Here is a 113,409-nt window from a genome sequence, read left to right as displayed (position 1 = left end):
CTGCATGCCAGTCCGCCAGGTCCGGCCAGGGGTTGTCAGGCAGGTTGACCAGCACCGTCCTGGCCCCCGCCGCCCGCCCGCAATCCAGGTCGAAGCGGTAGTCGCCCACCATCACCAGCTCCGACGGCGCCACACCCCAGGCCCGGGCGATCTGCAACAGGCCATCCGGGTCGGGTTTGGGCGCCGCCTCGTCGCGTCCCAGAATGTGTTCGACCGGGAAGCAGTCCACCAGGCCAATGGCCTCCAGCGTGACATGTGCCAGCTCCCGCGCGTTGCGCGTGAGAATCGCCAGTCGGCAGCCACGCGCCGACAGCTCGCGTACCAGCTCGACCGCGCCGGTCGCGGCCTTCGAGGCGATCGCCAGGTCGCGCTCGTGCTCCAGCAGCCAGGCGTGCTTGGCCGTGGCCTCTTCGTGGGGTAGCGCGGCAAGGTGGGTAAGGATGTCGTCCTCGGGCGGAATCTCCAGCGCCTCGCGGATCGCGGCAAAGTCGTGCACCGCCACGGTGAGGGTGCCGTCCATGTCGAACACCCAGTTGCGTACTTCGTGCAGGCTCATGCCCAGTCCTTGCGATGGCGGATCAGGCCTTCCTGGGTGGACGAGGCCACCAGTTGTCCGGCGCGGTTGAAGATGCTGCCGCGGGTGAAACCACGGGCGTTGCCGGCCCACGGGCTGTCGGTGGCGTACAGCAGCCAGTCGTCGGCACGCAGGTCACGGTGGAACCACAGCGCATGGTCAAGGCTGGCGATCTGCATATCCTTCTGCCACACCGATTTGCCGTGCGGCAGCAGCGAGGTGGTCAGCAGGCCGAAATCCGAGGCGTAGGCCAACAGGTACTTGTGCAGCGCCGGGACGTCCGGGAGGCTGCCGTCGGCGCGGAACCAGGCGTACTTCACCGGATCGCCCGGCTTGGGGTCGAACGGATCGCGCTCGGTCACCGGGCGGATCTCGATGGGTTTGGCGCACAGCACCTTGTCGCGGATTCGCTCGGGCAGCTTGTCGGCCATGGCGCGGGCCAGTTCGACTTCGCTGGGCAGGTTCTCGGGGCCGACTACATCGGGCATCTGCACCTGGTGTTCGAAACCGCCCTCGTCGTACTGGAACGACGCGCTGCAGGTGAAGATCGGGTTGCCCTTCTGGATCGCCGTGACCCGGCGTGTGCTGAAACTGCCGCCATCGCGTACCCGATCGACCGAATAGACGACCGGCATGGTGGCATCGCCAGGACGCAGGAAATAGCCGTGCAGGGAATGGACATGACGCGCGTCCTCGACCGTCTGGCTGGCCGCCGACAACGACTGGCCCAGCACCTGGCCGCCGTACAACTGACGAAAGCCCAGGTCCTGGCTACGACCACGGAACAGATTCTCTTCGATGGATTCGAGGCTCAACAGGTCGACCAGGTCGTCCAACACATGGCTCATCGGGGGCTTCTCCTAACAGGTGTCACGGCAATTCGGGCATTGGCGCAAATCATACAGAATTTGTCATTGCCTCCGTGCATGGCGGCCCATTCAGGCATGCAGGGTTCGCTCCCAGCGCGGACGGTCGATGCGATACAGCACGTGCGGGCGCAGCGGGTGGCCCTCGGGCAGCCGCGGGTGTTCGAAGCTGCCTGCCTCGTCCTGAACCATGCCGATCGCCTGCATCACCTTCTGCGAGGGTACGTTGTCCTGAGTGGTGAACGACACCACCTCATCCAGGCGCAACTGGGCGAATGCGCAGCGCAGGCAGGTCCAGGCCGCCTCGCTGGCAAAACCCTGGCCCCAGTGACGACGGGCCAGACGCCAACTGATCTCGACCGCCGGAGCGAAGGGTGCGTCGAAGTTGACGTTGAGCAATCCGGTCAGGCCAATGAAGGCACCACTGTCCATGCGCTCCAATGCCCATAGACCGTAGCCGTATTCGTTGAAATGACCACGGATGCGTCCGATCAGCGCGGCGGCCTCCAGACGCGTCAATGGCGCAGGAAAATAGCGCATCACCTGCGGATCGGCGCACATCTCGGCGAACGCCTGCAAATCGTCGTCATGCCATTGGCGCAACACCAGGCGGGCGCTTTCGAGCTTGAGGATCGGGGTCATCGGGGCGGGCTCCAGGTTTTCAGTCCTGCAGTCTACAGATTAGGCGCGGGGGGCGCTTTTCACCTGCCCCCCAGGCCCAATGCAATTTTCACAACGGCTTCACTCGGCGCAGACAGGCCGCTTCACAGAATGCCATCACCTGCCGCCGCCTTGTGCGCGGCCCTCTCTGCCGGAGCCCGAGCATGCTGTCGAGCGACATCCTGGAAAACCTGGCCATCCCCACCCGCCGCAAGCGACACCGACGTTCGCGCAAGGCTTGGGCCGCAGGCCTCGCCCTGGTGCTGGTCGCGGCCGGATTGATGCTGTGGTCGTCAACGAGGACGCACATCGTGAACCTTGGCAATGAACGACAATTGAACGCCAGCGGCCTGTTGCAGAAGTGGGCCGAAGGCAGCGTGATCGTGATGATTCGCCACGCCGAGCGCTGCGACAGCGCGCCCGGCCCTTGCCTGGACGACCCCACCGGAATCACCGTCTCCGGCAGCCAGGCCGCGCAGCGTGTCGGAGAAGGATTGCAACGCCTTGGGCTGGACGGCGCCGACCTGCTCAGCAGCCCGAAGCTGCGCACCCGACAGACCGCACACTTCATCGTCGGCGACACGGTGACCAGCGAGGACTGGCTCGAAGGCTGCGAAAGCGGCTTCGCAGGCCAGGCCATGGCGCACAAGCGTGCAGGGCATAATCTTGTGCTGGTGACCCACAACGGCTGCGTCGATCACTTCCAGCGCACGCTCAAGGTTGCGCCGGGCGAACGCGAAAGTGGCTACGCCAGCGCGCTGTTCGTGTCGGTCGATGGCAGCGGCAAGGCGCGCATCCTCGGGCGCATGAACGAGCCGGACTGGCGACGGGTGCTGGCCTCGGCACAACGCTGATGAGTGTTTGAGTTGCGTGGCATTCCGGCCCACTGGCAAGATCAACGCTGCCTCCAGCCGCGATCCTGCCCATGCCCCTGCCGCTGATCTACCACGAAGACTACAGCCCCGAGTTCCCGCCGGAACACCGTTTCCCCATGGACAAGTTCCGCCTGCTGCACGATCACCTGATCGACAGCGGGCTGACCACCGACCAGGCCTTGCTGCGCCCCGAACTCTGCCCCAACGACATCCTTGCCCTGGCCCATGACCGCGCCTATATCGAGCGCTACATGAACGGCGAGCTCTCACGCGAAGACCAGCGCCGTCTGGGGCTGCCCTGGAGCGAGGCACTGGCACGGCGGACCGTGCGCGCCGTCGGCGGTTCGCTGCTGACCGCCGAGATGGCCCTGCGTCACGGTATCGCCTGCCACCTGGCCGGCGGCACCCACCACGCCCATTACGACCACCCGGCCGGGTTCTGCATCTTCAACGACCTGGCGGTGATCAGCCACTACCTGCTCGCAGCCGGACGCGTACACCGCGTGCTGATCTTCGATTGCGACGTGCACCAGGGCGACGGCACCGCACGCATCCTTCACGACACACCAGAGGCAATCACCGTGTCGTTGCACTGCGAGCAGAATTTCCCGGCACGCAAGGCCCAGAGCGATTGGGACATCCCTTTGCCGCGCGGCATGGACGACGCGGCGTACCTGAAGGTGGTAAACGATGCGCTGAACTACCTGCTGCCGCTCTACCAGCCCGACCTTGTGCTGTACGACGCCGGTGTCGACGTGCACAAGGACGACGCCCTGGGTTATCTGCAACTGACCGATGCGGGCGTCGCCGCCCGCGACGAAGCGGTACTGCGCCACTGCCTTGGCCGTGATATCCCGGTGGTCGGGGTGATCGGCGGTGGTTACAGCAAGGACCGGGAGGCGCTGGCTCGGCGTCACGGCATCCTTCATCACACCGCGGCGCGGGTGCTGGGTTACACACAATGACTGTGGAACCGCTTGTGGATAACCTGCGAGAAAGCCCCTGGAGCCCTTTAACTGCCTGACCTGCAAAGATTTGTTCATTTTTTGAACAGTATCTGCGCAGGCACCGCTGGGGTAGAATGCCGACTCTTTTCCACAGCCTGCCGCCACCATGACCGATTCCCACACCACCTCCCCTCCCCTCGTCGCCGTGATCGGCGGCGGCCCCGCCGGTCTGATGGCTGCCGAGGCCCTGGCTCAGGCAGGTGTGGCGGTCGAGGTGTTCGATGCGATGCCATCGGTGGGGCGCAAGTTCCTGCTGGCGGGCGTCGGCGGCATGAACATCACCCACTCCGAACCCTACCCAGCCTTCATCGGTCGCTATGGCGAACGCCGCGAAGCCATCGACGCGCTGCTGCGTGATTTCGATGCCGACGCCCTGCGCCAGTGGATCCACGGCCTGGGCATCGACACCTTCGTCGGCACCTCGGGGCGGGTCTTCCCCACCGACATGAAAGCGGCGCCGCTGCTGCGCGCCTGGCTCAAGCGCCTGCGCGATTCCGGCGTGGTTATCCACACCCGGCACCGCTGGCTTGGCTGGGACACGGAAGGCGCACTGCGAATCGGTTATCCACAGGGCGAACGCCTGGTACAGGCCACTGCCGTGGTCTTGGCACTGGGCGGCGGCAGTTGGGCGCGCCTGGGCTCGGACGGCAGCTGGGTGCCACTGCTGGCCGAGCGCGCTGTGGATATCTCGCCATTGCGCCCGAGCAACTGTGGTTTCGAAGTCCAGGCCTGGAGCGATCTGCTCAAGAACAAGTTCGCCGGCGCGCCGCTGAAGAACATCGCCCTGAGCGTACCTGGCAGTGCCCCGCGCAAGGGCGAGTTCATCCTCACCGCCCAAGGCGTGGAAGGCAGCCTGGTGTACGCCTGGTCGGCGGCGGTCCGCGCCGGTATCGAGCGCAACGGACGCGCCACCTTGCTGCTTGACCTGCTGCCGGATCGCCCTGTGGATAAAATCGCTCAGGCCCTGGCCAAGCCCCGTGGCTCCCGCTCGATGGCCAAGCACCTGCATGGGCAGCTCGGCATCGACGGTGTGAAAGCCGCGCTGCTGCGCGAGCTGACCGACCAGGCCACCTTTGCCGACCCCGTGCGCCTGGCCCAGGCAATCAAGGCGCTGCCGATCGAACTGGTGCGCACGCGGCCGCTGGATGAGGCGATCAGCAGTGCCGGTGGCGTGCGTTTCGAGGCGATGGACAATGGCTTGATGCTCAAGCAACTACCCGGAGTATTCTGCGCCGGCGAGATGCTGGACTGGGAAGCACCAACCGGGGGCTACCTGCTGACGGCGTGCTTTGCCAGCGGACTGCGGGCCGGACGGGCAGCGCTGGAATGGTTGTCCGAGCGTCAGCCCGCCTCTCTGTAGGAGCCACTCTCTTGTTCGAAATCTAAAGGCCAGCCCAATCCCTGGGGGAGCGACGGTTTGCCGCTGCGACTTGTCCCGCGAACACCGGCGTAGCCGGTGCCATGCATCGCGGTGTTCCTTTCGCGGGCAAGCCCGCTCCCACAGGGATTGGACTGGCTCTTAGATTTTGAACAAAGACCGCGCTTTAGGGTTTGCGCTTGCGTGGCCCGCTGTTGAAGCTCGGCACCTTGCGCACCGGCTTGACCGTCGGTGCCGAATCTTCCGAGCTGTCCATCCACTTGCCGAGCCCGCGCTTGGCACTGGTCTCTTTGGGTTTCTTGGGCTTTTTCGGCTTTTTCAGCACCTGGCCGCTGGCATCGGTCATCGGCACCCGGTGATCGGGGATGAACTCCGGCTCTTCATGACGCGGCAACGTCTGGCGGATCAGGACCTCGATCGCTGACAGCAGTTGCACCTCGTCGGCACACACCAGGGAAATCGCCTCGCCCTTGTTACCCGCTCGTCCGGTACGACCGATGCGGTGCACGTAATCCTCGGCAACGATCGGCAGGTCGAGGTTGACCACCAGCGGCAGGTCGTCGATATCGATGCCGCGAGCAGCGACGTCAGTCGCCACCAGCACCTGGATTTCACGCGCCTTGAAGGTATCCAGCGCCCGCTGACGGGTCGCCTGTGGACGATCGCCATGGATGCCATCGGCATTGACCCCCTCTGCCAGCAGCCGCTCGACCAGTTGATCGACGCCGTTGCGGGTCTTGGCGAACACCAGCACCTGCTTCCAGCGCTGCTTGCGCATCAGGTGGCAGAACAGGTCGGCCTTGCGCTTCTTGTCTACCGGCACCAGCCATTGCTTGACGGTGGTGGCGGCGGCGTTGCGCGGGCTGACTTCGATACTCAGCGGATCGTTCAGGGCCAGGCCGGCGAGCATGCGGATCTGGTCGGAGAACGTCGCCGAGAACAGCAAGGTCTGGCGCTTGCGTGGCAAGGCGGCGTACACGGCCTGCAGCTCTTCGGCAAAGCCCAGGTCGAGCATGCGGTCGGCTTCGTCGAGCACCAAGGTTTGCACCTGGCCGAACTTCACCGCGTTCTGGCGGAACAGATCGAGCAGGCGGCCCGGCGTGGCCACCAGCAGGTCGACGCCACGGCGCAGGCGCATCATCTGCGGATTTAGGCTGACGCCGCCGTACACCGCGTAGGTGCTCAACGGCAGGTGCTCGGCGTATTCACGGATATTGGCGTGCACCTGCTCGGCCAGCTCACGGGTTGGCACCAGCACCAACGCGCGGATCGAATTGCTGGCTACCTTCTCACCCTCGAGCGCCAGGCGTTGCAACACCGGCAAGGCGAAACCGGCGGTCTTGCCGGTACCGGTCTGGGCTGCGGCCATCAGGTCGCGCCCTGCCAGCACGGCAGGGATGGCCTGGGCCTGGATCGGGGTCGGGGTGGAATAGTCCCGCTGCTGCAGGGTGCGCAGCAGGGGTTCGATCAGGCCGAGTTTGGCGAAATTCATGGTGATACCGTCAGGGGGTTCAGCGAAGGCGGCAGTTTACCGCAAGCCCCCTGGAGTTGCGCTGGCTTTGACGCCCGCAGCCGCCCACCGGATGCACCTGCTCCTCAGGCCACCTGCCGTGGCGCGCGCCGCCACTGTGGCAGCCCGATCAACACCACCGCCCCGACGATCACGCCCATGGCCAGGCATTCCTCGGCGCCGATGCGTTCACCAGCAAAGGCAATCCCGAGCAATACCGCCACCACCGGGTTGACGTACGCGTAGCTGGTCGCGGCCGCCGGCCGCACATGCTTGAGCAGGTACATGTACGAGCTGAAGGCCACGATCGAGCCGAAGAAGATCAGATAGGCCAGTGCCCCCCAACCCGCCGCCGTTGGCATCTGGGTCAGGCGCTCACCGCTCAGGGCGCTGCCGATCAACAACGCAGCACCGCCCACCAGCATCTCGGCAGCACTGGCCATGGCGCCCTGGGGCAAGGGCAAGTTCTTGCTCCACACCGAGCCGAAAGCCCAGGCCGCCGCTGCGAACAGGATCAACGCTGCCCCCATGGGGCTGGCCTGCAGGTTCGAACCGAGGTTGAGCAAGCCGATACCGGCAAGCCCGAGGAAAATCCCCGCCCATTCCAGACGCGAATTGCGATGACCGAACAACAGCCCGAACAGCAAGGTGAACAACGGCACCGTGGCCACCGCCAGCGCTGCAACGCCCGATGCCACGCCGGCATGCTCGGCCAGGGTCACGCCACCGTTGCCGCAACTGAGCAACAGAAACCCGATCGCCCCCGCCGCCCGCCATTGCGCCCAGGTGGGAGCCGGCACCCCGCGCCAGCGCAGGAAGCCATACAACAGGCTGCCGGCAATGACAAAACGTACCCCAGCCATCAGCAACGGCGGCCAGGATTCGACACCGATGCGAATGGCCAGGTAGGTAGACCCCCAGACCAGGTAGAGGGCAATGAAGGCGCCGATCAGCAGCCAGGGGAAACGACGGGAGGCAGGCATGACAAAAGACTCGAAATCCGTTTACGGGTGACTTAGTTTAGGAAGGCGCTCCCGTAAACATAAGTTACAAAACACGTTTAATCGGCCCATACACTTTGCAATAAACGGTAATTCGCCTGTTTTCCCGTTGATTGCACATTCGCAACGAGAGACTCATGGACAAGTACGATCGCATGCTGCTCGCCGCCCTGCTCGAAGACGGTCGCGCCACCTATGCCCAGCTCGCCCGTCAGGTCAACCTGTCGGCGCCTGCGGTGGCCGAGCGAGTCGCCAAACTCGAGGCCAGCGGAGTGATCACCGGCTACGCCGCCAAGGTCGACCTGGAAAAGATCGGCCTGCCGATCCAGTGCATCATCGAACTGCGCCTGGCAAGCCACGGCAACCAGCAGGCCTATGACGCCCTGGCGCGCATCCCCCAGCTCACCGAATGCCACCGGGTCACGGGCGACCCGTGTGTGATCATGCAGGCGGCAGTGGGTTCGATGCATGAGCTGGAGGCGCTGATCAACCAGGTGTCGCAACTGGGGTTCAGCAAGACGTCGATCATCCTGTCCAGCGCGGTGGAGCGCCGGGTGCCGCTGGATCACTTGCAGGGCAATGGCAGGAAGGGGTGAACGTGCCCGTTCAGTGACGCAGTAGCAAATCACCCTCGATCGGTACATAGCGCGTGGCTGCGCGAATCAACGACAGCGCCGTGAGCCCTGGCGCGCCGTAGACCACCGTCTCGACGCCATGGCGCAGCATCACCCGCTCGAGCAACTGGTCGAAGTCACCATCGCCGGAGGCCAGTACGACCTGATCGACCCGGCTGGCGGCCTCATACACGTCCAGGGTGATGCCCACATCCCAATCTCCCTTGGCCGAGCCGTCGCTGCGCTGGATGTAGGGTTTGAGGCGCACCTCGAAACCGAGGTTGCGCAGGATCTGCTGAAATTGCTGCTGCTTGCTGTCACCCCGGTCGATGGCATAGGCCACGGCCTCGACGATGGCGCCATCACGGCTGACCTGGGACCAGAGGGCACTGTAATTGAAGTGACAACCATGGGCCTGGCGCACGGTGTAGTAGAGGTTCTGCACATCCGCGAACAGCGCGATCTTTTTCACCTGGTGGCCCCGGGATAAAGGCGAAAGGGGCGCAGTGCGCCCCCGGGAATCCCGCGATTATGCCAGACGCGTCAGACGAAGGTGTCGTCATCGTCCGAGAAGAAACCACCTCCGCCGCTGTCGTAGTCGCTGTCCACGAAGCCGCCCTGATCATTGCCCCAACCGTCGTTGTCAGCAACCTGGCGCTGGTTGTCCTGATCATTCCAGCCGCCATTGTCGCTGGCCGGCGCCGGCTCTTCACGGATCACCTCGACCACCTCGTTGGGTTGCGAGTTATGGCTGAACAAGCTGCTGATACCTTGCGCCAGCAGTACACCACCCGCCACGCCCGCTGCGGTCTGCATGGCACCCCCGAGGAAGCTGCTCGCACCACTGCGCGCCGGGGCCGCAGCGAAACCTTGCGGTTGCGCCTGGGGCTGTGGGGCATAGGCCTGGGGCGCGGGCTCGCGCCAGCCACCAGAACCGGAGGCAGGGGGCGGCGCGACCGGACGCTGAGGCTCCGGGCTACGCGCGCTGCTGCCAAAGATGCTCGACAGGAAGCCACCACTGGCCTTTGGCGCCTCTTGCTGGGCCTGGGCGCGGGCTTGTCTGAGCTCGGCCTCGAGTTGCTTGTTCTGCTCGTCGAGCTTCTTGATCGCCGCCTCCTGGACCAGAATCGCCTGGGCCATGTAGTACGGCGCCGCAGGTTGCTGGCGCAGGTGCTCCTCGATCCGCGCCTGGGCCTGGGCATCGCGCGGCTGCTGCGGATCCTCGGCCTGCTTGATGCGGCCGAACAGACCGTCGATAAGGGTTTGTTCTTCAGTGTTCATGGGCTACCTCTTGGGCCATGCGGAACATCGGACAAGGTCAAAGATGGGGCGTGGCTGGTCAGGATTCAATTACAGGGCCGATGAAACTTTTTTCAGCATCGCCCGCTCCTGGGCTAAAGTGACGCACTGCTTTTTCCTGCGATATAGACCGATGAACCCGCTGACGATCCTGCGCGACTCCCTCTACTTCTTCCGCCGCCACTTCACCAGCATCCTGCAGTTGTGCCTGCCGCTGGTGGTGCTGGAAGCCCTGTTCAGCCAATTGCTGTACCGCCAGTTGGGTGACGACGCCTCGCCGGCCTACGGCATGCTTGTCAGCCTGCTGTTCTACCCGCTGTACAGCGCCGCGCTGATCCTCTACCTGGATACCCGCAGCAACGGCCAACAGATCAGCAAGCGCAACCTGTTCGCTCGCGCCGTGCAGTTGTGGCCGGCGCTGGCACTGCTGATCCTGATCAGCTCGCTGCTGATCATGGCGGGCCTGGCGCTGTTCATCTTCCCGGGCGTATGGATCATGATCAAGCTGGTGTTCGCCGAGTACCTGCTGGTCCTGCGCGGCCTTCCCGTCATGCAGTCGATGCGCGAGAGCGCACGCATGACCACCGGGCACTTCATGCGCATCCTGATCTGCGTGCTGTCAGTGCTCGCACCGCTATGGCTGCTCGATGGCCTGCTGCTGATGGCCTTCCCAGAGCCGCAGCCAGGCGCGCAACTGGTGCTGGACAGCCTGAGTGGCTTCCTGCAGTTGTTCAGCAGTGTGGTGCTGTACCGCTTGTTCATGCTGTTGGAGAGCGAGTCCGGCGCCGCTGCGGGAAACTGAACGCTGCACAGGATGACGGCAACGCTCTGGAAAGCGTTCGCGGTGCCCTGCCCAACGTATTGCATCAACACTCCTGCACGACGCCCGACAGTCGCGGGCCACCCTCAGGAGATGCATGCAATGGGTATGACAACAGATTCCGCAACTGAGCTACAGCGTGACTTCAAAGCCACGATCTACTGGATGAAGGGGGACGTGCTCGTCCCGATCAGGCGGAGCAAAACGACGGATAAATTCACCTGGGGCGTAGTTCCGGGGGACGACTGGCTGCAGGCGGGAGGTGACCAACCTTCTCTGATTCTGGACTTCGAGTTTCACTCCAAGACCGAAGACCGCCTGCACTACATGATCAGCAGGTCGAGCGGATTCAGCAGGCTTGGGCGAAGCGTCAACGGCTATCTCGGGCTCTATCAGGTCAGCGAGGTGACCGACTACTGGAAACTCGAACCGTTGCGGCACGCGCCCAATGGCTGGGTCTGCCGCTTGCGTGATCACGAGGGGCATGGCGTGAAACCTGGCAGGACGACCCTCATTTCGATAACTTCACCTACCACTTCCTGAACACCTACGAAGGGAACGACGCCGAGTTCCTCGTGGTTCCCACAACCTGAACCCCAGCGCTCACAGCAACCCGAGGGTCAGTGCCTTGAGCGTTGCTGCAGCGCGCGTGGTGCATTCGAGCTTGCGGAAGGTGCTCTCGACATGGGTGCGCACGGTACTGGGACTGATGCCCAGCAACCGCGCGACTTCCTTGTTGCTGTGACCCAGGCTGATCTGGCGCAGCACCTCGCTTTCGCGTTCACTCAACAGTCCACCGCCCCCTTTGGCTGCCGGCAGCTTGCGCTCCCCGCGCGCGGCAGCGAACACGGCTTCACAACACTGCAGGTCGAAGCGCCCCTGTTGCGCCTCCAGCCTGAGCAACTGCTCGGCCTCCTGCTGGCCAAGCGCCGCTCGCCATGGGCGCTCGGCCCGCAGCGCCTGCCAGGCGAGCGCCACGGCCAGCAAGCGCTGCTCCGGCGCCAGGGCATCACCCTCCACGCCACGAAAATAACCACTGCCATCGAGACGCTCGTAGGCGTGTGCTGCAAGCTTGCCCGCACGCTGCAATGCCGGTATCTGCGCGCAAGCGCGCTGAGTCCAGTAGGGCACCAGGCGAATCTGCTCGCGGTCACCTTCAAGCAATACACCCGGCAGGTTCCATACCCGGTTCGGCACCGCGGCGCGGCCGATGCCATGCACCAGCGCCGCCTGCCTCAGCACGTCCTGCAGCGCCTCCGGCATGCCCATCAGCCCGGCGGCGTCATGCACCAGCGCAGCCACACCACGCGAATAGCCCGCAAGCCAGGTCAACTTGAGGTCGATGACATCGGCGACCAGGGTCAAAGGCACATCGGAGCAAGCTGTATTCGAGGCCGTCGCTTGTTCAGCCTCCTGCAAGTCATGCAACCAGTCCGCCGCCTGACACTGCAGTTCCCGCACCAGGCTGCGCGGGTAGCGCTGGTCGGCCTGCCCCTCGATCCAGGCCAGCGCAGCCTCGAGACCCCGCGCTCGCGAAAGGATCTCCAGGTCACCTGCCAGCACCACCTGATACACCACCTCAGGCACCTGTGGATGACGCAGGCCGGATGGGCGACCGCTACCGTCGAAATGCTCGAACACGTGCCGCAGCCCCTGCTCCACTGGCGCGCCCAGTCCAAGAGCAACTGCAACCTCGCCAGCCACCTCGCAGTGCACGCGCGCCAGCGGCCCGGTCTGCAGCATCGCCCGCTGCCCGGCGGCGTCGAGGGTCTGCGCGAGCATGGCTTGACGCCCTCCCACGTCGTCCCCGAGCAGGCGGGTGAAATCTTCGGCATTGGCAGTGCACCCGGACCAGCGTAACAGTGCGACATCAGCGGCCACCTGCAGGTGGTCGCCCTCGCCCATGCAGGCGTGCGCGAGCCTGCGCGCCAGCTGCGCCGTGCGGCGCGACTGATCGATAGGCTGGCCCATGCTCAGGTCACCCACCATCGACAAGGCGAGGATGGCGTCTTCCAGGGGGATGCAGTCGGCAACAGGCATGAGCGGTCCACAATTCGGGTGAGTTGGAGGCTCGGTCATTCGACCGATACCCGTGCAGGCAGATCCTACCGAGAATACAGCCATCACTCACAGGAGACCGCGCCATGTTCCGATTCAAAACGCTTGCCACCGCAATAGCAATGACTGCCTCGATCTTCACCCTCGGCAGCAGCTTCGCCGACACCGCCAAGCCGTCGGTGGTCATCGTCCACGGTGCCTTCGCCGACGGCTCGGACTGGGCCAAGGTCGTGCCGCTGCTGCAGGCCCAGGGCATCAAGGTCACGGTGGTGCAGAACCCGCTGACCTCGCTGGCCGAGGACGTCGCCGCGACCCGGCGCGTGCTGAACAACCAGCAAGGGGACGTGGTCCTGGTCGGCCACTCCTGGGGCGGCACGGTGATCAGCCAGGCAGGTACCGACGCCCACGTCCGCGGGCTGGTCTATGTGGCGGCATTCGCACCCGATGCCGGCCAGGCCAGCAAGGACCTGGGCCAGGGCTACCCGACCCCACCCGGCATCAGCCAGATCGCGGCCGACGGCAACGGCTACCTGTACCTGACGCCCCAAGGCATGGCCACCGATTTCGCCCAGGACCTGCCCAAGGCCCAGACCGACATCATGACCGCCACCCAGGGCCCGATCCGCGCCTCGGCCTTCGAGGACCGCACCAGCGCTGCTGCCTGGAGCAGCAAACCGTCCTGGTACGTGGTTGCAGGTCAGGACCGCATGATCGACCCAGGCCTGCAACGCGCCTTCGCCAAGAAGCTGGGCGCACAGACCACCGAGCTGGGCACCAGCCACGTACCCCAGCAATCGCAGCCTGCAGAGGTGGCAAAGGTGATCATCAAGGCCGTCGACAAGGTCGCCAGCACCCGCTGAAGGATGGGCGGGCCGGACACCTCGGCCCGCCGTCGGTGACACCCACTGGGCTGGAGCCGTGCAAGGTCGGGAAAGCCTTCGCTCTCCCGCCCTTGGCTCCAGCTATCCAGACTGATGCCCGCAACGAATCTGACTCGAACGCGCCATGACCCGACCACGCGCAGGCTGGCGCCATCTTATTGCGGAGCACGTCAATGACAGACACCCCCGAAACCTCCAACTGGGCCCTGAACGCACAGGTATTTCTCGGCAGGATTCATGCGATTGACCCTTCCGGGCGCCGTAGAGCCCTCTATCCCAGCCTGTTTACCGACGCCGAGGGAGCAAGCATCGGCGGACAAAGCGATTGGCTGGTTGCGGGGAACGAGCATCCTGCCTGCGTAATGCGTTTCCTGCTTCATTCCACAACGCCCAACCGCCTGAACTTCATGATCATGGGCAACGCCGAGCATCAGGACAAGAAGCTCGGCGTCAGCCGCAATGGCTACCTGGGGTTCTACCGCTATGCATCGGTCGTGGACTATTTCAAGCTTGAGCCCCTGCAGTGGGGCCAGGACAGTCTGTTGTGCCGCTGGCGAGATCATCTTGGCCATCAGGTCAAAGCCCGCAGCGAAGCCCCGGAAGCTTCGGCGCGGTTCAGTTACATGAATGTCCAGATGGGCAATCCCCTGACCTTCCTGGTTGAGCGCATCGCGCAGTGATGCCTGAGGGGGTCGAACGGCTGACGGCCCAGGGCGATGCACGGGGTAGCTGCCCGGGCAGCAAATTGCGCAGGATCGACGGCAGGTCGAGCTGGGCGAGTCAGTGACCTGCGCGACATGCTTCACCGTTATAGGAACGCTTTCACGCTGCTGCTGTCGGTGAAGCAACTGCAGAGTCGAAGGTGTGTATCCGTTCCGGACACGCCCCCAACTCCGCAGGAGATTAAAGACCCATGATCAATGACGAAATCAAGGCAGTTCTTGCCGCCCCCACCATCGAAGACTTCAACGCCAGAATCTACCTGTTGCAAAACGAAGAAAAGGTGCCGTTACGCTTCAGCCGCCCCAACGAACACCTTGCTTGGGGTGTATTCAACGAAGCGAACTGGCTTCAAGCGGGCGGCATGGGTCAATCACCCTTGTTTTCGATGAAGTTCCTTTCCAAAACGCCCGACCGCCTCTGGTTCAAGCTGATGGCCACAGGTTACGGCGACAACCTTGGACACCTGGGCTTCAGCAAAAATGGTTATCTGGGACTTTATGACTACAACAGCACAACCTATCCCTGGAAGATCGAGCTACTGGATTGGGCAGACGGCTACACGCGCTGCCATCTTAGAGACCATCGTGGCATTCGCGTAGGAGTCTGTAGCGAACATACGGAAATCGAGGGGCACAAGATGCACTATCTGAGCATTCAAGACACCCAACCTGCCGAGTTCGTGATCCATAAGGTGGATGTGCCGGGTTCAGTTGAAGGCACGTCCTGGCTACACGTGTATTGAAACACCTCAACGCACCGTCGCGTAACTCAAGTACCCCTTGGTTTGGCGCGGGCAGTGGCTTGCGCGACCAAAGGGTCATCTGGCCAGAAATGCTTGGGGTACCTGCCCTTCAAATCCTTCTTCACCTCGAGGTAGGTCGAGCGCCAGAAGTTCGCCAGGTCCTGGGTCACCTGGACCGGGCGCCGGGCTGGGGACAGCAGGTGCAGCTTGAGCACTTGCCTGCCGTTGGCGATGCGTGGCGTGTCGGCCTGCCCGAACAACTCCTGGAGACGAACGGCAAGCACGGGAGGACGCTCGCTGTAGTCGATACGAATACTGGATCCCGAGGGTACCGCCACCGTCTGGGGTGCCAGGGCATCCATTTGCTGCGGCAGCGGCCAGGGCAGGAGATTGCGCAGGATCGAAGACAGATCGAGCTGGGCGAAATGGCTGAGCCGGGCGACCTTGCCGACATAAGGGCCCAACCATTCGTCCAATGATTGCAGCAACGTCTCATCCCGCAGGTCGGGCCATTGGCCGACGACACCCGCTTCCTCATCCAGTACCCGCAGCAGCTCCACGCGGGCCTGCCACTGACGAAGGTCAGGCGTCCAGGGCAGAAGCTCCAGGCCTTTGCGTCGAACATAGTCGAGCAGCGCCTGCACGCGCGCCTCATCGCTCAGAGAGGCCAGTGGCGTGCGCGACAGCACGAGCTCGCCAACCTTGGTTTGTCGTTCGGCGCGCAGGGCGCCCTCTCGCTCATCCCAGTCGAGCTGGTCCACCGTGCGGACCTGCTCCTTCAGCACGGTGTCGAACAGCGCCGCGTCGAGGTCGGCGGCCAGATAGATCCGCTCCTCCCGCTGGCCCTGTCGGCTGCCCAGGTCCGCGATAACCAGCCAGGCGTGCTTCATCAAGGCGTCCGGCTCGGTGAACATCGCTGCCCGGCCATTGGCCAGGCGATATTCGGCCCCGCCATCACGTCGTTGCTGGGCGACACGGTCGGGATAAGCCAGCGCGAGCAGGCAGCCCACCCAACGTGGATGATGAGGATCGGCGACGGCTTGCGACACAGGGCCGCGCAGGTAGGATCGATACTGCCTGGAAAGTTGCCTGGCGCGCTGGGCGCCCCCCTGCTCACCGCGCTGGGCACGTTGCTCACCGCTGAGAATGGCCAGTCGACTGTGCAGGTCAGCGCCCGCGCCACGCTGTATATCCCGCTCTCCCAGCAAGGCCGCGATAGTGCACGCGGTTTCGGCCAGCCCCAGCTCGTGACCTCGCAGCAGAAGATGGGCGATTCGAGGATGGCTCGGCAGCTCCGCCATCGCCTGCCCGTGCCGGGTCAGTTGCCCATCCGCCTGGAGCGCGCCAAGGCGGCGCAGCAAGTCGTTGGCCTGTGCGTAAGCAGCCGCAGGGGGTGCATCGAGCCACGCCAGCTCATTCGGCTGGACGCCCCACTTGGCCAACTGCAGCGCCAGCCCGGTCAGGTCCGCCTGCTGGATTTCGGCGGTGGCGAAGCCTGCCATCTGATCGTGCTGCGCTTCGGACCACAAGCGATAGCAAACGCCAGGCTCCAGCCGCCCGGCACGCCCTGCCCGCTGGGTAGCGCTGGCCCTGGAGATCCGCTGGGTATCCAGACGAGTCATGCCGCTGCGTGGGTCGAAGCGCGGAACACGCTCAAGCCCGGCATCGATGACCACCCGCACGCCATCGATGGTGACGCTGGTCTCGGCAATGTTGGTGGCCAGCACCACTTTGCGCATCCCCGGGGGCGCAGGGTCGATCGCGGCCCGTTGCTGGTTCAGATCGAGCTCTCCATGCAACGGGCAAAGCAACGTATTGCGCTTCAGGGATGGGGAGGCATCGAGGCTGTCCTGAAGCCCTGTCAGGACGCGACGGATTTCAGCCTGGCCCGGCAGGAACACCAGCAGGCTTCCCGATTGCTCGGCCAACGCATCGAGACAGGTGCTGATCACTCGCGGCTCGATGTACTCGCCGGCTTGCTGCGGCTTGCCCCAGATCGTCGTGACCGGGAACATCCGCCCCTCGCTGGTGATAATCGGAGCGTCATCCAGAAGGCGCGATAGCCTTTCTCCTTCGAGGGTCGCCGACATGAGCAGCACTTTGAGCGCCGTATCGTCCCGGAACAGTTCACGACCATTGAGCGTGAGCGCCAAGGCAAGGTCAGCATCGAGGTTTCTCAGGTGGAATTCATCGAAGATCACCAGCCCCACGCCCTCCAACGCCGGATCGGCCTGCAGGCGGCGGGTGAGGATACCTTCGGTGACCACTTCGATGCGGGTGCCCGGCCCGACCTTGCTATCCAGCCGGATGCGATAGCCGACCGTCTCGCCGACCTTTTCCCCCAACTCGCTGGCCATGCGCTCGGCGGCAGCGCGGGCCGCGAGACGACGCGGCTCGAGCATGACGATACGCTGTCCGGCCAGCCATGGCTCGTCGAGCAGCGCCAGTGGCACACGGGTCGTCTTGCCCGCGCCAGGCGGCGCCTCGAGCACGGCTTCGTGGCGTTCGGCCAGGGCCTGACGCAGGGCGGGCAAGACAGCATCGATCGGTAAAGAATTCATGGTGGTCCTCAAGCTGGCGAGCGAGTATAACGGCGAACCGAGACCGCTTCGTCATGGTCTGAGCATCAGGTGCGGACGTTTTTGCCCGACCTCCTGCAGTCACCTTTCCGGAGATTCACATGCGCATCCATTCCCGCGTCATCGGTGGCGCCCTCATCGCAGCCCTGCTGACCCAGCTGACGGCCTGCGGCACCATCCTCTATCCCGACCGTCGCGGCCAGATCGAAGGCAAGATCGATCCGGTAGTCGCCGTCATGGACGCGATCGGCATCCTCTTCTATGTCATCCCTGGCCTGATCGCCTTCGGTGTCGACTTCGCCACTGGCGCCATCTACTACCCTGGCGGCAAGACCGCCCAGGTCGACCCGGCCAAGCTCAAGCCTGCGGTCGATGCCGATGGCAAGATCGACAACCTCAAGCTGCAGGCTATTCTCGAAAGCGAACTGGGCCAGCGCCTGCCCCTGAACGATCCGCGGCTTATCCAGCACCGTGGCAGCGTTGAACAGCTGGCCGCCTTCGGCTTGGTCCCGGCCGCCTGAGCGACACCGGAATGACACGCCACGCATGACTGCCACCGCCGAACATCAACGCCTGCTGCGCCTGGCCACCCGTGCTTCGCTGACGGTAGCCAGCATTCTCGTCCTGGCCAAGGCCATTGCCTGGTGGCTGAGCGGCTCGGTGAGCCTGCTCGCGGGCCTGACCGATTCGGCGCTCGATGCCGTCGCCTCCTTCCTCAACCTGCTGGCGGTGCATTACGCCCTGCGCCCGGCCGACGACGATCACCGCTTCGGCCACGGCAAGGCCGAGGCCCTGGCCGGTATGGCCCAGGCACTGTTCATTGCGGTCAGTGCGGTATTGATCGGATTCCAGGCGGTGGAGCGCCTGCAGACCCCACAGCCGCTGGGCGACACGGGCGCGGGCATTGCGGTGATGCTGCTGTCGCTGGCGTTGACCGTGGCGCTGCTGGCATTCCAGCGCAAGGTCATCCGCATCACCGGCTCCACTGCGGTACGTGCCGACTCACTGCATTACCGCTCCGACCTGCTGCTCAACGGCAGCATCCTGCTCGCCCTGCTGCTGGCCGGCTTTGGTTGGCCACAACTGGATGCGCTGTTCGGCCTGGGGATCGCGCTGTACATCCTCTGGAGCGCCCTGCAGATTGCCCGTGAGAGTACCTCGATCCTGATGGACCAGGAGCTGCCCGCCGACATTGGCGAACGCATGCAGGAACTGGCCCTAGCCATTCCCGGCGTCAAGGGGGTGCACGACCTGCGTACCCGGGTGTCAGGCAGCCATTGGTTCGTCCAGTTGCACCTGGAACTGCCCGGCGTACTGCCGCTGCATGAAGCCCATGCCCTGTGCGTAAAGGCATCGGAGGCGATCCGCGAGCGTTATCCGCGCGCAGATGTCATGGTGCACGCCGACCCTGTCTAGCGGCGAGAGCACATTTGCTCTGCCTCCCCTGAGCCTCGCCCCTCAGTTGACGCTGTACCCCCGACCGCTCAGGCACGCTGCCAGCGAGCGGCGATAGCCGTTGGCTACATTGGCCGGTGGCGCATAGGTGGCCGTGGCCGGATCGAACCCGGACTGGCTGACGGCCCAGCGATGGCATTGGTAACGATCCTGCTCCTGCTGCTCGGGGCCCTGTCCGTTCGCCGGATAGGCGACGACGTCATAGCCATTGTCCACCTGAGGCTGGGGTTGCGGTGCATAGGCCGGGGCGGACGGATTGACCACCACGTACTCCTGGCTGTCAGGCTGATACTGGTAGTAGGTATCGGCTACCAGGAAGTAGAGCAATCCGCTCAACCACACTTCCTGGGCGTAGGGAGGCAGGTAGTTCACCCGCACGCCATAAGGCGGGCGCACCACGATGTAGCCGCCGCTATGTGGGCGGTACCAGTAGCCGCCTGAATAGAAGTAGTCCTGACCGCGGTAAGGCACTTTCCAGTAACGGTCCGGGAAACGGTCCGTGGTGTAGCCAGGGCGGTATTGCGGCCCCGGCCCCCAGCCATTGCCATGGCCGTCGGGTCGGCCCTGCCAATCACCGCCCGGGCGCTGGCCAGGGCCGCCCGCCTCCCAGTGGCGGATATCGCCGTTGCGGCGCGGAATATCCTGATAGTAGCCCTGGCGCGGTGGCTGGGTCTGGCGCACTTCGTCACGGGAGTTGAGTGGCGAGCTACCTTGGGCTGGACCGTTGGGCTCCTGCTGGCCACCCCAGCCACGCCCGTCGCCCGGCCCCTGGGCCAGCGCCCCGAGGCTGATGCCCATGCCCAGCAAACCAACACCCGCCCACTGCCAGATGCGTGACCTCATGCTCGTCCTCTCGATAACCACAGCGCTTGATGGCAGCAGTCTAACCTGAGGCGGGGGCAGGCAGATGAAATCCCCCCAGGCACACGAGCAATAAAAAAGGGAGGCCATTGGCCTCCCTTCAGGAATTGTCGTCCGTGCTCGACGCTTGTGGCGTCGGCTCACCTCACAGTGTCTTCTGGACGCTGTGCAGCCCGGGGGCCAGGGCGATCCGGTTGGATGGCTGGCCGCGACCGCCCGCTTAGGGCGCGTCGCCGTGGACTTGAGTCCGGGCAGTGATTCTGTTGATAAAGATAGAGGAATGGGTGCGGCAGAGGATTGCGAAGATTGCTCTGATAAATAGCACTTGCGCAATTTTTCACTCAGGATTGATAATTCGCCGCAATCCGAACAGAAAAGGCATTCTTGATGAGCAAGCTCGACCGCTACGACCTGAGCATTCTTGCCGAATTGCAGCGCGATGCACGCATTTCCAACCAGGAACTGGCCGAGCGTATCGGCCTGTCCCCCTCGCCCTGCTCCCGGCGGGTCAAGCAGCTCGAAGACGACGGCTATATCTCGCGCCAGGTGGCCCTGCTGGACCGCAAGAAGCTCGGCCTGAGCCTCACCGCCTACGTGCTGATCGGCATGGACCGCCACACCCCCGAGCGTTTCGAAACCTTCGAAGCCGCCATTCGCAACCTGCCCCAGGTGCTCGAGTGCAGCCTGGTGACTGGGATGGACGCCGACTACCAGCTCAAGGTGGTGGTACCGGACATGGACCACTATCAGAAATTATTGCTCGGCAGCCTGACGCGTATCGAAGGCGTCACCAGCGTGCGTTCGAGCTTCGTGCTCAACCAGGTACTGGCCAGTACCGAGATGCCATTGACCCACCTCCGTTAAAACCTGTAATACCCGGCGTATGATCGGGTCTTCAGACTGCCTGGAGCTTTAAAGATGGATCCCGCCGTTTTCGAAGAATGGATGATGATCATCCTGGTCACCGTGCTGATCGGGTTCATGGGCTTCATCGTCTGGGACCTGGCGAAAAAGTCCAAGGCCGGGCGCTTCGGCACGCTGATCCTGTTCTTCGTGCTGGGGTTGGGGGTGCTGGCCTTCATCATCAAGAGCGTGGTGGTGGGGTTTCTCGAAGGGGTGTAGCGCAGGCCAGCCCAATCGCGGGACAAGCCCGCGATTGCGCCAGAGCAGTCCTATAGCCGTGCCGGCACCTCGCGCCAGCACCCCTGCTCCAGCCCATCGAGGCTCCAGTCACCGATCCGGACCCGCACCAGACGCAAGGTCGGTAGCCCCACCGCCGCCGTCATCCGTCGCACCTGGCGGTTGCGCCCTTCGCGGATCACCAGTTCCAGCCAATGGGTGGGAATGCTCTTGCGAAAGCGTACCGGCGGGTTGCGCGGCCAAAGCGCTGGCTCCTCCAGAAGACGTGCCTCGGCTGGCAGCGTCTTGCCGTCGTTGAGTTCGACTCCATCGCGCAAACGCTGCAACTGCTCTTCGCTCGGCTCACCTTCGACCTGCACCCAGTAGGTCTTGGGCAATTTGTGCTTAGGGTCGGCAATGCGCGCCTGCAAACCGCCGTCATTGGTCAGCAGCAGCAGACCCTCGCTGTCACGGTCCAGACGCCCGGCGGGGTAGATACCCGGGATATCGATGAAGTCCTTGAGCGTGGCGCGCCCCTGGTCGTCGCTGAACTGGGTCAGCACATCGAAGGGCTTGTTGAACAGGATCAGGCGAGGCTCGGCCGGCGGCGCCTTGGGCGGGCGACGCGGGCCGGAAGGACGCGCCGCCGGGCGGCGCGGTTTGGAGCGGGGTGGCAGGGGCATGGATCCTCAGCGGAACGGCGGCTCATCGAAGCTGCGCAGTTTACGCGAGTGCAGCGAGTTGAGCTCGGTGCGCAGCAGGTCCAGAGCAGCGATGCCGATCTTCAGATGCTGGCTGACCGCACGGTTGTAGAAGGCGTTCGCCGAGCCCGGCAATTTGATCTCGCTGTGCAGTGGCTTGTCGGAAACGCACAGCAAGGTGCCGTAGGGCACACGCAGGCGATAACCCTGTGCGGCGATGGTGCCGCTCTCCATGTCAACCGCCACGGCGCGCGACAGGTTGATCAGCGGGCGCTCCTGGGCCCAGCGCAGCTCCCAGTTGCGGTCGTCGTAGGTAAGCACGGTGCCAGTACGCAGACGCTTTTTCAGTTGCTCGCCACGCTCGCCGGTCACCTGCGCCGCCGCTTCCTGCAGCGCCAGCTGCACCTCGGCCAGGGCCGGGATCGGGATGTTCGGCGGCACCACGCGATCGAGGATGCCGTCACGACGCATGTAGGCGTGGGCCAGCACGTAGTCGCCGATGGTCTGCGACTGACGCAGGCCGCCACAGTGGCCGATCATCAGCCAGCAGTGCGGACGCAGAACGGCCAGGTGGTCGGTGATGTTCTTGGCGTTGGACGGGCCGACACCGATGTTGACCAAGGTGATGCCATCACCGTCGGCGGCGATCAGGTGGTAGGCGGGCATCTGGTAGCGATGCCAGACCACACCAGCTACCAGAGCCTGGGCCTCGCCGTTGTCCATGCCCTTCTCGATCACGACATTGCCCGGCAGCACCATGCGCACGAAACGCGGATCCTGGCGCAACTGCTCGAGGCCATGGGCAATGAACTGGTCGACATAACGGTGGTAGTTGGTCAGCAGGATCCACGGCTGCATGTGGCGCCAGTCACTGCCGGTGTAGTGCACCAGGCGACGCAGCGAAAAGTCCACACGGGCGGCGTCGAACAGCGCCAGTGGCAGCGTCTCGGCGCTTTCCCAGTCGTACAGGCCATCGGCGATGTTGTCAGTGGCGGCAGACAGGTCGGTGCTGGGGAACACCCGCGCCAGCTGCGCGGCAGTGATGCCGCTGCCGGCCAGTTCGTCGCCCTGGTCGACCACATAGGGATACGGGATGTTCTGCTCGCTGACACCCACTTCCACCGTCACGGTGTAGTCGTTCATCAACGGGCGTAGCTGCTCCAGCAGATAACCGCGGAAGGCGGCCGGCTGGGTGACGGTGACGCTGTAGGTCCCGGCGACCTGCACCTTGGCATAGGCGCGCGTGGTGGCGGCAACTTCGCCCTGGCTGTAGTAGGTGAGGCGCAGGGCCGGATAGCGGAACTGGGCGCGCTGGTCTTCGTCCGGCTCGGTGCGGTCCTTGAGGTAACGCTTGAGGGCCTGACTGAGGGCCCCGGTGGCCTGTTCATGCAGGGCCGCCAGACGATCGACGGCCTGTTCGGGGGTATCAACGACTACAAACGCTTGGCTCACGCTGGGCTTCCTGTCTTGGAGTGCATGCAGGGTTTCCATCTTGCCTGCCTTCGGCGCTAAAAACACCCCCGGTGGTAAATGGCGCCCCCTTCGCGGGTAAACCCGCCTCCACAGGTGCTGCGCTGTATTTGAAACCAGCGGTGAACGTATGGGAGCGGGTTTACCCGCGAAGGGGCCAACGCGATCAAAGCGGAGTGGCCCTCTCCATCAGGGCCTGGGCATCGATGCCACGCGGCAACGCGCCATACACCCGGCCGCCAGTGCCAAGCCGACTGCCGATAAATGCATCGCTCACCGTGGCATTGCCCGCCTCGAGCAGCAGCTTGGCCTGAATCGCCACGGCGATGTCCTCGGTCAACTGGCGTGCCCGGTACTGGATGTCGCTGGTGTCGGCGAATGCCCCCTTGAGGTTGCCGATGTGCGCGGCCAGCCGCGGATCGCCATGGCCATCCCCCAGCTCGACGAACAGGGCCTCGAGCACGCCCGGCTCCTTGGACAGCGCACGCAGCACATCCAGGCATTGCACATTGCCCGAGCCCTCCCAGGTGGAGTTGACCGGCGCCTCGCGGTACAGCCGTGGCAGGATGCTGTCCTCGACATAACCGGCGCCGCCCAGGCATTCGGCCGCTTCGTTGATCATCGCCGGGGCACGCTTGCAGATCCAGTACTTGCCCACCGCCGTGACCAGACGGGCGAAATGCGCCTGCTGCGGATCGTCGAGCTGATCCAGCGCCTGGCCCATGCGCAGGCTCAGGGCCAACGCTGCTTCGCTTTCCAGCGCCAGATCAGCGAGCACGTTCTGCATCAGGGGCTGCTCGCTGAGCAGCTTGCCACCGACCTTGCGGTGCGCGCAGTGATGAGTGGCCTGGGTCAGGGCCTGGCGCATCAAGGCACTGGAGCCGACCATGCAGTCGAAGCGGGTCATGGCCACCATCTCGATGATGGTCGGCACGCCGCGCCCCTCCTCACCGATCATCCAGGCCACGGCACCCCGAAACTCGACCTCGCTGGAGGCGTTCGATACGTTGCCCAGCTTGTTCTTCAAGCGCTGGATGTAGAACTGGTTGCGCTGATCGTCCGGTCGATGGCGCGGCAGCAGGAAGCAACTCAGGCCTTTTTCGGTCTGCGCCAAGGTCAGGAAGGCATCGCACATCGGCGCCGAACAGAACCATTTATGCCCCACCAGCTCGTAGGCCTGCCCCGGTCCGGGCGTGCCGACCGGATAGGCGCGGGTGGTGTTGGCACGCACGTCGGTGCCGCCCTGCTTCTCGGTCATGGCCATGCCAATGGTCACCCCGGCCTTGTGCCGGTCACCGATGTTGCGCGGATCGTACTCACGCGCCAGTACCTTGGGTAGCCAGTATTCGGCCAGCTCCGGCTGCAGGCGCAGCGCGGGCACGGCGGCAAAGGTCATGGTCAAGGGGCAGCCGGTGCCGGCTTCGGCCTGGCTATGCAGGTAGGTCATCGAGGCCCGGGCCACATGGGCGCCGGCGCGCGGCTCGGCCCAAGGCAGCGAGGGCAGGCCGTGCTCGACCGCAGTGCGCATCAGCTCGTGGTAGGCCGGATGGAAGGTCACCAGGTCGATGCGGTGCCCATAACGGTCGTGGCTGCTGAATTCGGGTTTATGGGCATTGGCCAGGAACCCTGCAGCCATCAGCGGCCCGCCCGCCAAGGCACCATAGGCATCGATCCGCGCCTCGGCCCATCCCGCCCCGAAACGCCTCGACCATTCCTGCAGCGGGACATCGAGGCGGTACAGATTGGCGCCGTCGAGCGTCGGCGGCTGGTTGGTGACTTCGTGGGTTTCGGCGTACTGGTGCAGGTTCATGGGCGGCTCCTGGATCCGAACTGGCCTGGAAGGTCCAGTGAAGCACTCATTACCCATGAGTCAAAGTGGCAAAAGCGCCGATCCTGGCGACCCGACCTACTACGCCCCAGGTCCGGAAGCCATTCGCCCGGCAGGTGCCTGCACCTGGGCCACGGCCACCGTCATCGCCAGTTCGAAGCGGCTGCCCAGGCCACGCGTCGACTCATGGGACAGGCGCGCACCGATGAGCTCGCCCAACTGGCGACAGATCGACAAGCCGATCCCCAGGCCGCCATAGCGCCGGGTCATGGAACCATCGACCTGGAAGAAGCGCTGGTACAGGATGGCCTGGTCCAGATCGTCGAAACCGATGCCGCTGTCGCTGACCGTCACACTCAGCGCCAGGCTGTCGGGGCCGATCCGGCGACCGCGGGCCTGGATCATCACACCGCCCTGATGGGTGAATTTCAACCCGTTGTCCACCAGGCAGGCGAGGCAGCGGGCAAGCTTTTGCGCATCGCACACCAGGCTGTCGGGCAGGTCCGCAGGCACGTCCAGGCTCAGGTACAACCCCTTGCCCAGTGCCTGCCCGGCATACCCTGCCCGCAGCTCCTGCAACAGTCGCCGAAGGCTGAACGGTGCGCCGTGAGCGCGCAGACGGCCCGCCTGGAGTTCGGTGAGGATCAGGATGTCGTCGACCATCGCCATCATGTCCTGTGCCGAACCCACGGCCGTGCGGTGATATTGCGCCTGCTCGGCGCCCATGGGCAGGGTCTGCATCAGTTCCAGCGAACCGATCACGCCGTTCATCGGTGTGCGCAGCTCATGGGTGACGGTGGCGAGGAATTCATCCTTGAGTCGATTGCTGCGCGCCAGTTGCTGATTGAGCTGCTCGAGTTTTCGGCCGCTGTCACGCAACGCCCGCGACTGTTCCTCGCGCAGGCGGTTGATGCGATCGGCCAGGGCCAGCGACAGCAGCGCTACTTCCAGTGCCGCGCCGATCTGGCTGGCGTACATGGTCAGGAACACGTTGGGCAGGTAACCCAGCACCATCAACGTATTGACCAGCCCGCCGAGCAGAAACGCGGTCCAGGCGATGACGAACCAGCGCGCAACGCGCACGCCACGCCGCCAGGCCATCACACCGACAGCAAACACACTCACCGTGAAGGTCAGCGCCAACGCCGTGGCCATGCGCAGCGCCACGCCATAGGACAGGCTGACGGCCAGCAGCATCACCAGCACACCCCAGGCCATCAACAGCAACAACAGCCGGTCGAACCCCGGGCTGAGGCGACGCACCTGCAGGAAGTGACGGGTGAACTGGCAGCCGAACAGACCGGCCGCACCGATGAACAATGGCGTGGCGGCGTTGGTCCACCAGGGGCTGTCAGGCCAGAAGTAAGCGACCCCGGCACCGTTCACCGAGATCTGATACAGGCCGAACGCACCTATATAAAGGATGTAGTAGAGATAGCTGACATCGCGCACGCTCAGATAGATGAACAGGTTGTAGACCAGCATCACCAGCAGTACGCCGTAGATCATGCCCAGTACGTAGAAGCGCCCCGGCTGCGACTCGATGTAGGCCTCGGCCGACCAGAGGGTCAGCGGCGCCTGCACCGATCCCTGGCTGTGCAGTCGCAGGTAGACCGTGGTGGTCTGCTCACGGGGCAAAGGCAGCTCGAACAGGTAGTTGTTCTGCCGGATCTGCCGACTGGCATAGGGCAAGGCATCGCCGGTGCGTTGCGCCAGGCGCCATTTGCCCTCCCCATCAGGCAGGTAGAGCTCCAGGTGATCCAACGGTGGGTAGGCCAGTTCCAGTAACCATTGGCGGGGCGCGGCTGCTGGCAGACCGACAGGACGCAGGTCGAGTTTCAGCCAGAACACCGACGTCGAGTAGCCGGCATTGAGTACGTCCTGGGTGTGCGTGCGAAAGCGCGAGGCGAACGCTGGCGCGCTGACCTGGTCGATGCTGGCGCTGCCATCCACGTCTTCGTAGACCTGCATCAGCTTGCCCAAGGGGAGTTGCCGGGTAGCATCGTCGAAATCGACCGCTCCGGCGAGCAGGGGCAGGCAGCCCAAGAGCACAATCAGCAAATAGCGCATACAGCCCCAGCATGGTCTGCGCGGTTGCGTCGTGATTGCCTCCCATCCCTTTGAGACGACGAAACCCGGCAGCGCCGTTAATAGAGTTATCCGAGCACTCTAGCATAGCCTTGGGAGCCGTCCAGCAGCCACTGTCAATTTGCCATAAAGCGCTCTAGAACGGTAATTTCAGGCATTACCACAGATTCAAGTTGACCAAATGGTCAACTAAATTGCCGCACTCGCCGATTCGCGCAAAGGGGTTTGATGGTAAGCTCGCCGACCATGAATACCTACAGCTCCCGCCCCGTTGTCCTCTGTCTCTCCGGCCACGACCCCAGTGGCGGTGCAGGCCTGCAGGCAGATATCGAAGCCCTGATCGCCCAAGGCTGTCACGCCGCCCCTGCCGTGACCGCACTGACCGTCCAGGATACCGTCAACGTTTTCGACTTCCGCGTGCTCGACCGCGAGTGGGTGCTGGCCCAGGCCAACGCCGTGCTGGCCGACTCCAGCGTGGCAGCGGTCAAGCTGGGCATGCTCGGCTCGACCGAGATGGTCGATACCGTCGCCGAACTCCTCGCCGCGCATCCGCACCTGCCGCTGGTCTGCGATCCGGTGCTGCGTGCCGGTGGTGGCGGCCGCCTAGGCAAGGACGAGGTCGGCTACGCCCTGCGCGAGCGTCTGCTGCCGCGGGCCACCATCGCGACGCCCAACCTGCCCGAGGCACGCATCCTTGCCGAACTGCCGAACGGCAGCGCAGACGAATGCGCAGAGAAACTTCTGCCGTTCTGCGAGCATCTTCTGATTACCGGCGGCCATGGCGACGAGGTGGAAATCCACAACCGTCTGTACAGCCGCAGCGGCCAGCAACACACCTGGACCTGCCAGCGCCTGCCCGGCAGCTACCATGGTTCAGGCTGCACGCTGGCCAGCGCCCTGGCCGGTCGCCTGGCGTTGGGCGAGCAGCTCGAAAGCGCGGTGCGCAGCGCCCTGGACTACACCTGGCGCACGCTGCGCGACGCCGAGCAACTGGGCAAGGGCCAGTACGTGCCCCGCCGCCTGCCCCTGGACTTCTGCTCCTGATACGAGGCCATCACATGAAGCTACGCGGCCTGTACGCGATCACCGACAGCCAGCTGCTCGCCGGCCGTTTCCTTTCGCATGTCGAGGCAGCGCTCGAAGGCGGTGTCTGCCTGCTGCAGTACCGCGACAAGGGGGACGATGCGGCGCGACGCCTGCGCGAGGCCGAAGCGCTGATGCAACTCTGCGAACGCTACGGCACCCAACTGATCATCAACGATGACGCCGAGCTGGCCGCGCGCCTGGGCGTCGGCGTGCATCTGGGGCAGACCGACGGCCCGCTCACACCCGCCCGTGCCTTGCTCGGGCGCAACGCCATCATTGGCTCAACCTGCCATGCCAGCCTCGACCTGGCCGCACAGGCCGCCAGCGAAGGGGCAAGCTACGTGGCCTTCGGCCGCTTCTTCAATTCCCTGACCAAGCCCGGCGCCCCGGCTGCTAGCCTCGAGCTGATCGAGCAGGCCCGCGCCCAGGTCAAGCTGCCGATCGCAGTGATCGGTGGCATCACCCTCGACAACGCCGCCCCGCTGGTCGCCCATGGCGCCGACCTGCTGGCGGTGATCCACGGCCTGTTTGGTGCCGACAGCGCGCAGGAAGTCACCCGCCGCGCCCGCGCCTTCAACGCCCTGTTCGCTTCCTGATTTCGAGAGAAGACCCCATGTCCCGTTCCGAAACCCTGTTCGCCCAAGCCCAGAAGCACATTCCCGGCGGCGTCAACTCGCCGGTGCGCGCCTTCAAGAGCGTCGGCGGCACCCCGCTGTTCTTCAAACATGCCGAAGGCGCCTATGTGGTCGATGAAGACGACAAGCGCTACGTCGACTACGTCGGTTCCTGGGGGCCGATGATTCTCGGCCACGGTCACCCGGACGTACTGGACGCGGTACGCCGTCAGCTGGAGCACGGCCTGTCGTACGGTGCGCCGACCGCCATGGAAACCGAGATGGCCGACCTGGTCTGCTCGATCGTGCCGTCCATGGAGATGGTGCGCATGGTCAGCTCGGGCACCGAAGCCACCATGAGCGCCATTCGCCTGGCCCGTGGCTACACCGGTCGCGATGCGATCATCAAGTTCGAAGGCTGCTACCACGGCCACTCCGACAGCCTGCTGGTCAAAGCCGGTTCCGGCCTGCTCACCCAAGGCGTGCCGAGCTCGGCGGGCGTGCCGGCCGACTTCGCCAAGCACACACTGACCCTGCCGTTCAACGACATCGCAGCCGTCGAGAAGACCCTCGCCGACGTTGGCCAGACAGTGGCCTGCATCATCGTCGAGCCGGTAGCCGGCAACATGAACTGTGTACCGCCGGCGCCAGGCTTCCTCGAAGGCCTGCGCGCGCTGTGCGACAAGCACGGTGTGGTGCTGATCTTCGATGAAGTGATGACTGGTTTCCGCGTATCGCTGGGTGGCGCACAGGGCCACTACGGCATTACCCCGGACCTGTCGACCTTCGGCAAGATCGTCGGTGGCGGCATGCCGGTAGGCTGCTTCGGCGGCAAGCGCGAGATCATGGGTTGCATCGCCCCGCTCGGCCCGGTCTACCAGGCAGGCACCCTGTCGGGCAATCCGCTGGCGATGGCCGCCGGCCTGACCACCCTCAAGCTGATCAGCCGCCCGGGCTTCCACGACGAGCTGAGCGCCTTCACCAGCCGCATGCTCGATGGCCTGCAACAACGCGCCGATGCTGCCGGCGTGCCGTTCGTCACCACCCAGGCAGGTGCGATGTTCGGCCTGTACTTCACCGGTGCCGACGACATCGTCACCTTCGACGATGTGATGGCCAGCGACGCAGAGCGCTTCAAGCGCTTCTTCCACCTGATGCTCGAGGGCGGTGTGTACCTGGCACCGAGTGCGTTCGAAGCGGGCTTCACCTCCATCGCCCATGGCGAGAAAGAGCTGCAGATCACCCTGGATGCGGCCGAGCGGGCATTTGCCAAGCTGAAGTGACCCACCTGACGGCCTCATCGCAGGGCAAGCCCACCCCACAGCTATCGTCTGTGGGGGCAGGGTTGTACCCCGATGAGGCTGCTTCAGAGCAAAACGTGAGCCCCATCACAAGTCGCACAAATACACCTCGATGCAGAATTTCGAGTAAAACTTTGTAAGGTTGGCGCTGCTTATCCCATAATGTGCCACCAGAGACATTGGCCGCAGCTTTGCAGAGGTAAGTCGATCCCCATGAACCGCACCGGCCGCGCCCTCACCCTGGGCTGCCTGTTGCTTCTTCAGCCCCTGCTGGCCCTGGCAGAGGGCGGTAACTCGTTGCTGATTCCAGCGACGGGCCGCTGCACCCTCAATGCCCAGCCGCAAGACCTGGAGAATGCGCTGAAAGCCTGCGCGCAAAGTGCGGAGTCCGGCGATGCCCAGGCGCAGTATGAACTGGGCGAGTTCTACTACACCGGCAACCAGGCCCCCAAGGACCTGAACAAGGCACTGAACTGGTTCGAGAAAGCCTCGCTGCAGGGCCACGCCCAGGCCCAGTATCGTCTCGGCGGCATGTTCTTCCATGGCGAGGGGGTCAAGGCCAACAACGTCCAGGCCTATATCCTGCTGAAGATCGCTGCAGTCAACGGCGCCGAGGACGCGCTGGACATGGCCGACGAAGTCACCGAGCAGATGCCCCGCGACGAACTCGAGCATGCCACGCAAGTGCTCGGGCAGATCTTCCGCAAGTACCTTCTGGAGCTGCAAAGCGCCGAAGGGCGCACGCCGTTCTCGCCGCTGCCCTGATCCGATCATCCAATCGTCAAATGGTGCTGGCAGACTGTCAGCCTTGCCCTTGATCGTTTCAGATCTTTCGCCACTATCGCTCAAGGGTTATTCTTGAGTTCATATCCTTCGTCGAGCGCCTTGAACCGACCTTGAACGCACCCATACAACCCCATCGCTTCACCCTCGAACCCTTCGAGGCCCACCGTTTCGCCAACTTGTGTGGCCAGTTCGACGAGCACCTGCGCCTGATCGAACAACGCCTGGCCATCGAGATCCGCAACCGCGGCAATCAGTTCGAACTGATCGGCGAGCCCCAGACCACCTCCGCCGCCGAACAGCTGCTGCGCCGTCTCTATCGCGAGACCAAGGCCACCGACCTGTCGCCGGAAACGGTCCACCTCTATCTCCAGGAGTCGGCGGTCGAGAACATCGACAACCCCGCCGTCAACGAAGTCAGCGTCTCGCTGCGCACGCGCAAGGGCAACATCCGCCCGCGCGGGGCCAACCAGCAGCGCTACGTCAAGGAAATCCTGGCCAACGACATCAACTTCGGCATCGGCCCGGCCGGCACCGGCAAGACCTACCTGGCCGTGGCCTGCGCCGTCGATGCGCTGGAGCGCGAGCAGGTGCGCCGCATCCTGCTGGTACGCCCGGCGGTCGAAGCCGGCGAAAAGCTCGGCTTCCTGCCCGGCGACCTGGCCCAGAAGATCGACCCTTACCTGCGCCCGTTGTACGACGCCCTCTACGAGATGCTCGGCTTCGAGCACGTGGCCAAGCTGATCGAGCGCCAGGTGATCGAGATCGCCCCGCTGGCCTACATGCGCGGCCGCACGCTGAACAACAGTTTCATCATCCTCGACGAAAGCCAGAACACCACCCTCGAGCAGATGAAGATGTTCCTCACCCGCATCGGCTTCGGCTCGACTGCTGTGATCACCGGCGACATCACCCAGGTCGACCTGCCGCGCGGCACCAAATCGGGGCTGGCCCACGTGATCGAAGTGCTCAGGGACGTCCCGGGCATCAGTTTCACCCATTTCCAGCCCAAGGACGTGGTACGCCATCCGCTGGTGCAGCGCATCGTCGAAGCCTACGATCGCTTCGAAGCCCGTCAGGCCAAGCCCGAGGCGCCCGCCAAAGATGCTTGAACTCGATCTGCAACGGGCTACCGATTCCCCCGCACCGAACGACGCGGCATTCCGCCGCTGGTGCGAGCTGGCATTGCGCCAGCGCAGCGCCGACTCGGAAATGACCATCCGTCTTGTCGACGAGGCCGAAGGCCGCGAACTGAACAACACCTACCGGCACAAGGACTACGCGACCAACGTATTGTCCTTCCCTGCTGACGTGCCCGACGAACTGCTGGATATTCCGCTGCTGGGCGACCTGGTCATCTGCGTGCCGGTGGTCGAGCGCGAAGCCAGCGAGCAAGGCAAGGCGCTGGAGGCACACTGGGCGCACCTGGTCATTCACGGTTGCCTGCACCTGCTCGGCTACGACCACATCGACGACGATGAGGCCGAGGAAATGGAAGCCCTGGAACGCGAATTGCTGGCCGAACTGGGTCATCCTGACCCGTACGCCGATGACGACATCGATTCAATCAACCCTTGATCACTGCAAAGGAACACGAGTAAACCGCCATGAGCGAAGATCGATCGAGCAACGGGCAGAAGTCCTGGCTGGGTAAACTGACCCAGGCTTTTGCCCATGAGCCGAAAAACCGCCAGGAGCTCCTCGAGCTGCTGCGCGAAGCCCATCAGAACAAGCTGCTCGACAGCGAAGCGTTGACCATCGTCGAAGGTGCCATCCAGGTCGCTGACCTGCAGGTACGCGACATCATGGTCCCGCGCTCGCAGATGATCAGCATCAAGGCCAGCCAGTCCCCACGCGAATTCCTGCCGGCGGTGATCGACGCCGCGCACTCGCGCTACCCGGTGATCGGTGAAAGCCATGACGATGTGCTCGGGATCCTGCTGGCCAAGGACCTGCTGCCGCTGATCCTCAAGGAGAACGGCGACAGCTTCAACATCAAGGACCTGCTGCGCCCGGCCACCTTCGTGCCGGAGTCCAAGCGCCTGAACGTGCTGCTGCGCGAGTTCCGCGCCAACCACAATCACATGGCCATCGTCATCGACGAATACGGCGGCGTCGCGGGCCTGGTAACCATCGAGGACGTGCTGGAGCAGATCGTCGGCGACATCGAGGACGAGCACGACGTCGAGGAAGACAGCTACATCAAGCCACTGCCCAGTGGCGACTTCCTGGTAAAAGCGCTCACGCCGATCGAGAACTTCAACGAGTTCTTCGACAGCGAGTTCTCCGACGATGAGTTCGACACTGTCGGCGGCCTGGTCATGAGCGCCTTTGGTCACCTGCCAAAGCGCAACGAGACCACCGAAATCGGCGCCTATCGCTTCCGCATCCTCAATGCCGACAGCCGCCGGATACACTTGCTGCGCCTGACCCCGATCACTCGCTAAGGACGAACATGCGCTGGATCACCCGCCCCGGCTGGCCCGGTAACCTGCTGGCCATGGTGGCCGGCGCTTCCACCTCCCTGGCCCTGGCGCCCTTCGACATCTGGCCGATCGCCTTGCTGGCGATCATGCTGTTCTACCTCGGCCTGCGCGAGCTCAGCCCGCGCCAGGCTTTGGGTCGCGGCTGGTGCTATGGGTTCGGCCTGTATGGTGCTGGCACCAGCTGGATCTACGTCAGCATCAATACCTACGGCGGGGCGTCGCCCTTGCTGGCGATCCTGCTGCTGGTGGCATTCTTCGCCGCCATCGCCTGGTTCTTCGCCCTGCCCGCCTGGCTCTGGGCGCGCTGGCTGCGGCGCAACGAGGCACCACTGGCTGACGCCCTGTGCTTCGCCGCCCTGTGGCTGTTGCAGGAAGCGTTCCGCGGCTGGTTCCTGACCGGCTTCCCCTGGCTCTACGCCGGCTACAGCCAGCTTGACGGTCCGCTGGCGGGGCTTGCGCCACTGGGGGGCGTCTGGCTGATTTCCTTCGCCCTGGCGCTGTCTGCCGCGCTGCTGTGCAACCTGCACCGTTTGCGGGCACGCCCGGCCTTCCTCGCCGTGGGCACACTGCTGCTGGTCGCCCCGTGGGGCATCGGCCTTGCGCTCAAGGACCACGCCTGGACCCGACCGGCCGGCGAGCCACTGAAAGTGGCTGCGGTGCAGGGTAACGTCGAGCAGGACCTGAAATGGGACCCGGCCCACGTCAACGCCCAACTGGCGCTGTACCGCGACATGAGCCTGAGCTCCAAGCCGGTCGACCTGTTGATCTGGCCCGAGACCGCGGTACCGGTGCTCAAGGACCAGGCCCAGGGCTACATCGACATGATGGGCAGCTTCGCCTCTGACCGTCATTCGGCGCTGATCACCGGGGTGCCGATCCGCGAAGTGGTGCACCATCAGCGCCGCTACTACAACGGCATCACCGTGACCGGCGAAGGCGACGGCACCTACCTCAAGCAGAAGCTGGTGCCATTTGGCGAGTACGTTCCGCTGCAGGACGTGCTGCGCGGGCTGATCGAGTTCTTCAATCTGCCGATGTCCGACTTCGCCCGCGGGCCGGAAGACCAGCCTCTGCTGCAGGCCAAGGGCTATCAGATAGCGCCGTACATCTGCTACGAAGTGGTCTACCCGGAATTCGCCGCAGAGCTGGCAGCGCAGAGCGATCTGCTGCTGACCATCAGCAACGACACCTGGTTCGGCACCTCGATCGGCCCGTTACAGCACCTGCAGATGGCACAGATGCGCGCACTCGAGGCGGGCCGCTGGATGATCCGCGCCACCAACAATGGTGTAACGGCCCTGATCGACCCGTTCGGCAGGATCACCACCCAGATTCCGCAGTTCCAGAAGGCGATTCTGTATGGTGATGTGGTGCCGATGCAGCAGCTCACACCTTATCTGCAGTGGCGTTCGTGGCCATTGGCGATCGTCTGCGTGCTGCTGATGGGCTGGGCGCTACTGGCAGTCAGGATTGCCAGAGCCCTCTAGGGGGCTTTTTCGCGGGCAAGCCCGCTCCCACAGGTACTGCAAAGGTCTTCAGGACCCAGTGTCTGCGGGCGCGGGCTTGCCTTTGAAGAGGCCAGCACAGCGTTCGCCACATCAATAGAACAATCGATATCCCACCAGCCCCACCGCCTCGTTGAGCAACTGACCGCTCTGCCAGATCGCCCGGCTTTCCGGCAGCAACCCGGCAAACGGTCGTGCATGATCGCCCCCCAGGAACCCCACTGGCGCGGGCACCACCTCGAACCCCACCTGCTCGAAGCTCCAGCGTGAGCGTTGCATGTGCCAGGCCTGGGTCACCACCACCACACGGCGCAGGCCCAACGGCTGCAGAACATCGGCGCTGAAGCGGGCGTTTTCCCAGGTCGTGCGGCTGGCCTCTTCCTTCCAGGTCACATCCACCCCGAAGTCAGCCTTGAGCCGATCGGCCATCAGTTGCGCCTCGCTCGGCGGCGTGCCGTAGTGCAGGCCGCCGGTGGTCAGCACCGGCAAGCCCGAGGCCTTGGCCAACTGCGCCGCATAGCGCATGCGCTCCAGCGCCGTGCCAGTGGGCTGTTCCTGGCCACCCCAGGCCGGATCGCCACGCTCCCGACCTGCGCCCAGGATCACGATGGCATCGGCACGCGCAGCCAACCCGGCCCACTCATCCAGTGCCAGGGGCGCCTCGGTTTCCAACGCCCGTGCCGACTCCTGTACCACCAGCGGCAGGCTCATCAGCCACAAGCCCCCCAGCCCGATGACAAAACACAACCCGGCCAGGCGCGGGCGGCGCTTGCGCATCCACCAGGCCGCCAACAACAACAGGAACAGCAAGCCCGGCGGCATAAGCCACTGCTTGACGAAAAAACGAATCGGCATACGCGCACCTCCATGGAAGAGGTGCAGCCTAAGAGGATCGACGCCGGGCAACAAGTGCGCGACCGGCGTCGATCAGAGTGGTGTATCGAAGAAGCGTCACGAAACGACGCGGGCCTGGTGTCCTGAACGGCTATCGGGAAGGTTGCGTTCTGGATCTGTCCATTGCAGCGGGGCGCTGCCGGTCCTTGAGCCAGACGATCTTGCCCTTGCCCGACTCCGGCTGAGGGTAGGCGCCGGCACTGGCGAAACGGCTCTCCGGAAGCGTGTCCAGATAAGCCTTGATCACCTGGAACTCCGCAGGGCTCAGGCCGCGCAGCTCCAATTCTGCTGGCATTTCGTCGCGCAGTCGCACCGAGGTTCTGGCCACTTCAAGTGCCAGGCCCAGTCGGTCGATCAGGCGTTCGTATAGCTCCGGTTTGATTGCGGTTAGCTGCGACTCTCCCATCCGTTCACCTCATTGAAGGTAAGAATATCTCCCCCCATAGATGAGCTTAGCGGCACTGAAAAAAGCAGCAGCCCGCTGCGACAAACGGCCCGCGCGGCGTCAATCGCATTCTGGGTTTCCCACGACGCGCGACGCTCATGTATGCTAGGCCGTTCACTCTCATCGACACCGGAGTGCCGGACGCAGCGAGGTTGCGCTGCCTGGAAACAAGGTCTCTTCACTCTCAGCAAAAGTAGCCATGCACGAACAATACCAGCCCCGTGATTTAGAAGCCGCCGCCCAGAACTTCTGGGACGAGCAACAATCGTTCGCTGTCACCGAACAGCAAGGCAAGGATACTTACTATTGCCTATCGATGTTCCCGTACCCGAGCGGCAAGCTACACATGGGCCACGTGCGCAACTACACCATCGGCGACGTCATTGCCCGCTACCAGCGCATGCTGGGCAAGAATGTCCTGCAGCCGATGGGTTGGGATGCCTTCGGCATGCCGGCGGAAAACGCGGCGATGAAGAACAACGTCGCCCCGGCCAAGTGGACCTACGAAAACATCGAATACATGAAGACCCAGCTCAAGAGCCTGGGTCTGGCCTTCGACTGGTCGCGTGAAGTCACCACCTGCAAGCCGGACTACTACCGCTGGGAGCAGTGGCTGTTCACCCGCCTGTTCGAAAAAGGCGTGATCTATCGCAAGAACGGGACCGTGAACTGGGACCCGGCCGACCAGACCGTGCTGGCCAACGAGCAGGTCATCGACGGCCGCGGCTGGCGTTCGGGCGCGCTGATCGAAAAGCGCGAGATCCCGATGTACTACTTCCGCATCACCGACTACGCCGACGAGCTGCTTGAAAGCCTCGACGAGCTGCCGGGCTGGCCAGAGCAGGTCAAGACCATGCAGCGCAACTGGATCGGCAAGTCGCGTGGCATGGAAGTGCAGTTCCCCTACGACCAGGCGAGCATCGGTCACGAGGGCGCGCTGAAGGTCTTCACCACCCGTCCCGACACTCTGATGGGCGCCACCTACGTTGCCGTCGCCGCCGAGCACCCGCTGGCCACCCAGGCCGCCCAGGGCAACCCGGCGCTGCAAGCCTTCATCGACGAATGCAAGAGCGGCAGCGTGGCCGAGGCCGACATGGCCACGCAAGAGAAGAAAGGCATGGCCACCTCGCTGCTGGTCGAGCACCCGCTCACCGGCGAGAAGCTGCCGGTCTGGGTCGCCAACTACGTGCTGATGCACTACGGCGATGGCGCGGTGATGGCTGTTCCGGCCCATGACGAGCGCGACTTCGAGTTCGCTCAAAAGTACAACCTGCCGGTCAAGGCCGTGGTGCGCACCAGCGCCGGCGATGAAGTCGGCAGCGAATGGCTGGCCGCCTATGGCGAGCACGGCCAACTGATCAACTCCGGCGAGTTCGACGGCCTGGACTTCGCCGGCGCCTTCGACGCCATCGAAGCCGCGCTGATCCGCAAGGACCTCGGCAAGTCGCGCACCCAGTTCCGCCTGCGCGACTGGGGCATCAGCCGCCAGCGCTACTGGGGCTGCCCGATCCCGATCATCCACTGCCCGTCCTGCGGCGACGTGCCGGTGCCGGAAGACCAGCTCCCGGTCGTGCTGCCAGAGAACGTGGTGCCGGACGGCGCTGGCTCGCCACTGGCGCGCATGCCCGAGTTCTATGAGTGCACCTGCCCGAAATGCGGCACCGCGGCCAAGCGCGAAACCGACACCATGGACACCTTCGTCGAATCGTCCTGGTACTTCGCCCGCTACGCCTCGCCCAACTACGAGGGTGGCCTGGTCGACCCGAAAGCGGCCAACCACTGGCTGCCGGTCGACCAGTACATCGGCGGTATCGAACACGCCATCCTGCACCTGCTGTACGCACGCTTCTTCCACAAGCTGATGCGCGACGAAGGCCTGGTCACCTCGAACGAGCCGTTCAAGAACCTGCTGACCCAAGGCATGGTCGTCGCCGAAACCTACTACCGCGTCGCCAGCAACGGCGGCCGTGACTGGTTCAACCCGGCCGACGTCGAGGTCGAGCGCGATGCCAAGGCCAAGATCATCGGCGCACGCCTGAAGACCGACGGCCTGCCGGTGGAAATCGGTGGCACCGAGAAGATGTCGAAGTCGAAGAACAACGGCGTCGACCCGCAGGCCATGATCGACGCCTACGGCGCCGACACCTGCCGTCTGTTCATGATGTTCGCCTCGCCGCCCGACATGAGCCTGGAGTGGTCCGACTCCGGTGTCGAAGGCGCGAGCCGCTTCCTGCGCCGTGTCTGGCGCCTGGCTCATGGCCATGTTGCCCAGGGCCTGCCAGGCAAGCTGGACATCGCCGCCCTGGACGACGCGCAGAAGGTCATCCGCCGCGGCATCCACGCAGCAATCAAGCAAGCCAGCACCGACGTGGGTCAGTTCCACAAGTTCAACACCGCCATCGCCCAGGTGATGACCCTGATGAACATCCTGGAAAAGGCTCCGCAAGCCAGCGAACAGGATCGCGCCCTGCTGCAGGAAGGCCTGGAGGCCGTCACCCTGCTGCTTGCACCGATCACCCCGCACCTCTCTCACGCACTGTGGAAGGAACTGGGCCACACCCAGGCGGTGATCGATGCTGGCTGGCCGGTCGTCGACGAAAGCGCGCTGGTACAGGACACCATCACCCTGGTGGTCCAGGTCAACGGCAAGCTGCGTGGCCAAGTCGAAATGCCCGCTGCCGCCAGCCGCGAGGAAATCGAAGCCGCCGCCCGTAACAACGACAATGTCCTGCGCTTCCTCGATGGCCTGACCATCCGCAAGGTCATCGTGGTACCGGGCAAGCTGGTCAACATCGTCGCCAACTGATGGCAACGCCCGCCCCTGAGACACGGGGCGGGCGGAACAGGCCCACAAGGGAGCAACAACATGATCAAACGCAATCTGCTGGTAATAGGCCTGGCCGCCGTGCTCAGTGCCTGCGGTTTCCAGCTGCGCGGTACCGGCACCAACGAAATTGCCCTCAAGGAGCTGGACCTCGGTGCACGTAACGCCTACGGCGAGACCGTCACCCAACTGCGCCAGACCCTGCAGAACAGTGGTGTCAAGGTCCAGGCCGGCGCGCCCTACAAACTGGTACTGACCAACGAGCAGGACAGCCAGCGCGCGGCGACCTACTCCGGCGGCAGCCGCTCTGCTGAATACGAGCTGACCACCGTGCTGAACTACGAGGTTCAGGGTCAGAACGATGCAGTACTGCTCGCAGACAAGCTGGAAGTACGCAAGATCTATGTCTACGACGGCAACAACATCACCGGCTCCACCCAGGAAGCCACTCAGGTTCGCCAGGAAATGCGTCGCGACCTGGTGCAGGGCATGATGGTCCGCCTGCAGCAGCTTACCCCGGAGCACCTGGCGCACCTTCAGCGCAAGGCTGACGAGCGTGCCCGCGCCGAAGCCGAAGCCCTGAAAGAGGCCCAGCGCATCCAGGACAACACGCCCCAGCAATCGCCGCTGGAAGTCCCGGCCCATTGAGCCTGAACGGGGCACCGCTGGTGCCCCGCCCATCCCATGAAGCTTTCTCCCGCCCAACTCAACAAGCACCTGCAAGGCACACTGGCCCCGGTCTATGTGGTCAGTGGCGACGATCCGCTGCTGTGCCAGGAAGCCGCCGACGCCATTCGCACCGCTGCGCGCCAGCAGGGTTTCGATGAACGCCAGGTGTTCAGCGCCGATGCCAATTTCGACTGGGGCAGCCTGCTGCTGGCCGGTGCCAGCCTGTCCTTGTTCGCCCAACGTCGTCTGCTGGAGCTGCGCCTGCCGTCGGGCAAACCCGGCGACAAGGGCGCTGCCGCGCTCATGGAGTATTGCGCCAATCCTGCCGAAGACACGCTGCTGCTGATCAGCCTGCCCAAGCTCGACGGCAGCGCGCAGAAGACCAAGTGGGGCAAGGCCATCATCGAAGGCGAAAACTGCCAGTTCATCCAGATCTGGCCGGTGGACGCCCAGCAATTGCCGCAATGGATCAACCAGCGCCTGTCCCAGGCCGGGCTGTCGGCACAGCGCGATGCCGTCGACCTGATCGCCGCACGGGTCGAGGGCAACCTGCTGGCGGCCGCCCAGGAGATCGAGAAACTCAAGTTGCTTGCCGAGGGCAACCAGATCACCGTCGAGACCGTTCAGGCCGCCGTCGCCGACAGCGCCCGCTTCGATGTCTTCGGCCTGGTCGATGCCATCCTCAACGGCGAGGCCGGACATGCCCTGCGCATGCTCGAAGGGCTGCGTGGCGAGGGGGTCGAGCCGCCCGTCATTCTATGGGCGCTGGCCCGCGAGCTGCGCCTGCTGGCGGGGCTGGCCCAGCAGTTCAGCCAGGGTGTACCGCTGGACAAGGCCTTCAGCCAGGCGCGCCCGCCCGTGTGGGACAAACGCCGCCCTCTGGTCAGCAAGGCCCTGCAGCGCCTGTCAGCGCAACGTTGGGCGCAACTGCTGCAGGATGCCCAACGCATCGACGCACAGATCAAAGGCCAGGCCGAGGGTTCGCCGTGGACCGGGCTGTCGCGGCTGTCGCTGTTGATGGCCGGACAGCGCCTGGCGCTGCCTTCGGAATAATTGGGACTACTGTAGGAGCGGGCTTGCCCGCGAACACCGGCGCAGCCGGTGCCACTCACCGCGTTGCCTGATTCGCGGGCAAGCCCGCTCCCACAGGGGTGTCGCAGGCCCTCACTCAACGTCAATACACACAATCAATTGGCTCCCCGTTCGCCTAGGCCATAAAGTCGGCCCCCAAGTTCATCCAACCTGGGAACCCCCGCCATGAGCAAGAAGCCGAAAAAACACGGCCCCAACAAGGCCAAGTCGATCATCGCCCAACCCCTGTTCCGCTGCCGCCAGGAACGACCGGAAAAGGGCAAGGGCAGCTACCGCCGCGAAGCCTTCCAATCGAGAGATTGGGAGGCTTCTTGCTTTCTGGCCGCCTGAAAAAGGCGCAGGCATGATATGGTCGGCACCTGAACTGCAAAACTGGATCTGTGCATGTCCTTCAGTCTTTCCCAGCGCTGGCGCCCCCGCCAGCTGATCGCGGCCTCCAGCTTCATCCTGCTCGTCGCCTGCGCGGAAAAACCCACCGCCGCCGACGCCCTGCCGCTGGCCCCTGCCCAGCCCGCTCCGAACGTTACCCTGCCCGGCACCGCCACTGACACCAGCAGCGAAATCCAACCGTTGCAGACCTTCGCCCAATGGCAGGCGGGCTTCCGCCAACAAGCGCTGCAAGCTGGTATCAGCCCAAGCACCTTCGACCGTGCATTCGTTGGCGTGACGCCCGACATGGACGTGATCAAGGCCGATCGCAGCCAGCCTGAATTCTCCCGCCCGGTCTGGGAATATCTCGACGGTGCGTTGTCCCCCCTGCGCGTGCGCAACGGCAAGAAACTGCTGGAACAGCACGCCGAGCTACTCGGCCGTATCGAGCAACGTTATGGCGTCGACCGCCAGGTACTGGTTGCCGTATGGGGCATGGAGAGCAATTTCGGACAGTTCCAGGGCAACAAGTCGGTGATCCGCTCGCTGGCCACCCTGGCCTATGAGGGCCGCCGCCCCACCTTCGCCCAGGACCAGTTGATCGCCGCGCTGCAGATCCTCCAGAACGGCGACATTCAGCCCGAGGCCATGCGCGGCTCCTGGGCCGGTGCAATGGGGCAGACCCAGTTCATCCCTACCACCTACAACACCCACGCGGTGGACTTCGACGGCGATGGCCGCCGCGACATCTGGAACAGCACGGCAGACGCCCTGGCCTCCACCGCGCACTACCTGCAAAGCTCGGGCTGGAAGCGTGGCCAGCCTTGGGGCTTCGAGGTTCAGGTGCCGGCAGGCTTCGATTACTGGCTGGCAGACGGCGCCCAACGCAAGTCGGTCAGCGAATGGTTGAGCCTGGGTGTGACACTGCCGACCGGCACCCAACTGCCCAGCGGCAGCAACCAGCTCTCGGCAGCGCTATTGCTGCCAGCAGGCGCACGCGGACCGGCATTCCTGGTACTGGACAACTTCCGCGCAATCCTGAAGTACAACAATTCCTCGTCCTACGCCCTGGCGGTAAGCCTGCTGGGTGATCGCTTCTCGGGCTGGGGTTTCATTGCCGGTTCGTGGCCGAAGGACGACCTGCCACTGAGCCGCAGCGAGCGCATGGAGCTGCAGAACCTGCTCAATGCCAGCGGGCACGAAGCCGGCAACGCCGATGGCATCATCGGTGCCAACACCCGCAAAGCCATTCGCAATGCTCAGCAGGCCCAAGGCTGGCCGGCTGATGGGTATCCGACGCACAAGCTGCTCGATAGTCTGCGGCGATAGAGAATATTGGGGCTGCTTGTGCAGCCCCTATAGCTTCAGGCTGTGAACAGCGCCTGCTCCAGCACAAGCTGCTGTGCATCACTGTCCAGCCGCACCTGCGCCCCCAGCGGCAGGCAGACATTCGGATCACAGTGTCCACTGCGCCATCCTGCCAGCACCGGCACCTCAAGCGGCCCGAATACGTCTCTGAGCAATGGCTCCAACGCCGTCACCGTGATCCCCGCAAAGTCTCCCACCAGCACACCCTTGACCCCCTCCAGCGTGCCAGCCAGACGCAACTGGGTCAGCAGACGGTCCACCCGGTACAGGGGCTCGTTGACGTCCTCGATGAACAGGATGCTGCCGTGGGTATCGATCTGCGCCAAGGTGCCTTGAGTCGCCCCAAGCATCGACAGGTTGCCACCCACCAACCGCCCGCTGGCGACACCACTGACCACGGTCGTCAGGCCGAACGCCGCCGGGTGCTCGATGGCATCGCCTCGCCCGAGCTGCCCCTGCAATTGCTGGAACAACGAACTGACGGTCGGCTCTAGCTTGGCACCGAGCAGGTCGGCATTGAGCATCCCGCCATGGAAGGTGAGCAACCCGGCATGGCGATGGATTGCCGTGTGCAGGGCGGTGATGTCGCTGTAGCCGATCAATGGTTTGGGGTGGCGACGAATCAGCTCGAAATCCAGCCGATCAAGCAGCCGCATGCTGCCATAGCCACCTCGCATGCACAGGATCGCGTCGATCCGAGGGTCAGCGAAGGCGTCGTGCAGGTCATGCACGCGTTGCTCGTCACTGCCTGCCAGGTAGCCGTTGGCCTGTAGCGCGCCGGGGTAGATGCGGCAACGCAAGCCGCGCTGCTCGAACCATTGGCGCGCCTTGCCCACATCCAGCCGTGCAGGCCCCGCTGGCGCGACAATTGCGAAGCAGGCGTTGCCGGGCAATGCCGTGGGCAGGCTGAAGACCGGGGTTTCAAGACAGTTCATCGTGCGATTCCTTGCATATGAGGGCTGGCCACTCTAACGGGGGTAATGAAGGACGCACATAGGCAGCGCTGCCCCGGAAAACAAAAATGCCGATGCCGCCTTTCAGCGTGCATCGGCATGTTCAGCTCAGCCTTGATCAGAGCTTGATCTTGGCTTCGTGAGCCTGCTGGTCGGCGTGGTAGGACGAGCGCACCAGCGGGCCGGAGGCCACGTTCTTGAAGCCCATCTTGTAGCCTTCCTCGGCGAACCAGGCGAAGGTGTCGGGGTGCACGAAACGCTGCACCGGCAAGTGGCTACGCGACGGCTGCAGGTACTGGCCGAGGGTCAGCATGTCGATGTCATGCTCGCGCATGCGGTGCATCACCTCGATGACCTCCTCGTCGGTCTCGCCCAGGCCGAGCATCAGGCCCGACTTGGTGGGGACGTGCGGCACCAGTTGCTTGAACTTCTGCAGCAGGTCCAGCGACCAGTCGTAGTCCGACCCAGGACGCGCGGCCTTGTACAGACGCGGCACGGTCTCGAGGTTGTGGTTGAACACATCAGGCGGCGTTTGCGCGGTGATTTCCAGCGCTACGTCCATACGCCCGCGGTAGTCCGGTACCAGGGTTTCCAACTGCACGCCTGGGGACAGGGCGCGGATTTCGCGGATGCAATCGGCAAAGTGCTGGGCACCACCATCACGCAGGTCGTCGCGGTCTACCGAGGTGATCACCACGTACTTCAGGCGCAAATCGGCAATGGCGACCGCCAGGTTCTTCGGCTCATCGAGGTCCAGCGGCTTCGGACGACCGTGGCCAACGTCGCAGAACGGGCAGCGACGGGTGCAGATATCACCCATGATCATGAACGTCGCGGTGCCACCGGAGAAGCACTCGCCCAGGTTAGGGCAGGATGCCTCTTCGCAGACGCTGTGCAGCTTGTGCTTGCGCAGCAGTTGCTTGATGCGGTCGACTTCCGGCGAAACCGGGATGCGCACGCGGATCCAGTCGGGTTTCTTCGGCAGTTCGTCGGTGGGGATGATTTTCACCGGGATGCGCGCGACCTTATCGGCGCCACGCAGCTTGACCCCGGCTTCCACTTTCTTGGGGGCAGGGCGTGAGGTGACGTCTTGCGTCGCGATCAGGTTCGGCACGGCTTCTTGCACAGTTGTCATAATCAGTCGATTCCGCCCGTGAGGGTCGTCTGCTCAGCATAGTCGAGGTGCCTGACCAGCTGTCCACGCAGCCTTGTCCTGACCTCGTCAAGTTCGATCGGGCCTGCCAGGTCGCGCAGCTGGGTCATGGCCAGCCCCGCATACCCGCAGGGGTTGATTCGGCGGAATGGCGCAAGGTCCATGTCCACGTTCAGGGCAAGGCCGTGGAACGAACGGCCATTGCGGATTCGAAGGCCAAGTGACGCGATCTTCGCGCCATCGACATAGACGCCAGGGGCGTCGGGCTTGGCCAGCGCCTGCACGCCGTAGCTGGCGAGCAGTTCGATGAGCGTACTCTCGATGCGGCTGACCAGCTCGCGCACGCCAAAACCCAGGCGACGCACGTCCAGCAGCAGGTAGGCGACCAACTGGCCGGGGCCGTGGTAGGTGACCTGACCGCCGCGGTCGGTCTGCACCACCGGGATATCGCCCGGTATCAGCAGATGCTCGGCCTTGCCGGCCTGGCCCTGGGTGAAGACCGCGGGATGCTCGACCAGCCAGACTTCGTCCTGGCTGTCCGGGCCGCGCTGCTCGGTAAAGCGACGCATGGCTTCCAGCACCGGTTCATAGGGCTGCAGGCCAAGATCGCGAAAACCGAGGGACGCGGGCATCACAGTACCATTTTCACGATGCCGGTGGCACGCAGGGCACTGTTGATGTCGTGCAGCTGGTTCTCGCTCTCGGCGACGATGTGCAGCTGTACCGTAGTGTATTTGCCTTCCTTGCTCTGGCGCTCGGCCAGGGTGGACAGGTCGACCTTGGCGTGCTTGCTCAGGACCTCGATGACCATGTCCTTGAAGCCGACAACGGTATCGCCGATGACCTTGATCGGGTAATCGGCGCAGGGGAATTCGATTTTGTGCGACTTGACGTCAGCTTCGCTCATGGCGCGTACGCCCTCGTAAGGCGTGGCAACAACAATGCCCCCGAGCGGTTGCGCGGGGGCATGGCCGGTCACGTATCAGTTGAACAAACCGTAGAAGAACAGGCGGATGCTATCCCACATACGGCGGAAGAAACCACCTTCCTCGACGCCATCCAGGGCGATCAGGTCGGCGCTGTGCACCACTTTCTCGTCCAGTTTGACTTCCACTTTACCGATCACGTCACCTTTGGCGATCGGAGCGGTCAGCTGCGGGTTCATGGTCATCGAAGCCTGGAGGCGTTTCAATTGGCCTTTAGGCATGGTCATGGTCAGGTCGTTGGCCAGACCCGCCTTGACTTGAGCGGTGGCGCCCTTCCAGACCGGCGCCTGAGTCAGCTCGGTACCCTTCTGGTAGAAGGTCTGGGTTTCGAAGAAGCGGAAACCGTAGGTCAGCAGCTTTTGCGTTTCGGCGGCACGGGCCTGCTCGCTGTTGGTGCCGAACACCACCGCGATCAGACGCTGGCCATCGCGAACGGCCGAGGCCACCATGCAGTAGCCGGCTTCCTCGGTATGGCCGGTCTTCAGACCGTCGACGGTCTTGTCGCGCCACAGCAGCAGGTTGCGGTTAGGCTGCTTGATGTTGTTCCAGTAGAACTCTTTCTGCGAGTAGATCGCGTAGTGCGCCGGATCTTCGTTGATGATCGCACGCGCCAGCAGGGCCATGTCGTGAGCCGAGGAATAGTGCTCGGGGTTCGGCAGGCCGGTCGGGTTCATGAAGTGCGAATTGGACATGCCCAGGTCGGCGGCAGTCTTGTTCATCATGTCGGCGAAGGCGTCTTCACTGCCGGCGATGTGCTCGGAAAGGGCTACCGAGGCATCGTTGCCCGACTGGATGATGATGCCGTGCAGCAGGTCGCTGACGGTCACCTGGCTGCCGACCTTGATGAACATGCGCGAACCGCCGGTACGCCAGGCGTTCTCGCTGACGGTCACCGGGTCGTTCTCGCCGATCTGGCCACGACGGATGTCGAGGGTGGCGATGTAGGCGGTCATCAGCTTGGTCAGGCTGGCTGGCGGCAGGCGCTCGTCACCGTTGTTCTCGACCAGCACGTTGCCGCTGGACGCATCCATGAGTACATAGGACTTGGCTGCCAACTGCGGAGGTGCTGGCATCATCTGCTCGGCTGCAAAGGCAGCGGGCACGATCAGCAGCAGTACGGGCAGGCAAAGTCGTTTGGCAAGGTTGGTGATGTTCATCCGTCTCTCGTAAATCGCTAATGGTCTGATGTTCCGTGGGGAGACCACGGCGTTTCAGTCTGCTTCGGGACTGGCGGACAGCCCATGCCCCAAGGGGCAAAACCGCCATTGTACATGGCCGGACCTGGCAATTCATGAACAAACCGACAGGTCGGCATCGTCTTCCTCACGGGCAAACCCGCGCCGGAAGGTACTGCGTCGTCAGTCTGCTGTGACCAGCTTGGCCTGCCCCAGGTTCGCCAGGCGAATGCTGTCCTGCGCTTGCTGGATTTCACCCTGGCTGCTGATCGGCCCCAAACGTACCCGGTGCAGCGTTTGCTGGTTGCGCACGATGGAACTGATGAACACCGGCGCACTGACCATGGTGCTCAACTTCGAACGCAACAGCTCGGCGGCGTCCGGGTTGGCGAAGGCGCCGACCTGAAGGAAGCTGCCGCCGCCGTTGCCCGGTACGTTGTTGCCGGCAACCTGCACCGGCACCACGGGAGCGGCGTGCTGCTGCGGCGGCGGGGTCCATTGTTCGACACGCCCGGTGCTGGCGGGGATCGGCTGCGCCTGGGCGACCTGCGGCTCCTTGAGCATCAATGGCGGCTGCTGGCCCTTCTGCGCCCACCACTGCTGCGGGTCGATGCCTTCGACGCGCACATGGGCGGTGCCGATTTCGGCGTAACCGAGCTTCTTCGCCGCGGCGTACGACAAGTCGATGATGCGGTCCGAATAGAATGGCCCGCGGTCGTTGACGCGCAGGATCACACTGCGGCCGTTGGCCAGGTTAGTCACCCGCACATAGGCCGGCAGCGGCAGGGTCTTGTGCGCCGCGCTCATGCCGTAGAGGTCGTAAAGCTCACCGTTGGCGGTGTTCTGCCCGTGGAACTTGGTGCCGTACCACGACGCCGTGCCCTCGGCGCGGTAGTTGCGCGAGTCCTGCATCGGGTAATAGGTTTTGCCCAGCACGGTGTACGGGTTGGCCTTGTAGTTGCCGGTGTGCACGGTCGGGGTAGCGTCGGGAATCTTGTTGACGTCCACGTCCCACCAGGGTGCACCGTCCTTGTGGGCACGGTTGATGTCCAGGCCCGGCTGCGAGCGAACGGTGTTGCCGCCCCCCTGCGAGGTCGGACGGCTGGAAGAACAGCTGACCAGCAATACGCCGATGGCGGCGCAAGTCAGCAACTTGAAGGTATTGGCTTTGAACAATTCGCGCATTACTTGACGCCCCGTGCCTGGACCAGCTGTTGCGAGAGCTGATGCACCGCCATGGCATACATCACGCTGCGGTTGTAACGCGTGATCGCGTAGAAGTTCTTCAGGCCCATCCAGTATTCGGGGCCGTTGTCGCCTTCGAGCCGGAACGCCGTGACCGGCAGATCATCGCGCAGCGCATCATGACTCGACCAGCCCAGCGCTCGCAACTCCCCGACCGTCTTCACAGGCTCGATGCCGGTGGTCAGGCCCTCGTCGACACGCGCACCGCTGACCTGGGCCCGGCTGACCACGGGCTGCCCGGCGACCCAGCCGTGGCGCTTGAAATAGCTGGCCACACTGCCGATGGCATCATCCGGGTTGTTCCAGATATTGATGTGGCCGTCGCCGTCGAAATCCACGGCGTAATTGCGAAAACTGCTCGGCATGAACTGCGGCAGGCCCATAGCGCCAGCATAGGACCCCTTGAGCGTGAGTGGGTCGAGTTGCTCCTCGCGCGCCAGCAGGAGGAACTCTCGCAGCTCCTTGCGGAAGAATTCGGCGCGCGGCGGGTAGTCGAAGCCCAGCGTCGACAAGGCATCAATGACCCGGTAGTTGCCGGTATTGCGGCCAAAGAAGGTTTCCACGCCAATGATCGCGACGATGTACTGGGCAGGGACGCCGTATTCCTGCTCGGCGCGGGCCAGCACGGCTTCGTGCTGGCGCCAGAAGTCGACACCGCGGGCGATGCGCGCATCGGTGATGAACATCGGGCGGTATTCCTTCCACGGCTTGACCCGCTCGGCCGGACGCGAGATCGCGTCGAGGATCGCCTGCTTGCGCTGCACCTCGCGGAATACACCCATCAGTTGCTCGCCGGCAAAGCCGTAGTCGCGGGTCATTTCGCCAACGAATTCGGCCACCTTGGGCGAGCCGTCATAGTCGCCGGCATTGGCCTGCTGGACAGCGCCGAGCAGCCCCATCACGCCGATCCACGGCATACAACGGGCAGCCCAGCCACGCACTGCTTGCATGAAATTCTTCACCTTTTTCAAACCTGTGCGATCCATTTGCGGTGCGTGTGGATCGACATCAAAACGCCAAACGCTGACAGCAGCGTCACCAACGAAGTTCCGCCATAGCTGATAAAGGGCAACGGCACACCCACCACGGGCAGCAGGCCACTCACCATACCGATGTTGACGAATACATAAACAAAGAAGGTCATCGTCAGGCTGCCGGCCAGCAACTTGCCGAACAGGGTCTGAGCCTGCGCGGTGATGACCAGGCCACGACCGATCAGCAACAGGTAGATGATCAGCAGCAGACAGATGCCCACCAGGCCGAATTCCTCACCCAGTACGGCAATGATGAAGTCGGTGTGGCTTTCGGGCAGAAAGTCCAGGTGCGACTGGGTGCCCAGCAGCCAGCCCTTGCCGAACACGCCGCCCGAACCGATCGCGGCCTTGGACTGGATGATGTTCCAGCCAGTGCCCAGCGGATCGCTCTCGGGGTCGAGGAAGGTCAGGACCCGTTGCTTCTGATAGTCATGCATCACGAAGAACCACATCGCCACAGCCACCGGTACGGCCGCCGTCACCACGCTGATGATCCAGCGCCAGCGCAAGCCGCCCATGAACAGCACGAACGCGCCGGAGGCAAGGATCAGCAAAGCCGTGCCAAGGTCAGGTTGTCGGACGATAAGGATGAACGGCACACCGATCAACACCAGGCTGATTGCCACGTGTTTCAGATGGGGCGGCAGGGTGCGCTTGGACAGGTACCAGGCGATGGTCGCCGGCATGATGATCTTCATGAACTCCGAGGGCTGGAAGCGAATCACCCCGGGAATGTTGATCCAGCGCGTGGCGCCCATGGCGTTGTGGCCCATCACGTCCACCACCACCAGCAACAGCACCCCCGCCACGTAGGCCAACGGCACCCAGCGCGCCATGAAGCGCGGCTCGAGCTGGGCGATGATGAACATGGAAACCAGGCCGATGCCGAAGGAACTGGCCTGCTTCATCAGCAGGTCCCAGTTCTTGCCGCTGGCCGAATAGAGGACGAACAGGCTGCCGGCGGCGAGCGTCAGCAGAATGAGCAGCAGTGGACCGTCGACATGGATGCGCTGCAGGAAGCTGGCGCGCCTGCGCATCACGTCCTCGCTGGAAAGCATGCGATCGAAATTGTTCTTCACGGGGCCGTTTCCTGGGCGACAGTGGCAGTGGCAGGGCCAAATTCGGGCTTGAGCCGGCCGTTTTCGTCGAGCAACCAGGCGTCCATGACCTGGCGCACCACGGGGGCGGCGACGCCGGAGCCGGACTCGCCGTTCTCGACCATTACCGAGACCACGATCTTCGGATCTTCGGCGGGTGCGAAGGCGACGAACAGCGCGTGGTCGCGGTGACGCTCCTGGAGTTTGTTGCGGTCGTACTTCTCGCCCTGCTTGATCGCCACCACCTGCGCGGTACCGCTCTTGCCGGCGATGCGGTATTGCGACCCGAGCGCGGCCTTGCGCGCTGTACCGCGCGCGCCGTGCATCACCTGCTCCATGCCATGGGTGACCCGGGCCCAGTCGTTCTTGTCGCGCAGCACGATGTCTTCCATCGGATTCTCATCCACCGGCTGCTTGCCCTCGATGGTCTTGGCCAGGTGCGGACGGTTCCACTTGCCCTTGTTGGCGATCAGCGCGGTGGCCTGGGCCAGTTGCAGGGGCGTTGCCTGCATGTAGCCCTGGCCAATGCCCAGGATCAGCGTTTCGCCGGGGAACCAGGCCTGGCGGCGGGTGGCGCGCTTCCACTCACGTGATGGCATCAACCCGGGCGACTCCTCGAACATGTCCAGCGAGACTTTCTGGCCGATACCGAACTTGTTCATGTAGGCCGACAACCGATCAATCCCCATCTTGTGTGCAAGATCGTAGAAGTAGGTGTCGTTCGAGCGCATGATCGCCACATCCAGATCCACCCAGCCATCGCCGGTACGGTTCCAGTTACGGTACTTGTGGTCATAGTTGGGCAGTTGGTAATAGCCCGGATCGAATACCCGGCTGCTGGCATTGACCACGCCGCTGTCCAGGCCGGCGATGGCCACTGCCGGCTTGATGGTCGAGCCCGGCGGGTACAGGCCGCGCAGCACGCGGTTGAATAGCGGGCGGTCGATCGAATCGCGCAGCTCGGCATAGGCCTTGAAGCTGATGCCGGTGACGAACAGGTTGGGGTCGAAGCTCGGCTGGCTGACCATCGCCAAGACCTCGCCGGTGCGCGGATCGAGGGCGACGATCGCACCACGGCGCCCGGCCAGCGCCTCTTCGGCGGCCTCCTGCAGCTTGATGTCCAGGCTCAGGACAATATCCTTGCCAGGAATCGGGTCGGTGCGCTTGAGCACCCGCAATACACGGCCGCGAGCGTTGGTCTCGACTTCCTCGTAGCCAACCTGGCCGTGCAGGTCGTCCTCGTAGAAGCGCTCGATACCGGTCTTGCCGATATGATGGGTGCCGCTGTAGTTCACCGGATCGAGGGACTTGAGCTCCTTCTCGTTGATCCGCCCGACATAGCCCACCGAATGGGCGAAATGCGCCCCTTGTGGGTAATGCCGCACCAGTTGCGCCGCCACCTCAACGCCAGGAAGGCGGAACTGGTTCACCGCGACGCGGGCGATCTGCTCCTCGCTCAGTTCGAACAGGATCGGCACCGGCTCGAACGGCCGACGACCCTGCTTCATGCGGCGCTCGAACAGGGCACGATCATCTTCGCTAAGTTCGAGCACCTCGATGATGGTATCCAGCACCTCCTGCCACTTGCCTGCCCGTTCGCGGGTCATGGTCAGGCTGAAGCTTGGCCGGTTATCGGCAACGATCACCCCGTTGCGGTCGAAGATCAGCCCACGGGTCGGCGGAATCGGCTGCACATGCACCCGGTTGTTCTCCGACAGCGTCGAGTGGTAGTCGTACTGGATGATCTGCAGGTAATACAGGCGCGCGATCAGCACGGACACGAGCAGCATGATCGCCACCGCGCCGACCACGACGCGGTTGCGCACCAGGCGTGCGTCTTTCTCGTGGTCCTTGAGGCGGATCTGCTGCGGCATCGGACAGGCTTACGAAGTCATTTGTGGTAAGGGTGCCCGGACAACACGGTCCAGGCGCGATAGATCTGTTCACCGATGAGTATCCGCACCAACGGGTGCGGCAGGGTCAGCGGCGACAGCGACCAGCGCTGCTCGGCGCGGGCGCAGACTTCCGGCGCCAGCCCTTCCGGGCCGCCCACCATCAGGTTGACCGTACGCGCATCCAGGCGCCAGCGATCCAGCTCGGTCGCCAGCTGCTCGGTGCTCCACGGCTTGCCATGGACTTCGAGCGTGACGATCCGTTCACCGGGCTGGACCTTGGCCAGCATCGCCTCGCCCTCCTGACGGATCAGGCGGGCAACGTCGGCGTTCTTGCCACGGGTGTTCAGCGGAATTTCAACCAGCTCCAACGACAGCTCGGCGGGGAGGCGCTTGGCGTATTCGTGCCAGCCTTCCTCGACCCACTTCGGCATGCGCGAGCCGACCGCGATCAGACGCAGACGCACGACGCTTCCTTATTCCCGATCCTTGAGTTTGTCGGTGAAGTAGTCGCTGGCGTTTTCCGGGCTGTGGTGCTTGGCATCAGCAGCACGGCTCTGCTCGGCGCCCAGCCACAGACGCTCCAGGTCGTAGAACTGACGGGCAGCGGCGGTCATCATGTGCACGATGACGTCGTTCAGGTCCAGCAGCACCCAGTCGCTGTCGCCCTTGCCTTCTTCGCCCAGCGGCTGCGCGCCCTTGGCCTTGACGGCCTCCCGGACCTTTTCCAGCATCGCGTTGATCTGGCGGTTGGAGGTACCGGTGGCAATGATCATGTAGTCGGTGAGGCTGTGCTTGTCGCGCACGTCGATGACCTGGATATCCTGGGCCTTGACGTCTTCCAGCGCGGCCTTGGTCAGTTCGACCAGTTCTTCGCCATTGATTTTCTGCTTGGTCATATAAAACTCGTTCAACTCGTTGTAATGAGGCGCCCTGCAGCGCCCTCAGTTGGACACACGGTACAGACCGTGCGCCTCGATGTAGGCCAGTACTGCGTCCGGCACCAGGAACCGAACCGACTTGCCGCTGGCCAGCAGCTGCCGGATCTGTGTGGCGGACACCGCAAGCGGCGTCTGCCAGACGAACGAAATGTTCCCCGCCGGGCCGGACATGGCGGTGGGATCGCTCTGCGAGCGCGCAGCCAGAAGGTTGCGCAGCTCGTCGGGGGGTTCGACATCGGCATCCGGGCGTTGCAGCACCAGGATGTGACAGTGTTGCAGCAGCTCTTCCCAGCGGTGCCAGCCTGGCAGACCACAGAAGGCATCCCAGCCCAGCACCAGGTAGAGCTGGTCGTGCGCGTTCAGTTCGCTGCGGATCGACTCCAGGGTGTCGATGGTGTACGACGGCTTGTCGCGCGCCAGCTCCCGGGCATCCACGCTCAAGCCCTCGACCCCTTGTACCGCACTGCGCACCATGGCCAGCCGGTCGGTGGCGGCCACCTGCGGAGTGTCGCGGTGCGGCGGCCGGGCGTTGGGCAGCAGGCGCAACTCGTCCAGCCCCATGAACTCGGCCACTTCCAGCGCGCTGCGCAGGTGGCCGATGTGCACCGGGTCGAAGGTGCCGCCGAGAATGCCGATACGCCGGACTGCCGGGGTCTTGCTCAACTCAGCAGGACCCGCGCAACTGACCGTCGCCGATCACCACGTATTTTTCGCAGGTCAGCCCTTCCAGGCCGACCGGACCGCGGGCGTGCAGCTTGTCGGTGGAAATGCCGATCTCCGCGCCCAGGCCATACTCGAAGCCATCGGCAAAGCAGGTCGGGGTGTTGAGCATGACCGACGCCGAATCGACCTCGGCCATGAAGCGCCGGGCATTACCCTGGTGCTCGGTGGCGATCGAGTCGGTGTGGTGCGAGCCATAGTGATTGATGTGCTCGATGGCCGGATCCAGGCCATCGACGATGCGGATCGACAGGATCGCATCCAGGTACTCGGTGTGCCAGTCGTCCTCGGTGGCCGGCTTGGCGGCGATGATCGCCTGGGTACGCTCGCAGCCACGCAGCTCGACGCCCTTCTCTTCGAAGCGGCGGGCCATGTCTGGCAAGAACGCCTGGGCCACGCTGGCATCGACCAGCAGCGTCTCCATGGCGCCACAGATGCCGTAGCGGTAGGTCTTGGCGTTGAAGGCTATGCGCGCGGCCTTCTCCAGGTCGGCGTGCGCATCGACATAAATGTGACAGATGCCGTCCAGGTGCTTGATCACCGGCACGCGAGCATCGCGGCTGATGCGTTCGATCAGGCCACGGCCACCACGCGGAACGATGACATCGACGAACTCGGGCATGCTGATCAGCGCACCGACGGCTTCGCGGTCGGTGGTTTCGACCACCTGCACCACGGCTGGCGGCAGGTCGGCCTCGGCCAGGCCGCGCTGGATGCAGGCAGCGATGGCGCGATTGGAGTGGATGGCCTCCGAGCCGCCACGCAGGATGGTGGCGTTGCCGGACTTCAGGCACAGGCTGGCGGCGTCGATGGTGACGTTCGGACGCGACTCGTAGATGATGCCGATCACACCGAGGGGGACGCGCATCTTGCCGACCTGAATGCCCGACGGACGGTAGCTCATGTCGCGGATCGCACCGACCGGATCCGGCAGCGCAGCCACCTGGCGCAGGCCGGTGATCATGCCGTCGATACGCGCCGGGGTGAGCGCCAGACGGTCCAGCAGCGCTGGCTCAAGGCCATTGGCACGGCCTGCGGCGAGGTCCTGTTCGTTGGCTGCGGTCAGCTCGGCGCGGCCTGCGTCGAGCGCGTCGGCGGCGGCCTGCAGGGCGCGATTCTTCTGCGCAGTGCTGGCGCGGCCGATCACCCGCGAGGCCTCACGAGCGGCGCGACCCAGGCGGGTCATGTAGTCAAGAACGGACTCGGTCATGGGTTCGGTGTCTTGGCGAAGGGGAAATCGGCTGATTATAACTGCCGCGCTCGGGTACGCCCAGCGGCGGGTGGCGGATGGTAGAAGATGGCAGCGGAAATATGTAGGAAAGATGTAACTACCAGTATCGGAACTGACCGTTTATGGCGTCGACTCTTTCGCGGGCAAGCCCGCTTCTACCAGGAGTGGCGTGGCCTGGACAGAAGCGGGCGACACCCCGGGAAGATCCACCCGGTTACAACATGGTTCAGCCTCGATTAAGCCGTTCATTGCTATCATCCCCGCCCTCACCACCACGAACCGCCAATATGCCCGTCCCCTGCCCGGCCCTTGCCCTGCCCGACAGCTTCTTCGACCGCGACGCCCAGACCCTCGCCCGCGCGCTGCTGGGCAAGGTCATCCGCCACCGCCACGGCGACCTGTGGCTGGCCGCCCGCATCATCGAGACCGAGGCCTACTACCTTACCGACAAAGGCAGCCACGCCTCGCTCGGCTATACGGATAAGCGCAAGGCGCTGTTCCTCGACGGCGGACACATCTACATGTATTACGCCCGCGGCGGCGACTCGTTGAACTTCAGCGCCCACGGGCCGGGCAACGCCGTGCTGATCAAGTCGGCCTATCCCTGGGTCGACGCACTCTCCGATGACAACAGCCTGGCGCAGATGCAGTTGAACAACCCGGATGCCAGCGGCAACCTGCGCCCGGCAGAGCGCCTGTGCGCCGGTCAGACCCTGCTGTGCCGCGCTCTGGGCCTGAAGGTGCCGGACTGGGACGCCCGCCGTTTCGACCCGCAGCGGCTCTACGTCGAAGATTGCGCCGTCAGCGTGCCGCGCGTGATCCAGACCACTCGCCTGGGCATCCCCCACGGCCGCGACGAGCACCTGCCGTACCGCTTCGTGGACGCCGAATTCGCCCGTTTCTGCACCCGGAACCCGCTGCGTCGGGGCCAGGTCGAAGGACGGGATTTCTTCATTCTGGAACAAGGAAACTGACACCATGAGCCAATGGCTCGACAGCCTGACCAGCTGGCTCAGCGCCAACCCGCAGTGGCTTGGCCTGGCCATTTTCCTGATCGCCTGCATCGAGTGCCTGGCCATTGCCGGCATCATCGTGCCCGGTACGGTGCTGCTGTTCGCTGTGGCGGTGCTGGCCGGCAGCGGCACGTTCAGCCTGGGCGAAACGCTGCTGCTGGGTTTTCTCGGCGGCATGCTCGGTGACGCCATGTCGTACGCCATCGGCAAGTACTTCCACCAGAATATCCGGCGCCTGCCGCTGCTGCGCCACCACCCTGAGTGGATCGGCAGCGCCGAAACCTACTTCCAGCGCTACGGTATCGCCAGCCTGCTGGTAGGCCGCTTCATCGGCCCGCTGCGGCCGATGCTGCCGATGGTCGCCGGCATGTTCGACATGCCATTGCCGCGCTTCATCGCCGTGAGCCTGGTGGCGGGTGCCGGCTGGTCGGTGGCCTACCTGCTGCCCGGCTGGGCCACGGGCGCAGCGATGCGTCTGCCCCTGCCTGAAGGGTTCTGGCTGGACGCGGGGATCATCGCCGGTGGTCTGGCCGTGCTGGTGGGCCTGAGTTTCAACGCAAGCATTCGCGACCAGCGCCACGGCACCCGCCTGATCGCAGGCCTGAGCCTGGTGGCCCTGGCGGGCGTATTCCTCGGCTGGCCCTACCTGCACGAATTCGACCAGGGCGTGATGACCCTGGTGCAGGAGCATCGCAGCAAGGCCATCGACGGTGCCGTGGTCATCGTCACCCGCCTGGGCGACTTCAAGACCCAGTTCTTCCTCGGTGGCCTGCTGACCGGCCTCCTGCTACTGGCACGGCAATGGCGCCATGCACTGTTCGCCGGCGGCGCACTGATCGGTACCGCGCTGTGCAACGGCTCGCTGAAATGGCTGTTCGCCCGGGCACGCCCCGAAGTGCTGGTCGATCCGCTGACCAGCTACAGCATGCCCAGCGGGCACAGCTCGGCATCCTTTGCGTTCTTCCTGGTGCTGGCGGTGTTGGCCGGTCGCGGCCAGCCGCCGCGCATGCGCCTGACCTGGGTGCTATTAGGAGTGCTGCCAGCGCTGTCGATCGCCCTGTCACGGGTGTACCTGGGCGCACACTGGCCGACCGACATCCTGGCCGGCGCCCTGCTGGCATGCTGCGTGTGTGCGGCCAGCCTGACGCTGGTGCAGTATCGCGAGCCATTGAGAGCACTGCCGCAAAAGGTGTGGTGGCTGATCTTGCCGGCGTGTATCGCGCTGCTGGCGTTCTTCGCCATGCATTCGCTGCCCAAGGCGTTGCTGCGTTATCAGTATTGAAGCGATGCGCGGGAGTTACGCCCGCGACCTCAGGCAAACAACTCGCCCTGGATACGCTCCAGCAGCGTCTGGATCGCCTCCAGCCGCTGCACTGGCGAGTCGATCGCCAGCAGGTCGATCTTGTCCTCTTCCATGAACGGCAGCAGGTACGCCAGCTGGTTGGCCAGCGACTGGCGCCCGTCAACTTCGCGCGGCATGTCCAGCGCCTCGACCATCGGGTGCTCGCCCAGGGCCACCAGCAGCGCCAGCAGGTCATCGTCCTGCTCGCCCAGCGGGCTGTCCGCCTGATCGACCAGCCACTGCACCTCGCCGACCATCAACTGGTCCTTGAGCACATCGGTCTGCTCCACCCTGAAGCGCCGCACACCTTCGACACGGATGCCCAGCAGGCCGTTGTCCTGCTGCACGAAGTCGCGTATCAGCGCCTCGCAGCCGAACTCAGCGATGCCTGCCGGAGCCTTCCCCACTTGATCGCCCTCAAGAATGCACACCACCCCGAAACCTTCGCCCTGCTTCATGCAGCGGCCGATCATGTCCAGGTAGCGCGCCTCGAAGATCTGCAAGTCGAGCAAGCAGCCGGGAAACAGCACGGTATTGAGGGGGAACAGCGGTAACGTCATCTCGACTCCTCAAGCCACCAGACTGACTGCCAGCGGCAGGAACACCGCCGTGGCCACGCCCATCAGGCTCATCGCCAGCGCGGCGAAAGCGCCGCATTCATCACTTTCCTGCAAGGCCGCCGAGGTGCCCACCGCGTGTGCGGTGACGCCCAGGGCCATACCCCGCGCCTCGGGGCTGAGCACACCACAGCGCGTCAGCAGGGCCGGGCCGAAGATGGCGCCGATCACCCCGGTGATCAGCACGAATACCGCCGCCAGTGCCGCTACGCCACCGATCTGCTCGGCCACCAGCATGGCGATGGGCGAGGTCACCGACTTGGGCGCCATGGTCATCAGGATCATGTGTTCGGCGCCGAACCACCAGCCCAGCGTCACGCAGACCAGGGTGGCGAACACTCCCCCGATTACCAGCGTAGTAAAGATCGGCCAGAACAGTTGGCGGATACGCCGCAGGTTGAGATAGAGCGGGACCGCCAGGGCCACGGTGGCCGGTCCGAGGAGAATATTGAGGATTTCGGTGCTGCGCTTGTATTCGCTGTAGTCGATGCCACACGCCAGCAGCACACCGATCAGGACCAGCATCGACACCAACACCGGTTGCAGGAAGATCCAACGGGTGCGCTCGTAGCCGGCGAGCACCAGTTGGTACACCCCAAGCGTGATACTAATCCCGAACAATGGGTGGTGAATGACGGCTTGCAATGCACCCTGCCAGTCGAGGCTCATGGCTGTTCCTCGTGCTTGCCGTGGCGATGGATCAGCTTCTGCATCAGTACGCCGACGAACACCAGGGTGACCAGGCAGGAGATCACCAGCGCACCGGCAATGGCCCAGAAGTCGGCGGCGATGTCGCGGGCATAGACCATCACGCCGACGGCTGGCGGCACCAGTAGCAACGGCAGGTAACGCAGCAGGCTGCTGGCGGCCTCGTTGAGCGGTTTGCCAACTTCGCCGCGGATCATCAGGCAGGCCAGCAGCAACAGCAGGCCGATGATCGGGCCCGGCAACATGGGCAGTACCAGGTGGTTGATCGCCGTGCCCAGCAACTGGAACACCACCAGCCAGGTCAATCCACGCAACAGCATAAGCATCTCCTTGGGGCATCGGGCGCCATTATAAGCACGCGTCCTGCCTGTATAAGGCGATATTCGCCGAAAAGGGAAGAACTTGACCGCAACGGTGCACCGTGGTGATCTTGCACCTTCGTACCAAAAGACAACCTGGAGAGTCGCGATGCCCTATGTACCTGTTGCAGAGCTTTCGCAGTACGTTGGAAAGGAACTGGGACGTTCCGAATGGCTGAAGATCGATCAGCAGCGCATCAACCTGTTCGCCGAGGCCACCGGCGATTTCCAGTTCATTCATGTCGATCCGGAGAAAGCCGCCAAGACCCCCTTCGGCTCCACCATCGCCCACGGCTTCCTCAGCCTGTCGCTGATTCCCAAGCTGATGGAAGACATCCTCGTGCTGCCCGAGGGCTTGAAGATGGTGGTCAACTACGGGCTGGACAGCGTGCGCTTCATCCAGCCGGTGAAAGTCGACAGCCGCGTGCGCCTGAAGGTGGACCTCACCGACGCGACCGAGAAGAAGCCCGGCCAATGGCTGCTCAAGGCCACCGTCACCCTCGAGATCGAAGGCCAGGAAAAACCGGCCTACATCGCCGAGCCACTGTCGCTCTGCTTCGTCTGAGGCAGCACCGGGGCCGTTCACCGGCCCCGGCCACGGCTGTCTCACGCCCCGATTCTGCGGCATACTCGGCGCACCTTTGTGCTCGGATTACGCCATGCGCCCGCTGCTGCCCCTGACCCTGATCCTGCTGCTCGCTGCCTGCGGCGAAGGCGAACCGCTGTCGCCGCCGGACGCGCGCCTGCCCGACGGCGGGCGCTACCGGGGGGAGGTGGTCAATGGTCTGCTGCAGGGCGAAGGCCGCATCGACTATCCCAACGGCAGCTGGTACGCGGGCACGTTCAAGGATGGTCAGTGGCATGGCCAGGGTGAGTGGCACGGCAGCAATGGCGAGGTCTATCGCGGCCAATTCGCCGCCGGGCTGTTCGAAGGCCTGGGCGACCTGACCACCCCTGGCAGCCACTATGCCGGCACCTTCAAGCATGGCCGGCGCGACGGCGAAGGCACCCTCAAGCAGCACGACCAGACCTACCGCGGCCAGTTCAAGGATGACCAGTACGACGGCGCCGGCCAGCTCGAACTGGCTGACGGCAGCCGCTACCAGGGCCTGTTCGCCAAAGGCAAGCCCAATGGCGCCGGAGTGCGCAGCGATGCCAGCGGCAACCAGTTCAGCGGCCACTTCATCAATGGTCAACTCGAAGGTGCCGGCACCTTCGACAGCGTCGAAGGCGAGCAGTACATCGGCGAATTCAAGGAGAACCGCCTCGAAGGCCGCGGCCGCTACGAGAACGCCGACGGCGACGTGTGGATCGGCGACTTCAAAGATGGTGCGCTCAGCGGCCAGGGCGAGTTGCTGGGCAGCGACGGCAGCCGCTACAAGGGCGGCTTCCAGGACTGGCGCTTCTCAGGCAAAGGCCATCTGCACCTGGCCGACGGCAGCCAGTACATTGGCGGCTTCGCCAACGACGTCTACCAGGGTAGCGGTCGGCTGATCCAAGCCGATGGCCGCGTCGAGGCCGGCCAGTGGATCAATGGCGTGCGCGTGCGCGACGACAAGGGCACGCTGCTGCCCGACCCGCTGGACCTTGCCCTGCTCAACCAGGGCAAGCTGCTCGATGAGGCCCTGGCCAAAGTACCGCGCTCGGCCCCACCCATCCAGCTGTACAGCCTGGTCCTGGCCGGCGATGGCCAGCAGAGCGTGTTCCTGCGCGAAGCCGACTATGTCAGCAACATGCTCAGGGTGCGTTTCGGCGCCCGCGGTCAGGTCACCCTGGTCAATCACCGCGACCACCTGGCCGACCGCCCGATGGCCACCCGCGAGAACCTCACCCGTGCAGCCCGTACACTGGCCGAACGCAGTGGCCCGGAAGATATCGTGTTCGTCTACCTGACCAGCCACGGCAGCCATGACCACCAACTGGTACTCGACCAGCCGCGCCTGCAACTGGCAGACCTGTCAGCCGACGAACTGGCCAACGCCCTCTCCCCCCTGAAAGATCGCGACAAGGTGATTGTCATCTCCGCCTGCTATTCAGGTGGCTACATCGCCCCGCTCAAGGATGAACGCACGCTGATCATGACGGCAGCGCGCCCTGACCGGGTCTCGTTCGGCTGCTCCGAAGAAGCCGACTTCACCTATTTCGGCGATGCCCTGTTCGCCCAGGCACTGAACCAGACCGACGACCTGAAACAAGCGTTTGAACTGGCGCGCAACAGCGTTGCCGAACGGGAACGAAGGGAAGGTTTCGAGGCCTCCGAGCCGCAGATCTGGGTACCGCCACAGGTGCTCGCGCACTGGCAGCGCCTGCGTCGGCAACAAGCCGAGGAGGCCTTGAAGAACAAGGCCCAGCCAGCCGCGCCGGAGCAGGCAAAAAAGCCTGGAACCCGCTAAGCTGAGCTGTAACAAGGGAGAGACATCATGTACTTGACGCCTCAGCATGTCCTGCTTGCCGGAGCCACGGGTCTTACAGGTGAACACCTGCTCGACCGCCTGCTCAACGAACCCACCATCAGCCGTGTGCTGGCGCCTACCCGCAGGCCGCTGGCCGAGCATCCGCACCTGGAAAACCCGGTGGGTGACCCGGCGGTGTTTCTCCCGCAACTGGCCGGGCGCGTCGATATCGCCTTCTGCTGCCTGGGCACCACACTCAAGCAGGCCGGCTCCGAAACCGCCTTCCGTGCAGTCGACCTGGACATGGTCGTGGCCTTCAGCAAGCGCGCACGCGAGCTGGGCGCACGCCATCTGCTGGTGATCAGTGCGGTCGGTGCAGACCCTAAATCATCGATCTTCTACAACCGGGTCAAGGGCGAGATGGAAGAGGCGCTCAAGGCTCAGGACTGGCCGCAGTTGACCATCGTACGGCCGTCGCTGCTGCTGGGCGAACGGCTCGAACCACGGCTGGCCGAGCGACTGGCCGGGCCATTCGCCCGGCTGATTCCCGGCAAGTACAAAGGTATCGAGGCCTGCACCCTGGCCCGGGCGCTGTGGCGGCTGGCACTGGAGGAAGAGGACGGGATCCGCGTGGTCGAGTCTGACGAGTTGCGCAAGCTGGGCAAGAAATAGCAATACCTTCCAAGGCCTCTTCGCGGGTAAACCCGCTCCCACAAGGCCCGCACAGGGTTCAAAGACGGTGCGATCCCTGTGGGAGCGGGTTTACCCGCGAAAGGGCCGCTACAGTCCGCCGCTGGCGTTGAACCCAACCCCCAGCGCCGTCAGCACCGACAACGGCAGCAGCAGTGTATCGAGCAACATGCTCCCGGGCAGATCCAGAGCAGGATAGCCCGGTGCCTTGGCCCCGAAGCGATCCTCAGGGCAGCACCCGCCATTCATCACATACAGGTCCAGCCGAGTGCCGGCATACACCACCGGCGCCCCCGGCTGGTTGGCATCCAGCGTTCGCACTGTCGCGCAACCACTCAGGCAGCCCAGCAGCAGCAAGCCTGTCAGCGCGCACTTCAATCATCGACCCCGTAATGATGCTCGCCCCAGCGCGGCAACATGTCCTGAGGGATGTTCAGCAGGTTGAGCACTCGCGCGACAACGAAGTCCACCAGGTCATCGATGGTCTGCGGCTGGTGATAGAAGCCCGGCGCCGCCGGCAGGATCACCGCGCCCATCTGCGAGAGCTTGAGCATGTTCTCCAGGTGGATGGTGGAGAACGGCGCTTCACGCGGCACCAGGATCAGTTGCCGGCGCTCCTTGAGGGTCACGTCCGCCGCCCGCTCGATCAAGTTGTTGCAAGCACCCGTGGCGATTGCCGACAGCGTGCCGGTCGAACAGGGCACCACCACCATCGCCGCAGGTGCGCCGGAGCCCGAGGCCACCGGCGACATCCAGTCTTCCTTGCCATACACGCGGATCTGCCCATCCGCAGCGCCGGTGTATTCGGTCAGGAAAGCCTGCATCGCCTGTGGCTTGGGCGGCAGCACCACGTCGGTTTCGGTGGACATCACCAGTTGCGCCGCCTTGGAGATGAGGAAGTGCACCTCACGGTCCTCACGCACCAGGCAATCGAGCAGGCGCAGGCCGTATTGCGCCCCGGAGGCGCCGGTCATCGCCAGGGTGATGCGCTCCGGGCCGCTCACTTCAGGGCCTCGGCCAGCTTGCCGTGCAGACCGCCGAAGCCGCCATTGCTCATGATCACCACATGGGTGCCCGGACGTGCCTGGCCCTTGACCCGCTCGATGATCGCCTCGAGGCTGTCGGCCACCACGCTCGGCACCGAGCACTGCGCCGCCGTGGCGGCCAGGTCCCAGCCCAGGTTGCCCGGGGCGTACCAGATCACTTGGTCGGCGTCGTTGACACTTTCCGGCAGGCCATCCCGGTGGGCGCCCAGTTTCATGGAGTTGGAGCGCGGCTCGATCACCGCAATCACCGGTGCCTCACCCACACGCTTGCGCAGGCCGTCAAGGGTGGTGGCGATGGCGGTGGGGTGGTGGGCGAAATCGTCGTAGATGGTCACACCCTGCACCTCGGCGACCTTCTCCATGCGCCGCTTGACGCTCTTGAAGGCGCTGAGGCCATCGATGCCCATGGCCGGCACCACGCCAACATGGCGCGCGGCGGCAAGCGTGGCCAGGGCATTGGCGACGTTGTGCTGGCCAGTCAAGGCCCAGTCCACCACCCCTTGTGCCTCACCCTCGAACAGCACTTCGAAGCGCGAACCGTCCGGACTCAGCAGGCGCGCCTGCCACTGGCCACCTTCGCCAGTGGTTTGCACCGGAGTCCAGCAGCCCATGCCGATGACCCGCTCGAGCGCCTGCTCGGTGGTCGGGTGGATGACCAGCCCCTCACTCGGAATGGTCCGAACCAGATGGTGGAACTGCCGCTCGATGGACGCCAGATCCGGGAAGATGTCCGCATGATCGAACTCAAGGTTGTTGAGGATCGCGGTGCGCGGGTGATAATGCACGAACTTCGAACGCTTATCGAAGAAGGCGCTGTCGTATTCGTCGGCCTCCACCACGAAGAACGGCGTGCCGCCCAGGCGCGCCGAGACCGAGAAGTTCTGCGGCACGCCGCCGATCAGGAAGCCCGGGCTCATGCCCGCATGCTCCAGCACCCAGGCCAGCATGCTGCTGGTGGTGGTCTTGCCATGGGTACCGGCCACGGCCAGCACCCAGCGGCCCTGCAGCACATGGTCGGCCAGCCACTGCGGGCCGGAGACATAAGGCAGGCCTTTGTTCAGCACGTATTCCACGGCAGGGTTGCCACGCGACATGGCGTTGCCGATCACCACTAGGTCAGGAGCCGGCTCCAGCTGGGCCGGATCGTAGCCTTGGGTGAGCTCGATGCCCTGAGCCTCGAGCTGAGTGCTCATCGGCGGATAGACGTTGGCGTCGGAACCGGTGACGCGATGGCCGAGCTCCTTGGCGAGCACCGCCAGCGAACCCATGAAAGTGCCGCAAATACCGAGAATGTGAATGTGCATGATCGACCTCGCAAAACATCGAGGCAGGGTAGCCCAGGGCGAGGGAAATCGCACCCGCTGTTTCGCTCAACTGGCCCTGGCGATACCGTGTTTGCGCAGTTTTCGATACAAGGTATTGCGGCTGATGCCCAAGTGTTCAGCGACGCGGGTCATGTGCCAGCAGTTTGCCTCCAGTACCTTCAACAGTGCAACGCGCTCGGCACTTTCCAGCGGTGCACGATCATTTCTATAGGAGCGGGCTTGCCCCGCGATGGCGTCAGCACAGTCAACATCGCTGCCCCCGCTTGAGCCAGCGCGGGGCAATCCCATTCCCACAACAGTCTGGGGAAGGTCCTGCAGCTCGATGCGCTGACCATCGCACAACGCCACCAAGGTGCGCAGCACGTTACGCATCTGCCGTACGTTCCCCGGCCAGGCAAAGCCCAACAACGCCTCACGCGCCTCGGGCGAGATCTCGATGGCTTGCCCTTCGGCCTCCTGACTCAGCAGGAAATCCAGCAACTGAGCCTTGTCGCTGCGCTCACGCACCGCTGGCAGCGCAACTTCCAGCCCATTGAGCCGGTAATACAGATCCTCACGGAACGCCCCCTGCGCCACCCGCTCCAGTAGATCCCGGTGAGTGGCGCTGACGATGCGCAGGTCCACCGCCTGCGGCTCACCCCCGATCGGCACCACCTGACGCTCCTCCAGCACTCGCAGCAGGCGGGTCTGCAGGGCCAGCGGCATGTCGCCGATCTCGTCCAGCATCAAGGTGCCACCGTCCGCTTGCAGCAGCTTGCCGCGCATCCCTTCCTTGCGCGCCCCGGTGAAACTACCGCCGCGATAGCCGAACAGTTCACTCTCGATCAGGCTTTCCGGAATCGATGCGCAGTTGATCGCCACGAACGGCTTGGCGCTACGTTCGCTGGCCTGGTGCACGGCCTGGGCAAACGCCTCCTTGCCGCAACCGGTTTCGCCACGCAGCAATAATGGTACGTCGCGCTGGTAAACCCGCAACGCACGATGAAAATCCCGTTGCAGGGCCGGGTCGAGCAGGCAGATGCCAGGCTCGGCACGCGGAGTGGCCAGCGGCAAGGACGCTGGCACCGACCACACCGGCTTGTGCGCCTGCCCGCGCACGCTGGCAAAGACCTGACGCCCGTCATGGGTACGCAGCGGCCAAGCCGCACTGCCTTGCGTCGTGGCGCGGCTGAACAGCTCGTCGTGACTGCAGGCGAAGAAGCGCCCGACCGGCTTGCCCAGCACCCCGCCACGAATGCTGCCTAACAGGTTCAGCGCGCTCTGGTTGACCGCACAGACCCGGCCATTGCCGTCAAAGGCCAGCAGCCCCTCGCTGAACAGCCCGACCGACTCGGCCTGCAGATGAAAGCGCAACAACCAGTGATGCTCGAAGTGCCGCAGGAAATAGCAGCTCTCGATCATCTTCGCCGAGAGGTTGACCAGCGCCATGGTATGGAACTGGCTCTGGCGCGAGACATCCGGGCGCGCCGAGGATACATCGAGCACGGCCAGCAGCTCGCCGTGCGGATCGAACACCGGGCTGGCCGAGCAGGTCAGCCCGGTATGGCGGCCGCGAAAGTGTTCGTCCTGGTGAATGGTCAGGGCCTGGCGCTCGACCAGGCAGGTGCCGATGCCATTGGTGCCCTCGCGCGCCTCGCTCCAGTCTGCACCGAGCCACAGCCCGGCACGCTCGAAGATCCGTCGCTCGCTGGGCGCGGTGACGCAGTTGAGGATCACGCCGCGGGCGTCGGTAAGCAGCACCGCGTGGCCCGAGCCGGACAACTGCTGATGCAGGCTGTTCATCTCGCCATCGGCGATCTGCAGCACCTGCTGCAGGCGTTCGCGACTCTCCAGCAGGCGCCCGTGCTCGAGCACCACCGGAGCCTGGGCCAGCGCAGGGTCGAGGTGATAGTCCTCGAGGCAGCGCAGCCAGGAGCGCGCGATGGACGGGTCGCTGGCCGGGCCGTGGGGCTGCCCGCGAGCGACCGTGAGTACCTGCTGGGCATGGCGACTGAAAGCGTTGCTCTGCATTTTTGTTGTTCTCCGCAGATGAAGCGTCCCGCCAGCATCCTCCTCCCGAGAACGCTTTGCAATGACGGCCCGACCGCCGAGTCAGCAGCGTCTCGCCAATGGCACAAAGTGTCACCCTGCCTGTACCGCTCTCGGCACAACACCCGCTCGAAGTCGCTCGACGACTGATCCAAGTCATTGATTGCAAAGGGCCGCAAAGCACTGGCCCGACCTTTGCTCTACGCTTTCCAACTCCCCAACAAACACAATAGCCAGGAGACACACCATGCGTTACGCACATCCCGGTACCGAGGGCGCCAAGGTCTCGTTCAAGAGCCGCTACGGCAACTACATCGGCGGCGAGTTCGTAGCTCCGGTCAAAGGGCAATACTTCGAGAACACCTCGCCGGTGAATGGCAAGCTGATCGCAGAATTCCCCCGCTCCACTGCCGAAGACATCGACAAAGCCCTGGATGCCGCCCACGCCGCCGCCGACGCCTGGGGCCGTACCAGCGTGCAGGACCGCTCCAACGTTCTGCTGAAGATCGCCGATCGCATCGAGCAGAACCTCGAAGTGCTGGCCATCACCGAAACCTGGGACAACGGCAAACCGATCCGCGAGACCCTCAACGCCGACATCCCGCTGGCGGTCGATCATTTCCGCTATTTCGCCGGCTGCATTCGCGCCCAGGAAGGCGGCGCCGCCGAGATCAACGAAAACACTGTCGCCTACCACATCCACGAACCGCTGGGCGTGGTCGGCCAGATCATCCCGTGGAACTTCCCGCTGCTGATGGCCGCCTGGAAGCTCGCCCCGGCCCTGGCCGCCGGCAACTGCGTGGTGCTCAAGCCCGCCGAGCAGACCCCGCTGGGCATCACCGTACTGCTCGAACTGATCGGCGACCTGCTGCCCAAGGGCGTGCTCAACGTGGTGCAGGGCTACGGCCGCGAAGCCGGTGAAGCGCTGGCCACCAGCAAGCGCATCGCCAAGATCGCCTTCACCGGCTCCACCCCGGTGGGCTCGCACATCATGAAATGCGCCGCGGAGAACATCATCCCGTCCACCGTGGAGCTGGGCGGCAAGTCGCCGAACGTCTACTTCGAAGACATCATGCAAGCCGAGCCGACCTTCATCGAGAAGGCCGCCGAAGGCATGGTCCTGGCCTTCTTCAACCAGGGCGAGGTGTGCACCTGCCCGTCCCGTGCCCTGGTGCAGGAGTCGATCTACCCGCAGTTCATGGAAGTGGTGATGAAGAAGGTGCTGCAGATCAAGCGCGGCGACCCACTGGACACCGACACCATGGTCGGCGCGCAGGCCTCGCAGCAGCAGTTCGAGAAGATCCAGTCCTACCTCAAGATTGCCCAGGAAGAGGGCGCCGAGCTGCTGACAGGCGGCAAGGTAGAGCAACTCGATGGCTCGCTGGCCACCGGCTATTACATCCAGCCGACCCTGCTCAAGGGCAACAACAAGATGCGTGTGTTCCAGGAGGAAATCTTCGGCCCGGTGGTCAGCGTCACCACCTTCAAGGATGAAGCCGAAGCCCTGGCGATCGCCAACGACACCGAGTTTGGCCTGGGTGCCGGCGTCTGGACCCGCGACATCAACCGCGCCTACCGCATGGGCCGCGGCATCAAGGCCGGCCGCGTGTGGACCAACTGCTACCACTTGTACCCGGCGCATGCCGCGTTCGGTGGCTACAAGAAGTCCGGCGTCGGCCGTGAAACCCACAAGATGATGCTCGACCACTACCAGCAGACCAAGAACCTGCTGGTGAGCTACGACATCAATCCGCTGGGCTTCTTCTAAACCGAGGTGCGCCCTTCGCGGGCAAGTCGCAGCGGCGAACCGCCGCTGCGACTTGCCCGCGAAGAGGCCAGACCTGCATACACCAGAATTCAGGCCGGTTGGCGTGTCCCAACCGCTCTGGCTCGCTTCCTGCAACACAATCACCAAGGTCCGGAACCCCTTCCGGCCCGCAAAAAAACAACAGGTGAATCCATGCCAAGCGATCAATCCGCCGGCACGCCGGCAAGTTCTTCCGTAGATTTCGAGAAAGTCGGCTCCGACTATTTCCAGCAGCGTGAACTGAAAAAAGGCGCCGCAGGCTGGGTCCTGCTGGTGGGCCTGGGCGTGGCCTACGTGATTTCCGGCGACTACGCCGGCTGGAACTTCGGCCTCGCCCAAGGTGGCTGGGGCGGCATGTTCCTGGCCACGCTGCTGATGGCCACCATGTACCTGTGCATGTGCTTCTCGCTGGCCGAACTGTCCTCGATGATCCCCACCGCGGGCGGTGGCTACGGCTTCGCCCGCAGCGCGTTCGGGCCCTGGGGCGGCTTTCTCACCGGCACGGCGATCCTCATCGAATACGCCATCGCCCCCGCTGCCATCGCCGTGTTCATCGGCGCCTACTGCCAATCGCTGTTCGGCATCGGCGGCTGGATGATCTACCTGGCGTTCTACATCGTCTTCATCGGCATCCACATCTTCGGGGTCGGCGAGGCGCTGAAGCTGATGTTCATCATCACCGCCGTCGCTGCGATTGCACTGGCGGTGTTCCTGATCGGCATGGTGCCCCATTTTGATGCAGCCAACCTGTTCGACATCGCCAAGACCGACGCCGTCGGCGCCAGCAGCTTCCTGCCATTCGGCTATGTCGGCATCTGGGCGGCGATCCCCTATGCGATCTGGTTCTTCCTCGCCGTCGAAGGCGTGCCCCTGGCCGCCGAAGAGACCAAGAACCCCAAGCGCGACCTGCCCCGCGGCCTGATCGGCGCGATGCTGGTGCTGCTGGCCTTCGCCTTGCTGATCCTGGTGGTCGGCCCCGGCGGCGCCGGCTCCGAAGCGCTCAAGGCTTCGGGCAACCCGCTGGTCGAGGCACTGTCGAAGGCGTACGGCGGCTCGACCTGGATGGGCGGCTTCGTCAACCTGGTCGGCCTGGCTGGGCTGATCGCCAGCTTCTTCTCGATCATCTACGCCTATTCGCGGCAGATCTTCGCGCTTTCGCGCGCGGGCTACCTGCCTCGCAAGCTCTCGCAAACCAACAAGAGCAAGGCGCCGGTACTGGCCCTGGTGATCCCCGGCATCATCGGTTTCGCCCTGTCGCTGACCGGCCAGGGTGACCTGCTGATCCTGGTCGCGGTGTTCGGTGCCACCCTGTCCTACGTGCTGATGATGGCCGCGCACATCACCCTGCGCATCCGTCGGCCGAAGATGGAGCGCCCGTACCGTACCCCCGGCGGCATCTTCACCTCGGGCGTGGCCCTGGTGCTGGCCTGCATCGCCGTGGTCGCCGGCTTCCTGGTCGACCCACGCGTGGTGATTGGCGCTGCCGTGATCTATGCGGTATTAATTGCCTACTTTGCTTTCTACAGTCGTCACCATCTGGTGGCCGGGACGCCGGAAGAGGAATTCGCCGCGATCCAGAAGGCCGAAGAGGCCTTGCACTGATCGCCGACTTACGCCGCAGGCCAGCCCTGCGGCGCTCTGGAGATTCTGTATGGCAAGTTTCGTACACACGGTAGGCAATCTGGTCTACCGCTTCGACAGCCTCAAGGAAGTCATGGCCAAGGCCAGCCCGGCGCGTTCGGGCGACTTCCTGGCCGGCGTCGCCGCCGCCAACGACGGCGAACGGGTCGCCGCGCAGATGGCCCTGGCCAACATCCCGCTCAGCCACTTTCTCAGCGAAGCGCTGATCCCCTACGAACAGGACGAAATCACCCGGCTGATCATCGACACCCATGACGCCGCCGCGTTCGCCCCGGTCAGCCACCTCACCGTCGGCGGCCTGCGTGACTGGCTGCTCAGCGAAGCGGCCGACGAAGCCAGCCTGCGCGCCCTGGCCCCCGGCCTGACGCCGGAAATGGCCGCCGCCGTGTCGAAGATCATGCGCGTCCAGGACCTGGTGCTGGTGGCACAGAAGATCCGCGTGGTCACCGCGTTTCGCGGCACCATGGGCCTGCGCGGGCGGCTTTCGACCCGTCTGCAGCCCAACCACCCCACCGACGAACCCGCCGGCATCGCCGCCAGCATCCTCGACGGCCTGCTGTACGGCAACGGCGACGCCATGATCGGCATCAACCCGGCTACCGACAGCATCGCCTCGATCTGCGCACTGCTGGAAATGCTCGACGCGATCATCCAGCGCTACGACATTCCCACCCAGGCCTGCGTGCTCACCCACGTCACCACCTCGATCGAGGCGATCAACCGCGGCGTGCCGCTGGACCTGGTGTTCCAGTCCATCGCCGGCACCGAGGCCGCCAACGCTGGCTTCGGCATCAACCTCAACGTACTCCAGGAAGGCTACGAGGCAGGGCTATCGCTCAAGCGCGGCACCCTCGGGCAGAACCTCATGTACTTCGAGACCGGCCAGGGCAGCGCGCTGTCGGCCAACGCCCACCACGGCGTCGATCAACAGACCTGCGAGACCCGCGCCTACGCCGTGGCCCGGCATTTCAAGCCATTCCTGGTCAACACCGTGGTCGGTTTCATCGGCCCGGAGTACCTGTACAACGGCAAGCAGATCATCCGCGCCGGCCTGGAAGACCACTTCTGCGGCAAGCTGCTCGGCGTGCCGATGGGTTGCGACATCTGCTACACCAACCACGCCGAAGCCGACCAGGATGACATGGACACCTTGCTGACCCTGCTCGGTGTCGCCGGGATCAACTTCATCATGGGCATCCCTGGCTCCGACGACATCATGCTCAACTACCAGACCACCTCGTTCCACGACGCGCTTTACGCGCGCCAGACGCTCGGCCTGAAACCCGGCCCGGAATTCGAGGCCTGGCTGGAACGCACCGGCATCTTCACCCAGGCCGACGGCCGGGTACGCTTCGGCGACAACCTGCCTCCGGCCTTCCGCCACGCGTTGGCGCAGCTCGCATAGGGACGACCATGGACCGACCTACCCCCACGCATGACAACCCCTGGCTGGCCCTGCGCAACCTGACGCCCGCGCGCATCGCCCTGGGCCGTACCGGTACCAGCCTGCCGACCGGGGCGCAGCTGGATTTCCAGTTCGCCCACGCCCAGGCCCGCGATGCGGTGCACCTGCCCTTCGACCATGCCGGCCTGCGCCAGCAACTGAGCGACCGTGGCCGTGACAGCCTGTTGCTGCACAGCGCCGCCGCCGATCGTCACCAGTATCTGCAACGTCCTGACCTTGGGCGTCGCCTGAGCGACGACTCGGCACTGAAACTGCGTGAACACGCCCAGGCCAACCCGGGCGGCGTCGATCTGGCAATCGTGGTGGCCGACGGCCTCTCGGCATTGGCCGTGCATCGCCACACGCTGCCCTTGCTGAGCCGCTTCGAGGAACAGGCCGCCGCCGATGGCTGGAGCAGCGCCCCGGTGATCCTGGTGGAACAGGGCCGAGTCGCGGTGGCCGACGAAGTCGGCGAGCTGCTCGGTGCGCGGATGACCGTGATGCTGATCGGCGAACGCCCTGGCCTGAGCTCGCCCGACAGCCTGGGCCTGTACTTCACCTACGCCCCGAAAGTGGGCCTGACCGACGCCTACCGCAATTGCATCTCCAACGTGCGCCTGGAAGGCCTGAGCTACGGCATGGCCGCGCATCGTCTGCTGTACCTGATGCGCGAGGCCTGTCGCCGACAGCTTTCAGGGGTGAACCTGAAGGATGAAGCCGAGGTCCACAGCATCGACAGCGAAAACTCGTCCAGCAAATGCGGAAACTTCCTGCTCGGTGAAGGGTAGAAAACATGTAACCCAAGGCGGATTGCGCTTCTAGGCTGGCTTGGGGCAGCATGCCGGTACGAGGCAGCTTGCATCCCCCCGTTCCCCCATGGACTCTGAGGCCTGCTCATGCGCATCATCAAGGCAACCCTGGAACACCTCGACCTGCTCACCCCGCTGTTCGTCACCTATCGCGAGTTCTATGGGCAACTGCCCTACCCGGACACCTCGCGCAGTTTTCTCGAGAAGCGCCTGAAACGCGGTGAATCGGTGATCTACCTTGCCCTGCCGGATGACGACAACAGCAAGCTGCTGGGTTTCTGCCAGCTCTACCCGAGTTTTTCCTCGCTATCGCTCAAACGTGTGTGGATCCTCAACGATATCTACGTTGCCGAGGATTCCCGACGCATGCTGGTGGCCGACCACCTGATGCGCGAAGCCAAGAAGATGGCGAAGGAAACCAACGCCGTGCGCATGCGCGTCTCCACCAGCAGCGACAACGAGGTAGCGATGAAGACCTACGAGTCCATGGGCTTTCGCAAGGATACCGAGTTCGAGAACTACGTCCTGCCGATCAGCCAGGATTGACCGATCGGGCTCATCTGAAATTGCTTGACGTGCCTCCTATTGCAAGCAACAGTCCTGTTCAGATCTGAAGGCCAGTGCCGTCCACCCTGCGGGGGACGGCTCGCGCCGCCCCGTAACCCCCCGCTACAAACTCCCCGGGCATCTTCACGACTTCGCCGTATAATGCCCCATTCGTCATGTGTGAAAAGTTACCCATCCACCGGTGAACATGCCCACGCAAAATGACGTCGTCCGTCATCGCGCGCCCGTGGAAGCGGGTCAAGACAACAGGTGCTGTACATGGAATTCAACCCGCTGGACCTTATCCTGCATCTCGATGCCTACCTCGACCTGCTGGTGACCAACTATGGTCCCTGGATCTACGCCATCCTGTTCGCGGTGATCTTCTGCGAGACCGGCCTTGTGGTCATGCCCTTCCTGCCGGGCGATTCGCTGCTGTTCATCGCCGGCGCCGTGGCCGCGGGCGGAGGCATGGATCCGGTACTGCTCGCCGGCCTGCTGATGGTCGCCGCGATCCTCGGCGACAGCACCAACTACGTGATCGGACGAACGGCCGGGGAACGCCTGTTCCGCAACCCGAACTCGAAGATCTTCCGCCGCGACTACCTGCAGCGCACCCACGAATTCTACGAACGCCACGGCGGCAAGACCGTCACCCTTGCCCGCTTCCTGCCCATCCTGCGCACCTTCGCCCCGTTCGTCGCCGGCATTGCCCACATGCACTACCCGCGTTTCCTCGGTTTCAGCGTCGCCGGCACCCTGCTGTGGGTTGGCGGCCTGGTCACCCTGGGCTACTTCTTCGGTAACGTGCCCTTCATCAAGCAGCACCTGTCGCTCATGGTCGTGGCCATCATCGTCCTGTCGCTGGTGCCGATGATCCTGGGCCTTCTGCGTGGCCGACTGGGCCGTACCGCCAAGGCCCACTGACCGTCCATGTGGTCGTTCAGCGCCTGGCGGCGCAAGCGCACTCTGGCGCGCTACCAGGTCGATCCAGCGCTGTGGCAGGCGATCCGTGACCGCCTGCCCCTGCTCGACGGCATCAGCGACGAGGAAGACCGCTGGCTGCGCGAGGCCAGCGTGCTGTTTCTCTACGACAAGCACCTCACCACCCTGCCCGGCGTCGAGCTGGGCGACGAACAGCGCCTGTTCCTCGCTGCCCAGGCCCAGCTTCCACTGCTGCACCTGGGCGAGCTGAACTGGTACCAGGGCTTTCACGAGATCATCCTCTACCCCGACGACTTCAAGAGCCCCCAGCGCCACCGCGATGCCAGTGGTGTCGAGCATGTGTGGGACGGCGAACACAGCGGCGAGGCCTGGCAGCAGGGCCCGGTGATCATGGCCTGGGCCGGCGTCGAGGCCAGCGGCGGTTGGGAAGCCTACAACCTGGTGATCCACGAGCTGGCGCACAAGCTCGACATGCTCAACGGCGACGCCAACGGCCTGCCGCCCCTGCACCCGGGCATGGACGTCAATGCCTGGGCCCACGCCATGCAGCAGGCCTACGACGACCTCAACCGCCAGCTCGACGCCAACCCTGACCTGGAAACGCCCATCGATCCCTACGCTGCGGAAAATCCGGCCGAATTCTTCGCCGTGACCAGTGAATACTTCTTCAGTGCTCCAGACCTGCTGCACGAAAGTTATCCACAGGTGTACCGACAATTGTCGCTGTTCTATCGCCAGGACACGCTGGCCCGCCTGACACGCCTGCAGGCCGAACACCCGCAGTACCGCGACGCCCACGTCTGATACGCCCGCACATCAGGCCGACCGTGGCATGCGCTGGCGGAATGTGCCTATAATCGCCGCCACTTTTTTGGTCAATCACGGGGGCAAAGCCCAATGAGCTACAGCAAGATTCCTGCGGGCAAGGACCTGCCGAACGACATCTACGTCGCCATCGAGATCCCTGCCAACCACGCGCCGATCAAATACGAGATCGACAAGGACAGCGATACCCTGTTCGTCGACCGTTTCATGGCGACCCCGATGTTCTACCCAGCCAACTACGGCTTCATCCCCAACACCCTGGCCGACGACGGTGATCCGCTGGACGTGCTGGTCGTCACCCCGTACCCGGTCGCCCCAGGCTCGGTGATCCGCGCCCGTCCGGTCGGCGTACTGAACATGACCGACGACGGCGGCGGCGACGCCAAGGTCATCGCCGTACCGCACGACAAGCTGTCGCAGCTGTACGTCGACGTGAAAGAGTACACCGACCTGCCGGCACTGCTGATCCAGCAGATCGAGCACTTCTTCGCCAACTACAAGGATCTGGAGAAGGGCAAGTGGGTCAAGATCGAAGGCTGGGAAGGCGCTGACGCCGCCCGCGCCGCGATCACCAAGTCGGTTGCCGCCTACAAGGGCTGATGACTGCCTTGCCATGAAAAGCCCGGCCATCTGTGCCGGGCTTTTTTATGCCTCTCGGATACACACACCGTTTTCTTGCAGGCTCCTCAAACGTCTCATCCAAAAATAAAAGAGAAATCCCACATCAACCTGCAAAAACAGCCGACAACAGCCTCAGATTCCCACCCGCAGCATAAACACCCTGTTTATTTCCTCCCCTGGCGCCACAATCTAGACTCGCCGCCATGAACAATTCCGGTGACCGTCTCAAGACACTCCTGCAGGAATGTGGCCTGACCCCTTCCGACTTCGCCGCCCAGCGCAATGTCACACCCCAGCACGTGAACAACTGGTTCAAACGGGGTATTCCCCTGGCGCGCCTGGACGAAATCGCCGACCTGTTCTGCGTCTATCGCCACTGGCTGCGGAGCGGCGAAGGCCCCAAGCACCCGAGCCCGATCCTGCGCCCCGGCCTGCCACAGCCCGAAACCGCGCCCCCAGGTCATGGCGGCAGGCAGATCTGCGTCGATTTCCACCGCCTGCTCGACGGCCAGCTCATATCGGATCCGGATCGCCACCTGCTGGTGTCGGCGCAGGCATTGGAGACGCTCGGCATCCTCCCGGAAAACGCCATCTGCCTGGACATGCCAGACGCCAACATGGCACCGCTGATCCCCATTGGCGCCGCCCTGGCCATCGACCGCAGCCTGACCCGCGTGGTCGACGGGCAGACCTACGCGCTGATGCACGAGGGCCGGTTGCGGGTGCACAGCCTCAGCCTGAGCCAGAACGGCACGCTGTGCCTGCACAGCCACGACCGACGCAACTACGCCGTCGAGCGCTACACCCCGGCCCAGCGCCACGCCCAGGGCATGCAGGTACTGGGTTGGGTATTCTGGTGGTCGTGGTTCAGCCGTCAGCGCCCCGTATGAAACACCCGGTGCCAATTTTCGCTGGGCATCCCTGGCGAGCCCTAGTATGCTACGCGGCACATTTAGCTGAGGGTCGGCAAAAGCCGCATCCCAGAGCACCTGACAACGCCCCACACGGCCGTTTGTCATCTTTTTCAGGCCTCGATGGCCAACCTGTTAAGGCGGTTGCGGCTTACCAAAAATTAGCCAAGCCCGTCCCCGAGAGCCGGCCACAAGCCGGCTTTTTACTGCCCGAAATCCAGCGCGCAATCCTTGCCCTTCGCGTTGTCTGCTACGCGGGTGGGCTCGCTACCACGGCCCTGCCCCTGCTCAGGCGCAGCGCGTGACCAGTAGCCGTTCGCCGCGCAGTGTCACCTTCATATCCCCTTTCCCGTCAGCGTCCAGCAGACAGTCGGCAATCGCCGGCTCCAGCATCACCCGCACGCGTCGCCCAAGGGCCCTGGCCCCGAAACGTACGTCGTGCCCAGCGATCAGCCAGGCCCGCGCCGACTCGTCCAACTGCACGCGGCGCTGAGGCCCCAGGCGCTGCGCCAGCCTGGCCAACTCGATATCCAGCAACGCTTCCAGCCAGCGCCCTTCGATGCGCTCGAACATGAGGATGCGGTCGATGCGATTGAGAAACTCCGGTTCGAAACGCTGGTGCAGCGCGCGCTCGAGCACCTGCGCCTCGGACTCGCCGAACAGCGCCAGCCATCGCCGCCATCCCCGACGCATCCGCCGCCCGGCCTCACGCGCCCCCACGTTGCTGGTCATGAAAATCAGGCTGTTGCGAAAGTCCAGGGTGCGGGTGCCGCCCGCCAGGGTCAGGCGGCCGCTTTCGAGGATGCCCAGCAGGCTGCGCAGCACTTGGTCGCTGGCTTTTTCCAATTCATCGAACAACACGATGCCAGGGCGGCTGTAGCTGCCGGCAATCAGTGTCTCGTCGAACAGGCTGATGCCTTCCTTGCTGCCCACGTAGCCCGGCGGCGCCCCGGTCAACGACGCGGCGTAATGCTCCTGGGCCAGGGTCTGCATGTCGATGCGACACAACGCGTCGGGGCGGCCATGGATGGCCTGGGCGAGCAGGCGCACGATCTCGGTCTTGCCGACCCCGGTCGGGCCCATGAACAGGTTCACGCCGAGCGGGCGCCCAGGGTCGCTGATGTCGGCCTTGAGCACCTTGAGCTGCGCCTCCACGGCCGCCAGCGCCACCTCCTGGCCGACGATACGCTGGCGCAGCAGGCTCATCACCTGCTGCGGCTCGAACACGAAACGCGAGACCGGCGCACACGCCTGCAGAGACGACATGCCTCAACCCACGCTGCGTTCTTGGCCTTCGTGGGGCAACTGCCCCACCGGGCAATCGGCTACGCCGACCGTACGCCGGGTGATGCGCTCGACATTCTCCTGGGCTTTCTGCGCATCCAGTACCCAGGTGCGGTAGAACTCGAAGGGACAGTCGGCCACGCCCTTGTCACCGTCGCCAGAGTCGAACACCCCGGTGTAGCCGCGGTGCAGCAACTTGAACAGGTGGTTCTGCGACTGGTCGTTGGCACGTGCATCGCGGATCTGCGAGATCGACAACTGGGCGTACTGGATACCCATCTCCTCTTCACCACACTCCCCCAGGGTACGGCCATCGAAGCCGATGATCGCCGAATGGCCAAAGTACGAGTACACGCCATCGAACCCCGCGGCGTTGGCCACCGCAACGTAGCAGTTGTTGGCCCAGGCCATGCTCTTGGACATCTGCACCTGCTGCTCCTTGGCCGGGTACATGTAGCCCTGGCAGCGCACGATCAGTTCGGCACCCTTCATCGCGCAATCGCGCCAGATCTCCGGATAGTTGCCGTCGTCGCAGATGATCAGGCTGATCTTCATGCCCTTGGGGCCGTCGCAGACATAGGTGCGATCGCCCGGGTACCAGCCCTCGATGGGGCACCAGGGGATGCACTTGCGATAGCGCTGGACGATCTGCCCCTGGTTGTCGATCAGCACCAGGGTGTTGTACGGCGCCTTGTGCGGGTGTTCCTCGTGACGCTCGCCGGTCAGGGAAAACACCCCCCAGGTGTTGGCCTCGCGGCAGGCCGCCGAGAAGATCGCAGTTTCCTCGCCCGGTATGCTCGCGGCAGTGGCCATCATCTCGTCGTGGTCGTAGAGGATGCCCATGGTGCTGTACTCGGGGAAGACCACCAGGTCCATGCCTGGCAACCCCTGCTTCATGCCCTTGATCATTTCGCCGATCTTGCGGGCGTTATCGATGACTTCGGCCTTGCTGTGCAGGCGCGGCATCTTGTAGTTCACGACAGCAACGCCGACGGTGTCGGGGCTGCTGGAAATATCGCCGTGGCGCATGAAAACGAACCTCGTTCAGTGGCTGATCATCCAGGGCCGCGGCCCGGTCTTGCTCTTGAGGCCGAGTGGGTTGGCCTTGGTCGGCTCCACCGCCTTGCTTGGCGAACAACAACCACAGCCGGCCGGATGGCGCCGCTGCTGGTACTCGGCGACGGTCTGCGGCGCATGGGCGCTGCGTTCGTTGGTGGCGATGGCCTGGCGCTGGCTGGCGGACAGGGTGGCCAGTGCCGGCGCCGATACCTGCAATCCGCCGGCGGCCGTGCCGCAATACGGGCACTGGCACGGCTCGTGGCGCTGGGCGATCGGTCGCAGCATGCTGAAGGTGCCGCACTCGGGGCAGGCATATTCGTAGGTCGGCATGGCGGCGCCTCCTTACAGGTCCGGGGCGATCGGCAGATCGACGCTGCCGTCCAGGTGACTGGTCGGGCCGCTGGCGCTGGGATTGATGTCGAAATCGAAGATCTCGGTCGGCAGCCACAGGGTGGCGCAGGCGTTGGGGATGTCCACCACGCCGCTGATGTGCCCCTGCACCGGCGCCGAGCCCAGCAAGGCGTAGCCCTGGGCCGGGGAATAGCCGAACTTGGTCAGGTAATTGATGGCGTTCAGGCAAGCCTGGCGATAGGCGACGTTGACGTCCAGGTAGTGCTGCTGGCCGCTTTCATCCACCGAGATGCCCTCGAAGATCAGGTAGTTCTTGTAGTTCGGGGTAATCGGGCTGGGCTTGAATACCGGGTTCCTGATGCCGTACTTGGCCATGCCGCCCTTGATCAGCTCGACTTTCATGTGCACCCAGCCGGCCATCTCGATGGCGCCGCAGAAGGTAATCTCGCCATCGCCCTGGCTGAAGTGCAGGTCGCCCACCGACAGCCCGGCACCCTTGACGTACACCGGGAAGAAAATCTTCGAGCCCCGCGACAGGTCCTTGATATCGCAGTTGCCGCCATGCTCGCGCGGCGGCACGGTGCGCGCGCCGGTGGCGGCGGCATCGTCACGGGCCTGGCCCTTGAGCTTGCCCATGTGCGCGGTGGCGGCCAGCGGCGGGTTGGCCAGCGGCGGTACGCGGGTGGGGTTGGTGTCGATCAGTTCCTGCTCGCGGCGGTTCCAGGCGGCGAGCATCACCGGGTCTGGCAGGCAACCGATCAGCCCGGGGTGGATCAGGCCGGCGAAATTCACCCCAGGGATGTGCCGGGAGCTGGTGAACATACCCTTGAAATCCCAGATCGCCTTCTGTGCGCTGGGGAAGTGATCGGTGAGGAAACCGCCGCCGTTCTGCCGCGAGAAGAAGCCGTTGAAGCCCCACATCGAGTCGGCCTTGGCGCCGATGTCGAGCAGGTCGACGACCAGCAGGTCACCCGGCTCGGCGCCCTGCACGCCCACCGGGCCGGACAGGTAATGCACGGTCGACAGGTCGACATCGCGCACATCCGAGGCATCGTCGTTGTTCTTGATCGCCCCGGCGGTCCAGTCGTAGGTCTCGAGGATGAAGTCATCGCCCGGCTTGACCCAGCAAGCCATGGGGATGTCCGGGTGCCAGCGGTTGTGGATCTGCTCGTTTTCGGTGGCGGGCTGGTTGAGGTCGACTTTGATCAGGGTATCGGTCATGGCAAAGCTCCTGGACAGTAAGGTTTAGTGCATTGCTGACAGTCTTGAACGCAGGTGCGGATCGGCCAATACGTCGGATGACGTAGCAGGCCCGCTACACCGAGAGGTAACGGCTGATGGTGGCTTCGTCGACGTTGGCGCGGGTCTCCTCGATCACGAAGCGGCCCTTCTCGATCACCAAAAAGCGGTCGGCAATCTCGAGGGTGAACGACAGCACCTGCTCGGAGACCACGATGGTCAGGTCGCGCAGGTCGCGGATCTCTTTCAGGGCGCGGGCGATGTCCTTGATGATCGACGGCTGGATGCCCTCGGTCGGTTCATCGAGCAGCAGCACCTTGGGGTTGGTCGCCAGGGCACGGGCAATCGCCAACTGCTGCTGTTGTCCGCCGGAGAGGTTGCCGCCCTTGCGTGCGCGCATGTCATGAAGCACCGGAAACAGTGCATAGAGGTCCTCGGGCACCTGGCCCTTGGCCGAGGCAGGCAGACCGGTCTGGATGTTTTCCAGCACGGTCATGCTGGGGAAGATCATCCGTCCCTGGGGCACGTAGGCAATGCCGTGCTCGACCCGTTCATGGGTGTCCAGGCCGGAGACTTCCCGGCCATCGACGCTGACCTGGCCGCGCCACTGTGGCAGCAGCCCCATCAGGCTCTTGAACAGCGTAGTCTTGCCCATGCCGTTACGCCCCATCACGGCGACGATTTCGCGCCTGGCCACCGCCAGGTCGAGGTCGTGGAGGATCTGGCTCTGGCCGTAGCCACAGGACAGTTGCTTGACGTTGAACATGCCGGCTTCCTCAGTGGCCCAGATAGACTTCGACGACCTTCGGGTTGTTCTGCACCGCCTCCATGCTGCCTTCGGCCAGGACCTTGCCCTGGTGCAGCACGGTGACCTTGTGCGCGATGCTCTTGACGAACTCCATGTCGTGCTCGATGACCAGCACCGACCGGCCCTGGCTGATGCGCTTGAGCAGCTCGGCGGTCTGTACCCGCTCACCTACGCTCATACCGGCGACCGGCTCGTCGAGCATCAGCAGGTCCGGGTCCTGCATCAGCAGCATGCCGATCTCCAGCCATTGCTTCTGGCCGTGGGACAGCAGGTCGGCCTGCTGCTCGAGCAGGTCACCGAGAAAGATCTCCCGCGCCACCTCCTCGACCCGCGCCACGACCGCCGCACTGCGCTTGAAGAACAGCGCGCCGAACACCTTGCGCCCGGCCGGATACGACATCTCGAGGTTCTCGAACACCGTGAGGTTTTCGTAGATCGACGGGTTCTGGAACTTGCGCCCGACCCCGGCGCGCACGATGTTGAACTCGCGCATGCGGGTCAGCTCCTTGCCGTCGAACAGGATGCTGCCGCTGGTGGCGCGGGTCTTGCCGCAGATCAGGTCGAGGACCGTGGTCTTGCCGGCTCCGTTGGGGCCGATCACCACGCGCACCTCGTTGCGGTCGATGTACAGGTTGAGGTTGTCCACGGCCTTGAAGCCGTCGAAGGATACGGTCAGGCCCTCGATGGCCAGGACCGGTTTCTTCATCTCGAAACCGATGGGGCTCATGGCTGGGTCTCCATGGAAGCAGGTTCAGGTGCAACGCTCGGTGTGCCAGGACGGCTCGCCGGCGCCACGGCCTCGGGTACAGGTGCCGGTCGTGGTGTACGTCGCAGCCAACGTGCCAGGGCCTGGCGCCCGTTGCTGTCCCACAGCCCGGCCAGGCCGTTGGGGAAGTACATGACCACGGCGATGAACAGCCCGCCCATCAGGTACAACCACAGCTCGGGGAGCGACTCGGAAAAGTAGGTCTTGCCGTAGTTCACCAGCAGCGCGCCATACACCGCGCCCAGCAGTGACATGCGCCCGCCGACAGCGGTGAAGATGACCATCTCGATAGAAGGCACGATGCCGACGAACGAGGGCGACATGAAGCCGACCTGCAGGGCGAACATCGCCCCGCCAATGGCCGAGAACGCCGCAGCGATGCAGAACACGAAGATCTTGAAGGTCGCCACGTCGTAACCGGAGAACCGGACCCGCTCCTCCTTGTCGCGCATCGCCATCAACAGCCGGCCCAGCTTGGACCTCAGCACGAAGCGGCCAATGAAGATGCAGCCGAACAGCAGCGCGGCGTTGATGAAGTACAGGATCAGCTTGGCGCTGTCGGTACGCAGGTCCCAGCCCATCAGGGTCTTGAGGTCGGTGATGCCGTTGACGCCACCGGTCAGGCCCTGCTGGCCGATGATCAGCACGGTGACGATCAGCGCGATGGCCTGGGTGACGATGGAGAAGTACACGTCGCCCACCCGCCGCTTGAACAGCGCCATGCCAATCACGAAGGCCAGCAGCACCGGCACCAGGATCACCGCCAGCAGGGTGAAACCGAAGCTGTTGAACGGCACCCAGAACAGCGGCAGCTCGGTGAGCTGGTTCCAGTCCATGAAGTCGGGGATGCCCGGCGTGGTCTGGATCTTGGTGCTGACCGGGTCGGAGGCTTCAAGCTTGAGAAACATCGCCATGCAGTACCCGCCCACGCCGAAGAACACCCCCTGCCCCAGGCTGAGGATGCCGCCGTAGCCCCAGCACAACACCAGGCCCACGGCAACGAAGGCATAGGTCAGGTACTTGCCCACCATGTTCAGGCGGAAGGCGTCCAGGGTCAGCGGGAACACCACGAAAATCAGCAGCGCCAGCAGCGCCACGCCCAGCAGGTTGGGCTTGCCTGCCAGCATCTTGTCCAGAACGTTCATCGGCTCGCCTCTACTTGCGCACTTTGATGGAGAACAACCCTTGCGGGCGCAGCATCAGGATCAGGATCACCCCGGAGAGGGTCAGCACCTTGGCCATCGAGCCGCTGAGGAAGAACTCCGAGATCGATTGGGTCTGGGCGATGACGAAGGCCGAGGCCATGGTCCCGAACAGGCTCTGCGCGCCGCCGAAGACCACCACCAGGAAGGTGTCGACGATGTACTGCGCGCCCGAGGTGGGGCCAGTGGAGCCAATGGTGGTGAAGGCCGCGCCGGCCACCCCGGCCACGCCGCAACCCAGGGCGAACGTCATGCGGTCGACCTTGCGCGTGTTGATGCCCACCGCCCGGCTCATCAGGCGGTTCTGCACCGTGGCGCGCACATGCAGGCCCCAGCGTGAGCGATACAGCAGCACGAAGATGGCCGCCGTCAGCAACACGGTCAGGGCGATCATGAACAGGCCGTTGCGCGGAATCTCGATGGCGTCGGTGAGGTTGAACGAGCCCATCAGCCAATCCGGCGGCGTCGCACTGACCTCACGGGCGCCGAACACCGAACGGAAGGTCTGCTGCATGACCAGCGACAGGCCCCAGGTCGCCAGCAGCGTATCGAGCGGGCGCTTGTACAAGCGGCTGATCATCGCCCACTCCACCAGCCAGCCGATGGCACCGGCGACCAGGAACGACAGGGCGATGGCGAAGAAAAAGTAGTACGGCTGGAAGCCCGGGGCGAAGTGGCTGGTCAGGCTGGAGCAGACGTAGGTGGTGTAGGCGCCGATGGTCAGGAACTCGCCGTGGGCCATGTTGATGACCCCCATCTGGCCAAAGATGATCGCCAGCCCCAGTGCCATCAACAGCAGCACGCAGAACACGGACAGGCCGTTGAACCCCTGCATCGCCGCGATGGCACCAAATTCCGATAGCCATTCCATGATGATGGTCTCCTGCTGTGGGATGGGAGCGCCGCGCCCCGGCATGCCAGGGCGAGGGCCGAGGGATTACTGGTAGCCCTTGGGGAAGGGGTTCGGCTCGATCAGGTCGGACTCGTAGACCACCTTGAACTGGCCGTTGGGCTGCACTTCGCCGATGCGCGTCTTGCTCCACAGGTGATGGTTCTCGTGCACCTTCACGTAGCCTTCCGGTGCAGTGGTGAGCTCGATGCCTGGCGAGGCGGCGACCACCTTGTCGACGTCGAAGCTGCCGGCCTTCTCCACCGCGGCCTTCCACAGCCATGGGCCGAGGTAGGCGGCCTGGGTCACGTCGCCGATCACCGCGTCCTTGCCGTACTTGGCCTTGAAGGCCTCGACGAAGGCTTTGTTGTTGGGGTTGTCGAGGCTCTGGAAGTACTTCATCGAGGCGTAGAAACCGGCCATGTTCTCGCCGCCGATCCCCAGCAGTTCGTCCTCGGTCACCGACAGGGTCAGCAGGGTCTGCTTGGCCGCGTTCACGCCGGCGGCGTTGAGTTGCTTGTAGAAGGCCACGTTGGAGCCACCGACCACGGCGGCGAACACCACGTCGGGCTTCTTCAGCTTGACCTTGTTGATCAGCGAGCCGAACTGGGTGTTGCCCAGTGGGTAGTAGTCCTCGCCGACCACCGTGCCGTGCAGCACGTTCTCGATGTGCTTGCGCGCGATCTTCATCGAGGTGCGTGGCCAGATGTAGTCCGAACCGACCAGGTAGAAGGTCTTGGCGCCCTTGGTCTTGGCGATCCAGTCGAGGCTGGCGAGGATCTGCTGGGTCGCCTCCTGGCCGGTGTAGATGACGTTCTTGGACTGTTCCAGGCCTTCGTAGAAGGTCGGGTAGTACAGCAAGCCGTTCTCTTTCTCGAAGATCGGCAGCACGGCCTTGCGCGAGGCCGAGGTCCAGCAGCCAAACACCGTGGCGACCTTGTCGTTGACCAGCAGCTTCTTGGCTTTTTCGGCGAAGGTCGGCCAATCGGAGGCGCCGTCTTCCTGAACCACCTTGATCTGCCGACCCAGCACGCCGCCTGCGGCGTTGATCTGCTCGATGGCCAGGCGCTCGGCCTGGATCGAACCGGTTTCGGAAATCGCCATGGTGCCGGTGGCCGAATGCAACTGGCCGACCGTGACTTCGGTGGCAGTGACGGCCAGGCCGGTGCTATTGGCCTCGTCGGCCAGTGCGCCCTGGCTGAACACGCTCGCCGCCAGCAACGACAGCGCGGCGGCGCCCAGCGCCAGGCGGCGCGGCAACAGACCTTTGGTGCGGATCAATCGTGGTTCCATGCTGCTACTCCTATGCGGTGGTGGCACCAGCATGGAGCTGCACGACAGCGACAGGTATACGCAGCCTGACGTAGCGGCGTACGTCATTTGACGTAGGGTGAATTGCACCAGCATGGGGCAGGATGCCGGGGCGACTGTCTTTGTGGGTCAATGCCGGCCTCTTCGCGGGTTTACCCGCGAACAGGCCACCAGGGTATTGAACGATCAGCGCGCGCCCTGTGGTAGCGGCTCCGACAATCCCAGGGCATGAAACTTGCTCGATTCCCAACCACACCCGCCAGGCACGGACCGCCACCACCGCAGGAGCCACCTCACCGTGCCAGCCCCCGGTACCCAGCGCATCGCCAAGATCCGCCGCGACTACAACCGCTGGGTCGCCGACGAGACCATGGAGGACTACGCCCTGCGCTACACCCCCAAGTCGTTTCGCAAATGGTCGGAAACCCGCATCGCCAACACCGCCCTGGGCGCGGTGTCGTTCCTGGCCCTGGAAGCGATCGGCGGGGTACTGGCGCTGAGCTATGGCTTCACCAACACCTTCTGGGCGATCCTGGCGGCGAGCCTGGTGATCTTCTTCACCGGCCTGCCCATCAGCTACTACGCCGCCCGCTACGGTGTGGACATGGACCTTCTGACCCGGGGCGCCGGCTTCGGTTACATCGGCTCGACCATCACCTCGCTGATCTATGCCAGCTTCACCTTCCTGTTCTTCGCCCTGGAAGCGGCGATCATGGCCCTGGCCCTGGAGATGTACTTCCACATCCCGCTGGCCTTCGCCTATGTCATCTGCTCGCTGCTGGTGATTCCGCTGGTCGCCTATGGCGTGACCCTGATCAGCCGCCTGCAACTGTGGACCCAACCCCTGTGGTTGGTGCTGCTGGTGCTGCCCTACCTGTTCGTGCTGCTGAAGAACCCCCAGGCCTTCAGCGACTGGACCAGCTTCCAGGGCCGTAGCGCCAGCGGCGGCGATTTCAATCTGCTGGCGTTCTGCGCCGCCTGTACCGTGGCGCTGTCGCTGGTGACGCAGATCGGCGAGCAGGTCGACTACCTGCGCTTTCTCCCCGAGAAGACCGCGGCCAACCGCAAGCGCTGGTGGGCCGCACTGCTGTGTGCCGGCCCCGGCTGGATCGTCCCCGGCGCCCTGAAGATGGCCGGCGGCGCCTTCCTGGCGTTTCTTGCCCTGCAGCACGAAATCCCCATCGAACACGCCGCCGAACCCACGCAGATGTACCTGGTGGCCTTTCATTACGTGTTCGCCTCACCGGAGTGGGCACTGGGGGCGATGGTGCTGTTCGTGTTCGTCTCGCAGATGAAGATCAACCTGACCAACGCCTACGCCGGCTCCCTGGCCTGGTCGAACTTCTTCGCCCGGGTCACCCACAGCCACCCTGGGCGCGTGGTATGGCTGGTGTTCAACGTGGCGATCGCCCTGATGCTGATGGAACTGGGCGTGTTCGATGCCATCGAGCAGGTACTCGGGCTCTACGCCAATATCGCCACGGCCTGGATCGGCTCGGTGGTCGCCGACCTGGTGATCAACAAACCCCTGGGGCTGTCACCGAAACACATCGAGTTCAAACGCGCGCACCTGTACGACATCAACCCGGTGGGCGTCGGTTCGATGCTGATTGCCTCACTGCTGTCCATGCTCGCCCACGTCGGCCTGTTCGGCGCCCTGGCCCAGGCCGCACCGCCGCTCATCGCCCTGGCCACGGCGCTGCTGGCGACCCCCGTGCTGGCGGTGCTCACGCGCAGCCGCTACTACATCGCCCGCAGCAGCGACCCGCTGCAGTTGCAGCCTCTGACACCGCTCACCCAGGTCACCTGCGGCCTGTGCAGCAACCCGTTCGAAAGCGCCGACCTGGCGTTCTGCCCAGCCTACGCTACGCCGATCTGCTCGTTGTGCTGTTCGCTGGACGCCCGTTGTGGCGACCGCTGCAAACCTCCACAGGCACGGCTGTCGGCACAGTTCGAGAGCCTGCTGCGCTGGCTGCTGCCCAACACCGAACTGCCGCGCCTGCACACGCGCCTGATGCACTATCTCGGCCTGCTGCTGGTGTTGATCCTGCTGCTCAGCGGCGCCCTGGCACTGATCTACGGCCAGGCCTCGCAGGCCCTGCCCGTCTCGGCCCAGGCCACCCTGCAACAAGCGTTCTTCAAGGCCTTTCTGGTGCTGTCGGTGCTGGCGGCGATCCTCGCCTGGTGGACCGTGCTGACCCGCGAGAGCCGCCACGTGGCCCAGGAAGAGTCGAACCGCCAGACCCAATTGCTGATGCAGGAGATCGCCGCGCACCGGGTCACCGACCAGGCCCTGCAGGACGCCAAGGAAGCCTCCGAGGCCGCCAATGCGGCCAAGAGCCGCTACATCACCGGGTTGTCCCACGAGCTGCGCACGCCGCTCAACAGCATCCTCGGTTTCACCCAGGTCCTGCAGCGTGACGCGGCCATGCCGGCCCAGCACCAGGATGCTCTGGCGACCATCCTGCGCAGCGGCTCGCACCTGTTGTCGCTGATCGACGGCCTGCTCGACGTGGCCAAGATCGAGGCCGGCAAGCTGCGCCTGGAGCAGACCGAGATCCCCTTCCCCGAACTACTCCACGACCTGGAGCTGATGTTCACCCCGCAAGCACGCGACAAAGGCCTGCGCTTTCACCTGGAGCCGCTCGGTGCGCTACCGGCGGTGGTACGCGGCGACGAGAAACGAGTGCGGCAGATCCTCATCAACCTGCTCGGCAATGCGGTCAACTTCACCGACAGCGGTGAAGTGCGTCTGCGTGTGGGCTACCTGCGCGAAACTGCGACCTTCGAAATCATCGACACCGGCATCGGCATCGACCCTGGCCAGCTCGAGCGACTCTTCCAGCCATTCGAGCGCGGCGACCTGATGCGCCAGGACAAGGGGGTTGGCCTGGGCCTGACCATCACCCGCATGCTCACCTCGCTGATGGGCGGCGAACTGCAGGTGCGCAGCGAGCGGGACAAAGACACCTGCTTCCAGGTGCGCCTCTATCTGCCCCAGGTGCGCGCACCGCAGGCGGTGGTGCACGTGGCCCACGACATCATCGGCTACGACGGCCCCCCGCAGCGCGTGCTGGTGGTGGACGACCACGTCGACCACCGCAAGGTGCTCAGCGGCATGCTCACGCCGCTGGGGTTCGAGGTGGTGCAGGCCAGTAATGGCCATGAAGCGATCCGCCAGGTCGCCCTGCTCGGCCCGGACCTGATCCTCATGGACCTGTCGATGCCCGGCATGGATGGCTGGGACACCAGTCGGCTGATCCGTCGCAACGCCTTGTCCAAGGCTCCGATCATCGTCATCTCGGCCAACGCCCTCAACGACGAGCGCGCCCTGGCCAGCACCTGCAACGACTACCTGGCAAAGCCTGTGCGCACCCCCGACCTGCTCGAGCGCATCCAGCGCCAGCTCGGCCTGCAGTGGCGCCGCCGCCAGGCCACAGGCGCCTGCACGCATCGCGTGTTGCCGGCCTACGCCGAACTGGTGGCCCTGGGCGAGCTCAGCGCCATCGGCCATGTGCATGGCATCAAGGCCCGGCTCGATGCAATCCAGGCCGAGGCGCCCGAGACGGCAGCCTTCCTCGACACGCTACGCCCGCTGCTGCGGCAATTTCGCCTGGACGAACTCACCCGCACCCTCAAGGAGGCCGAAGATGAATGCGCTGACCACCGCCCCTGAACCTGGCGTCGTGCTGATCGTAGACGACACCCCGGACAACCTCGCGCTGTTGTCCGACGCCCTCAACGACGCCGGACACATGGTGCTGGTCGCCCTCGATGGCCTGAGCGCACTGAACCGCATCGAACGCCGACGCCCGGACCTGATCCTGCTCGATGCGATGATGCCGGGCCTGGACGGTTTCGAGACCTGCCGGCGCATCAAGGCGCAGCCCGCCAGCAGCGACATCCCGGTGCTGTTCATGACCGCCCTCACCGAAAGCGCACATGTGGTGCAAGGCTTCGAAGTCGGTGGCAGCGACTACGTGACCAAGCCGATCCGCATCGACGAAGTATTGGCCCGCGTTGCCGCCCATCTGCGCACCTCTCGCTCGTTGCTGTCGGCACGCGCAGCCTCGCAGCCTGCGACCCTGAGCCTGGACGATGCGCCGGCCAGCCGGTTGCTGTCGGCGCGTTTCCAGTTGACCGGACGCGAAGTCGAGGTGCTGCGCTGGGTGGCCTGCGGCAAGACCAACCGCGACATCGGTACCATCCTCGACCTGAGCCCACGCACCGTGAACAAGCACCTGGAGCATGTGTACATCAAGCTGGGGGTGGAAACCCGTACCGCTGCCACCGCGGTGGTGCTGGCGGCGCTGAGCCGCGATGGCAGCACCCTGGACAATGTGCCTGCCTGAGCGGGCCTCGTTGCGGACAAGTCGGGGCGCCGAACCGTCGCTCCCACAAAGGACGGAGGCCCCCGCGACAGGGTCGGTACCTCAGCCCAGCAGCACCTGCTGGATGCGCTCCAGCCCCCAGTCCAGCTCCTCGCGGCTGATGCACAGCGGCGGCGCGATGCGCAGCACGGTCTCGTGGGTTTCCTTGGCCAGCACGCCCAGCGCCATCAGTGCCTCGCAGTATGGCCGCGCAGGGCGATCCAGCTCGATCCCGACCCACAGCCCACGGCCACGGATATCACGCACGAACGGCACGGCCATCTCACGCAAGCGCTGTTGCAGGTAGGCGCCAAGCTCGGCACTGTTGTGCGCCAGTTGCTCGTCTTCCAGCACGCGCAGCGCCTCCAGGCCTACCGCTGCCGCCAGCGGATTGCCGCCGAAGGTCGAACCATGGCTGCCAGCATCGAACAGGTCCATCAGCGCATGGTCGGCGATGAACGCCGAGACCGGCAGGATCCCGCCGCCCAGCGCCTTGCCGACGATCAGGCCATCCGGGCGAATGCCCTCGTGCTCGAAGGCGAAGGTCTTGCCGGTACGCCCAAGGCCGGACTGGATCTCGTCAAGAATCAGCAGGGTGTTGGTGGCGTCGCACAGCTCGCGCAACTGACGCAGGAACCCTTGTGGCGGCACGCGAATGCCGGCCTCGCCCTGGATCGGCTCGATCAGCACGGCGCAGGTATCCGGACCGATGGCTGCACGGAAGCTATCGATATCGCCGAAGGTCGCCGTGTCGAAACCGTCGCTGAACGGGCCGAAGCCATCCCTGTACTGCGGCTCGGTGGAGAACCCGACGATGGTAGTGGTGCGACCATGGAAGTTGTCGGTGGCAGTGACGATACGCGCCTTGTCACGGGCGATGCCCTTGACCCGATAGCCCCAGCGACGCGCGGCCTTGATCGCGGTCTCCACCGCCTCGGCACCGCTGTTCATCGGCAAGGCGGCCTCGAAGCCTGCGATCTCGCACAGGGCTTCGAGGAAGTGACCGAGGGTTTCGGAGTGGAAGGCTCGCGATACCACGCTGACCTTCTGCAACTGCGCGATGGCGGCAGCGACGATGCGCGGGTGGGCGTGGCCATGGCTGACCGCCGAGTAGGCCGACATCATGTCCAGATAGCGCTTGCCGTCGCAGTCCTCGACCCAGACACCCTGGGCACGGCTGATGGCCACCGGCAGCGGCGAGTAATTGTTGGCGCCGAAGCGCTGTTCACGGTCGATGATACGGGTGATGTTCATGAAAACTCCTGATCAGGCGCTGAGCAGCTTGCCGGTGCGAATGGGGGTGGTGCCGGTGACGCGTCCCAGCGGATCGCCAGGGCGCACGAAGCGCACGTCGCGGCGCATGTACAACACGCCAGCGGTGGCGCTGCGGACCGTGGTCACCTCGCCGCTGAGCGGGTCGATCAGGTCGAACATCGGTTCGCCCGGCTGCACCTGGGCGCCCAGGGCAACGCGGTGCACCAGCACGCCACCGACCGGGGCGATGAACTGCTCGCTACCAGCCAGCGGGGTGCCCGGCCACCGAAGTTCCGGCAGCGCTGTCGGCTCGCCGCTGATGAAGCCGGCATGGCACAGGTAGTCGATGATGGCGCCAGCATCCTGTTGCGCCAGGGCGCTATCGACGTCGCGCTGGCCACGGTGCTCGACGGTCACGCAGGCATTGCCCAGCGGGATCGGATAGGCGCCTTGCAGACGCTCGCGCAGGCGCCACCAGATCAGGCTCAGCGCCTCGTCGAACGACAGCGCCTGGGAGTCCACCGACAGCAGCGAAGCCTTCGCGCCAATGTAGCGGGCCAGCGGCTCGACCTGCTCCCAGCTCCATTCGGAGGTGTACAGGTGCATCACCGCCTCACGCGAGCAGTGCAGGTCCAGGACCAGGTCGGCATCGTGTGCCAGCAGCATCAGCCGACGCTGCAACGACGCCATTTCATCGCGCGGGGCGATCGCCTCCAGGCTTTGCTGCCAGGCGGCGCGCACAGCCTTGAGGTTGTGCTGGGCATCGTCGGTGAGTTCCCCTTCCACCCGCTGCAGGATCGCCTCGAGCGGGAAGGGAAAATCACGGTTGTAGTTGCGCCCGCTGGCCAGTTCGAAACGTCCGCTCGGCGCGCCCATGACGAACTGGGCGAGCCCTGCCGGGTTGGCCACCGGCACCAGGACGATCTGTGCCGTCAGCCGGCCAGCCGCCTCCAGCGCCAACAGGCGCTGGCGCAGGTCGGTGGCGACCAGCATCGCCGGCGTTTCGTCGGCGTGCAGGCAGGCCTGGATGTACACCTTCCTGGTGTAGACGTCCGGCCCAAAGTGCTCGCTGACGATCTCGCGTTGGGTGCCGTGGGTGGCAGTGAGCAGTGGATGTGCGATTCGTTTCATACAGAATTCCATGGCCGCGGGCGGCGTCGTTCATGAAGCAGAAGGCAAGCCACCTCCCGCAGGAAACCCGGCGCTACCAGAGCGCCCAGGTGTACCCCACGATGAAGCGGTTCTCGTTGATGTCGTTGGCATAGCTGGAGTTGAGCTGGGCGTTGCGCCAGCGCAAGGACAAGCCCTTGACCAGGCCGGACTGCACCACGTAGCCGATATCCAGGTCGCGCTCCCACTCACGGCCCTGCTCGCCGACCAGCTTGGTGGTTTCGATCCCCCAGCCCTGGGCGTAGCGCATGCCGAAGGTCAGGCCCGGCACGCCGAGGGCGGCGAAGTCGTACTCGTAGCGGGCATGCCAGGCACGCTCGTTGGTCTGCGAGAAGTTGACCAATTGATACTCGGTGAACAGGTAGGTGTTGGCGCCATCGACATACGGGAACGGGGTGTCGCCGTACTGCTTCTGGTAGCCCACGCCGAAGTTGTGGCCAGCCCACTCGTAGCTGAAGCGGGTGCTCAGCGCGCGGTTGTCGACCTTGCCGGCCAGGCCTGCGCCGTCCTTGTCGGCATCCCAGTAGCGCAACTCGCTGCGCACGGTGCCGGGGCCGAACTTGAAGGCATGCTTGAGGCCGAAGAAGTGCTGCTGGTAGAGGCGCTCGAGCTCGCCGTAGTAGTAGCTCAGCTGCAGGTCTGGCAGCAGGTTGTAGTCACCGCCCGCGTAGCGGAACTGATTGCTGGTGGCGGCTTTGTAGGCGCCGTTCTGGGCGGTCATGCTCATGGTTTCGCGGTCGGTCGACTCGCGGTCACGCATGCGGTCGAACTGACCCAGGCCCAAGGTCAGGTTGGAAATGTCCTTGGAGCTGACGGTCGCGCCCTGGAAGGTCTGCGGGAACAGGCGGCTGGTGTTGGGCTGCAATACCGGCAGCTTGGGCACCTGCTCGCCGACGCGCAGCTCGGTCTTGCTGATGCGCACCTTGCCGGCCACGCCGAGCTTGGAGTACTCGTCGGCGGCACGTCCGTCACTGCCCTTGGGCAGCAGGCCGGTGCCGGAACGGTCGGGGCTGGAGTCCAGCTTCACGCCCAGCATGCCGGTGACATCCAGGCCGAAGCCGACGGTGCCTGGGGTGTAGCCGGAGATGAAGTTGAAGGTGAAACCCTGCGCCCATTCGTCACGCTTGGACTGCTTGGAGGCCTCGCGGTAGTCGCGGTTGAAGTAGTAGTTCTTGGTATCCAGGTTGGCGCTGGAGTCCTTGAAGAAGTCGGCCATGGCCGCCCCCGGAAGGACCGTGACGACGCTCGCGCCCATCAGGATTGTCTTGAAATCTCGGTTCATGTCTGTGCTCCCCACCTTCTTGCTTTTTTCGTTGTTGGATGTTTTGAAGGCATGACTTCCCCCTGGGCGCTCAACCGGGGGTTGGCGCCATCCGAGGAAGGTGAATCAAGGTTTGTGGATCAGCTCCTCGCAGGCGTCTGGCGCAGCCTGAAACCGCCACCTTCGAGCTTCTCCAACGGGCACGACGCTGCCAGCAATTGCCGGGTATAGGCATGCTGAGGGCGATCGAAGATCTCGTCGCGCGGCCCGATTTCCACCACATCGCCCTGGCACATCACCGCGACCCGGTGAGCGATGCGCTCCACCGCTGCCAGATCGTGGGAGATGAACAGGCAGGCGAATCCGTACTGCTTCTGCAGGCGCTCGAACAGCTCGAGGATCTGCTTCTGCACGGTCATGTCCAACGCCGAGATCGGCTCGTCGGCCACCACCAGGCTGGGCCTGCGCACCAGCGCCCGGCCGATTGCCACACGCTGGCGCTGGCCACCGGACAGCTCGTGCGGCAAGCGGTCGATCAGGCGCTCCGGCAGGTTGATGTCGTTCAGCGTCGCCAGCACCCGTGCGCGACGCTGGGCCGGGCTCATGTCCGGCACGTGGCGCAGCGGCTCGGCGAGAATCTGGCCAATGCTCATGCGCGGGTTAAGCGAGGAGAACGGGTCCTGGAAGATCATCTGGCATTGCAGGCGATGGCTGCGATTGGCCGCCTGGGCAATGTCGTGGCCCTGGAAACGGATCTCGCCAGCGCTGGGCTTGACCAGCCCGACGATGGCCCGACCCAGGGTAGTCTTGCCCGAACCACTGCCGCCCACCAGCGCCAGCGTCTCGCCCGGCGCGATGTGCAGGTTGGCGCCATGCACCACGCGCCGCGCCTCGCTCTTGCGCCACATCCGACGCGGGCCGGGATAGGCGATCTGCACGCCATCGATCTGCAACAGCGGCGCGTTGGCCTGCGGCAGTGGCGGCAACTCACCACGGCTGGGCAGCGCTTCGAGCAACTGACGGGTGTACTCGGCACGGGGGTTGAGCAGTACCTGGTCGATCGGGCCCTGCTCGACCTCCTTGCCATTGCGCATCACCACCACCTTGTGTGCATAGCGTGCGACCAGCGACAGGTCGTGGCTGATGAACAGCACCGCGGTGCCCTGCTTGGCGGTCAGCTCGAGCATCAGCTTGAGCACATCGAGCTGGGCCAGGCAGTCGAGCGCGGTGGTCGGCTCGTCGGCAATCAGCAGCGCCGGGCGCAGCAGCATCACCGAGGCGAGCATGATGCGCTGACGCATGCCGCCAGAAAACTCGTGAGGGTAGGCCTGCAGGCAGCGCTCGGCGTCGCGGATGCCGATGTCGCCGAGCATCTGCAGGCATTTCTGGCGAATGGTCTGCTCGTCGAACTCGGTGTGCAGGCGCATGCCTTCGGCCATCTGCTCGCCGATGCGCAGTGCCGGGTTGAGCGACACCATGGGTTCCTGGAACACCATGCCGATCTTCGCCCCGCGAATCTCGCGCAGGGCTTGCGGGCTCAGGCTGCCCAGGTCCTGGTCCTGGAAGCGGATGCTGCCACCGCATACCCGCATCGGCGGCGGCAACAGGCCGATGGCGGCGCGCGCGGCCATGGTCTTGCCGCTGCCGGACTCGCCCACCAGCGCCACGATCTGGCCCGGGGCGATGTCGAACGCCAGGTCATCGACCACCACCGGGCCATCGACACCGGCGCGGATCTTCAGGCCCTCGACGGCCAGCAAGGGTTGGATCTGGCTCATTGCAGCGTCCTCATGCGCGGATCGAGGCGGTCGCGCAGGGCGTCGCCGGCAAGGTTGAAGGCCAACAGCGAAAGGGCAATGCACATGCCGGGGAACAGCCCCAGCCAGCCCGCGGAGGCAATGAAGGGACGGCTGGCAGCAAGCATGTTGCCCCAGGTCGCAGCGGGTGGCGGCACGCCCAGGCCAAGGAAGCTCAGCGAGCTTTCGGCGAGGATGGTCCAGCCGAACATGCTGGTGGCGATCACACACACCGGCGCCACGCAATTGGGCGCGACATGGCGCAACATGGTGTACAGCTCGGAGTTGCCGATCACCCGCGAGGCCTCGACGAACTCGCGCTCGCGCAACGACAGCACGCTGCTGCGCACCACCCGCACCACCGACGGCGTGTAGGCGATGCTCAGGGCCAGGATGATGCCGTACTGGCTCGGGCCGATGATCGCCATCAGCGCCAGCGCCATGAGAATCCCGGGGAAGGCCAGCAGGGTGTCGTTGATCATCATCAGCACCCGGTCGACGTTGCCGCGCAGGTAGCCGGCGAGCAAACCGAGGATGGTGCCGCAGGTCACCGCGACGATCACCGTCAGCAGGCTCACCCACAGGCTGGTGTGTGCGCCGACCATCAGGCGGCTGAGCACATCGCGGCCGTATTCGTCGGTGCCCAGCCAGTGCGCGGCCGAAGGTGGCTGCAGGCGCGTCAACAGGTCCAGGCGCACCGGGTCGTGGGGCGTCCAGACCAGGCCGAGCAAGGCCACCAGGGTCAGGATCGCCAGCAGGGTCAGGCCGACCAGCGCGTTCAGTTGCAGCGGCCGACGGCGACGAGCGCGCGGTGCCGGCGTGGATGACATGTCCGCAGGGGACAGGGTCGGAGTCTGAGGCTTGCTCATAGCTTCACCCTTGGGTCGAACAGTGGGTACAGCAGGTCCACCCGCAGGTTGACCAGTACGAAGATGAAGGTGACCAGCAACAGGCAGCCCTGCAGCACGGGATAGTCGCGACCGAAGATCGCATCGACCATCAGGCGCCCGATGCCAGGCAACGTGAACACCGTTTCCAGCACCGCGATACCGCCCAGCAAGTTGCCTAGGATCAGCCCGATCAGGGTCATGGTCGGGGCGAAGGCGTTGCGCAGGGCGTGCTTCCACAGCACTGCGCTTTCCGACAGGCCCTTGGCCCGGGCATGGGTGATGTATTCCAGGCGCAGCACCTCGATGGCGTTGGCCCGGGCCATGCGGGTGATCGCACCGATCTCCACCAGGGTCAGGGTCGCCACCGGCAGGATCATGTAGCGCATCGACTGCCAGGCGTCCTGGTCGAAGCTCACGTAGCCCACGATCGGCAACCAGCCCAGCTTGATGCCGAAACCATAGAGCAGCAGCAGGCCCAGCCAGAACGACGGGATCGACAGCAGCAGAGTGGCCACCGCCACCACCGACAGGTCGAGCGAACCGTTCTGTTTCCAGGCCGCCAGCATGCCGGCGGGCACCGCGATCAGGCTGGCGAGCAGCACGGCGATCAGCACGATGCTGGAGCTGACGCCGAAGCGCTCGAGCATCATCGGCAGCACTGCTTCGCGGGTGGTGATGGAATGGCCCAGGTCGCCACTGAGCACGGCCTTGAACCAGATCACGAATTGCACCGCCATCGGCTGGTCGAGCCCCAGGGCCTGGCGAGTGCTCGCCAGGCTCTGTTCGTCGGCCATGTCACCGAGCATCAGCAGGGCCGGGTCGCCCGGAATCAGCCGAATGATGGTGAACACCGCTACCGCGATCAGCAGCAGGGTCGGGATCGCCATGCCCAGCCGCTGAAGGATGTACCGAAACATGTCAGCTCTTCCCCTGGTTATCGAGGCTGATCATCCACAGGCGCGGCTTGGACACCGGCCATGGACGCTGGCCCTGCACGTACTCGCGGGTCACGGTGATGGCATTGCCGTTGTACAGCGGGATCAGCGGCAGGTCGCGCAGCATGTCCTTGTGCAGCTCGTCGAACAGCGCCTGGCGCTTGGCCGGCTCGCCTTCGCGGCGGGCTTCGGCGATCAGTTCGCGGGCCTTGGCGTCATCCCAGACCTTGCGCGGCTCCTTGCTCTTGTCGCCGGCGGCAGCGTCGTAGTTCAGCGCCGGGTCCAGGCGCTCGGAATAGGTGGAAACCATCACTTGGTAGTTACCGCTCTGGTAGCGCTCGAGCTGGGTGCCCCATTCCATGGTCTGCAACTGGATGTTCAGGCCGACCTGGCTGGCCATGGCCTGCACATAGACGGCGATGTCGAACATGTTCGGGTAGCGCTTGTTGGTGATCAGCTGGATCGGCTGGCCTTTGTAGCCGGCCTCCTTGAGCAGCCGTTTGCTTTCTTCGGGCGAGTAGCCCCAGCCCTTGTCCTGCGCCGCGGTGTGGTAACGGCTGCCCAAGGCGACCATCGAAGGGTTGGGCTTGGAGCGGCCTTCGGTCAGCGCGGTGACGATGGTGCTGGTGTCCAGCGCGTGGGCCAATGCCTGGCGCATGCGCACGTCGGAAAACAGCGGGTCCTTGGTCTGGAACAGCACGGCGCTGGTCGACATGGTGGTGCTCGCCGAGATACGCACGCCAGGCAGCGCTTCGAGCTCCTTGGCTTCCAGGGCACTGACGTCGTTGAGCATGTCGACGTTGCGCGACAGCAGCGCAGCCTTGGCGGCGGCCGGATCCGGGATGATGGTCATGTGCACGCGGTCGAGGGTGGTCGACTTGTTGCCGGTATAGCCATCGGCAGCCTCGTCGCGCGCCTTGTATTCGGCGAAACGGTCCAGGTCAACGTATTGACCCGGCTTCCAGGTCGCCAGCTTGAACGGGCCGGTGCCGATCGGCGTGGTCCATTCACCATTGACCACCGAGTCGGGGTGCATGATGCCGCTGCCACCGCACTCGGGCAGCGCCATGCTCGCCAGGAACAGGGCGTTGGGCTGGTCGAGGGTGAAGACCACGGTCTGCGCGTCCGGGGCCTTGATATCGACGATCTTCGCGCCGCTGTGGCCGTCGAACGACGCGGTGCAGCGCCACTGGGTGGCCGGGTCCATGTAGCGCTGCCAGGTCCAGAGCACTTCCTTGGAGGTCAGCGGCTTGCCGTTGTGGAAGGTGACGCCGTCGCGCAGCTTGAAGGTGTAGGTCAGGCCGTCGTCGGAAGTGACGACTTCCTTGGCCAGCAGCGGGCCGACGCTTGCGTCTTCGCGGAAGGCGACCAGGCCTTCGAACAGGTGCAGCACCACCGCATCGGAGTTGGTGTCGCGGTTGACGCCTGGCTGGGTGCTGCGGATGTCGGCGTTGAGGGCGACATTCAGGGTGTTTTGTGTCTGAGCGTTGGCGCAGATGGAGGCCATCAGGCCAGTCATCAGAATCAGAGTCTTGTTCAAGTTATTCCCCTCGGGCTCGAGATCCAATGCAGTCGGCGGCAGAGTCATGAAAGGTTGCGCCCCGATCCGGGAACTCGTTGTTGTTGTTATGACCGTGGCTCTGGGGTGACGTACGCCCGAGGCCCGGTAGCGATGCCTGGCGCATCCTGTCTCAGGTGGCGTCGCTGCGTAAGCACACAAATTCCGATCATGAGTGGCATAGCCAATCACGCTGATCGCAGACTTGCCGTGCACCCCTGCCAAAATCGTTCGGCAAAGGCCATGCTGCGCTGGTCATAACGGGCCCTTCGCCCGGAAACACCTGATCCAATAAAGCTATCGGGATCAGCAAAAGCGCACTGACGGCAAATTCGATCGCTCTCTAACATGGCCGCATCAAGCACGGCCCCCACGCACCCTGCGGAGTTCGAACAATAATGACCCTGACCCACCTGCGCGCCTTCTGCTCCGTGGTCGACATGGGCAGCTTCCGGGCTGCGGCCCGCGCACTGAACATCGCGCAAAGCACCCTCACCCAGTCGGTCCAGGCGCTGGAGCGCGAGCTCGGCGGCCCGTTGCTGCACCGCACCAACCAGGGCATCCGCCTCAGCGACTCCGGCCAGCGCTTCATCGCCCACGCCCGCGCCATCCTGATGGACTGCGACCGCGCCGTGGCTGACGTCCGTGCCCTGGTCGAACCCCAGGGCCATGTAGCCCTGGGCGTCACCTCCGAACCGTTGGCCGAACTGCTGGTGCCGGTGTTCGAAAGCTTTACCTCGCAGCACCCGCAGACCCGCCTCGAGGTGACCAGCGGTTCGACCAAGATCCTCATCGAGAAACTGCGCGAAGGCCGCCTGGACTTCGCTCTGTGCGCCCTGCCCGCCCACGTCGATGAAATCGACCTGTCCATCCAGCGCCTGCACGCGTCCCGCGCCGGGGTGATCGCACGCAAGGATCACCCGCTGCGTGATGCCCGCTCGGTACGCGACCTGACCCAGTGCAAATGGATCAGCGTGCGCCGCGACGGCCTGGTCGGCGGCACCGAGGGCCGCCTGATCGAGCTGTTCCGCGCCCACGGGCTGGGCATGCCGAAGATCGGCATCACCACCGAATCGCTGCTCGAGACCCTGCACATCGTCGCCGAGACCGACTACCTGACCATCGAGCCGGCGATCATTCCGTCGCTGAAACTGTTCTCCTCCTCGCTGGTGAAGATCCCCATCGAGGAGCGCCTGAGCCACCGCGACGTGGCCCTGATCACCCGCAAGAACGCGACGCTGACCAGCGTGGCCCAGGTCTTCATCGGCATGCTGGTGTCCTACAGCCGATTGGTCCACCCGCGCACCGCCGACTGAACAACGTCCCGCATCATGAGGAATACCCATGCCCCAGCCAATCACCGCCGATCAGCCTGCCGCCCATGACCTGCCCCGTGGGCTGCCCTCCAGCGTCGGCATCGACGGCTTCGAGGTCGCCGCCTTTCTCGAGGCGGTGCAACAGGCCGGGCTCGAACTGCACGGGGTGATGCTCGAGCGCGACGGCGTGCTGGTGGTGGACGCCTGGCGCTGGCCGTACGATTCGCTTACGCCACGGGTGACCCACTCGATCACCAAGAGCTTCACCGCCTGCGCCATCGGCCTGGCCATCGGCGAAGGGCTGCTGCGCCTGGACGACCCTCTGACAAAGTTCTTCCCGCAAGCGGCGGCAGGTGCCACCGACCCACGCGCAGCGCAGATCACCGTCGAGCACCTGCTGACCATGCGCACCGGCCACGGCGGCAACACCTCCGGCTCGATCTGGCGCGGCATCGACGGCAGTTGGGTCGAGGAGTTCTTCCGCATCCCGCTGACCAGCGCGCCGGGCACCGACTTCGTCTACACCAGTGCCGCCAGCTACATGCTCTCGGCGGTGCTGACCCAGGTTGCTGGCGTCACCCTGCACGACTACCTCAAGCCGCGCCTGCTCGAGCCGCTGGGCTTCGAGGCGCAGCACTGGGACATCAGCCCGGAAGGCATCAGCCCCGGCGGCAACGGCCTGACGGCGCGGCCTGTGGATGTCCTCAAGCTGGCCATGCTGCACCGTGACGGCGGGCGCTGGAACGGCGAGCAGGTTCTGCCGCAGGCGTGGGTGGAGGCGGCAACGCGCGCCCAGGGTGGCGAGGGCAGTCGCTATGGCTATCACTGGTGGACCGACCGCCCGGCGAACGGCTACAGCGCCGTGGGCGTGTTCGCCCAGATGGCCGCCGTGATCCCCGGCGAGCGCGCCACGCTGGCAGTATTCGGCGCGATGGAGAAGTCGGCGCAGGTGACGCCCTTCATCGATCGTCATCTGAGCGCGGCGCTGCGCGGTGAACAGGCTGGGGCCGCAGGTGACGAACGGCTACGCGAGGAGCTCCAGCGTTTCGCCGAAGAGCAACCACTGCGCTCGCTCGCACGTCCGACCCAGCCGCTCCCTGCACGGATGAGCTTTGCGCTCGAGGCCAATCCGTATGGCATCGAAACGCTGAATCTGTTGCAGGCCGGCGAGCGGTTGGTGATGGAGTGGGTAGAGGCGACGGGCAGCGAGCGCATCGAAGCCGGGATCGATCATTGGGTCGCGGGCACCAGCTCGTTGCCGGGGGCACAACTGCACCATGGCTATGCACTGCGTGATGCACCGGTGGTGGCGACGGCGCGCTGGGTGGCGGCAGATCGACTGGAGCTGGAATGGGTGTACCCGCGCTCGGCATTCCGCGATCGGGTGTACCTGAGCTTTGCAGGCGAACGGGTTTGCCTGGAGCGCAGCGTGAACATCAACAGCGGCATCCGTGCCTGGGAGCCGCTGTATGGAATGAGCACCCACAACCCGACCCGACACGTGTAGCAGCAACTGTCTTGCTCAAAATCTATAGACCAGCCCAATCCCTGTGGGAGCGGGCAAGCCCGCTCCCACAGATGCTGCGCCGGCCTCGAAATCACAGGCTCAACCGTACTGCGCCTGAAACCGCCCGACCGTCTCCAGCAGAAAGCGATCCAGCACTCCAGTGTCGCTGCGCTCGCCACGCGCCACCTCGACCGTGTCGGCCCGCGCCAGCTCGGCCTCGATGAACCGATGCAGCACGTCATCCCGCGGCCCGTGCTGCGTCTCGCCCGCCCGGCGCTTGCGCTCGAGCAACTGATCGATCGCCTGGCGCACATCTGCCTCATCGACGGTTCGCTCGAGCAGTGCCGTGAACGCAGTCGGAGGCATACCCAGGCCCTGGTCGATCCAGCGCACCGCCAGCAACGGGCGGATCACGTAGAGGTACTTCTTCAGCCGCACCGTGTCACCCAACAGATAGCCGCGCAGGTTCTTGCGGGCCATCGACAGGTAGTGGTGGCGCACAGCGCGTGGCGAATAGAACGCACGAGCCAGCGCGCCCAGTTGCTCACGGGCCTGCTCGTCGGCCCGGTACACCAACGGCGAGCCCAGCCACTCGAGCAGGCTCGGATTGGCACCTCGCAGCAAACGCAGTGCCTTGCGCAGCTCCCAGCCACTGACGTCCAGCTCATCGCTCAGGGGTCGCTCGATCACATCGCGTGGCTCCTCCACGCGCAGGTACCACTCGGCACGCTGCACATAGACGAAACGCACGTCGTAGTCGCTGTCCGGCGAGGCGAAGCCCCAGGCGCGGCTGCCGGACTCGCAGGCGTACAGCACAGTCACGTCATGCTCGCGCTCGATGCGCTGCAGTTCTTCGAGCACCCGCATGCGCATGGCGTCGGACAGTGGATGTGGGTCCTCCTGGTACATTTCTTCACTCCTTGTCAGGGCGCCCCTGGCGCCTGCTTCAACCTTTCACACACACCACCTGACGCAGGGTGTGCACAACCTCCACCAGCTCGCGCTGGGCCTGCATGACCGCATCGATATCCTTGTAGGCCATCGGAATCTCGTCGATCACACTCTTGTCCTTGCGGCACTCCACATGGGCCGTGGCACGCTGCTGGTCCTCGACGGTGAACAGGTTCTTGGCCTTGGTCCGGCTCATCACCCGCCCTGCACCGTGGCTGCACGAGCAAAAAGCCTCTTCATTGCCCAACCCACGGACGATGAAGCTCTTCGCGCCCATGGAGCCGGGAATGATGCCCAGCTCACCCTTCTGCGCCGATACCGCGCCCTTGCGGGTCACCAGCACTTCGCGCCCGAAGTGTTGCTCACGCTGCACATAGTTGTGATGGCAGTTGACCGCCTCCAGGCTGGCCTCGAAAGGCCTGCCCAGCACCTTGCGGGTCGCTGCCACCACCGCCTGCATCATCAGTTCGCGATTTTGCCGGGCAAAGTCCTGCGCCCACTCCACCGCCTCGACATAGTCGGCAAAATGCCGGCTACCTTCCTCGAAATAGGCCAGGTCCTTGTCCGGCAGGTTAGCCAGGTGCTGACGCATGTCGGCCTGGGCCAGCCCGATGAACAGGTTGCCAATGGCATTGCCCACCCCACGCGAACCGCTGTGCAGCATGAACCAGACGCGATCGGCCTCGTCCAGGCAGACTTCGATGAAGTGGTTGCCGCCGCCCAGGGTGCCGAGGTGGCTGCGGTTGTTGGTCTTCTCCAGTTGCGGATGTTTGTCGGTGATCACCTTGAAACGTCCGGCCAGGCGGCCCCAGGTCTGGTCGGCCTGGCTCGGCACTTCGCCCCAGGCGCCCTGGTCACGACGACCGAACGTCTTGCCATGGGGCACGGCCTTCTCGATGGCACTGCGCAAGCCATGCAAGTTGTCCGGCAGGTCGCGCGCGTGCAGCGAGGTGCGTGCGGCGATCATGCCGCAACCGATGTCCACGCCAACCGCTGCCGGGATGATCGCACCCACGGTGGGTATCACACTGCCGATGGTCGAGCCCTTGCCCAGGTGGACGTCCGGCATCACCGCAAGGTGCTTGAAGATGAACGGCATGCGTGCGGTGTTCATCAGTTGCCGACGCGCGTCGTCCTCGACCGGCACGCCATCGGTCCACAGTTTGATCGGCTTGCCGCCGGCCACTTCCAACAGGTTCATGTCCTTGTTCCTCGTGTTCGATCAGCCTGCCCTGAGGCTGACCAAGCCATTCAATACCTGATCCAGACCACCGAATACCGAGATCCGGTCGATGCGTTCGGCCACCCGCTCCAGGGTTTCCAGCTCCTTCAGGCGCAGGGCCGTAGGGCTGCCTTCCATCACCTTGGCGGTGTTGAGCAGCGAGCGCGTCGCCTGGGTTTCCTCACGGCGACGAATCACGTTGGCCTGCGCCGCCTTTTCCGCCTCCACTACTTGCGCCAGCAGGGTCTTCATCTCGCCCGGCAGGATGATGTCGCGCACCCCGAGGCTGCTGATTTCCAGACCGCTGCCCGGCAGTTGCGTCTGCAGGTGGCGGCTGATGCTGTCGTCGATGAACTGCTTGTCTTCCAGCAACTCGTCCAGGGTCCGAGTCCCCACTGCGGCGCGCAGACCGAATTGCAGTTCACGGTACAGGTGCTCCACCGGTTTGCTGAAGCGTGCATGGGCCATCAGCACGTCGGCGTAGCGCCAGTTGGCGACCAGGTTCAGACGCAGGTTCACCTTGTCGCGGGTAAGGATTTCCTGGCCGCCGACCTCCAGCGCCTGCACACGGGTGTCGACGGTTTCCACCGTTACCTGGCTGCCGCAGCGCCAGAAGCCATACTGCCCGGCTTCGAGCAAGTCGAACACGGCGCCGTCGATCTTCAGCACGCCGACATGGAACGCCGGCACGCTGACCAGCAACACATGTTCAAGGCCGGCCATGCCCGGACGGTTCAATCGTGCGAGCAATGCAGGCGCCACGCGCCGTCCGCCACTCAGGTCGACTCGCTCCAGGGTCTGCCGGGCCTGGCCCTTCCAGTACAGGCGACGGCTGTCAGGTGCCAGCAGCTCGACCAGCCGACCGTCCTCGAAACGCAGGCCCAGCTCATCCTCGCCCAGGTCCATGCGCTCGAAATACTGCTCGATCAACTGCGGCTGGTGCTGGCGCAGGTAGCCTGCCAGCGGATGGTCGAACAGCGGGGAATTGAGGCTGAAGGTCTGCACCGTCAGCCGGTCGCGCCAGTCGACACGCGAATACTGCCCAGGCTCGAGGATGGCCTCGAAGTCGCCTTCATCGAGCAGCAGGCCACGTTCGTTCTTCTTCACGACAAAGCGTTTGAACAATTTCATCTTTCTATCCTTTTCATCCATATCCAGGGTTGCCGGTGGTGCCGGCACACCGGGCACTGCGGGCGAGACCTGGCGGAGTCAGGCACCGTGAGCAAGGCTCAGGCGGCGTCCTTCGTTGCGCCAGGTCCGGCCGGCAGGCCGGGTGGGCCGGCGGTGGTGCAGACGTCCGTGGCCGTCGAGGGGCCATCCTGGCCCTGCTTGCCTGACCTGCACCGCACCAGCGGGTGTTACGTTCACAGCTACCGTAGGAGGGTAGTGCCGGGGCTTCCCGGCGAGCGTCTGCGCAGCCGTTTCACGGGTACTGCACAGGGCGACCGGTCGCTGCAGCGGCGGCATGCACGACACCGACACCTGAGTGGGTACGTGCACCAGCGGGGTCTCAACCCCTTGCCCTTGGGCCTGCCTGGCGATTCGGTCGAGAGGGATATCGCGAGCGGCGTGCCAGCTTTTGGAGACTGCTCGAGCTATTTATTAAATAACTGATTTTTAACGATTTATTTTTTAAATCTGGTTTGCTGGCAATTTTAGTGGCCGCAGGAAACCCGGTCATTCATATATACTTGGATAAGACTTTATCTTCTGGGATAACTCCATGAGCAAAGCCCGTGTTGCCATCGGTTTTCTCGGCACCACCCTCGACCGCAATGGCAAGGGCGCCGCACGCTGGAACCGCTGGCGCCCCACGATCGGCCTGTGCCGCCAGTCAGACCTGCCGCTCGATCGCCTGGAGCTGATTCACGGCCCCGGCGTACGTGACGTCAGCCTGGCCGAACGCATCCGTGCCGACGTCCAGCAGGTGTCACCCCACACCGAGGTGCGACTGCACCCACTCAGCCTGCGTAACCCATGGGATTTCGAAGAGGTCTATGGCGCCCTGCACGACTTCTCCAGCGGCTACCCCTTCGACACCGAGCGCGAGGACTACCTCGTGCACATCACCACCGGCACCCATGTCGCGCAGATCTGCTGGTTCCTGCTCACCGAAGCGCGCTACCTGCCCGCGCGCCTGGTGCAGACCTCGCCCTCACGCAAACACGACGAAGCCAGCGACCCGGCCGGTATCGCCACGCTGATCGACCTTGACCTGTCGCGCTACGACCTGATCGCTTCGCGCTTTCGCCACCAGCAGGTCGAGGCGCAGTCGCTGCTCAAGTCCGGTATTGCCACGCGCAACGCGGCATTCAACCGCACCATCGAACAGATCGAACGCGTCGCCCTGCGCTCGAAGGCACCGATCCTGCTGGTCGGGCCTACCGGCGCCGGCAAGTCGTTCCTGGCCCGGCGCATTCACGAGCTCAAGCGTGGCCGGCACCAGTTGCAGGGGCGGTTCATCGAGGTCAACTGCGCGACCCTGCGCGGCGATGGCGCGATGTCGGCCCTGTTCGGCCATGCCAAGGGCGCCTTTACCGGTGCGCAGAACGCCCGCGATGGCCTGCTGCGCGCTGCCGACGGCGGCATGCTGTTTCTCGACGAGATCGGCGAGCTAGGCGCCGACGAGCAGGCCATGCTGCTCAAGGCCATCGAAGAGAAGCGCTTCTTCCCGCTGGGCTCGGACCGCGAAGTGCAGAGCGACTTCCAACTGATCGCCGGCACCCATCGCGACCTGCGCGCCAAGGTCGCCGAAGGCTCGTTTCGCGAAGACCTGTTCGCCCGTATCAACCTGTGGACCTTCGCCCTGCCGGGGCTTGCGCAGCGGCGCGAAGACATCGAGCCGAACCTGGACTTCGAGTTGCAGCGCCATGCCCGCGAACAAGGCCGGCAGGTGCGTTTCAACCTGGAGGCCAAACGCAGCTACCTGGCCTTCGCCCACGCCAGCGAAGCCCGCTGGGCCGGAAACTTTCGCGAGTTGTCGGCCTCGATCACGCGCATGGCGACACTGGCCGACAGCGGGCGAATAGACGAAGCCCTGGTGACAGAGGAGATCGAGCGCCTGCGTCATGCCTGGGGCCTGGAGGCCGAGAGCGAGCCGGTACTGGCCGGACGCGAACTGGACCTGTTCGACCAGGTGCAGCTGCAGGCGGTGATCGACGTTTGCCGCCGCGCAGCAAGCCTGTCCGAGGCCGGGCGCCAATTGTTCGCTGTGTCGCGCCAGGAGAAGGCCAACCCCAACGACGCCGATCGCCTGCGCAAGTACCTGGCGCGGTTCAGGCTGGATTGGCAGCAGGTGAAGGGTCAGGGGTGACAGCTAGGCCGTAGGACGTTTCCCAATCTGAAACCAAATGCTTCGAGTCAAGCAGGCTTGGGAAGTATCCTACGCGCCTTGCCGAAGCTTCTCTGTTGTCGGGAAATCACCTCAGGAATAACGTCCCTGGGTCGCGATGTTTGCGGCCGGGTGTGAGAACCCGTTGATGAGTAAACGAGCATGTCTTTATGGCAGCCGCGCGCGGGCAGACTTCGGTCTGGCCGAGTTTTCTTTGCTCCCTCGGTTTTCTCACCCCGCGCGCGGCCGCCACCCAAAATCCTTGAGAAAGATGTGGCGGCTCCCTTGCACCAAGGAGTAAAGCCATAAAAAAGATCGTCCCCGACCCACCTCTCCTGACTGCAGGCCTGGAAACTTTCAATGAATCCGGCAACCCGCCTGTGGACATGTTCCGCATCCTGCCCGGCATTCCCGCCGAACACGCCTACGACGAAGTGATGAACCTGCTTGCCTGCATCCGCCACCTGCTGCACGAAGGGCTCATGGAGCAGGACGCCCGGCTGCTGACCGCCGCCGACTACCTGAGCGCCTTTGCCAAAGCGCTGATGACGGATGTCGAGCGCGGCAGGCTGCACTGATCTGAGGGCAACTGTCTGACCCAAAATTTAAAGTTCAGCCCAATCCCTGTGGGAGCGGCGGTTCGGCGTCCCGACTAGTCCCGCGATCGGGCGCGCAGCGGCCGTAAAACCAGGCCCCGAGGTGTTTCAGGAAAAGATAGTCGCCTGGATTGCGGCCGCTGCGCGCCCGATCGCGGGACAAGCCCGCTCCTACAGGGATCGAGGGGGAAGCGGGCATCGACTTAAGCAGGGCTTGCCAGCAAACGGTCGGTTTGCGGTATGCTCCCCCGGTCTTCAGGGCGGGGTGAAAGTCCCCACCGGCGGTAAATCGAAAGATAAGCCCGCGAGCGCCCCGGCCATGCCGGGGGTCAGCAGATCTGGTGAGACTCCAGAGCCGACGGTCATAGTCCGGATGAAAGAAGGCGCAAGCGCGGGGCCATCGGGCGCCCTTGCGCGCGCATTTTGTTCGCCCCGAGACGTTCATCGATCATTCACGAGGAGCGTTTCATGTCCACCTTGCACCACTCGAAATTCCCCAACGTCACCGCCGCCATCGCAGCCTTCCAGGCCGGGCGCCCCGTGCTGCTGCTCGACGACGACGATCGCGAGGACGAAGCCGATATCGTCGCCGCTGCCGAAAACCTGTCGCTGCAGACCATGGCCATGATGATTCGCGATTGCAGCGGCATCGTCTGCCTGTGCCTGGACGAAGCTACGGTCGATGCGTTGCAGCTCGCACCCATGGTGCAGAACAACCAGGCCCGCCACGGCACCGGCTTCACCGTCACCATCGAGGCGGCCGAGGGTGTGAGCACCGGCGTGTCGGCCCAGGACCGGATCACCACCATCGAGGCCGCACTGCGCTCGACCGCCGAGCAACGTCACATCGTCAGCCCTGGCCATGTGTTCCCATTGCGTGCGCGTGATGGCGGCGTGCTGACCCGTCGCGGCCATACCGAAGGCTCGGTGGACCTGGCGCGGCTGGCCGGGTTGCGGCCAGCCGCGGTGCTGTGCGAGCTGATGAACCCCGACGGCAGCATGGCCCGGGGCGAGCAGGTGGCCGTGTATGCGCGCCAGTACAACCTGCCGGTAGTGACCATCGAGGAGCTGGCGCGCTATCGCGAAGCAATGCTGGAGCTTGAGGCACAACCCGCCTGATCTGCAGCGCGGCTCTTTGGTAGGTGCGGGCTTGCCCCGCTCCTACCAGTACAGCACTCAGCGCAGCCCCAGTTGCCCCTTGAGATAGGCGTACAACATCGCCGCACTCTTGCGATAGCCCTCGGCAGTCAGGTGCACCAGGTCTGGTCGCCCCAGGCCGCTGGCCTGCCAGGCGACAATCGAGCACGGCCCGCCCATCCCTGCCTGCCAATCCCAGAACAGTGCCTTGTACTTCTGCGCCGCCTGGCGCTGGATGCGGATCACGCTCGCCAGCGGCTGCGGCTGGCGAGCAGCGCAACTGGCGGCCTTGCGCTGCTTGATCGAATCGGGCGGTCCGACCAGCAGGATGGCCGCCTTGGGCATTTCCTGGCGCAACCGGGCCAAGGTGGCCTCCAACTGCGACTGGTACAGGGCAAGATCGAGCTTGTCGTCGAAGGCTTCGTTGGTGCCATAGGCCAGGATCACCAGGTCAGGCCGCAGCGCCTTGAGCGTGCCTTGCCAACCCGCCTGCCACTTGTCGACCACCTCCAGCCGTGCGCCGTTGATACCCAGCGACGAATAGGTGACCCCGGCGTTTTTCTGGCCCTGGATATACCAACCACCCAGCGCCACGCCCTGGACACCCTCCACACTCAGTTGCACCGGCAGGCCGAGATTGATGAAGGCTGGGCTGAAGCGCCACTCACCGTTGGTGGCCGGCAGCATGCGGCGCTGGCTGCCGTTGGCCACCAACGTGCTGCTGCGCGTTGCCTGATACAGGGCCGAGATCCGGTAGCGTTGTGCGTCGGGGTCGCGGGCCTGGATCTTCAAGCCGGGGCGATCGACCACCGGCAACGACAAGTAGCCACCCAACGGAAACTGGCTGCTCTGCTGGTTGCGCGCAGAAACCAGTTCCCACTGACGGCGCTCGCTGGTGACGATCACGCGGTCGTTGCGAATTCCCGGCACGGGCGAAGCCGGCACCAGGCCAATGCCACCGTCGCCATAGCGGGCCTGCAGCAGCTTGCGCAACTCACCGCTGAACAGGTCGGCAGCGGTGTGCGAATCCCCCAGCTGGACGATGGAAACGGGCGCACGGCCGGCGTTGCGGAACTTGCCGGCGAGCAGCGCGAGGTTGCCGTCGTCGCGCACATTGGCGACAACGGCGGGCTTGGCCGCAGGCTGGGGTGGCGCGCTGGCGCCGGTGCTGCACGCGGGCAAGGCGCTGATCAGCAGCGCCACGCCCAGCAGGTGATGCCATAGGCGCATCTCAATGTCCTGTTGCAGTCAGGACCGGGAAGCTGATCAGTGACAGTACCTGCGCGGCGATCATCTTCTGGCCCGTGATGGTGAAATGAATGCCGTCGTCGACCCGGACCTTGACCCGCTTGCCCTCCGGCGTCTGCACCGTATACGAGAACTGCTCGTCGGGATAGCCGAGAATCGGGTTGGCCGAGACGTAGTGCTGGCCGAATTGCTTGGTGCGCTCCTGATAAAGGCCACTGAGGTAGCTCATCGCCGTCGACAGCCGCGACTTCTCCATGTTCGGCGGGCCGACCCAGATCACCTGGACATTGTGCTCGCGGGCCTGCTCGAGTATCGCGTCGATGCGCTCACGGTAGGCCACTTCCCACTCCGGCGACTTGAAACGCAGGAACGGCTTGCCCTTGCCCTGGGGCATGTCCCACGGGTCGTTAGGGCCGAGGAATACCACCATCAGGCGGACCTTCGGCGCGCTGGCGAGCGTGTCGGCGACGGTCTTCGGCCAGTTGAAGAAGCCCGGGTAGGCAAGCCCGGTGCTCTGCCGACTGAGGTTGATGGTGTGGATCTGGTAGCGCTTGCGCAGGCTGTTGGCCAGGTGCGGGGCGACGCCCTGCATCAGCGAGTCACCCACCAGGAACACTTCATCGCCCGCCGCCAACGACGCCAGGGTGCCCGGTGCGACCATCTGCGGCAGCGGTGGCTTCACGACCACGGCAGCGGGCGGTGGTGCCAGTGCCAGTGCCGGTGCCGGTGCCGGTGCCGGTGCCGGTGCGACAGGGTGCGGGGCAGCTGTAGCGACATGCTCAGGCCTGGCCACAGGCGCCTGCAGATCGACACTCACCACCGGCATCGGCGGCGGCAGTTCCACCACAGGCTCTGTACTCGCCACCGCAACCTGCCCGTTGAGGCTGTCGAGGAAGCTGTCACGGCCCTGCTCCAGCGCTGTGGTCAGGCCCGCGCCCAGGCGCCAGGCTGGCAACTGCCCCAGCACCGGCAGTTCGCAACTGTCGTGATACTTCTGCTGGCAATACAGGCTGATCGAGTCCTGGTTCAGCCAGAACAGCAGGCCTGTGGCGACCACCATGGCATACAGCGTGCGCGCCGCGCCCATCTGCACCCGGACCAGCTGACGGATATCAGAAGCTTGCATAGATGAACCCCGGCACACCCGATTGCGACGCGAAGATCACCAGCGACACGAAGATCGCCAGTGGCAGTGGGTACAGTTGCCAGGGCAGGCGCTGGCTAGCTACGAAGCCCTGGCGCAGGGACGCCAGCCACTGTGGATACGTGGCGACGTACAACACGCAGGCCAGCAGCGCTACACCGGTGGCCGAGTCGAGCCCGGCCAGGCTGACCTGGGCGATATCGCCAAGCATCTCCCAGGCGCCATCCAGGGTTGGGCTGCGGAAGAAGATCCAGGCGAAGGCGACGTAGTGGAACGTCAGCAGGCGCGCCAGCAGCCCGCTGCCCGGCAGGCGCACAAAGCCTGGGCACAACTGCTCGAACAGCTTGTACAGCGCCAGCCCCACCCCATGCAGCGCACCCCAGAGAATGAAATTCAGACTCGCGCCGTGCCACAGCCCGGAGATCAGTATGGCCAGCAACATGTTCAGGTTGCCGCGCCACACCCCTTTGCGATTGCCGCCCAGGGGGATGTAGATGTAGTCACGAATGAAGCGCGACAGGCTGATGTGCCAGCGCCCCCAGAACTCCTTGAGATTGCGCGCGGCATAAGGCGCGTTGAAGTTCTCCGGCAGGCGAAAACCCAGCAGCAGGGCGATGCCAGTGACCAGGTTGGTATAGCCGCTGAAGTTGAAATAGATCAGGAAGCTGTAGCCATAGACGCTGAGCAGCACCTGCTCGGGCGTGAAGCTGCCCGGAGTTTCGAATACCGGATCGACCCATTGGCTGCCCAGCCAGCCGCTGAGCAGGAACAGCTTGACCACCGCCAGGGCGATCAGGCCAAGCGCCCGCTGCGGCTCCAGCACTTCACGCATGGCCTGCGGGCGGATCTGCGGCAGCAGATGCGCCGCGCGATTGACCGGCCCTGCGATCAGGCTGGGGAAGAAGGCGAGGTACAGGGCCAGGTCCAGCGGCGGCGCCGAGGCCATCTCGCCGCGGTTGATCGACACCAGGTAGCTGACCGAATGGAAGGCATAGAACGAAAGGCCGATCGGCACCAGCAGCTCGAGCACCGGCAGCGACACCTCAAGCCCGACAGCCGTGAATGCGCCCTGCACACTGGCGGCGAAAAACTCCTGGTACTTGAAGAGGTAGAAACACCCCAACACCAGCGCCAGCAGTAAAACGCCATTGAACCAGCGGCCGGGCTGGCGCGCAGCCAGCAACCCCAGCAGATACACCAGCACGCTGTAGCCGAGCAGGATGTATAACGATTGCAGGCTGAAACTCGCCACCAGGCCGTAGCTGGCCGCAAGCAGCAGCAGGTTCTGCAGGCGCAGGCTCCAGCACAGGCTCCAGTAGACAATGAAGAAGAGCGTGAAACAGAGGCCGAATTCGATCGAAAGGAAGCTCACAACGTAGTCCGTTACGTGACGTCGAGAAGAAGATGGCCCAAGGCTATCAAGATGCCCAGGCCAGAGCGCGCGGGATTATGGCAGAGCCCCCATGGGGTCACAATCCGACCACGTCTCAAATTGCAATAAGAAACTTCTGAAGCAAGTGCAACAAAATACTACCAACGGATTGCCTCCTGGGAGGTACCGTAATTTGCTCCCCCCGCCCCGCTCTGCTAGTGTCGCGCCGTTAAAAACGCCACCGAGACAGTCGCCATGGCCCGCAAGAAAACCTCCATCGATTTCGAACAATCCCTCGCCGACCTGCAAGCCCTGGTCGAGCGCCTGGAGACCGGCGAGCTGTCGCTGGAAGAGTCGCTGGCAGCGTTCGAGCAGGGGATCGCCCTGACCCGCGACTGCCAGGGCGCGCTGGCCCAGGCCGAACAGAAGGTGCAGATCCTCCTGGAGCGTGACGGCGAACTGGCCGCCGAGCCCTTCGACGCGGAACCGCAGGAATGATCAACAGCTACCAGAGCGCCTGCCAGGCGCGCGTCGACGCCGCCCTCGAGCCGCTGTTCGTGGCGCCGTCCAAGGAGCTCGAACGGCTCTACGCAGCGATGCGCTACAGCGTGATGAACGGCGGCAAGCGTGTACGCCCGCTGCTCGCCTACGCCGCCTGCGAAGCCTTTGGCGTTGCGCCCGAGCAAGCCAACGGCGCGGCCTGCGCGGTAGAGCTGATCCATGCCTACTCGCTGGTGCATGACGACCTGCCAGCCATGGACGACGACGACCTGCGCCGCGGTCAGCCGACCACCCACAAGGCATTTGACGAAGCCTGCGCGATCCTTGCTGGCGATGGCCTGCAGAGCCTGGCCTTCAGCGCGCTGCTCGATGCGCACCTGAGCCCGCAGCCTGACGCCATCCGCCTGGCCATGGTCCAGGCCCTGGCCAAGGCCGCAGGCCCGGCCGGCATGGTCGGCGGCCAGGCCATCGACCTCGGTTCGGTCGGGGTCAAGCTCGACCAGCAGGCCTTGGAATACATGCACCGGCACAAGACCGGCGCACTGATCGAGGCCAGCGTGCGTCTCGGCGCCCTGGCCAGCGGCCGTGCCGAAGCCACCCAACTGGATGCCTTGCAGACTTATGCACAGGCCATCGGCCTCGCGTTTCAGGTGCAGGACGACATCCTCGACGTCGAAAGCGATACCGCCACCCTGGGCAAGCGCCAGGGCGCCGACATCGCTCGTGACAAACCAACCTACCCCGCCCTGCTCGGCCTGGATGCCGCCAAGGCCTATGCGATCGAACTGCGCGACCAGGCGCTGGTCGCACTTGAAGGGTTCGGCGAAAGCGCCGAGCCGCTGCGGGCGCTGGCGCGCTATATCGTCGAGCGCCGCCATTAAGCGTTGATGCCAATCCCC

General features: G+C 64.4%; 107 protein-coding genes and 1 riboswitch (1 of these 108 only partly in view). Of the genes, 49 read left to right on the top strand and 58 right to left on the bottom strand.

The window, feature by feature from the left end; translation table 11 throughout:
- The 3 genes from APH44_RS11715 to APH44_RS11705 form a co-directional block, all read right to left on the bottom strand.
- Positions 1-556, bottom strand: partial view of an HAD family hydrolase gene (locus APH44_RS11715; protein WP_054892854.1) — the 5' portion only. The gene continues 35 nt to the left of window position 1, outside the view; 556 of the gene's 591 nt are visible here — the first part of the coding sequence; it begins with the start codon at positions 554-556; its stop codon lies off the left edge, out of view.
- Positions 553-1,422, bottom strand: coding sequence for an acyl-CoA thioesterase II (gene tesB, locus APH44_RS11710; RefSeq protein ID WP_054892853.1), 870 nt, complete (start codon positions 1,420-1,422; stop codon positions 553-555). Before tesB ends, APH44_RS11715 begins: the two co-directional genes overlap by 4 nt.
- Before the next feature lie 90 nt (positions 1,423-1,512).
- On the bottom strand, positions 1,513-2,082 hold the full coding sequence (locus APH44_RS11705) for a GNAT family N-acetyltransferase (protein ID WP_054892852.1): 570 nt from the start codon (positions 2,080-2,082) through the stop codon (positions 1,513-1,515).
- A gap of 182 nt (positions 2,083-2,264) precedes the next feature.
- On the opposite strand from APH44_RS11705, the gene APH44_RS11700 reads away from it, so the two are divergent.
- From APH44_RS11700 to APH44_RS11690, 3 genes are all read left to right on the top strand, one after another.
- On the top strand, positions 2,265-2,954 hold the full coding sequence (locus APH44_RS11700; RefSeq protein WP_054892851.1) for a histidine phosphatase family protein: 690 nt from the start codon (positions 2,265-2,267) through the stop codon (positions 2,952-2,954).
- A 71-nt stretch (positions 2,955-3,025) separates the two neighbouring features.
- A complete protein-coding gene (locus tag APH44_RS11695) occupies positions 3,026-3,940 on the top strand; it encodes a histone deacetylase (RefSeq protein WP_054892850.1) in 915 nt (304 codons plus the stop codon).
- A gap of 148 nt (positions 3,941-4,088) precedes the next feature.
- Positions 4,089-5,342 carry a TIGR03862 family flavoprotein gene (locus APH44_RS11690; RefSeq protein ID WP_054892849.1) on the top strand — a complete coding sequence of 418 codons (1,254 nt, stop codon included), beginning with the start codon at positions 4,089-4,091 and terminating at the stop codon, positions 5,340-5,342.
- A gap of 184 nt (positions 5,343-5,526) precedes the next feature.
- Here the strand turns inward: APH44_RS11690 and APH44_RS11685 are convergent, their stop codons facing one another.
- Both APH44_RS11685 and yedA read right to left on the bottom strand, forming a co-directional pair.
- The gene (locus tag APH44_RS11685) at positions 5,527-6,852 is read right to left on the bottom strand and encodes a DEAD/DEAH box helicase (RefSeq protein ID WP_054892848.1); all 1,326 of its coding nucleotides are present in this window, start codon (positions 6,850-6,852) and stop codon (positions 5,527-5,529) included.
- A 104-nt stretch (positions 6,853-6,956) separates the two neighbouring features.
- Complete coding sequence (gene yedA / locus APH44_RS11680) at positions 6,957-7,853, bottom strand: drug/metabolite exporter YedA (protein WP_054892847.1); 897 nt, start codon at positions 7,851-7,853, stop codon at positions 6,957-6,959.
- Positions 7,854-8,008: 155 nt separating this feature from the next.
- Between yedA and APH44_RS11675 the strand changes: the two genes are divergently transcribed.
- Positions 8,009-8,467 carry an Lrp/AsnC family transcriptional regulator gene (locus tag APH44_RS11675; RefSeq protein WP_054892846.1) on the top strand — a complete coding sequence of 153 codons (459 nt, stop codon included), beginning with the start codon at positions 8,009-8,011 and terminating at the stop codon, positions 8,465-8,467.
- Positions 8,468-8,477: 10 nt separating this feature from the next.
- On the opposite strand, the gene APH44_RS11670 is transcribed toward APH44_RS11675, so the two are convergent.
- Positions 8,478-8,957, bottom strand: a complete 480-nt coding sequence (locus APH44_RS11670) for an NYN domain-containing protein (protein WP_054892845.1) — start codon at positions 8,955-8,957, stop codon at positions 8,478-8,480.
- 71 nt (positions 8,958-9,028) lie between these two features.
- Positions 9,029-9,766 carry a DUF2076 domain-containing protein gene (locus APH44_RS11665; protein WP_054892844.1) on the bottom strand — a complete coding sequence of 246 codons (738 nt, stop codon included), beginning with the start codon at positions 9,764-9,766 and terminating at the stop codon, positions 9,029-9,031.
- A 151-nt stretch (positions 9,767-9,917) separates the two neighbouring features.
- Between APH44_RS11665 and APH44_RS11660 the strand changes: the two genes are divergently transcribed.
- Complete coding sequence (locus tag APH44_RS11660) at positions 9,918-10,586, top strand: YciC family protein (RefSeq protein WP_054892843.1); 669 nt, start codon at positions 9,918-9,920, stop codon at positions 10,584-10,586.
- Positions 10,587-10,706: 120 nt separating this feature from the next.
- Positions 10,707-11,147, top strand: coding sequence for a hypothetical protein (locus tag APH44_RS11655; RefSeq protein WP_054892842.1), 441 nt, complete (start codon positions 10,707-10,709; stop codon positions 11,145-11,147).
- Between the two features lie 60 nt (positions 11,148-11,207).
- Here APH44_RS11655 and APH44_RS11650 read toward each other — a convergent pair whose 3' ends face one another.
- On the bottom strand, positions 11,208-12,644 hold the full coding sequence (locus tag APH44_RS11650) for an HD domain-containing phosphohydrolase (protein ID WP_054892841.1): 1,437 nt from the start codon (positions 12,642-12,644) through the stop codon (positions 11,208-11,210).
- A gap of 104 nt (positions 12,645-12,748) precedes the next feature.
- Here APH44_RS11650 and APH44_RS11645 point away from each other — a divergent pair, with 104 nt between their 5' ends.
- From APH44_RS11645 to APH44_RS11635, 3 genes are all read left to right on the top strand, one after another.
- Entirely contained in the window at positions 12,749-13,522 is a 774-nt protein-coding gene (locus APH44_RS11645) for an alpha/beta fold hydrolase (RefSeq protein ID WP_054892840.1), read from the top strand.
- Between the two features lie 194 nt (positions 13,523-13,716).
- Positions 13,717-14,223 carry a hypothetical protein gene (locus APH44_RS29720; protein ID WP_125930848.1) on the top strand — a complete coding sequence of 169 codons (507 nt, stop codon included), beginning with the start codon at positions 13,717-13,719 and terminating at the stop codon, positions 14,221-14,223.
- Between the two features lie 233 nt (positions 14,224-14,456).
- Positions 14,457-15,008, top strand: coding sequence for a hypothetical protein (locus APH44_RS11635; protein WP_054892838.1), 552 nt, complete (start codon positions 14,457-14,459; stop codon positions 15,006-15,008).
- A gap of 26 nt (positions 15,009-15,034) precedes the next feature.
- On the opposite strand, the gene hrpB is transcribed toward APH44_RS11635, so the two are convergent.
- Complete coding sequence (hrpB, locus tag APH44_RS11630) at positions 15,035-17,569, bottom strand: ATP-dependent helicase HrpB (protein ID WP_054892837.1); 2,535 nt, start codon at positions 17,567-17,569, stop codon at positions 15,035-15,037.
- A 119-nt stretch (positions 17,570-17,688) separates the two neighbouring features.
- Here hrpB and APH44_RS11625 point away from each other — a divergent pair, with 119 nt between their 5' ends.
- Both APH44_RS11625 and APH44_RS11620 read left to right on the top strand, forming a co-directional pair.
- Positions 17,689-18,108 carry a hypothetical protein gene (locus APH44_RS11625; protein ID WP_054892836.1) on the top strand — a complete coding sequence of 140 codons (420 nt, stop codon included), beginning with the start codon at positions 17,689-17,691 and terminating at the stop codon, positions 18,106-18,108.
- 25 nt (positions 18,109-18,133) lie between these two features.
- Entirely contained in the window at positions 18,134-19,003 is an 870-nt protein-coding gene (locus tag APH44_RS11620; RefSeq protein WP_054892835.1) for a cation diffusion facilitator family transporter, read from the top strand.
- A 42-nt stretch (positions 19,004-19,045) separates the two neighbouring features.
- Here APH44_RS11620 and APH44_RS11615 read toward each other — a convergent pair whose 3' ends face one another.
- Positions 19,046-19,885, bottom strand: a complete 840-nt coding sequence (locus tag APH44_RS11615) for a DUF6515 family protein (protein ID WP_054892834.1) — start codon at positions 19,883-19,885, stop codon at positions 19,046-19,048.
- A 405-nt stretch (positions 19,886-20,290) separates the two neighbouring features.
- On the opposite strand from APH44_RS11615, the gene APH44_RS11610 reads away from it, so the two are divergent.
- Together APH44_RS11610 and APH44_RS11605 are read left to right on the top strand one after the other, a co-directional pair.
- Positions 20,291-20,767, top strand: a complete 477-nt coding sequence (locus APH44_RS11610) for an Lrp/AsnC family transcriptional regulator (RefSeq protein ID WP_016712159.1) — start codon at positions 20,291-20,293, stop codon at positions 20,765-20,767.
- A gap of 54 nt (positions 20,768-20,821) precedes the next feature.
- Positions 20,822-21,025: a DUF2788 domain-containing protein gene (locus APH44_RS11605; RefSeq protein ID WP_013974331.1), complete on the top strand. Its 204-nt coding sequence runs from the start codon at positions 20,822-20,824 to the stop codon at positions 21,023-21,025.
- Positions 21,026-21,075: 50 nt separating this feature from the next.
- On the opposite strand, the gene APH44_RS11600 is transcribed toward APH44_RS11605, so the two are convergent.
- The 4 genes from APH44_RS11600 to APH44_RS11585 form a co-directional block, all read right to left on the bottom strand.
- Complete coding sequence (locus tag APH44_RS11600) at positions 21,076-21,705, bottom strand: pseudouridine synthase (RefSeq protein WP_054892833.1); 630 nt, start codon at positions 21,703-21,705, stop codon at positions 21,076-21,078.
- Positions 21,706-21,711: 6 nt separating this feature from the next.
- Positions 21,712-23,214 (bottom strand): AMP nucleosidase, encoded by a 1,503-nt coding sequence (amn, locus tag APH44_RS11595; RefSeq protein WP_172964794.1) that lies wholly within the window; start codon positions 23,212-23,214, stop codon positions 21,712-21,714.
- Between the two features lie 145 nt (positions 23,215-23,359).
- Entirely contained in the window at positions 23,360-25,003 is a 1,644-nt protein-coding gene (locus APH44_RS11590) for an acyl-CoA dehydrogenase family protein (RefSeq protein ID WP_054892832.1), read from the bottom strand.
- A gap of 99 nt (positions 25,004-25,102) precedes the next feature.
- Positions 25,103-27,091 carry a hybrid sensor histidine kinase/response regulator gene (locus APH44_RS11585; protein WP_054892831.1) on the bottom strand — a complete coding sequence of 663 codons (1,989 nt, stop codon included), beginning with the start codon at positions 27,089-27,091 and terminating at the stop codon, positions 25,103-25,105.
- A 264-nt stretch (positions 27,092-27,355) separates the two neighbouring features.
- Here APH44_RS11585 and APH44_RS11580 point away from each other — a divergent pair, with 264 nt between their 5' ends.
- The 8 genes from APH44_RS11580 to lnt all read left to right on the top strand — a co-directional run bounded on the left by APH44_RS11580 (position 27,356) and on the right by lnt (position 34,866).
- Positions 27,356-28,153, top strand: a complete 798-nt coding sequence (locus APH44_RS11580) for a hydroxymethylpyrimidine/phosphomethylpyrimidine kinase (protein ID WP_054892830.1) — start codon at positions 27,356-27,358, stop codon at positions 28,151-28,153.
- 14 nt (positions 28,154-28,167) lie between these two features.
- Positions 28,168-28,791 (top strand): thiamine phosphate synthase, encoded by a 624-nt coding sequence (gene thiE / locus APH44_RS11575; protein WP_054892829.1) that lies wholly within the window; start codon positions 28,168-28,170, stop codon positions 28,789-28,791.
- Between the two features lie 17 nt (positions 28,792-28,808).
- The gene (gene hemL, locus APH44_RS11570) at positions 28,809-30,092 is read left to right on the top strand and encodes a glutamate-1-semialdehyde 2,1-aminomutase (protein ID WP_054892828.1); all 1,284 of its coding nucleotides are present in this window, start codon (positions 28,809-28,811) and stop codon (positions 30,090-30,092) included.
- Positions 30,093-30,323: 231 nt separating this feature from the next.
- On the top strand, positions 30,324-30,875 hold the full coding sequence (locus APH44_RS11565; protein WP_054892827.1) for a tetratricopeptide repeat protein: 552 nt from the start codon (positions 30,324-30,326) through the stop codon (positions 30,873-30,875).
- A gap of 131 nt (positions 30,876-31,006) precedes the next feature.
- Positions 31,007-32,005, top strand: coding sequence for a PhoH family protein (locus tag APH44_RS11560; protein ID WP_054892826.1), 999 nt, complete (start codon positions 31,007-31,009; stop codon positions 32,003-32,005).
- Entirely contained in the window at positions 31,998-32,471 is a 474-nt protein-coding gene (gene ybeY / locus APH44_RS11555; protein ID WP_054892825.1) for an rRNA maturation RNase YbeY, read from the top strand. The genes APH44_RS11560 and ybeY overlap by 8 nt, the downstream gene beginning before the upstream one ends.
- Positions 32,472-32,500: 29 nt before the next feature.
- Positions 32,501-33,340: an HlyC/CorC family transporter gene (locus tag APH44_RS11550; RefSeq protein WP_054892824.1), complete on the top strand. Its 840-nt coding sequence runs from the start codon at positions 32,501-32,503 to the stop codon at positions 33,338-33,340.
- An 8-nt stretch (positions 33,341-33,348) separates the two neighbouring features.
- Entirely contained in the window at positions 33,349-34,866 is a 1,518-nt protein-coding gene (lnt, locus tag APH44_RS11545; protein WP_054892823.1) for an apolipoprotein N-acyltransferase, read from the top strand.
- Between the two features lie 111 nt (positions 34,867-34,977).
- On the opposite strand, the gene APH44_RS11540 is transcribed toward lnt, so the two are convergent.
- Positions 34,978-35,739 (bottom strand): YdcF family protein, encoded by a 762-nt coding sequence (locus tag APH44_RS11540; protein WP_054892822.1) that lies wholly within the window; start codon positions 35,737-35,739, stop codon positions 34,978-34,980.
- A 130-nt stretch (positions 35,740-35,869) separates the two neighbouring features.
- Positions 35,870-36,184, bottom strand: a complete 315-nt coding sequence (locus APH44_RS11535) for a hypothetical protein (RefSeq protein ID WP_054892821.1) — start codon at positions 36,182-36,184, stop codon at positions 35,870-35,872.
- Positions 36,185-36,422: 238 nt separating this feature from the next.
- On the opposite strand from APH44_RS11535, the gene leuS reads away from it, so the two are divergent.
- From leuS to APH44_RS11510, 5 genes are all read left to right on the top strand, one after another.
- Positions 36,423-39,029, top strand: coding sequence for a leucine--tRNA ligase (leuS, locus tag APH44_RS11530; RefSeq protein ID WP_054892820.1), 2,607 nt, complete (start codon positions 36,423-36,425; stop codon positions 39,027-39,029).
- Between the two features lie 60 nt (positions 39,030-39,089).
- Positions 39,090-39,695, top strand: coding sequence for an LPS assembly lipoprotein LptE (gene lptE / locus APH44_RS11525; protein ID WP_054892819.1), 606 nt, complete (start codon positions 39,090-39,092; stop codon positions 39,693-39,695).
- 36 nt (positions 39,696-39,731) lie between these two features.
- Positions 39,732-40,769 carry a DNA polymerase III subunit delta gene (gene holA / locus APH44_RS11520; RefSeq protein WP_054892818.1) on the top strand — a complete coding sequence of 346 codons (1,038 nt, stop codon included), beginning with the start codon at positions 39,732-39,734 and terminating at the stop codon, positions 40,767-40,769.
- Between the two features lie 204 nt (positions 40,770-40,973).
- Positions 40,974-41,138, top strand: coding sequence for an alternative ribosome rescue factor ArfA (arfA, locus tag APH44_RS11515; protein ID WP_039580593.1), 165 nt, complete (start codon positions 40,974-40,976; stop codon positions 41,136-41,138).
- Between the two features lie 54 nt (positions 41,139-41,192).
- A complete protein-coding gene (locus APH44_RS11510) occupies positions 41,193-42,506 on the top strand; it encodes a lytic murein transglycosylase (protein ID WP_054892817.1) in 1,314 nt (437 codons plus the stop codon).
- A gap of 35 nt (positions 42,507-42,541) precedes the next feature.
- Here APH44_RS11510 and APH44_RS11505 read toward each other — a convergent pair whose 3' ends face one another.
- The 13 genes from APH44_RS11505 to APH44_RS11445 form a co-directional block, all read right to left on the bottom strand.
- On the bottom strand, positions 42,542-43,480 hold the full coding sequence (locus tag APH44_RS11505) for an LD-carboxypeptidase (RefSeq protein WP_054892816.1): 939 nt from the start codon (positions 43,478-43,480) through the stop codon (positions 42,542-42,544).
- Between the two features lie 136 nt (positions 43,481-43,616).
- Positions 43,617-44,633 (bottom strand): lipoyl synthase, encoded by a 1,017-nt coding sequence (gene lipA / locus APH44_RS11500; RefSeq protein ID WP_054892815.1) that lies wholly within the window; start codon positions 44,631-44,633, stop codon positions 43,617-43,619.
- A 2-nt stretch (positions 44,634-44,635) separates the two neighbouring features.
- A complete protein-coding gene (gene lipB / locus APH44_RS11495; RefSeq protein ID WP_054892814.1) occupies positions 44,636-45,283 on the bottom strand; it encodes a lipoyl(octanoyl) transferase LipB in 648 nt (215 codons plus the stop codon).
- A complete protein-coding gene (locus APH44_RS11490; protein WP_054892813.1) occupies positions 45,283-45,558 on the bottom strand; it encodes a DUF493 domain-containing protein in 276 nt (91 codons plus the stop codon). The genes lipB and APH44_RS11490 overlap by 1 nt, the downstream gene beginning before the upstream one ends.
- Before the next feature lie 75 nt (positions 45,559-45,633).
- Positions 45,634-46,794: a D-alanyl-D-alanine carboxypeptidase family protein gene (locus tag APH44_RS11485; protein WP_054892812.1), complete on the bottom strand. Its 1,161-nt coding sequence runs from the start codon at positions 46,792-46,794 to the stop codon at positions 45,634-45,636.
- A 201-nt stretch (positions 46,795-46,995) separates the two neighbouring features.
- On the bottom strand, positions 46,996-47,997 hold the full coding sequence (locus APH44_RS11480) for a septal ring lytic transglycosylase RlpA family protein (RefSeq protein WP_054892811.1): 1,002 nt from the start codon (positions 47,995-47,997) through the stop codon (positions 46,996-46,998).
- Positions 47,997-49,007 carry a lytic murein transglycosylase B gene (gene mltB / locus APH44_RS11475; RefSeq protein ID WP_054892859.1) on the bottom strand — a complete coding sequence of 337 codons (1,011 nt, stop codon included), beginning with the start codon at positions 49,005-49,007 and terminating at the stop codon, positions 47,997-47,999. Before mltB ends, APH44_RS11480 begins: the two co-directional genes overlap by 1 nt.
- 17 nt (positions 49,008-49,024) lie before the next feature.
- Positions 49,025-50,128 (bottom strand): rod shape-determining protein RodA, encoded by a 1,104-nt coding sequence (gene rodA, locus APH44_RS11470; protein ID WP_054892858.1) that lies wholly within the window; start codon positions 50,126-50,128, stop codon positions 49,025-49,027.
- Positions 50,129-50,166: 38 nt separating this feature from the next.
- Positions 50,167-52,062, bottom strand: a complete 1,896-nt coding sequence (gene mrdA / locus APH44_RS11465) for a penicillin-binding protein 2 (protein ID WP_054892810.1) — start codon at positions 52,060-52,062, stop codon at positions 50,167-50,169.
- 17 nt (positions 52,063-52,079) lie between these two features.
- Positions 52,080-52,547, bottom strand: coding sequence for a 23S rRNA (pseudouridine(1915)-N(3))-methyltransferase RlmH (gene rlmH, locus APH44_RS11460; protein ID WP_054892809.1), 468 nt, complete (start codon positions 52,545-52,547; stop codon positions 52,080-52,082).
- Between the two features lie 9 nt (positions 52,548-52,556).
- Positions 52,557-52,979 carry a ribosome silencing factor gene (rsfS, locus tag APH44_RS11455; protein ID WP_054892808.1) on the bottom strand — a complete coding sequence of 141 codons (423 nt, stop codon included), beginning with the start codon at positions 52,977-52,979 and terminating at the stop codon, positions 52,557-52,559.
- A gap of 45 nt (positions 52,980-53,024) precedes the next feature.
- A complete protein-coding gene (gene nadD / locus APH44_RS11450) occupies positions 53,025-53,684 on the bottom strand; it encodes a nicotinate-nucleotide adenylyltransferase (protein ID WP_054892807.1) in 660 nt (219 codons plus the stop codon).
- A 1-nt stretch (position 53,685) separates the two neighbouring features.
- Positions 53,686-54,951 (bottom strand): glutamate-5-semialdehyde dehydrogenase, encoded by a 1,266-nt coding sequence (locus tag APH44_RS11445; protein WP_054892806.1) that lies wholly within the window; start codon positions 54,949-54,951, stop codon positions 53,686-53,688.
- Between the two features lie 308 nt (positions 54,952-55,259).
- On the opposite strand from APH44_RS11445, the gene APH44_RS11440 reads away from it, so the two are divergent.
- Together APH44_RS11440 and APH44_RS11435 are read left to right on the top strand one after the other, a co-directional pair.
- Positions 55,260-55,946, top strand: a complete 687-nt coding sequence (locus tag APH44_RS11440; protein WP_054892805.1) for a DNA-3-methyladenine glycosylase — start codon at positions 55,260-55,262, stop codon at positions 55,944-55,946.
- Positions 55,947-55,950: 4 nt separating this feature from the next.
- Complete coding sequence (locus tag APH44_RS11435) at positions 55,951-57,267, top strand: bifunctional DedA family/phosphatase PAP2 family protein (protein WP_054892804.1); 1,317 nt, start codon at positions 55,951-55,953, stop codon at positions 57,265-57,267.
- A gap of 29 nt (positions 57,268-57,296) precedes the next feature.
- On the opposite strand, the gene APH44_RS11430 is transcribed toward APH44_RS11435, so the two are convergent.
- The 3 genes from APH44_RS11430 to APH44_RS11420 are packed head-to-tail and all read right to left on the bottom strand — an operon-like array spanning position 57,297 to position 58,972.
- Complete coding sequence (locus APH44_RS11430) at positions 57,297-57,887, bottom strand: LON peptidase substrate-binding domain-containing protein (RefSeq protein ID WP_054892803.1); 591 nt, start codon at positions 57,885-57,887, stop codon at positions 57,297-57,299.
- A 9-nt stretch (positions 57,888-57,896) separates the two neighbouring features.
- Entirely contained in the window at positions 57,897-58,613 is a 717-nt protein-coding gene (locus APH44_RS11425; RefSeq protein WP_054892802.1) for an LrgB family protein, read from the bottom strand.
- The gene (locus APH44_RS11420) at positions 58,610-58,972 is read right to left on the bottom strand and encodes a CidA/LrgA family protein (protein WP_054892801.1); all 363 of its coding nucleotides are present in this window, start codon (positions 58,970-58,972) and stop codon (positions 58,610-58,612) included. The genes APH44_RS11425 and APH44_RS11420 overlap by 4 nt, the downstream gene beginning before the upstream one ends.
- Positions 58,973-59,120: 148 nt before the next feature.
- On the opposite strand from APH44_RS11420, the gene APH44_RS11415 reads away from it, so the two are divergent.
- The 3 genes from APH44_RS11415 (at position 59,121) to APH44_RS11405 (ending at position 62,076) form a co-directional block, all read left to right on the top strand.
- Positions 59,121-59,576, top strand: coding sequence for a MaoC family dehydratase (locus tag APH44_RS11415; RefSeq protein WP_054892800.1), 456 nt, complete (start codon positions 59,121-59,123; stop codon positions 59,574-59,576).
- Positions 59,577-59,670: 94 nt separating this feature from the next.
- A complete protein-coding gene (locus tag APH44_RS11410; RefSeq protein WP_054892799.1) occupies positions 59,671-61,404 on the top strand; it encodes a C13 family peptidase in 1,734 nt (577 codons plus the stop codon).
- 27 nt (positions 61,405-61,431) lie between these two features.
- Complete coding sequence (locus APH44_RS11405) at positions 61,432-62,076, top strand: oxidoreductase (protein WP_054892798.1); 645 nt, start codon at positions 61,432-61,434, stop codon at positions 62,074-62,076.
- A 108-nt stretch (positions 62,077-62,184) separates the two neighbouring features.
- Here the strand turns inward: APH44_RS11405 and APH44_RS11400 are convergent, their stop codons facing one another.
- From APH44_RS11400 to APH44_RS11385, 4 genes are all read right to left on the bottom strand, one after another.
- Positions 62,185-62,472, bottom strand: coding sequence for a YceK/YidQ family lipoprotein (locus APH44_RS11400; RefSeq protein WP_054892797.1), 288 nt, complete (start codon positions 62,470-62,472; stop codon positions 62,185-62,187).
- Complete coding sequence (gene ubiX / locus APH44_RS11395; RefSeq protein ID WP_054892796.1) at positions 62,469-63,098, bottom strand: flavin prenyltransferase UbiX; 630 nt, start codon at positions 63,096-63,098, stop codon at positions 62,469-62,471. Before ubiX ends, APH44_RS11400 begins: the two co-directional genes overlap by 4 nt.
- A complete protein-coding gene (gene mpl, locus APH44_RS11390; RefSeq protein WP_054892795.1) occupies positions 63,095-64,444 on the bottom strand; it encodes a UDP-N-acetylmuramate:L-alanyl-gamma-D-glutamyl-meso-diaminopimelate ligase in 1,350 nt (449 codons plus the stop codon). Before mpl ends, ubiX begins: the two co-directional genes overlap by 4 nt.
- A 66-nt stretch (positions 64,445-64,510) precedes the next feature.
- Entirely contained in the window at positions 64,511-66,475 is a 1,965-nt protein-coding gene (locus APH44_RS11385) for a sigma-54-dependent Fis family transcriptional regulator (RefSeq protein WP_054892794.1), read from the bottom strand.
- A gap of 265 nt (positions 66,476-66,740) precedes the next feature.
- On the opposite strand from APH44_RS11385, the gene APH44_RS11380 reads away from it, so the two are divergent.
- From APH44_RS11380 to APH44_RS11335, 9 genes are all read left to right on the top strand, one after another.
- Complete coding sequence (locus tag APH44_RS11380; RefSeq protein ID WP_054892793.1) at positions 66,741-68,261, top strand: aldehyde dehydrogenase family protein; 1,521 nt, start codon at positions 66,741-66,743, stop codon at positions 68,259-68,261.
- Positions 68,262-68,453: 192 nt separating this feature from the next.
- Positions 68,454-69,902, top strand: a complete 1,449-nt coding sequence (eat, locus tag APH44_RS11375; RefSeq protein WP_054892792.1) for an ethanolamine permease — start codon at positions 68,454-68,456, stop codon at positions 69,900-69,902.
- 49 nt (positions 69,903-69,951) lie between these two features.
- On the top strand, positions 69,952-71,346 hold the full coding sequence (locus APH44_RS11370) for an ethanolamine ammonia-lyase subunit EutB (protein ID WP_054892791.1): 1,395 nt from the start codon (positions 69,952-69,954) through the stop codon (positions 71,344-71,346).
- Positions 71,347-71,354: 8 nt separating this feature from the next.
- Positions 71,355-72,173 carry an ethanolamine ammonia-lyase subunit EutC gene (gene eutC / locus APH44_RS11365; protein WP_054892790.1) on the top strand — a complete coding sequence of 273 codons (819 nt, stop codon included), beginning with the start codon at positions 71,355-71,357 and terminating at the stop codon, positions 72,171-72,173.
- A gap of 108 nt (positions 72,174-72,281) precedes the next feature.
- A complete protein-coding gene (locus APH44_RS11360) occupies positions 72,282-72,740 on the top strand; it encodes a GNAT family N-acetyltransferase (protein ID WP_054892789.1) in 459 nt (152 codons plus the stop codon).
- A 279-nt stretch (positions 72,741-73,019) separates the two neighbouring features.
- A complete protein-coding gene (locus APH44_RS11350) occupies positions 73,020-73,667 on the top strand; it encodes a DedA family protein (RefSeq protein ID WP_054892787.1) in 648 nt (215 codons plus the stop codon).
- A gap of 6 nt (positions 73,668-73,673) precedes the next feature.
- Complete coding sequence (locus tag APH44_RS11345) at positions 73,674-74,489, top strand: zinc-dependent peptidase (protein ID WP_054892786.1); 816 nt, start codon at positions 73,674-73,676, stop codon at positions 74,487-74,489.
- Positions 74,490-74,582: 93 nt separating this feature from the next.
- A complete protein-coding gene (gene ppa, locus APH44_RS11340) occupies positions 74,583-75,110 on the top strand; it encodes an inorganic diphosphatase (protein WP_003255365.1) in 528 nt (175 codons plus the stop codon).
- Between the two features lie 224 nt (positions 75,111-75,334).
- Positions 75,335-76,021, top strand: a complete 687-nt coding sequence (locus APH44_RS11335; protein WP_054892785.1) for a S24 family peptidase — start codon at positions 75,335-75,337, stop codon at positions 76,019-76,021.
- 309 nt (positions 76,022-76,330) lie between these two features.
- Here APH44_RS11335 and APH44_RS11330 read toward each other — a convergent pair whose 3' ends face one another.
- The 9 genes from APH44_RS11330 to urtA form a co-directional block, all read right to left on the bottom strand.
- Complete coding sequence (locus tag APH44_RS11330; protein ID WP_054892784.1) at positions 76,331-77,308, bottom strand: AAA family ATPase; 978 nt, start codon at positions 77,306-77,308, stop codon at positions 76,331-76,333.
- 3 nt (positions 77,309-77,311) lie between these two features.
- Entirely contained in the window at positions 77,312-78,355 is a 1,044-nt protein-coding gene (locus tag APH44_RS11325) for an aliphatic amidase (protein ID WP_054892783.1), read from the bottom strand.
- Between the two features lie 15 nt (positions 78,356-78,370).
- A complete protein-coding gene (locus APH44_RS11320) occupies positions 78,371-78,715 on the bottom strand; it encodes a zinc ribbon domain-containing protein (RefSeq protein WP_054892782.1) in 345 nt (114 codons plus the stop codon).
- Positions 78,716-78,727: 12 nt separating this feature from the next.
- Entirely contained in the window at positions 78,728-79,957 is a 1,230-nt protein-coding gene (gene fmdA / locus APH44_RS11315) for a formamidase (RefSeq protein ID WP_054892781.1), read from the bottom strand.
- 94 nt (positions 79,958-80,051) lie between these two features.
- Positions 80,052-80,741: an urea ABC transporter ATP-binding subunit UrtE gene (gene urtE / locus APH44_RS11310; protein WP_054892780.1), complete on the bottom strand. Its 690-nt coding sequence runs from the start codon at positions 80,739-80,741 to the stop codon at positions 80,052-80,054.
- A 10-nt stretch (positions 80,742-80,751) separates the two neighbouring features.
- The gene (urtD, locus tag APH44_RS11305) at positions 80,752-81,510 is read right to left on the bottom strand and encodes an urea ABC transporter ATP-binding protein UrtD (RefSeq protein ID WP_054892779.1); all 759 of its coding nucleotides are present in this window, start codon (positions 81,508-81,510) and stop codon (positions 80,752-80,754) included.
- Entirely contained in the window at positions 81,507-82,694 is a 1,188-nt protein-coding gene (gene urtC / locus APH44_RS11300; protein ID WP_054892778.1) for an urea ABC transporter permease subunit UrtC, read from the bottom strand. Before urtC ends, urtD begins: the two co-directional genes overlap by 4 nt.
- Before the next feature lie 10 nt (positions 82,695-82,704).
- A complete protein-coding gene (urtB, locus tag APH44_RS11295; protein ID WP_054892777.1) occupies positions 82,705-83,622 on the bottom strand; it encodes an urea ABC transporter permease subunit UrtB in 918 nt (305 codons plus the stop codon).
- A gap of 66 nt (positions 83,623-83,688) precedes the next feature.
- Entirely contained in the window at positions 83,689-84,933 is a 1,245-nt protein-coding gene (gene urtA / locus APH44_RS11290; protein WP_054892776.1) for an urea ABC transporter substrate-binding protein, read from the bottom strand.
- A 316-nt stretch (positions 84,934-85,249) separates the two neighbouring features.
- Between urtA and APH44_RS11285 the strand changes: the two genes are divergently transcribed.
- Complete coding sequence (locus APH44_RS11285; protein WP_054892775.1) at positions 85,250-88,627, top strand: ATP-binding protein; 3,378 nt, start codon at positions 85,250-85,252, stop codon at positions 88,625-88,627.
- A complete protein-coding gene (locus APH44_RS11280; protein ID WP_054892774.1) occupies positions 88,602-89,303 on the top strand; it encodes a response regulator in 702 nt (233 codons plus the stop codon). The genes APH44_RS11285 and APH44_RS11280 overlap by 26 nt, the downstream gene beginning before the upstream one ends.
- An 81-nt stretch (positions 89,304-89,384) precedes the next feature.
- Here APH44_RS11280 and rocD read toward each other — a convergent pair whose 3' ends face one another.
- The 7 genes from rocD to APH44_RS11245 form a co-directional block, all read right to left on the bottom strand.
- Complete coding sequence (gene rocD, locus APH44_RS11275; protein ID WP_054892773.1) at positions 89,385-90,575, bottom strand: ornithine--oxo-acid transaminase; 1,191 nt, start codon at positions 90,573-90,575, stop codon at positions 89,385-89,387.
- A gap of 12 nt (positions 90,576-90,587) precedes the next feature.
- Positions 90,588-91,706: a succinylglutamate desuccinylase/aspartoacylase family protein gene (locus APH44_RS11270; protein ID WP_054892772.1), complete on the bottom strand. Its 1,119-nt coding sequence runs from the start codon at positions 91,704-91,706 to the stop codon at positions 90,588-90,590.
- 73 nt (positions 91,707-91,779) lie between these two features.
- Complete coding sequence (locus APH44_RS11265; RefSeq protein ID WP_054892771.1) at positions 91,780-93,027, bottom strand: OprD family porin; 1,248 nt, start codon at positions 93,025-93,027, stop codon at positions 91,780-91,782.
- 119 nt (positions 93,028-93,146) lie between these two features.
- On the bottom strand, positions 93,147-94,784 hold the full coding sequence (locus APH44_RS11260) for an ABC transporter ATP-binding protein (RefSeq protein WP_054892770.1): 1,638 nt from the start codon (positions 94,782-94,784) through the stop codon (positions 93,147-93,149).
- A complete protein-coding gene (locus tag APH44_RS11255) occupies positions 94,781-95,671 on the bottom strand; it encodes an ABC transporter permease (protein WP_081255193.1) in 891 nt (296 codons plus the stop codon). The genes APH44_RS11260 and APH44_RS11255 overlap by 4 nt, the downstream gene beginning before the upstream one ends.
- A complete protein-coding gene (locus tag APH44_RS11250; RefSeq protein ID WP_054892769.1) occupies positions 95,668-96,609 on the bottom strand; it encodes an ABC transporter permease in 942 nt (313 codons plus the stop codon). The genes APH44_RS11255 and APH44_RS11250 overlap by 4 nt, the downstream gene beginning before the upstream one ends.
- A gap of 1 nt (position 96,610) precedes the next feature.
- Complete coding sequence (locus APH44_RS11245) at positions 96,611-98,167, bottom strand: ABC transporter substrate-binding protein (protein WP_054892856.1); 1,557 nt, start codon at positions 98,165-98,167, stop codon at positions 96,611-96,613.
- Positions 98,168-98,583: 416 nt separating this feature from the next.
- Between APH44_RS11245 and APH44_RS11240 the strand changes: the two genes are divergently transcribed.
- Both APH44_RS11240 and APH44_RS11235 read left to right on the top strand, forming a co-directional pair.
- Entirely contained in the window at positions 98,584-99,501 is a 918-nt protein-coding gene (locus APH44_RS11240) for a LysR family transcriptional regulator (protein WP_054892768.1), read from the top strand.
- 28 nt (positions 99,502-99,529) lie between these two features.
- A complete protein-coding gene (locus APH44_RS11235) occupies positions 99,530-101,008 on the top strand; it encodes a serine hydrolase (protein WP_054892767.1) in 1,479 nt (492 codons plus the stop codon).
- Positions 101,009-101,107: 99 nt separating this feature from the next.
- On the opposite strand, the gene APH44_RS11230 is transcribed toward APH44_RS11235, so the two are convergent.
- Genes APH44_RS11230 through APH44_RS11220 form a run of 3 tightly spaced genes read right to left on the bottom strand, consistent with a single transcriptional unit; the run spans position 101,108 to position 104,312 of the window.
- Entirely contained in the window at positions 101,108-101,917 is an 810-nt protein-coding gene (locus APH44_RS11230) for a nucleotidyltransferase domain-containing protein (RefSeq protein ID WP_054892766.1), read from the bottom strand.
- Positions 101,918-101,954: 37 nt separating this feature from the next.
- A complete protein-coding gene (locus APH44_RS11225; RefSeq protein ID WP_054892765.1) occupies positions 101,955-103,160 on the bottom strand; it encodes an RtcB family protein in 1,206 nt (401 codons plus the stop codon).
- 21 nt (positions 103,161-103,181) lie between these two features.
- Positions 103,182-104,312 carry a slipin family protein gene (locus APH44_RS11220; RefSeq protein WP_054892764.1) on the bottom strand — a complete coding sequence of 377 codons (1,131 nt, stop codon included), beginning with the start codon at positions 104,310-104,312 and terminating at the stop codon, positions 103,182-103,184.
- Positions 104,313-104,904: 592 nt separating this feature from the next.
- Here APH44_RS11220 and rtcR point away from each other — a divergent pair.
- The 3 genes from rtcR to ribB all read left to right on the top strand — a co-directional run bounded on the left by rtcR (position 104,905) and on the right by ribB (position 108,227).
- Complete coding sequence (gene rtcR, locus APH44_RS11215; RefSeq protein WP_054892763.1) at positions 104,905-106,494, top strand: RNA repair transcriptional activator RtcR; 1,590 nt, start codon at positions 104,905-104,907, stop codon at positions 106,492-106,494.
- A 323-nt stretch (positions 106,495-106,817) separates the two neighbouring features.
- On the top strand, positions 106,818-107,090 hold the full coding sequence (locus tag APH44_RS11210) for a DUF3077 domain-containing protein (RefSeq protein WP_082421015.1): 273 nt from the start codon (positions 106,818-106,820) through the stop codon (positions 107,088-107,090).
- 265 nt (positions 107,091-107,355) lie between these two features.
- Positions 107,356-107,497: riboswitch (FMN riboswitch) on the top strand.
- Between the two features lie 79 nt (positions 107,498-107,576).
- Positions 107,577-108,227, top strand: a complete 651-nt coding sequence (gene ribB, locus APH44_RS11205; RefSeq protein WP_054892761.1) for a 3,4-dihydroxy-2-butanone-4-phosphate synthase — start codon at positions 107,577-107,579, stop codon at positions 108,225-108,227.
- A gap of 57 nt (positions 108,228-108,284) precedes the next feature.
- On the opposite strand, the gene APH44_RS11200 is transcribed toward ribB, so the two are convergent.
- From APH44_RS11200 to APH44_RS11190, 3 genes are read right to left on the bottom strand one after another with little or no spacing between them, the layout of a single operon-like run.
- Positions 108,285-109,475 (bottom strand): SGNH/GDSL hydrolase family protein, encoded by a 1,191-nt coding sequence (locus APH44_RS11200; protein WP_054892760.1) that lies wholly within the window; start codon positions 109,473-109,475, stop codon positions 108,285-108,287.
- A gap of 1 nt (position 109,476) precedes the next feature.
- Entirely contained in the window at positions 109,477-110,619 is a 1,143-nt protein-coding gene (locus tag APH44_RS11195; protein WP_054892759.1) for an SGNH family hydrolase, read from the bottom strand.
- A complete protein-coding gene (locus tag APH44_RS11190) occupies positions 110,606-112,009 on the bottom strand; it encodes an MBOAT family protein (protein ID WP_054892758.1) in 1,404 nt (467 codons plus the stop codon). Before APH44_RS11190 ends, APH44_RS11195 begins: the two co-directional genes overlap by 14 nt.
- 255 nt (positions 112,010-112,264) lie before the next feature.
- Between APH44_RS11190 and APH44_RS11185 the strand changes: the two genes are divergently transcribed.
- Entirely contained in the window at positions 112,265-112,507 is a 243-nt protein-coding gene (locus APH44_RS11185) for an exodeoxyribonuclease VII small subunit (RefSeq protein ID WP_054892757.1), read from the top strand.
- A complete protein-coding gene (gene ispA, locus APH44_RS11180; RefSeq protein ID WP_054892756.1) occupies positions 112,504-113,391 on the top strand; it encodes a (2E,6E)-farnesyl diphosphate synthase in 888 nt (295 codons plus the stop codon). Before APH44_RS11185 ends, ispA begins: the two co-directional genes overlap by 4 nt.
- The last annotated feature ends 18 nt before the right edge of the window (positions 113,392-113,409 follow it).

Origin of the sequence: Pseudomonas sp. NBRC 111143 (genome assembly GCF_001320965.1) — a bacterium.
Taxonomy (GTDB): Bacteria; Pseudomonadota; Gammaproteobacteria; order Pseudomonadales; family Pseudomonadaceae; genus Aquipseudomonas; species Aquipseudomonas machongensis.
Note: the sequence above shows the minus strand (reverse complement) of the source record. Positions and strands in the feature narration are given on the sequence as shown.

Excerpts from the sequence above, each read along its gene's own strand:
- hrpB (WP_054892837.1), bottom strand. The coding sequence starts at position 17,569 with ATGAATTCTTTACCGATCGATGCTGTCTTGCCCGCCCTGCGTCAGGCC.
- APH44_RS11685 (WP_054892848.1), bottom strand. The coding sequence starts at position 6,852 with ATGAATTTCGCCAAACTCGGCCTGATCGAACCCCTGCTGCGCACCCTG.
- yedA (WP_054892847.1), bottom strand. The coding sequence starts at position 7,853 with ATGCCTGCCTCCCGTCGTTTCCCCTGGCTGCTGATCGGCGCCTTCATT.
- APH44_RS11675 (WP_054892846.1), top strand. The coding sequence starts at position 8,009 with ATGGACAAGTACGATCGCATGCTGCTCGCCGCCCTGCTCGAAGACGGT.
- APH44_RS11600 (WP_054892833.1), bottom strand. The coding sequence starts at position 21,705 with ATGCCCCTGCCACCCCGCTCCAAACCGCGCCGCCCGGCGGCGCGTCCT.
- APH44_RS11480 (WP_054892811.1), bottom strand. The coding sequence starts at position 47,997 with ATGCGCGAATTGTTCAAAGCCAATACCTTCAAGTTGCTGACTTGCGCC.
- hemL (WP_054892828.1), top strand. The coding sequence starts at position 28,809 with ATGTCCCGTTCCGAAACCCTGTTCGCCCAAGCCCAGAAGCACATTCCC.
- arfA (WP_039580593.1), top strand. The coding sequence starts at position 40,974 with ATGAGCAAGAAGCCGAAAAAACACGGCCCCAACAAGGCCAAGTCGATC.
- APH44_RS29720 (WP_125930848.1), top strand. The coding sequence starts at position 13,717 with ATGACAGACACCCCCGAAACCTCCAACTGGGCCCTGAACGCACAGGTA.
- APH44_RS11695 (WP_054892850.1), top strand. The coding sequence starts at position 3,026 with ATGCCCCTGCCGCTGATCTACCACGAAGACTACAGCCCCGAGTTCCCG.
- APH44_RS11585 (WP_054892831.1), bottom strand. The coding sequence starts at position 27,091 with ATGCGCTATTTGCTGATTGTGCTCTTGGGCTGCCTGCCCCTGCTCGCC.
- APH44_RS11225 (WP_054892765.1), bottom strand. The coding sequence starts at position 103,160 with ATGAACCTGTTGGAAGTGGCCGGCGGCAAGCCGATCAAACTGTGGACC.
- APH44_RS11590 (WP_054892832.1), bottom strand. The coding sequence starts at position 25,003 with ATGAACCTGCACCAGTACGCCGAAACCCACGAAGTCACCAACCAGCCG.
- APH44_RS11435 (WP_054892804.1), top strand. The coding sequence starts at position 55,951 with ATGAGCCAATGGCTCGACAGCCTGACCAGCTGGCTCAGCGCCAACCCG.
- rtcR (WP_054892763.1), top strand. The coding sequence starts at position 104,905 with ATGAGCAAAGCCCGTGTTGCCATCGGTTTTCTCGGCACCACCCTCGAC.
- fmdA (WP_054892781.1), bottom strand. The coding sequence starts at position 79,957 with ATGACCGATACCCTGATCAAAGTCGACCTCAACCAGCCCGCCACCGAA.
- APH44_RS11415 (WP_054892800.1), top strand. The coding sequence starts at position 59,121 with ATGCCCTATGTACCTGTTGCAGAGCTTTCGCAGTACGTTGGAAAGGAA.
- APH44_RS11610 (WP_016712159.1), top strand. The coding sequence starts at position 20,291 with ATGAGCAAGCTCGACCGCTACGACCTGAGCATTCTTGCCGAATTGCAG.
- APH44_RS11270 (WP_054892772.1), bottom strand. The coding sequence starts at position 91,706 with ATGAAACGAATCGCACATCCACTGCTCACTGCCACCCACGGCACCCAA.
- APH44_RS11655 (WP_054892842.1), top strand. The coding sequence starts at position 10,707 with ATGGGTATGACAACAGATTCCGCAACTGAGCTACAGCGTGACTTCAAA.
- APH44_RS11705 (WP_054892852.1), bottom strand. The coding sequence starts at position 2,082 with ATGACCCCGATCCTCAAGCTCGAAAGCGCCCGCCTGGTGTTGCGCCAA.
- APH44_RS11320 (WP_054892782.1), bottom strand. The coding sequence starts at position 78,715 with ATGCCGACCTACGAATATGCCTGCCCCGAGTGCGGCACCTTCAGCATG.
- APH44_RS11255 (WP_081255193.1), bottom strand. The coding sequence starts at position 95,671 with ATGAGCAAGCCTCAGACTCCGACCCTGTCCCCTGCGGACATGTCATCC.
- APH44_RS11380 (WP_054892793.1), top strand. The coding sequence starts at position 66,741 with ATGCGTTACGCACATCCCGGTACCGAGGGCGCCAAGGTCTCGTTCAAG.
- APH44_RS11350 (WP_054892787.1), top strand. The coding sequence starts at position 73,020 with ATGGAATTCAACCCGCTGGACCTTATCCTGCATCTCGATGCCTACCTC.
- APH44_RS11385 (WP_054892794.1), bottom strand. The coding sequence starts at position 66,475 with ATGCAGAGCAACGCTTTCAGTCGCCATGCCCAGCAGGTACTCACGGTC.
- APH44_RS11540 (WP_054892822.1), bottom strand. The coding sequence starts at position 35,739 with ATGCCGATTCGTTTTTTCGTCAAGCAGTGGCTTATGCCGCCGGGCTTG.
- APH44_RS11535 (WP_054892821.1), bottom strand. The coding sequence starts at position 36,184 with ATGGGAGAGTCGCAGCTAACCGCAATCAAACCGGAGCTATACGAACGC.
- APH44_RS11420 (WP_054892801.1), bottom strand. The coding sequence starts at position 58,972 with ATGCTGTTGCGTGGATTGACCTGGCTGGTGGTGTTCCAGTTGCTGGGC.
- mpl (WP_054892795.1), bottom strand. The coding sequence starts at position 64,444 with ATGCACATTCACATTCTCGGTATTTGCGGCACTTTCATGGGTTCGCTG.
- thiE (WP_054892829.1), top strand. The coding sequence starts at position 28,168 with ATGAAGCTACGCGGCCTGTACGCGATCACCGACAGCCAGCTGCTCGCC.
- APH44_RS11490 (WP_054892813.1), bottom strand. The coding sequence starts at position 45,558 with ATGAGCGAAGCTGACGTCAAGTCGCACAAAATCGAATTCCCCTGCGCC.
- APH44_RS11605 (WP_013974331.1), top strand. The coding sequence starts at position 20,822 with ATGGATCCCGCCGTTTTCGAAGAATGGATGATGATCATCCTGGTCACC.
- eat (WP_054892792.1), top strand. The coding sequence starts at position 68,454 with ATGCCAAGCGATCAATCCGCCGGCACGCCGGCAAGTTCTTCCGTAGAT.
- lptE (WP_054892819.1), top strand. The coding sequence starts at position 39,090 with ATGATCAAACGCAATCTGCTGGTAATAGGCCTGGCCGCCGTGCTCAGT.
- urtE (WP_054892780.1), bottom strand. The coding sequence starts at position 80,741 with ATGTTCAACGTCAAGCAACTGTCCTGTGGCTACGGCCAGAGCCAGATC.
- APH44_RS11235 (WP_054892767.1), top strand. The coding sequence starts at position 99,530 with ATGCCCCAGCCAATCACCGCCGATCAGCCTGCCGCCCATGACCTGCCC.
- holA (WP_054892818.1), top strand. The coding sequence starts at position 39,732 with ATGAAGCTTTCTCCCGCCCAACTCAACAAGCACCTGCAAGGCACACTG.
- APH44_RS11200 (WP_054892760.1), bottom strand. The coding sequence starts at position 109,475 with ATGCGCCTATGGCATCACCTGCTGGGCGTGGCGCTGCTGATCAGCGCC.
- urtC (WP_054892778.1), bottom strand. The coding sequence starts at position 82,694 with ATGAACGTTCTGGACAAGATGCTGGCAGGCAAGCCCAACCTGCTGGGC.
- amn (WP_172964794.1), bottom strand. The coding sequence starts at position 23,214 with ATGGAAACCCTGCATGCACTCCAAGACAGGAAGCCCAGCGTGAGCCAA.
- APH44_RS11700 (WP_054892851.1), top strand. The coding sequence starts at position 2,265 with ATGCTGTCGAGCGACATCCTGGAAAACCTGGCCATCCCCACCCGCCGC.
- APH44_RS11405 (WP_054892798.1), top strand. The coding sequence starts at position 61,432 with ATGTACTTGACGCCTCAGCATGTCCTGCTTGCCGGAGCCACGGGTCTT.
- rodA (WP_054892858.1), bottom strand. The coding sequence starts at position 50,128 with ATGCGCAGGCGCGCCAGCTTCCTGCAGCGCATCCATGTCGACGGTCCA.
- APH44_RS11330 (WP_054892784.1), bottom strand. The coding sequence starts at position 77,308 with ATGTCGTCTCTGCAGGCGTGTGCGCCGGTCTCGCGTTTCGTGTTCGAG.
- APH44_RS11370 (WP_054892791.1), top strand. The coding sequence starts at position 69,952 with ATGGCAAGTTTCGTACACACGGTAGGCAATCTGGTCTACCGCTTCGAC.
- APH44_RS11230 (WP_054892766.1), bottom strand. The coding sequence starts at position 101,917 with ATGTACCAGGAGGACCCACATCCACTGTCCGACGCCATGCGCATGCGG.
- APH44_RS11505 (WP_054892816.1), bottom strand. The coding sequence starts at position 43,480 with ATGAACTGTCTTGAAACCCCGGTCTTCAGCCTGCCCACGGCATTGCCC.
- urtD (WP_054892779.1), bottom strand. The coding sequence starts at position 81,510 with ATGAGCCCCATCGGTTTCGAGATGAAGAAACCGGTCCTGGCCATCGAG.
- APH44_RS11425 (WP_054892802.1), bottom strand. The coding sequence starts at position 58,613 with ATGAGCCTCGACTGGCAGGGTGCATTGCAAGCCGTCATTCACCACCCA.
- lipB (WP_054892814.1), bottom strand. The coding sequence starts at position 45,283 with ATGCCCGCGTCCCTCGGTTTTCGCGATCTTGGCCTGCAGCCCTATGAA.
- APH44_RS11240 (WP_054892768.1), top strand. The coding sequence starts at position 98,584 with ATGACCCTGACCCACCTGCGCGCCTTCTGCTCCGTGGTCGACATGGGC.
- APH44_RS11280 (WP_054892774.1), top strand. The coding sequence starts at position 88,602 with ATGAATGCGCTGACCACCGCCCCTGAACCTGGCGTCGTGCTGATCGTA.
- ppa (WP_003255365.1), top strand. The coding sequence starts at position 74,583 with ATGAGCTACAGCAAGATTCCTGCGGGCAAGGACCTGCCGAACGACATC.
- APH44_RS11620 (WP_054892835.1), top strand. The coding sequence starts at position 18,134 with ATGACTGCCACCGCCGAACATCAACGCCTGCTGCGCCTGGCCACCCGT.
- APH44_RS11510 (WP_054892817.1), top strand. The coding sequence starts at position 41,193 with ATGTCCTTCAGTCTTTCCCAGCGCTGGCGCCCCCGCCAGCTGATCGCG.
- ribB (WP_054892761.1), top strand. The coding sequence starts at position 107,577 with ATGTCCACCTTGCACCACTCGAAATTCCCCAACGTCACCGCCGCCATC.
- APH44_RS11185 (WP_054892757.1), top strand. The coding sequence starts at position 112,265 with ATGGCCCGCAAGAAAACCTCCATCGATTTCGAACAATCCCTCGCCGAC.
- APH44_RS11565 (WP_054892827.1), top strand. The coding sequence starts at position 30,324 with ATGAACCGCACCGGCCGCGCCCTCACCCTGGGCTGCCTGTTGCTTCTT.
- leuS (WP_054892820.1), top strand. The coding sequence starts at position 36,423 with ATGCACGAACAATACCAGCCCCGTGATTTAGAAGCCGCCGCCCAGAAC.
- APH44_RS11360 (WP_054892789.1), top strand. The coding sequence starts at position 72,282 with ATGCGCATCATCAAGGCAACCCTGGAACACCTCGACCTGCTCACCCCG.
- ispA (WP_054892756.1), top strand. The coding sequence starts at position 112,504 with ATGATCAACAGCTACCAGAGCGCCTGCCAGGCGCGCGTCGACGCCGCC.
- APH44_RS11195 (WP_054892759.1), bottom strand. The coding sequence starts at position 110,619 with ATGCAAGCTTCTGATATCCGTCAGCTGGTCCGGGTGCAGATGGGCGCG.
- urtB (WP_054892777.1), bottom strand. The coding sequence starts at position 83,622 with ATGGAATGGCTATCGGAATTTGGTGCCATCGCGGCGATGCAGGGGTTC.
- eutC (WP_054892790.1), top strand. The coding sequence starts at position 71,355 with ATGGACCGACCTACCCCCACGCATGACAACCCCTGGCTGGCCCTGCGC.
- APH44_RS11665 (WP_054892844.1), bottom strand. The coding sequence starts at position 9,766 with ATGAACACTGAAGAACAAACCCTTATCGACGGTCTGTTCGGCCGCATC.
- APH44_RS11325 (WP_054892783.1), bottom strand. The coding sequence starts at position 78,355 with ATGCGCCACGGCGATATTTCCAGCAGCCCCGACACCGTCGGCGTTGCT.
- rocD (WP_054892773.1), bottom strand. The coding sequence starts at position 90,575 with ATGAACATCACCCGTATCATCGACCGTGAACAGCGCTTCGGCGCCAAC.
- APH44_RS11690 (WP_054892849.1), top strand. The coding sequence starts at position 4,089 with ATGACCGATTCCCACACCACCTCCCCTCCCCTCGTCGCCGTGATCGGC.
- APH44_RS11485 (WP_054892812.1), bottom strand. The coding sequence starts at position 46,794 with ATGAACATCACCAACCTTGCCAAACGACTTTGCCTGCCCGTACTGCTG.
- APH44_RS11615 (WP_054892834.1), bottom strand. The coding sequence starts at position 19,885 with ATGAGGTCACGCATCTGGCAGTGGGCGGGTGTTGGTTTGCTGGGCATG.
- APH44_RS11625 (WP_054892836.1), top strand. The coding sequence starts at position 17,689 with ATGCGCATCCATTCCCGCGTCATCGGTGGCGCCCTCATCGCAGCCCTG.
- APH44_RS11550 (WP_054892824.1), top strand. The coding sequence starts at position 32,501 with ATGAGCGAAGATCGATCGAGCAACGGGCAGAAGTCCTGGCTGGGTAAA.
- APH44_RS11650 (WP_054892841.1), bottom strand. The coding sequence starts at position 12,644 with ATGCCTGTTGCCGACTGCATCCCCCTGGAAGACGCCATCCTCGCCTTG.
- APH44_RS11645 (WP_054892840.1), top strand. The coding sequence starts at position 12,749 with ATGTTCCGATTCAAAACGCTTGCCACCGCAATAGCAATGACTGCCTCG.
- APH44_RS11335 (WP_054892785.1), top strand. The coding sequence starts at position 75,335 with ATGAACAATTCCGGTGACCGTCTCAAGACACTCCTGCAGGAATGTGGC.
- tesB (WP_054892853.1), bottom strand. The coding sequence starts at position 1,422 with ATGAGCCATGTGTTGGACGACCTGGTCGACCTGTTGAGCCTCGAATCC.
- APH44_RS11430 (WP_054892803.1), bottom strand. The coding sequence starts at position 57,887 with ATGACGTTACCGCTGTTCCCCCTCAATACCGTGCTGTTTCCCGGCTGC.
- lipA (WP_054892815.1), bottom strand. The coding sequence starts at position 44,633 with ATGACAACTGTGCAAGAAGCCGTGCCGAACCTGATCGCGACGCAAGAC.
- APH44_RS11250 (WP_054892769.1), bottom strand. The coding sequence starts at position 96,609 with ATGTTTCGGTACATCCTTCAGCGGCTGGGCATGGCGATCCCGACCCTG.
- mltB (WP_054892859.1), bottom strand. The coding sequence starts at position 49,007 with ATGCAAGCAGTGCGTGGCTGGGCTGCCCGTTGTATGCCGTGGATCGGC.
- rsfS (WP_054892808.1), bottom strand. The coding sequence starts at position 52,979 with ATGACCAAGCAGAAAATCAATGGCGAAGAACTGGTCGAACTGACCAAG.
- APH44_RS11440 (WP_054892805.1), top strand. The coding sequence starts at position 55,260 with ATGCCCGTCCCCTGCCCGGCCCTTGCCCTGCCCGACAGCTTCTTCGAC.
- APH44_RS11345 (WP_054892786.1), top strand. The coding sequence starts at position 73,674 with ATGTGGTCGTTCAGCGCCTGGCGGCGCAAGCGCACTCTGGCGCGCTAC.
- lnt (WP_054892823.1), top strand. The coding sequence starts at position 33,349 with ATGCGCTGGATCACCCGCCCCGGCTGGCCCGGTAACCTGCTGGCCATG.
- APH44_RS11445 (WP_054892806.1), bottom strand. The coding sequence starts at position 54,951 with ATGACCGAGTCCGTTCTTGACTACATGACCCGCCTGGGTCGCGCCGCT.
- APH44_RS11410 (WP_054892799.1), top strand. The coding sequence starts at position 59,671 with ATGCGCCCGCTGCTGCCCCTGACCCTGATCCTGCTGCTCGCTGCCTGC.
- APH44_RS11660 (WP_054892843.1), top strand. The coding sequence starts at position 9,918 with ATGAACCCGCTGACGATCCTGCGCGACTCCCTCTACTTCTTCCGCCGC.
- mrdA (WP_054892810.1), bottom strand. The coding sequence starts at position 52,062 with ATGCCGCAGCAGATCCGCCTCAAGGACCACGAGAAAGACGCACGCCTG.
- APH44_RS11265 (WP_054892771.1), bottom strand. The coding sequence starts at position 93,027 with ATGAACCGAGATTTCAAGACAATCCTGATGGGCGCGAGCGTCGTCACG.
- APH44_RS11260 (WP_054892770.1), bottom strand. The coding sequence starts at position 94,784 with ATGAGCCAGATCCAACCCTTGCTGGCCGTCGAGGGCCTGAAGATCCGC.
- urtA (WP_054892776.1), bottom strand. The coding sequence starts at position 84,933 with ATGGAACCACGATTGATCCGCACCAAAGGTCTGTTGCCGCGCCGCCTG.
- APH44_RS11580 (WP_054892830.1), top strand. The coding sequence starts at position 27,356 with ATGAATACCTACAGCTCCCGCCCCGTTGTCCTCTGTCTCTCCGGCCAC.
- APH44_RS11220 (WP_054892764.1), bottom strand. The coding sequence starts at position 104,312 with ATGAAATTGTTCAAACGCTTTGTCGTGAAGAAGAACGAACGTGGCCTG.
- ybeY (WP_054892825.1), top strand. The coding sequence starts at position 31,998 with ATGCTTGAACTCGATCTGCAACGGGCTACCGATTCCCCCGCACCGAAC.
- APH44_RS11635 (WP_054892838.1), top strand. The coding sequence starts at position 14,457 with ATGATCAATGACGAAATCAAGGCAGTTCTTGCCGCCCCCACCATCGAA.